Origin of the sequence: Paracoccus sp. S-4012 (assembly GCF_009674885.1) — a bacterium.
Lineage (GTDB): Bacteria > Pseudomonadota > Alphaproteobacteria > Rhodobacterales > Rhodobacteraceae > Paracoccus.
On the sequence record NZ_WKKA01000010.1, the window covers coordinates 1 to 97,945 of the forward strand.

At 71.6% G+C, this 97,945-nt stretch carries 92 protein-coding genes, 2 tRNA genes, 5 pseudogenes and 1 riboswitch; of the genes and pseudogenes, 43 read left to right on the forward strand and 56 right to left on the reverse strand.

Translation table 11 applies throughout. The features are described 5' to 3' along the window. Positions 1-63: 63 nt before the first annotated feature. A pseudogene (locus tag GI374_RS13005) lies at positions 64-1,172 on the reverse strand (IS3 family transposase). Between the two features lie 134 nt (positions 1,173-1,306). Here GI374_RS13005 and GI374_RS13010 point away from each other — a divergent pair. The 6 genes from GI374_RS13010 (at position 1,307) to GI374_RS13035 (ending at position 6,511) form a co-directional block, all read left to right on the forward strand. Then, entirely contained in the window at positions 1,307-1,465 is a 159-nt protein-coding gene (locus tag GI374_RS13010; protein WP_154337510.1) for a hypothetical protein, read from the forward strand. 284 nt (positions 1,466-1,749) lie between these two features. After that, positions 1,750-2,931, forward strand: a complete 1,182-nt coding sequence (locus GI374_RS13015) for a cytochrome c3 family protein (protein WP_229583223.1) — start codon at positions 1,750-1,752, stop codon at positions 2,929-2,931. A gap of 128 nt (positions 2,932-3,059) precedes the next feature. Beyond that, the gene (locus GI374_RS13020; protein ID WP_154337511.1) at positions 3,060-3,422 is read left to right on the forward strand and encodes a hypothetical protein; all 363 of its coding nucleotides are present in this window, start codon (positions 3,060-3,062) and stop codon (positions 3,420-3,422) included. Next, on the forward strand, positions 3,419-4,642 hold the full coding sequence (locus GI374_RS13025; protein ID WP_154337512.1) for an HlyD family efflux transporter periplasmic adaptor subunit: 1,224 nt from the start codon (positions 3,419-3,421) through the stop codon (positions 4,640-4,642). The genes GI374_RS13020 and GI374_RS13025 overlap by 4 nt, the downstream gene beginning before the upstream one ends. Further along, a complete protein-coding gene (locus tag GI374_RS13030; protein ID WP_154337513.1) occupies positions 4,639-5,811 on the forward strand; it encodes an FtsX-like permease family protein in 1,173 nt (390 codons plus the stop codon). Before GI374_RS13025 ends, GI374_RS13030 begins: the two co-directional genes overlap by 4 nt. 4 nt (positions 5,812-5,815) lie before the next feature. After that, on the forward strand, positions 5,816-6,511 hold the full coding sequence (locus tag GI374_RS13035) for an ATP-binding cassette domain-containing protein (RefSeq protein ID WP_154337514.1): 696 nt from the start codon (positions 5,816-5,818) through the stop codon (positions 6,509-6,511). Between the two features lie 25 nt (positions 6,512-6,536). Here GI374_RS13035 and GI374_RS13040 read toward each other — a convergent pair whose 3' ends face one another. The 3 genes from GI374_RS13040 to GI374_RS13050 form a co-directional block, all read right to left on the reverse strand. Beyond that, positions 6,537-7,187, reverse strand: coding sequence for a DUF924 family protein (locus tag GI374_RS13040; RefSeq protein ID WP_154337515.1), 651 nt, complete (start codon positions 7,185-7,187; stop codon positions 6,537-6,539). Between the two features lie 117 nt (positions 7,188-7,304). Beyond that, the gene (locus GI374_RS13045; RefSeq protein ID WP_195759922.1) at positions 7,305-9,251 is read right to left on the reverse strand and encodes a cation-translocating P-type ATPase; all 1,947 of its coding nucleotides are present in this window, start codon (positions 9,249-9,251) and stop codon (positions 7,305-7,307) included. A 69-nt stretch (positions 9,252-9,320) separates the two neighbouring features. Further along, positions 9,321-9,542, reverse strand: a complete 222-nt coding sequence (locus GI374_RS13050) for a heavy-metal-associated domain-containing protein (protein ID WP_154337516.1) — start codon at positions 9,540-9,542, stop codon at positions 9,321-9,323. Between the two features lie 201 nt (positions 9,543-9,743). Between GI374_RS13050 and GI374_RS13055 the strand changes: the two genes are divergently transcribed. Further along, positions 9,744-10,625 (forward strand): LysR family transcriptional regulator, encoded by an 882-nt coding sequence (locus GI374_RS13055; protein WP_154337517.1) that lies wholly within the window; start codon positions 9,744-9,746, stop codon positions 10,623-10,625. A gap of 60 nt (positions 10,626-10,685) precedes the next feature. On the opposite strand, the gene GI374_RS13060 is transcribed toward GI374_RS13055, so the two are convergent. Genes GI374_RS13060 through GI374_RS13070 form a run of 3 tightly spaced genes read right to left on the reverse strand, consistent with a single transcriptional unit; the run spans position 10,686 to position 14,689 of the window. Beyond that, positions 10,686-12,668, reverse strand: a complete 1,983-nt coding sequence (locus tag GI374_RS13060; protein ID WP_370515339.1) for a heavy metal translocating P-type ATPase — start codon at positions 12,666-12,668, stop codon at positions 10,686-10,688. A gap of 24 nt (positions 12,669-12,692) precedes the next feature. Then, complete coding sequence (locus GI374_RS13065) at positions 12,693-14,030, reverse strand: sensor histidine kinase (RefSeq protein WP_370515340.1); 1,338 nt, start codon at positions 14,028-14,030, stop codon at positions 12,693-12,695. Further along, entirely contained in the window at positions 14,027-14,689 is a 663-nt protein-coding gene (locus tag GI374_RS13070; RefSeq protein WP_154337518.1) for a response regulator transcription factor, read from the reverse strand. The genes GI374_RS13065 and GI374_RS13070 overlap by 4 nt, the downstream gene beginning before the upstream one ends. Positions 14,690-14,698: 9 nt before the next feature. Here GI374_RS13070 and GI374_RS13075 point away from each other — a divergent pair, with 9 nt between their 5' ends. The 7 genes from GI374_RS13075 to GI374_RS13105 all read left to right on the forward strand — a co-directional run bounded on the left by GI374_RS13075 (position 14,699) and on the right by GI374_RS13105 (position 20,650). Beyond that, the gene (locus tag GI374_RS13075; RefSeq protein WP_229583225.1) at positions 14,699-15,289 is read left to right on the forward strand and encodes a PepSY domain-containing protein; all 591 of its coding nucleotides are present in this window, start codon (positions 14,699-14,701) and stop codon (positions 15,287-15,289) included. A 55-nt stretch (positions 15,290-15,344) separates the two neighbouring features. Beyond that, a complete protein-coding gene (locus GI374_RS13080; protein WP_154337519.1) occupies positions 15,345-15,860 on the forward strand; it encodes a cytochrome b in 516 nt (171 codons plus the stop codon). 160 nt (positions 15,861-16,020) lie between these two features. Beyond that, positions 16,021-16,341 (forward strand): PepSY domain-containing protein, encoded by a 321-nt coding sequence (locus tag GI374_RS13085; RefSeq protein ID WP_154337520.1) that lies wholly within the window; start codon positions 16,021-16,023, stop codon positions 16,339-16,341. 80 nt (positions 16,342-16,421) lie between these two features. Then, on the forward strand, positions 16,422-16,883 hold the full coding sequence (locus GI374_RS13090; RefSeq protein ID WP_154337521.1) for a DUF2271 domain-containing protein: 462 nt from the start codon (positions 16,422-16,424) through the stop codon (positions 16,881-16,883). Positions 16,884-16,892: 9 nt separating this feature from the next. Next, positions 16,893-19,097 carry a PepSY domain-containing protein gene (locus GI374_RS13095; RefSeq protein ID WP_154337522.1) on the forward strand — a complete coding sequence of 735 codons (2,205 nt, stop codon included), beginning with the start codon at positions 16,893-16,895 and terminating at the stop codon, positions 19,095-19,097. Then, positions 19,078-20,154, forward strand: a complete 1,077-nt coding sequence (locus tag GI374_RS13100) for an FAD:protein FMN transferase (protein ID WP_154337523.1) — start codon at positions 19,078-19,080, stop codon at positions 20,152-20,154. Before GI374_RS13095 ends, GI374_RS13100 begins: the two co-directional genes overlap by 20 nt. A 19-nt stretch (positions 20,155-20,173) precedes the next feature. After that, positions 20,174-20,650 carry a hypothetical protein gene (locus tag GI374_RS13105; RefSeq protein WP_154337524.1) on the forward strand — a complete coding sequence of 159 codons (477 nt, stop codon included), beginning with the start codon at positions 20,174-20,176 and terminating at the stop codon, positions 20,648-20,650. 28 nt (positions 20,651-20,678) lie between these two features. On the opposite strand, the gene GI374_RS13110 is transcribed toward GI374_RS13105, so the two are convergent. Next, on the reverse strand, positions 20,679-20,849 hold the full coding sequence (locus GI374_RS13110) for a DUF411 domain-containing protein (protein ID WP_154337525.1): 171 nt from the start codon (positions 20,847-20,849) through the stop codon (positions 20,679-20,681). Positions 20,850-21,475: 626 nt separating this feature from the next. Here GI374_RS13110 and GI374_RS19280 point away from each other — a divergent pair. Genes GI374_RS19280 through GI374_RS13125 form a run of 3 tightly spaced genes read left to right on the forward strand, consistent with a single transcriptional unit; the run spans position 21,476 to position 23,061 of the window. Continuing rightward, complete coding sequence (locus tag GI374_RS19280) at positions 21,476-22,645, forward strand: DUF3320 domain-containing protein (protein WP_154337526.1); 1,170 nt, start codon at positions 21,476-21,478, stop codon at positions 22,643-22,645. Continuing rightward, a complete protein-coding gene (locus tag GI374_RS13120; protein WP_154337527.1) occupies positions 22,563-22,790 on the forward strand; it encodes an AbrB/MazE/SpoVT family DNA-binding domain-containing protein in 228 nt (75 codons plus the stop codon). The genes GI374_RS19280 and GI374_RS13120 overlap by 83 nt, the downstream gene beginning before the upstream one ends. Continuing rightward, positions 22,780-23,061: a PIN domain-containing protein gene (locus GI374_RS13125; protein WP_229583227.1), complete on the forward strand. Its 282-nt coding sequence runs from the start codon at positions 22,780-22,782 to the stop codon at positions 23,059-23,061. Before GI374_RS13120 ends, GI374_RS13125 begins: the two co-directional genes overlap by 11 nt. Positions 23,062-23,213: 152 nt before the next feature. Here GI374_RS13125 and GI374_RS13130 read toward each other — a convergent pair whose 3' ends face one another. Further along, a complete protein-coding gene (locus GI374_RS13130) occupies positions 23,214-23,696 on the reverse strand; it encodes a hypothetical protein (RefSeq protein ID WP_154337528.1) in 483 nt (160 codons plus the stop codon). On the opposite strand from GI374_RS13130, the pseudogene GI374_RS19285 reads away from it, so the two are divergent. Beyond that, positions 23,665-23,918: pseudogene (locus GI374_RS19285) on the forward strand (transposase); the annotation flags it as partial. The gene GI374_RS13130 and the pseudogene GI374_RS19285 sit on opposite strands and share 32 nt — an antisense overlap. A gap of 170 nt (positions 23,919-24,088) precedes the next feature. Here GI374_RS19285 and GI374_RS19290 read toward each other — a convergent pair. Continuing rightward, the gene (locus tag GI374_RS19290; protein WP_229583229.1) at positions 24,089-24,277 is read right to left on the reverse strand and encodes a hypothetical protein; all 189 of its coding nucleotides are present in this window, start codon (positions 24,275-24,277) and stop codon (positions 24,089-24,091) included. 47 nt (positions 24,278-24,324) lie between these two features. Between GI374_RS19290 and GI374_RS19295 the strand changes: the two genes are divergently transcribed. Together GI374_RS19295 and GI374_RS13140 are read left to right on the forward strand one after the other, a co-directional pair. Then, positions 24,325-24,849, forward strand: a complete 525-nt coding sequence (locus tag GI374_RS19295) for a hypothetical protein (protein ID WP_229583231.1) — start codon at positions 24,325-24,327, stop codon at positions 24,847-24,849. Beyond that, complete coding sequence (locus tag GI374_RS13140; RefSeq protein ID WP_154337530.1) at positions 24,846-25,166, forward strand: hypothetical protein; 321 nt, start codon at positions 24,846-24,848, stop codon at positions 25,164-25,166. The genes GI374_RS19295 and GI374_RS13140 overlap by 4 nt, the downstream gene beginning before the upstream one ends. Positions 25,167-25,416: 250 nt before the next feature. Here GI374_RS13140 and GI374_RS19845 read toward each other — a convergent pair. The 3 genes and pseudogenes from GI374_RS19845 to GI374_RS13150 all read right to left on the reverse strand — a co-directional run. Then, positions 25,417-25,533: pseudogene (locus tag GI374_RS19845) on the reverse strand (IS110 family transposase); the annotation flags it as partial. 204 nt (positions 25,534-25,737) lie between these two features. After that, positions 25,738-25,813, reverse strand: a tRNA-Ala gene (locus GI374_RS13145). Positions 25,814-25,928: 115 nt separating this feature from the next. Beyond that, positions 25,929-26,252: an FYDLN acid domain-containing protein gene (locus GI374_RS13150; RefSeq protein ID WP_154337531.1), complete on the reverse strand. Its 324-nt coding sequence runs from the start codon at positions 26,250-26,252 to the stop codon at positions 25,929-25,931. 112 nt (positions 26,253-26,364) lie between these two features. Between GI374_RS13150 and GI374_RS13155 the strand changes: the two genes are divergently transcribed. Together GI374_RS13155 and GI374_RS13160 are read left to right on the forward strand one after the other, a co-directional pair. Beyond that, positions 26,365-27,060 carry a M48 family metallopeptidase gene (locus GI374_RS13155; protein WP_154337532.1) on the forward strand — a complete coding sequence of 232 codons (696 nt, stop codon included), beginning with the start codon at positions 26,365-26,367 and terminating at the stop codon, positions 27,058-27,060. 30 nt (positions 27,061-27,090) lie between these two features. Next, positions 27,091-27,753, forward strand: a complete 663-nt coding sequence (locus GI374_RS13160; RefSeq protein ID WP_154337533.1) for a GntR family transcriptional regulator — start codon at positions 27,091-27,093, stop codon at positions 27,751-27,753. Positions 27,754-27,756: 3 nt separating this feature from the next. Here the strand turns inward: GI374_RS13160 and murB are convergent, their stop codons facing one another. The 8 genes from murB to murD all read right to left on the reverse strand — a co-directional run bounded on the left by murB (position 27,757) and on the right by murD (position 35,005). Continuing rightward, positions 27,757-28,689, reverse strand: coding sequence for a UDP-N-acetylmuramate dehydrogenase (murB, locus tag GI374_RS13165; protein WP_154337590.1), 933 nt, complete (start codon positions 28,687-28,689; stop codon positions 27,757-27,759). A 17-nt stretch (positions 28,690-28,706) separates the two neighbouring features. Then, positions 28,707-29,093 carry a hypothetical protein gene (locus GI374_RS13170; RefSeq protein ID WP_154337534.1) on the reverse strand — a complete coding sequence of 129 codons (387 nt, stop codon included), beginning with the start codon at positions 29,091-29,093 and terminating at the stop codon, positions 28,707-28,709. Positions 29,094-29,126: 33 nt separating this feature from the next. After that, the gene (locus tag GI374_RS13175) at positions 29,127-29,459 is read right to left on the reverse strand and encodes a hypothetical protein (protein ID WP_154337535.1); all 333 of its coding nucleotides are present in this window, start codon (positions 29,457-29,459) and stop codon (positions 29,127-29,129) included. 58 nt (positions 29,460-29,517) lie between these two features. After that, a complete protein-coding gene (locus tag GI374_RS13180; RefSeq protein ID WP_154337536.1) occupies positions 29,518-29,814 on the reverse strand; it encodes a DUF2484 family protein in 297 nt (98 codons plus the stop codon). Continuing rightward, positions 29,811-31,220, reverse strand: coding sequence for a UDP-N-acetylmuramate--L-alanine ligase (murC, locus tag GI374_RS13185; protein ID WP_154337537.1), 1,410 nt, complete (start codon positions 31,218-31,220; stop codon positions 29,811-29,813). Before murC ends, GI374_RS13180 begins: the two co-directional genes overlap by 4 nt. Then, positions 31,217-32,305 carry an undecaprenyldiphospho-muramoylpentapeptide beta-N-acetylglucosaminyltransferase gene (gene murG, locus GI374_RS13190; RefSeq protein WP_154337538.1) on the reverse strand — a complete coding sequence of 363 codons (1,089 nt, stop codon included), beginning with the start codon at positions 32,303-32,305 and terminating at the stop codon, positions 31,217-31,219. The genes murC and murG overlap by 4 nt, the downstream gene beginning before the upstream one ends. A 1-nt stretch (position 32,306) precedes the next feature. Further along, positions 32,307-33,473, reverse strand: coding sequence for a putative peptidoglycan glycosyltransferase FtsW (locus GI374_RS13195; RefSeq protein ID WP_154337539.1), 1,167 nt, complete (start codon positions 33,471-33,473; stop codon positions 32,307-32,309). A 125-nt stretch (positions 33,474-33,598) separates the two neighbouring features. After that, on the reverse strand, positions 33,599-35,005 hold the full coding sequence (murD, locus tag GI374_RS13200; RefSeq protein ID WP_154337540.1) for a UDP-N-acetylmuramoyl-L-alanine--D-glutamate ligase: 1,407 nt from the start codon (positions 35,003-35,005) through the stop codon (positions 33,599-33,601). A 137-nt stretch (positions 35,006-35,142) separates the two neighbouring features. Between murD and GI374_RS13205 the strand changes: the two genes are divergently transcribed. Further along, positions 35,143-36,321, forward strand: coding sequence for a DUF563 domain-containing protein (locus tag GI374_RS13205; RefSeq protein ID WP_195759923.1), 1,179 nt, complete (start codon positions 35,143-35,145; stop codon positions 36,319-36,321). Between the two features lie 24 nt (positions 36,322-36,345). Here GI374_RS13205 and mraY read toward each other — a convergent pair whose 3' ends face one another. The 7 genes from mraY to mraZ are packed head-to-tail and all read right to left on the reverse strand — an operon-like array spanning position 36,346 to position 43,985. Beyond that, positions 36,346-37,428 (reverse strand): phospho-N-acetylmuramoyl-pentapeptide-transferase, encoded by a 1,083-nt coding sequence (mraY, locus tag GI374_RS13210; protein ID WP_154337542.1) that lies wholly within the window; start codon positions 37,426-37,428, stop codon positions 36,346-36,348. Positions 37,429-37,431: 3 nt separating this feature from the next. Next, on the reverse strand, positions 37,432-38,814 hold the full coding sequence (murF, locus tag GI374_RS13215; RefSeq protein WP_370515342.1) for a UDP-N-acetylmuramoyl-tripeptide--D-alanyl-D-alanine ligase: 1,383 nt from the start codon (positions 38,812-38,814) through the stop codon (positions 37,432-37,434). Then, complete coding sequence (locus GI374_RS13220; RefSeq protein ID WP_154337543.1) at positions 38,811-40,298, reverse strand: UDP-N-acetylmuramoyl-L-alanyl-D-glutamate--2,6-diaminopimelate ligase; 1,488 nt, start codon at positions 40,296-40,298, stop codon at positions 38,811-38,813. Before GI374_RS13220 ends, murF begins: the two co-directional genes overlap by 4 nt. A 21-nt stretch (positions 40,299-40,319) precedes the next feature. After that, entirely contained in the window at positions 40,320-42,122 is a 1,803-nt protein-coding gene (locus GI374_RS13225) for a penicillin-binding protein 2 (protein ID WP_154337544.1), read from the reverse strand. Then, complete coding sequence (locus GI374_RS13230; protein ID WP_154337545.1) at positions 42,119-42,511, reverse strand: cell division protein FtsL; 393 nt, start codon at positions 42,509-42,511, stop codon at positions 42,119-42,121. Before GI374_RS13230 ends, GI374_RS13225 begins: the two co-directional genes overlap by 4 nt. After that, positions 42,511-43,479 carry a 16S rRNA (cytosine(1402)-N(4))-methyltransferase RsmH gene (gene rsmH, locus GI374_RS13235; protein ID WP_370515343.1) on the reverse strand — a complete coding sequence of 323 codons (969 nt, stop codon included), beginning with the start codon at positions 43,477-43,479 and terminating at the stop codon, positions 42,511-42,513. Before rsmH ends, GI374_RS13230 begins: the two co-directional genes overlap by 1 nt. Before the next feature lie 2 nt (positions 43,480-43,481). Further along, positions 43,482-43,985 (reverse strand): division/cell wall cluster transcriptional repressor MraZ, encoded by a 504-nt coding sequence (gene mraZ / locus GI374_RS13240; protein WP_370515345.1) that lies wholly within the window; start codon positions 43,983-43,985, stop codon positions 43,482-43,484. A 626-nt stretch (positions 43,986-44,611) separates the two neighbouring features. Continuing rightward, a riboswitch (cobalamin riboswitch) is annotated at positions 44,612-44,818 on the forward strand. A gap of 130 nt (positions 44,819-44,948) precedes the next feature. On the opposite strand from mraZ, the gene GI374_RS13245 reads away from it, so the two are divergent. From GI374_RS13245 to GI374_RS13265, 5 genes are read left to right on the forward strand one after another with little or no spacing between them, the layout of a single operon-like run. Continuing rightward, positions 44,949-46,820, forward strand: a complete 1,872-nt coding sequence (locus tag GI374_RS13245; RefSeq protein WP_154337546.1) for a TonB-dependent siderophore receptor — start codon at positions 44,949-44,951, stop codon at positions 46,818-46,820. Then, the gene (locus tag GI374_RS13250; protein ID WP_154337547.1) at positions 46,795-47,631 is read left to right on the forward strand and encodes an ABC transporter substrate-binding protein; all 837 of its coding nucleotides are present in this window, start codon (positions 46,795-46,797) and stop codon (positions 47,629-47,631) included. Before GI374_RS13245 ends, GI374_RS13250 begins: the two co-directional genes overlap by 26 nt. After that, the gene (locus GI374_RS13255; RefSeq protein ID WP_154337548.1) at positions 47,628-48,614 is read left to right on the forward strand and encodes an iron ABC transporter permease; all 987 of its coding nucleotides are present in this window, start codon (positions 47,628-47,630) and stop codon (positions 48,612-48,614) included. The genes GI374_RS13250 and GI374_RS13255 overlap by 4 nt, the downstream gene beginning before the upstream one ends. After that, entirely contained in the window at positions 48,611-49,363 is a 753-nt protein-coding gene (locus tag GI374_RS13260; protein ID WP_154337549.1) for an ABC transporter ATP-binding protein, read from the forward strand. Before GI374_RS13255 ends, GI374_RS13260 begins: the two co-directional genes overlap by 4 nt. A gap of 41 nt (positions 49,364-49,404) precedes the next feature. Continuing rightward, on the forward strand, positions 49,405-50,478 hold the full coding sequence (locus GI374_RS13265) for an energy transducer TonB (RefSeq protein WP_154337550.1): 1,074 nt from the start codon (positions 49,405-49,407) through the stop codon (positions 50,476-50,478). Here GI374_RS13265 and GI374_RS13270 read toward each other — a convergent pair. From GI374_RS13270 to putA, 7 genes are all read right to left on the reverse strand, one after another. After that, complete coding sequence (locus GI374_RS13270) at positions 50,451-51,728, reverse strand: glycosyltransferase (RefSeq protein ID WP_370515346.1); 1,278 nt, start codon at positions 51,726-51,728, stop codon at positions 50,451-50,453. The two genes, GI374_RS13265 and GI374_RS13270, sit on opposite strands and share 28 nt — an antisense overlap. Next, positions 51,725-53,290, reverse strand: coding sequence for a hypothetical protein (locus GI374_RS13275; protein WP_154337551.1), 1,566 nt, complete (start codon positions 53,288-53,290; stop codon positions 51,725-51,727). The genes GI374_RS13270 and GI374_RS13275 overlap by 4 nt, the downstream gene beginning before the upstream one ends. A gap of 25 nt (positions 53,291-53,315) precedes the next feature. Then, a complete protein-coding gene (locus GI374_RS13280) occupies positions 53,316-53,861 on the reverse strand; it encodes a hypothetical protein (RefSeq protein ID WP_154337552.1) in 546 nt (181 codons plus the stop codon). Between the two features lie 94 nt (positions 53,862-53,955). Next, on the reverse strand, positions 53,956-56,553 hold the full coding sequence (locus GI374_RS13285) for a glycosyltransferase (protein ID WP_154337553.1): 2,598 nt from the start codon (positions 56,551-56,553) through the stop codon (positions 53,956-53,958). Beyond that, complete coding sequence (locus GI374_RS13290; RefSeq protein WP_154337554.1) at positions 56,550-57,875, reverse strand: DUF6212 domain-containing protein; 1,326 nt, start codon at positions 57,873-57,875, stop codon at positions 56,550-56,552. Before GI374_RS13290 ends, GI374_RS13285 begins: the two co-directional genes overlap by 4 nt. 19 nt (positions 57,876-57,894) lie before the next feature. Next, positions 57,895-58,944, reverse strand: coding sequence for a hypothetical protein (locus tag GI374_RS13295; RefSeq protein WP_154337555.1), 1,050 nt, complete (start codon positions 58,942-58,944; stop codon positions 57,895-57,897). Positions 58,945-59,073: 129 nt separating this feature from the next. Continuing rightward, positions 59,074-62,547: a bifunctional proline dehydrogenase/L-glutamate gamma-semialdehyde dehydrogenase PutA gene (gene putA, locus GI374_RS13300; RefSeq protein WP_154337556.1), complete on the reverse strand. Its 3,474-nt coding sequence runs from the start codon at positions 62,545-62,547 to the stop codon at positions 59,074-59,076. A 125-nt stretch (positions 62,548-62,672) separates the two neighbouring features. Here putA and GI374_RS13305 point away from each other — a divergent pair, with 125 nt between their 5' ends. Beyond that, entirely contained in the window at positions 62,673-63,140 is a 468-nt protein-coding gene (locus tag GI374_RS13305) for an Lrp/AsnC family transcriptional regulator (protein WP_370515347.1), read from the forward strand. A 204-nt stretch (positions 63,141-63,344) separates the two neighbouring features. On the opposite strand, the gene GI374_RS13310 is transcribed toward GI374_RS13305, so the two are convergent. The 8 genes from GI374_RS13310 to moaA all read right to left on the reverse strand — a co-directional run bounded on the left by GI374_RS13310 (position 63,345) and on the right by moaA (position 72,492). Further along, entirely contained in the window at positions 63,345-64,790 is a 1,446-nt protein-coding gene (locus GI374_RS13310) for a mannose-1-phosphate guanylyltransferase/mannose-6-phosphate isomerase (protein ID WP_229583236.1), read from the reverse strand. Between the two features lie 85 nt (positions 64,791-64,875). Further along, positions 64,876-66,492: a glucose-6-phosphate isomerase gene (gene pgi, locus GI374_RS13315; RefSeq protein WP_154337558.1), complete on the reverse strand. Its 1,617-nt coding sequence runs from the start codon at positions 66,490-66,492 to the stop codon at positions 64,876-64,878. A 121-nt stretch (positions 66,493-66,613) separates the two neighbouring features. Beyond that, positions 66,614-67,150, reverse strand: coding sequence for an RSP_2648 family PIN domain-containing protein (locus tag GI374_RS13320; RefSeq protein ID WP_154337559.1), 537 nt, complete (start codon positions 67,148-67,150; stop codon positions 66,614-66,616). Further along, complete coding sequence (locus GI374_RS13325) at positions 67,150-68,340, reverse strand: RSP_2647 family RNA methyltransferase (RefSeq protein WP_154337560.1); 1,191 nt, start codon at positions 68,338-68,340, stop codon at positions 67,150-67,152. The genes GI374_RS13320 and GI374_RS13325 overlap by 1 nt, the downstream gene beginning before the upstream one ends. A gap of 61 nt (positions 68,341-68,401) precedes the next feature. Then, positions 68,402-69,634, reverse strand: a complete 1,233-nt coding sequence (locus tag GI374_RS13330) for an MFS transporter (protein WP_154337561.1) — start codon at positions 69,632-69,634, stop codon at positions 68,402-68,404. 58 nt (positions 69,635-69,692) lie between these two features. Next, complete coding sequence (locus GI374_RS13335) at positions 69,693-70,613, reverse strand: pseudouridine-5'-phosphate glycosidase (RefSeq protein WP_370515348.1); 921 nt, start codon at positions 70,611-70,613, stop codon at positions 69,693-69,695. Further along, positions 70,610-71,485, reverse strand: a complete 876-nt coding sequence (locus GI374_RS13340) for a PfkB family carbohydrate kinase (protein WP_154337562.1) — start codon at positions 71,483-71,485, stop codon at positions 70,610-70,612. Before GI374_RS13340 ends, GI374_RS13335 begins: the two co-directional genes overlap by 4 nt. Continuing rightward, the gene (gene moaA, locus GI374_RS13345; protein WP_154337563.1) at positions 71,485-72,492 is read right to left on the reverse strand and encodes a GTP 3',8-cyclase MoaA; all 1,008 of its coding nucleotides are present in this window, start codon (positions 72,490-72,492) and stop codon (positions 71,485-71,487) included. The genes GI374_RS13340 and moaA overlap by 1 nt, the downstream gene beginning before the upstream one ends. Positions 72,493-72,624: 132 nt before the next feature. On the opposite strand from moaA, the gene GI374_RS13350 reads away from it, so the two are divergent. Then, a complete protein-coding gene (locus GI374_RS13350; protein WP_154337564.1) occupies positions 72,625-73,068 on the forward strand; it encodes a hypothetical protein in 444 nt (147 codons plus the stop codon). Here GI374_RS13350 and GI374_RS13355 read toward each other — a convergent pair. From GI374_RS13355 to GI374_RS13365, 3 genes are all read right to left on the reverse strand, one after another. Next, on the reverse strand, positions 73,065-73,433 hold the full coding sequence (locus tag GI374_RS13355; RefSeq protein WP_154337565.1) for a glyoxalase superfamily protein: 369 nt from the start codon (positions 73,431-73,433) through the stop codon (positions 73,065-73,067). The two genes, GI374_RS13350 and GI374_RS13355, sit on opposite strands and share 4 nt — an antisense overlap. Positions 73,434-73,730: 297 nt before the next feature. Beyond that, complete coding sequence (locus GI374_RS13360; protein ID WP_154337566.1) at positions 73,731-75,629, reverse strand: propionyl-CoA synthetase; 1,899 nt, start codon at positions 75,627-75,629, stop codon at positions 73,731-73,733. A gap of 96 nt (positions 75,630-75,725) precedes the next feature. Continuing rightward, complete coding sequence (locus GI374_RS13365) at positions 75,726-78,005, reverse strand: NADP-dependent malic enzyme (protein WP_154337567.1); 2,280 nt, start codon at positions 78,003-78,005, stop codon at positions 75,726-75,728. Positions 78,006-78,137: 132 nt separating this feature from the next. Between GI374_RS13365 and GI374_RS13370 the strand changes: the two genes are divergently transcribed. The 6 genes from GI374_RS13370 (at position 78,138) to GI374_RS13395 (ending at position 83,651) form a co-directional block, all read left to right on the forward strand. Then, a complete protein-coding gene (locus tag GI374_RS13370) occupies positions 78,138-78,536 on the forward strand; it encodes a cytidine deaminase (RefSeq protein ID WP_154337568.1) in 399 nt (132 codons plus the stop codon). Then, on the forward strand, positions 78,533-79,834 hold the full coding sequence (locus GI374_RS13375) for a thymidine phosphorylase (protein WP_154337569.1): 1,302 nt from the start codon (positions 78,533-78,535) through the stop codon (positions 79,832-79,834). The genes GI374_RS13370 and GI374_RS13375 overlap by 4 nt, the downstream gene beginning before the upstream one ends. Continuing rightward, positions 79,831-81,009, forward strand: coding sequence for a phosphopentomutase (locus GI374_RS13380; protein ID WP_255453713.1), 1,179 nt, complete (start codon positions 79,831-79,833; stop codon positions 81,007-81,009). Before GI374_RS13375 ends, GI374_RS13380 begins: the two co-directional genes overlap by 4 nt. Then, positions 81,006-81,989 (forward strand): adenosine deaminase, encoded by a 984-nt coding sequence (locus GI374_RS13385; RefSeq protein WP_370515349.1) that lies wholly within the window; start codon positions 81,006-81,008, stop codon positions 81,987-81,989. Before GI374_RS13380 ends, GI374_RS13385 begins: the two co-directional genes overlap by 4 nt. Further along, complete coding sequence (gene upp / locus GI374_RS13390; RefSeq protein ID WP_154337570.1) at positions 81,977-82,606, forward strand: uracil phosphoribosyltransferase; 630 nt, start codon at positions 81,977-81,979, stop codon at positions 82,604-82,606. Before GI374_RS13385 ends, upp begins: the two co-directional genes overlap by 13 nt. A 70-nt stretch (positions 82,607-82,676) precedes the next feature. Further along, the gene (locus tag GI374_RS13395; RefSeq protein WP_154337571.1) at positions 82,677-83,651 is read left to right on the forward strand and encodes an SPOR domain-containing protein; all 975 of its coding nucleotides are present in this window, start codon (positions 82,677-82,679) and stop codon (positions 83,649-83,651) included. Between the two features lie 16 nt (positions 83,652-83,667). Here the strand turns inward: GI374_RS13395 and GI374_RS13400 are convergent, their stop codons facing one another. From GI374_RS13400 to GI374_RS13410, 3 genes are read right to left on the reverse strand one after another with little or no spacing between them, the layout of a single operon-like run. Next, entirely contained in the window at positions 83,668-84,714 is a 1,047-nt protein-coding gene (locus GI374_RS13400; protein ID WP_154337572.1) for a hypothetical protein, read from the reverse strand. A gap of 57 nt (positions 84,715-84,771) precedes the next feature. After that, the gene (rpoH, locus tag GI374_RS13405) at positions 84,772-85,674 is read right to left on the reverse strand and encodes an RNA polymerase sigma factor RpoH (RefSeq protein WP_154337573.1); all 903 of its coding nucleotides are present in this window, start codon (positions 85,672-85,674) and stop codon (positions 84,772-84,774) included. A gap of 24 nt (positions 85,675-85,698) precedes the next feature. Next, a complete protein-coding gene (locus tag GI374_RS13410) occupies positions 85,699-86,754 on the reverse strand; it encodes an RluA family pseudouridine synthase (protein ID WP_154337574.1) in 1,056 nt (351 codons plus the stop codon). Between GI374_RS13410 and GI374_RS13415 the strand changes: the two genes are divergently transcribed. Beyond that, positions 86,753-87,067, forward strand: a complete 315-nt coding sequence (locus GI374_RS13415; protein WP_154337575.1) for a DUF6476 family protein — start codon at positions 86,753-86,755, stop codon at positions 87,065-87,067. The two genes, GI374_RS13410 and GI374_RS13415, sit on opposite strands and share 2 nt — an antisense overlap. Before the next feature lie 176 nt (positions 87,068-87,243). On the opposite strand, the pseudogene GI374_RS19300 reads toward GI374_RS13415, so the two are convergent. Beyond that, positions 87,244-87,483: pseudogene (locus GI374_RS19300) on the reverse strand (accessory factor UbiK family protein); the annotation flags it as partial. A 49-nt stretch (positions 87,484-87,532) separates the two neighbouring features. Next, positions 87,533-87,883 (reverse strand): hypothetical protein, encoded by a 351-nt coding sequence (locus GI374_RS13425; protein ID WP_154337577.1) that lies wholly within the window; start codon positions 87,881-87,883, stop codon positions 87,533-87,535. 92 nt (positions 87,884-87,975) lie between these two features. On the opposite strand from GI374_RS13425, the gene GI374_RS13430 reads away from it, so the two are divergent. Genes GI374_RS13430 through GI374_RS13440 form a run of 3 tightly spaced genes read left to right on the forward strand, consistent with a single transcriptional unit; the run spans position 87,976 to position 91,047 of the window. Continuing rightward, a complete protein-coding gene (locus GI374_RS13430; protein ID WP_154337578.1) occupies positions 87,976-89,574 on the forward strand; it encodes a peptide chain release factor 3 in 1,599 nt (532 codons plus the stop codon). Then, positions 89,571-90,185 (forward strand): hypothetical protein, encoded by a 615-nt coding sequence (locus tag GI374_RS13435; RefSeq protein WP_154337579.1) that lies wholly within the window; start codon positions 89,571-89,573, stop codon positions 90,183-90,185. Before GI374_RS13430 ends, GI374_RS13435 begins: the two co-directional genes overlap by 4 nt. Positions 90,186-90,243: 58 nt before the next feature. Next, positions 90,244-91,047 (forward strand): class I SAM-dependent methyltransferase, encoded by an 804-nt coding sequence (locus GI374_RS13440; protein WP_154337580.1) that lies wholly within the window; start codon positions 90,244-90,246, stop codon positions 91,045-91,047. A gap of 6 nt (positions 91,048-91,053) precedes the next feature. Here GI374_RS13440 and GI374_RS13445 read toward each other — a convergent pair whose 3' ends face one another. Genes GI374_RS13445 through GI374_RS13455 form a run of 3 tightly spaced genes read right to left on the reverse strand, consistent with a single transcriptional unit; the run spans position 91,054 to position 92,663 of the window. Continuing rightward, the gene (locus GI374_RS13445; protein ID WP_370515351.1) at positions 91,054-91,557 is read right to left on the reverse strand and encodes an N-acetyltransferase family protein; all 504 of its coding nucleotides are present in this window, start codon (positions 91,555-91,557) and stop codon (positions 91,054-91,056) included. Continuing rightward, positions 91,554-91,901 (reverse strand): RidA family protein, encoded by a 348-nt coding sequence (locus tag GI374_RS13450; protein WP_154337581.1) that lies wholly within the window; start codon positions 91,899-91,901, stop codon positions 91,554-91,556. The genes GI374_RS13445 and GI374_RS13450 overlap by 4 nt, the downstream gene beginning before the upstream one ends. Positions 91,902-91,910: 9 nt before the next feature. Continuing rightward, complete coding sequence (locus GI374_RS13455) at positions 91,911-92,663, reverse strand: sulfite exporter TauE/SafE family protein (protein WP_370515352.1); 753 nt, start codon at positions 92,661-92,663, stop codon at positions 91,911-91,913. Positions 92,664-92,798: 135 nt separating this feature from the next. On the opposite strand from GI374_RS13455, the gene GI374_RS13460 reads away from it, so the two are divergent. Then, positions 92,799-94,313, forward strand: a complete 1,515-nt coding sequence (locus tag GI374_RS13460) for a class I adenylate-forming enzyme family protein (RefSeq protein ID WP_154337582.1) — start codon at positions 92,799-92,801, stop codon at positions 94,311-94,313. On the opposite strand, the gene GI374_RS13465 is transcribed toward GI374_RS13460, so the two are convergent. Together GI374_RS13465 and GI374_RS13470 are read right to left on the reverse strand one after the other, a co-directional pair. Then, positions 94,279-94,352 (reverse strand) — tRNA-Gly (locus GI374_RS13465). The genes GI374_RS13460 and GI374_RS13465 overlap by 35 nt on opposite strands. A gap of 52 nt (positions 94,353-94,404) precedes the next feature. Continuing rightward, on the reverse strand, positions 94,405-94,824 hold the full coding sequence (locus GI374_RS13470; protein WP_154337583.1) for a DUF1489 family protein: 420 nt from the start codon (positions 94,822-94,824) through the stop codon (positions 94,405-94,407). A 158-nt stretch (positions 94,825-94,982) separates the two neighbouring features. Between GI374_RS13470 and GI374_RS13475 the strand changes: the two genes are divergently transcribed. Both GI374_RS13475 and GI374_RS13480 read left to right on the forward strand, forming a co-directional pair. Continuing rightward, the gene (locus tag GI374_RS13475) at positions 94,983-97,217 is read left to right on the forward strand and encodes an adenosylcobalamin-dependent ribonucleoside-diphosphate reductase (RefSeq protein WP_154337584.1); all 2,235 of its coding nucleotides are present in this window, start codon (positions 94,983-94,985) and stop codon (positions 97,215-97,217) included. Between the two features lie 265 nt (positions 97,218-97,482). Further along, a pseudogene (locus GI374_RS13480) lies at positions 97,483-97,945 on the forward strand (hypothetical protein); the annotation flags it as partial.

Below are 97,945 nucleotides of genomic sequence, written 5' to 3' on the forward strand. Positions count from 1 at the left end.
AGCCCAGCGGCTCGTTCACCGAGCCCGACAGAGCCCTAGATACCCCACAGGATCGAACCCTGATCAGCAAAACCTATTCACTTCAACAGCATAGTTAGATGGGTGCAATGAAACAGGATTGTAGTCGGCCACCCAGCTGGCGACGATGCGGCGGGCCTGATCGAGGCCGAAGAACAGCGTCTCGTTCAAGAGTTCGTCCCGCATCTTCGAGTTGAACGCCTCGCAGATGCCGTTCTGCATGGGCTTGCCGGGCGCGATGAAGTGCCAGGACACGCCGGTCTCTTCGCTCCAGGCCAGCATCGCCTTCGAGTTGAACTCGGTCCCATGATCGCCGACGATCAGGCCTGGCTTGGCCCGCGCCGGGCGATCAGAGCCGTCAGCTCCCGCGCGACGCGACGCCCCGAGATCGAGGTGTCGACCACGGCGGCGAGGCATTCCTTCGTCACGTCGTCGATCACGTTGAAGATCCGGAACCGGCGGCCCTGGGCGAACTGGTCGTGGATCGAGCCATGAGCCGCCACTGGTCCGAGGCCCATGGCGAGGGTCGACCGACCAGCGTGCGTTCGGCACGGCCACCGTCAGCAGCGGTGCCCGGGTGCCGGTCGCCTTCTTCCGTCCTCGCCGCCTGCGCACCGACAGGCCTTCCTCCCGGTAGAGCCGCTGGGTCTTCTTGCGGTTCACGACATGTCCCTCGCGCCTGAGCAGAACGTGCAGCCGAAGGTCACCGAACCGGCGGCGCTCGGACGCCAGGGCCCGCAGGCGCTCGCGCAGTTCGTCATCGTCGGGGCGTCGGCTGCGGTAGCGGACGGACGTCCGATCCGCGCCGATCACGGCACACGCCCGCCGCTCGCTCATCTCGTGGCACTCCACGAGTGTCGCGACGGCTTCGCGCCTGGCAGCGGGCGTCACCACTTTCGCGAGGGGAGATCCCTCAGCGCAGCCTGATCGAGCAGCGACTCCGCCAGGAGCCGTTTGAGCCGGGCGTTCTCATCCTCGAGCGCCTTCAGCCGCTTCGCGTCAGACACCTCCATGCCGCCGAACCTGGCCTTCCACGCGTAGAACGTGGCGCTGCTGATCCCGTGACGACGGCAGAGCTCCGCCGTCTTCGCCCCGGCTTCCTGCTCGCGCAAGATCCCGATGACCTGCTCCTCGGTGAACTTCGATCTCTTCATGGTCCGGTCCTCTCGTTGGGCCGGACTCTAGCGTCAGATGGAGGAGTTCTCGGGGGTCACAGCAACCTCCTGATCCACCCACCGCGGGGAGATCGGCCGCCAACGCTCCGACCGGGCTGAGGGCGCGCTCGCTCGTGAAGCAGGCGCGCGACGTACGGCAGATCACCGCCGCCTTCGGCCACCATCCTCTCTGCAACCAGGTTCTCGGCCGCCGCGCGACCTTGGCGAACGAGACCTGCATCGCGAACGGCGACTTCCCGCATCTGCGTGCATTCTACGCAGGAGAAGTGTGACATGGCGGACGGCTGCGGAGCGCACGTTTTCCGCACCGCGCCGCGATGGAGGTCGGCACGCGCGTTCGCAGCAGTTGTCCGGCGGCGAGGCCTCGGCCGCACGGTGCGTGGTCGTCGCCCTGACGGCCCTGCTACCTGCGTCATCTTGCCCCGACCCGACCTTCAGCTTTGCCGAAACGCTGTCCGCATGCGTATCCTGAGGCGGGGATACCGCGCCCCGCATCGGGGCCGACGCTCCCCATCGATCGCCGGACCATTCGGCAGCGCGAGAGGAGCAACACGTCATGAACCATCGGTCCCGTATTTCGTGGCGCAGGACGATCATCGGCCTCTGTTCAGTGCCGTTCATCGCCCTTGCCGCGGCCCATGTTCCCGCATCCGCCCAGCAGCCCGCGACGGGGGTGTCGCCCTCAACGGCGGTCGGGCAGCCGCCCGCTGCAGGGCAGGGGCTGATGATCCCTGCCGAGCGCATCCCCTATTTCCACGACTGGGCCAGTTCGCCCCACGCGAAGGCCGACGCGCGGGCTTTCACCAACTGGAACGAGGTAGGCGAGATCCCCGAGACCTGCGCGCGCTGCCATTCGACGCCCGGCTTCCTCGACTATATCGGCGCCGATGGCAGCGCGCCTGGCGTGGTGGATCGCAAGGCGCCCACCGGCTCGGTCATCGCCTGCGGCGCCTGCCACAACGACACCGTCCGGCAGATGGCCGCGGTGACCTTCCCCTCGACCCTGCGGGTGGAGGACCTGGGCGCGAACGCGCGCTGCATGACCTGCCACCAGGGCCGGACCGCCGGCGCGACCGTCACCGCAGCCGTTCTGGGACACGGTGAGGACACGGTCGTCCCCGAACTCGAATTCATCAACATCCATTACCGCGCCGCCGGGGCGACGCTGATGGGCACCATGGCGCGCGGCGGTTACGAATACGGGGGGCTGCCCTACGCCTCGCAGCGGCGTCACCCGGAGCCGTTCAACACCTGCACCACATGCCACGAGTTGCACACCGTCGCGCCAAAGAGCGAACCCTGCGCCGCCTGCCACGAGGGCGTGACGAACCGCGAGTCGCTCGTCTCGATCCGCAAGAGCCTGGTGGACCATGACGGCAACGGCGACATCGTCGAGGGGATCGCGGCCGAGGTCGCAAACCTGCACGGCCGCCTGCTCTCCGCGATCCAGACCTACGCGCGGGACGTCGCGGGGGCGTCGATCGGCTACCACCCCCATGCGCATCCGTATTTCTTCAACGACGTCGATGACGACGGTGCGCTGTCCGAAGAGGAGGCGAAGATGCCCAACAAATATGCCTCATGGACGCCGCGCCTGCTGAAGGCGGCCTACAACTACCAGTTCGTCGGCAAGGATCCGGGCGCCTATGCCCACAACGCACCTTACGTCATCCAGCTGATGCACGACTCGCTGGCTGATCTGTCGGAGGCGAACGTGACGGATCTGACGCGGCCGTGATCCCCGGATGCGGGCGACGGCAGCCGCCGATTGGCGCCGCTCTCCGCCCCCGTCCGACCCGACCCATGGCTTCAAGACCGCCGCGCTGAGCATGACCGTGATGAGTTCCTGAACGAGAGAGGTGCGCCATGACCGTCACCCGCATCGCCGCCGTGGTCGCGGTCGTCTTCGGGCTGTTGACCATTCTGTCGGGTGGCCGCGCCCTGTTCGGCGGGGCCGACATGGGCGCGGTGGTGGGGTTCGTTCTGGTGTTCAACTTTCTCGCCGGCTTTGCCTATGTGGCGGCGGGCGCGGGGCTGTGGCTGGGGCGGTCCTGGGCGCCACCGCTGGCTATCGCGATCCTGCTTGCGACGTTGATGGTCTTTGCCGCCTTCGGCTGGCACGTTGTCAGCGGCGGCGCCTATGAACGGCGCACCGTCGGGGCGATGACCCTGCGGACCCTCGTCTGGGCAGTCATCACCGCCGTCGCGTTCCGGACAACGCGCCGGTGAGCGAGGTGCCCGACCTGCCGCTGCGCGTTGCCCCCACGCCCGAGGCGGTGCCCCCCGCGTCCCGGCGCGGGCGCTGGCGCTGGCTGCTGCTGCTGCTGTTGGTTCCGCTGCTGGTGCTGACCGGGGCGGTGGTCGGGATGTATTTCCAGCCTCCGGGCCTGCGGCTGGTCTTCGACCGCACCGGCCTCGTCCCCGGCGCGGGGTCCAGCGCGCCGATCGCGCTGCCGCCCGGGATCGAGCTGCCCCCGGCCGTTGTCGCCACCATCGTGCCCAACGATGTCGTCGGCCTTGCCCGGCTGATGCCGCGCGGCGATGTCATCACCGTCGCGCCCCCGTATGGCGCCGGCGACGCGCGCATCGCCACCCTGCCGGTGGCCGAGGGCGACCGCGTCGCCGAGGGTCAGATTGTCGCCACGCTGGACAACCTGCCGTTTCTGGAAAGCGCGCTGCTGACCGCGCGGGCCGAGGTCGCGGTGCGCGAGGCCGGGCTGGTCCAGACCCGCGCGGCGGTCGCGGCCTCGCGCGACGAGGCGCAGGCGGGGCTGGATCAGGCCCGCTCGGCGGCGACCGAGGCGCAAGCCGACTTTGAGCGCACGCTCGCGCTGTCGCGGCGCGGCGTCGCCACCCAGACGGCGCAGGAGCGGGCCGAGGCCGACCGCAACCAGGCCGCGCTGGCTGTCGCCAAGGCCGAGGCGACGCTGAGCCGCTTTGCCGCGGGCGAGGACCAGCCGGACGTGATCGTGGCCAGCCGCAACCTCGACGCGGCGCGCGCGGCGCTGCGCCGGGCCGAGGCCGATCTGGCCCGCGCCGCGGTGCGGGCGCCCGTCTCGGGCACGATCCTGACGCTGGACGCCCGCCCCGGCGAACGCCCGCCCGCCTCCGGCATCCTGACGATGGGCGACACGGACCGGATGATGGCCGAGGTCGAGATCTATCAGGACCGCATCGCCCGCGTCGCGCCGGGCCAGCCGGTCGAGTTGATGGCGATCGCGATCGGCCAATCGCTGCACGGCACGGTCTCGCGCATCGGCCTGACCGTCGGGCGGCAGGGGCTGCTGCCGGACGACATCGCGGCCAACACCGACGCCCGCGTCGTGCGGGTCGAGGTCGAGCTCGACCCCCGCAGCAGCGCGGTGGCGGCACGGTATACAAACCTCGAGGTCGTGGCGCGGATCAGGACCGACGCCGACCCGTCCGGCGGAGCGGCGGCGGACGGATGACCCGGTTGCTGACCCGCCTGCTGGGCCGCCTTCCGATCGGATGGCTGCAACTGACCCACAGCCGCGCCCGGATGATCGCGGCGCTGGCCGGGGTCGCCTTCGCCAATGTGCTGGTCTTCGTCCAGCTGGCAATCATGGGGTCGATGTCGATCGCCACCGGGCGCCCCTATGATTTCTTCGAGGCGGGAATCATGATCTCGGCGGCCGACGCGGATTCGCTGAGCGACGGCAACAACGTCGCGCGCCAATGGCTGTTCCAGGCGCTGGTTCACCCCGATGTGACGGCCGGCGCGCCGCTGTTCGTGGGCAACGTCACGCTGCAGCGCGCGGGCAGCACCATGACGCTGACCGCCTTCGGGGTCGATCCGACCCAGCCCGCCTTCCTCGAACCCGCGCTGCGCCCCGCGGCCGGACTGCTGACGCTGCCCGACGCCGGGATCATCGACCGTCTCACGCGCGGGCTGATGCCTGACGAGGCGGCGGCGATCAGCCCCGACGCGCCGGCCGATTTTGAGATCCGCGGCCGCACCCTGACTATGTATGACGGCTTCGACGGCGGAGGCGGGTTCGGCGTCGATGGATACCTGATCGTGTCAGACCAGACGTTCCTGAAGATCGTGCAGAACCGGCAAAGCGCCGCGCCCGACCATGTGCTCCTGGCGCTGACGCCGGGGGCGGACGCGGCGCGCGTCTCGGCCGAGCTGCGACAGCTCGTTTCGGACAAGTCGCTGCGCATCCGCCCCTATGCCCAGGCGCGCGCGGACGACATCGCCTATCAGCAGACCCAGAGGCCGACCGGCATCATCTTCGGCTTCGGCGTGGTGATCGGCATCCTCGTCGGGCTGGTCATCGTCTATCAGGTGCTGTCCACGGACGTTGCCGACCACATCCGCGAATATGCGACCTTCAAGGCCATGGGCTATCGCCAGCGCTTCCTGCTTGGGATCGTGCTGGAGGAGGCGCTGATCCTCGCCACGCTGGGGGCGCTGCCGGGCTATCTGGTCGCCCGCCTCCTGATCGGCGGGATGCGGCGGGCGACGAACCTGCCGCTGGAACTCGGCGTCACGACGGCCGCGAGCGTGTTCGTTGGCACGATCGTCGCCTGTGCGCTGTCCGGCGCGTTGGCCACGCGGCGATTGGCGGCCGCCGATCCGGCCGATCTGTTCTGAGCCGATGACGGATACCGGACCCGCCATCGTCGCCTCCAGGCTGAACCACTGGTTCGGCCGCGGCGAGGCGAGGAAGCAGGCGATCTACGGTGTCGACCTGAACGTCGCCCGCGGCAGCCTGACGGTGCTGATGGGGCCGTCAGGGTCGGGCAAGACGACGCTGCTGACGCTGATAGGCTGCCTGCGCGAGGTGCAGGAGGGATCGGTTCGCCTGCTGGGGCAGGAACTGGCGGATGCCCCCGAACGCCGCCTCGTCGCGCTGCGCCGCCGGCTCGGCTTCATCTTCCAGGCCCACAACCTGCATGAAAGCCTGACCGCTCGGCAGAACGTGCTGATGGGGCTGCAGGTGAAGCCGCTTCGCGACCGCACCGCCGACAGCGCCACTGCCGCGCATGTCCTCGGCCTGCTGGGGCTGTCGGACCGGCTGGACTATCTGCCCGCGAACCTGTCGGGCGGGCAGAAGCAGCGCGTGGCCATCGCCCGCGCCATTGTGGGCAACCCCGACGTCGTCTTCGCCGACGAGCCGACCGCGGCGCTGGACCGCGACAGCGGCGTAAACGTGGTCGAACTGCTCAGGCGGATGGGCCGGGCGCGGGGGACGACGACCGTGATGGTGACGCACGACAACCGCATCCTCGAACTGGCCGACCGCATCGTGACGCTGGAGGACGGACGCATCGTCGGCGACACATCGCCCTGAGGGGCTGAACCGCGAACCTCGGTCCTCACCCTTCGAATGCTCGCAGATGCGGAAACCTTCCCTCAGCTATGTATGCCTCCTCCGCAGCGGTTGATTGCCGGCCGAGTGCCTTATTGCGGTGCGGGTGGCGCCCGAAGGCCGCGATCACCTTCCGCACCTCATGAGCCTGCGTCACGAGCGACAGGTATATCGGCTGCAGTTCTGCCGGAGCTTGCGTGGCGATGTCCTCGCGGAGCCCGATGAGCAAATCCAGACGCTCCAGATGATCCGGACCTTCGCAGTGACCCAGCGGCAGGCCGAAGACGATCCTGAGCCACGGGCTGGCGAGAGCCGCGTAATGGCCGTTCTCCATGCCATCCATCACCAGCGTCAGCGCTGCACGATCCTGCGCGAAGACGCGGGGCTCGCCGCGCCAGAGCGAACGGGAAAACTGGTCGAGCACGATGATGAGCGCGAGCCTGCCTTCGGCATTGCTCGCCCAGTGATCGAGATTGCCCTTGGCCCCCTCGGCTGTGAGATCGGAAAATCGGGCGATGATCTCGCTGTCGGCCCCGCCGCGCATTCGCCAGAACCACTGTTCTCGATGAGTGTCGGCGTCAAGGTTGGAGGTGCTCTGCTCTGGAAACCAGAATTCGAGAACTTCCTTCCATGCACGCGCGTCAGATTTCTCGTTCATGTTGGCACCTCGTGGAAAACCTGCTTCGTCCAGATCGAAAAAGGAGTCCGGTAGTCTCGCAGAGACGTGAATCAGCCCCCGCGCGTCAGCGCGGGGACTCGTAGCTTGAACTGTCGCTCAGCTTCGCGCCGCGACGGTCGCTGACCCGGCAGCCGCTCGTCCCGTGCGGCTGGTGCCCGGCCGGTATCTTGCCGGCACCCGCAGCAGCCGCATGCCGTTGGCGATCACGATCAGCACCGAGAGCTGGTGGACGAGCATCCCGCCGGCCATATGGACATGCCCGCTGAAGACTCCGGCGAGCAGCCCGGCCACCGTCAGAAGCGCGATCACCAGGTTCTGGCGCATGTTGCCGAGCGTCGCGCGCGAGATCGCCATCGCCTCGGGGATCTTGCCCAGATCGTCCTGCAGCAGCGCAATGTCGGCGGTCTCGATCGCCACATCGCTGCCGGCGGCGCCCATGGCGATGCTGGTGTCGGCCGCGGCGAGCGCCGGGGCGTCGTTGATGCCGTCGCCGACCATCGCAACATGGGCGCCCGCTGCCTTCATCTCGCGGATCAGCGCCAGCTTGTCCTCCGGCATCAACCCCGCATGGACCTCGTCGATGCCGACGTCGCGGGCTATGGCCTCGGCCGCGCCGTGCTGGTCGCCGGTCAGCATGACCACGCGGCGGATGCCGATCTCGCGCAGGCGGGCGATAGCCTCCGCCGCGCCCTCGCGGGCCATGTCGGACATGCCCAGCAGCCCGATCAGCCGCCCGTCCACCGCCACCAGGATCGGCGTCTGCCCGGCCGAGAGCAGGCGCTTCAGCCCGGCCTCCCCATCGGCGCCCAAGGGGATGCCGAGCTTCTCCATCAGGCGGCGGTTGCCGGCGGCGACCTCGCGCCCGTCGATGCGCGCGCTGATGCCCATGCCGGCGTGCTCGTCCAGCGTCTCGGGCGTGGGCAGCGGCCCCTGCTTGCGACCGGCCTCGACGATGGGGCGGCCGAGCGGGTGGTCCGAGCCGGCCTCGGCGGTCGCGGCAAGCCGCAGCAACTTGTCTTCCGTGCCGTCCAGCGCGATCACGCTTGCCAGACGCGGCTTGCCTTCGGTCAGCGTCCCGGTCTTGTCGAGGGCGATCGTGTCGATCCGGCCCGCGCTTTCCAGGTGCTGGCCGCCCTTGATCAGGATGCCGCTGCGCGCGGCCCGGCCGATCCCGGCGACGATCGACACCGGCGTCGAGATCACCAGCGCGCCAGGGCAGCCGACCACCAGCAGCGTCAGCGCCAGCCGGATGTCCTGCGTGAAGGCGAACGCCACGACTGCGAGCCCGATGATCGCAGGCGTATACCATTGCGCGAAACGCTCGATCATCCGCTGGCTGGGGGCTTTCTCCTCCTGCGCCTCCTCGACGCGCTGGATGATGCGGGCGAGCGTGGTGTCGGCGCCGACATTGGTGGCGCGAATGCGCAGCAACCCGTTCTCAGCGATGGTCCCGGCATGGACGCGCGAACCCGGCGCCTTCTCGGCGGGCATCGGCTCGCCGGTGATGGCGGCCTCGCTGACTGCGGCGGTGCCCTCGGTCACTTCGCCGTCCACCGGGATGCGCTGGCCGGCCTTGACCAGCACGGTTTCACCCAACTGAACCGTGTGGGCCGGGATCTCGATGGGTTCGCCCTCGCGCAGCACCGTCGCGGTGGCGGGTGCGGCGTCGAGCAGTTCCTTCAGCGCGCCGCGGGTCTGGCCCATGGTCCGCATCTCCAGCCAGGCACCGAGCATGAAGAGGAAGGTGACGGCGGCCGCCTCCCAGTATTCGCCGATCACCAGCGCACCCGCGGCGGCGATCGTCACCAGCAGCTCGATGCTCAGATGCCTGACCTTCAGCGCGCGCCAGGCCCGAACAGCGATGTCCGAGCCGGCCAGAAGTGCCGCGGCCACCATCAGCCCGGACCACAGGCCGATCATGCCGAAGCCGTAACGCGCGATCAGCCCGGCCGCGATCAGCATGCCGCTGCCGGCGGTCAGCCACAGGCGCCGCCGCGCCGGGCGCGCAAAGGTGGCCTTCATGTTTGCAGATAGTCGTTCCATCTCATTCATCCTTCTCATCCAGACAGCAGACCGCCGCGCCGGGTCGCGGCGCGGCGGGTCGGGATGCGGTCAGAAGGCCGAGGGGCGCGCCTCGTAGCCGGTGCCGCGGATCGCCTGCACCAGCGCCTCCACGTCCGACTGCGCAGGATCGTGCTCGACCTCGATCCTGCCGGTGTTGAAGCGCACCTCGGCCTTCTCGACGCCGGGCAGACCACGCAGGGCCTTCTCGATCTTCGGCACGCAGGACGGGCAGGACAGTTCGTCACTGCGAAGAACGGTTTTCTGGGTCATGGTCGTTTCCTTTCGACATTCGGCGGGGCTCGTCCCTACCTTCAGCCAATGACCTATGACTTCCGTCCGAGGTTGCGATTGGGGAAACCCGAAAGCTGCCCTTGCAGGAACGCACAGCCGCTGCCTTGGCCATTGCTTCAACTGCCAGCTATGTTGCATGTCACGGCGGAGCGATCCGCGAAATCCGAAAGGCGACATTGCATGGATGCACGGATCGACAACTGGGACGACCTGCGCCTGTTTCTGGCGGTGGCGCGCGCGGGCACGCTGTCCGGGGCCGCGCGGGAGATCGGCGTGAACCATTCGACCGTCTTCCGGCGGATCGGCGCGTTCGAGGAAGCCCTTGGCGTCCGCCTCTTCGACCGGCTGCCGAACGGCTACGCCCTGACCGCGGCGGGCGAGGCGATGCAGGAGAGCGCGCTCCGCGTGGAGGCGGAGATCGCCGCCCTCGACCGCCGGGTTACCGGGCAGGACCTGCGGCTGAGCGGGGTGGTGCGGATCACCACCGTGGACATGCTGGCGCAGGGCCTGCTGCCGCGGCACCTGCTGGCCTTTCTCCGCGCCTATCCGGGCATCGAGGTCGAGCTGACCGTCGGCAACGCCACGCTGAACCTGACGCGGCGCGAGGCCGACGTGGCGCTGCGGGTCGGCAATCAGCCGCCCGAGACGCTCGTCGGCCGCCGGGTGGGGCGGCTGGCCTTCGCGGTCTATGGAGCGGCCGCGGCCGAGGCGACGGCGCCGCTGACCGAGCAGCCGTGGATCGGCTTCGACGCCGAACACGCGCCGCTCGTGCGCGCATTCTCCGAGTTCCTGCCCGGCGTCCGTCCCGCGTTCCGCGTCAACTCGGTGGCCGCCGCCATCGCCGCCGCCAGGGCCGGCATCGGCCTCGCTACCCTGCCGTGCGGGATTGCGGACCTCGATCCCGGGTTGACGCGGGTCGCGCCGCTGCCCGAGAGCTTCACGCTCGACCTGTGGCTGCTGACCCACGAGGACCTGCGCCGGACCGCGCGCATCCGCGCCTTCCTCGACTTCATGGCCGAGGCGCTGGCGCAGGAGGCGCCGCTGCTCGAAGGCGCCGCCTGAAGCGGGGCGTGAGCAACCGCGATGTGCCTGAGCGTTCCGACCTGAGCGGGGTTCCCCTGGTTATCCCGAGCGGACAGAAGTCGCAGGGGCATGCCCGCCGCGCGAAGGAAGCTCGTGAAGCGGAGCACGGCCGGGGACTGCGCGCGTGGGCGCGGTCCGCCGGATCGGGTCCGACAGCAGGCGCAGCCCGTTCAGCACTACCAGCACGGTGCCGCCCTCATGGCCGATCACGGCCAGCGGCAGCGGCAGGTCGAAGAACAGCCCTCCCGTCACCAGCAGCAGCATGGCGCCGATGGCGAAGGTCAGGTTCTGGCGGATGATCCTCGCCGTGCGTCGCGACAGGCGGCGGGCGGCCGCAAGCCGCTCCAGATCCTCCGACAGCAGCGCCACGTCCGCGGCCTGCAGGGCCACGTCCGAGCCCGCAGCGCCCATCGCGATCCCGACATCGGCGCGGGCCAGCGCCGCGGCATCGTTCACTCCGTCCCCGACGAAGGCGACGCGGCCGTGATCGGCCAGCGCCGCCACGGCCCGCACCTTGTCCTCGGGCAGCATGTCGGCCTCGATCTCGTCCGGCGCGAGGCCCAGTTCCGACCCGATCCTCAGCGCGACCGGACGGCGGTCGCCGGTCATCATGACGATCCGCTTCACGCCGCCGGCGCGCAGCGCCGCAAGGGCGGGCGCGGCGCTGGCCCTTGCCTTGTCCGCGACGGCGGCCGCGCCCAGCACCTGCTGCCTGCGGCCCAGATAGACGACGGTCTGCGCGCCCGAATCCAGCGCCGCCAAAGCCGGGTGGCGGAGGTCCGCGCCCATCTCCGCGGCGAGATAGGGGTTGCCGGCCCAGAGCGTGCCGTGGTCGTCCCGGCCGACGATCCCCTTGCCCGCGCGGCTGGTGACTTCCGCGATCTCCGCGCCCTCGACGCCGCGAGCCACGGCCGCGCGCCGGATTGCGGCGGCGATGTGGTGCTCGGACTGCGCCTCGAGCCCCGCCATAAGCGACAGGAATCCGTCCTCGTCGCCGTCCAGCGCCACGATCTGCGTGACCGTGGCATCGCCCGTGGTGAGCGTGCCGGTTTTGTCGAAGGCGAAGGTCTCGACGGCGGCGAGGGTCTCCAGCGCGGCGCCGCCCTTGAACAGCACGCCCCCGCGTGCCGCCGCCGACAGCGCCGAAAGGATCGCCGCCGGAACCGAGATGACGATGGCGCAGGGGCTCGCCGCGACCAGCAGCGTCGCGGCCTTGTAAAGCGCCCCGTCCCAGCCGTGCCCCAGCCAGTGGAAGACGGCAAAGGCCAGCACCGCGCCGACCAGCACCGCGATCGTGTAGCGCTGGCCGAACCAGGCGCTGAACCGTTCGGACGGGGCCTTGGCCGCCTGCGCCTCGGTCACCAGCCGGATCATGCGGGCGATGGTGCTGTCGCCGATCGTCCGGGTGACGACGACCTCGAGGATGCCTTCGAGGTTGACAGTGCCCTCGAACACCGGATCGCCCGGCGACTTGGAGACCGGCATGGATTCGCCTGTGATATGGGCCTCGTCGATGCCGCCGCGGCCTTCGGCGATCCTGCCATCCGCCGGGACGCGGGCGCCGGGGCGCAGGATCACCGTGTCGCCCACCGCCAGGTCGGCGGCGGCAACCTCCGCGACGGTGCCGTCCGGTCCCTTGCGGAAAGCGGTTTCCGGGCGCAGCGCCATCAGCGCCTCGATGGCGCGGCGGGCACGGCCGAGCGCGCGGGATTCGAGGGTGCCTGCGACGCTGAACAGCGTCAGCAGGACCGCGCCCTCATAGGGCGCGCCGACCGCGGCCGCGGCGACGGCGGCAACAACCATCAGCAGGTCGATGTCCAGCACGTGCTCGCGCCACAGCGCCGTCAGCGCGCGCCGTGCGGCGGGCAGTCCGCCGGCCAGATAGACGAGGACCAGCCCCGGCGTCACCAGAGAGCCCAGCCGCCCGCCGCCCAGCCAGAGCCCCGCCGATGCCAGCGCCAGCCCCAGCACCGCCGCGAGCGACAGAGCCAACGAGAGATCGAACGACGAGAGACGTTTCACACCGGGATCCTTTCAGATTGCATCTTACTTAGTCTCGATGCGGTTTGTCGCGAACTTGGCTTCGAACCCGTCCGCCCGTCCGGTCGCCGGCGAGGTCAACTCCAGCCGGCCGTCCGTGCCCGTGGCGATCGCCTCGACGATGGCAAGCCCCAGCCCGCTGCCCTGCGCATCCGTCGCGCCGCGCTCGAAGGGTCGCGACACGCGCGCGAGTTGCTCGGGCGGAACCACCGGTCCCGCGTTGACCACACGGAGCACGCCGTCTGGCGAAAGCGAAACCCGCACGGTGGCGTCCTGTGCGCCATGCCGCATGGCGTTCTCGATCAGGTTGCGGGCGAGGATCGCGAAGGCGTCCGGGTCGATGGGCGCAATCACTGCAGCGTCCGGTAGCGACACTTCGAGCCGGCCGCCCGCGTCACGCCCCATGTCGGCCACCAGAATCCGCAGGATCGGTGCGATATCGACCGGCGTTTCCGCTTGCAGCCTGCCACCCTCGGCACGGGCAAGCTGCATCAGCTTTTCCGACAGCCGCGCCAGCCGCTGCAGGGCGGCCTCGACCTGGCGGGCGCGGCTGCGGGTGTCCTCGTCGGGCGCCTCGACGATCAGCCGCTGCACCTGCGCCAGCGCACCGGCGACGGGGGTTCGCAACTCGTGCGCCGAGTTGGCGGTAAAGCTGCGCTCGGCCTCCAGTGCGCGGCGCAGGCGGTCCAGTAGAAGGTTCACCGCGCGCGCGTTGGGCTGGAACTCCGAGGGGAGGCCCTCGGCCGGAATCGGCGACAGATCGCCCCCGCCGCGGGCTTCGATCCCCGCCCGAAAGCGCCGGATGGGCGCCATGGCGGCGCGGACGGCGGCCCAGACGCCGAACAGGCTGGCCGGGACGATCAATGTCAACGGCAGCGCCAGCCCGATCAGCGCCTCCCGCGCGACGTCCCAGCGATGGGCCAGCGGCTCAGCGACGGAGATGGTGATCGTGCCCCGAAGGGCGGCGTCGGAATAGACGCGATGCGTGGCGGTGTCGGCAAAGCCTATCCCCGAGAAGGGAGGGAAAACCCCCAGATCGGCCCGGTGCGAACGCAGAAGCACCTGGCCCTCCGCGTCTCTCACCACGTAGGTGAAATACTCGTCATGCTCGCGCAGGGTGGCCACGCCCTGGTCGGGGCTGTCATCCTCCTCGCGCCCGATGATGTCGCGCACCGCCAACGGCAGCAGGCGCTGGCCCGCTTCCTCGAGGGCGCTGTCGAAGACCTCGTCCATCTCGTGGCGCAGATGCACCGCGGTCCATGCCGCCGCGACGGCCCAGAGCAGAACCGCTCCAAGGGTGAGCCACAGCGACAGCCGCCCCTGAAGACTCGCCGGTCCTCTCACCGCCCGTCCCCGAGCCGGTAGCCGACCCCGCGCACGGTCTCGACCACGCCTGCGCCCAGCTTCTTGCGCAGGCGGCTGACATGGACCTCGATGGTGTTGCTCTCGACCTCCGAGCCGAAGGCATAGAGGCGATCCTCAAGCTGGGCTTTCGAGATCACCTGTCCGGGCCGCTGCACGAAGGCCTCGAACAGCGCCCATTCACGCGCCGTCAGATCGACGCGGCGGCCGGCGCGCAGCACCGTCCGGGCGGCCAGATCGACCTGCAACTCACCGAGATCGACCAGCGGATTGGGATTGCCGCTGTAGCGCCGCGCCACTGCGGCCAGCCGAGCGGAAAGCTCGGCCAGGTCGAAGGGCTTGGTCAGGTAATCGTCGGCGCCCGCGTTCAGCCCCTCGATCCGGTCCGAGATCTGGTCGAGCGCGGTCAGGATGATCACCGGCGTCACGTCGCCGCGCCGCCGCAGGCCGCGCAGGAAGGCGATGCCGCGTCCGTCGGGCAGCATCAGGTCCAGCAGGATCAGGTCGTAGGGCGCCGCATCCAGATGCTCGGCCGCGCGGTCCAGCCGCCCGACCCAGTCGGCCGAATGCCCGTCGGCGGCGATGTGGTCGCGCACCGCCGCCCCCAGGATGGTGTCGTCCTCGACCAGAAGGATCCGCATGAAGTCCCCTTGCTGAAGCCTGCCTGCTGCCCCGCAAGCCTCGCTGCCCAACCTGTCGGCAGCCTGAAGCGGCGGTGCCGCGCGCTTAAGCTGGCCGTCAGGAACACGTGCGATCACTTGCGGCAGATGATGCCTGAACAAGGACAAAGGGCAAATGCGATGAAAAAGCACATGCTGCTGGGTGCCCTGCTTGCTGCCTTCGGCATCGCAGGCGCGGCCCATGCCGATGATGATGACTGCCAGGTGCCGATGGAGCGGTGGCAGCCGCGGGAGGCGGTGCAGGACGCAGTCAAGGCGCGCGGCTGGCAGGTCGGTCGGATCAAGATCGACGATGGCTGCTATGAGGTCAGGGGTAACGATGCGCAGGGCGCGGCGTTCAAGGCCAAGCTCGACCCCGCGACCCTCGAGGTCGTCGAGATGAAGCGCAAGGACCGGCGCGGCGAGGGCCGGGATGATGACGATGACGATGACGATGACCACGGGCCGCGTCAGGCGCGCGAGCGTGGTCAGGGCGCCCCGCTGACGGCACCACCCGCCAACCTGCCCCCGCCCGGCGGGCTCCTCGGCAACGGCACGCCGCCGGCGGTCGTCGTGAGATGAGCCCGCAATCGCCGCTGCACCACCCCGCAACCCCCGCCCCGCCGGAGACGACGCCATGACCGAAACCATCGCTCGCTATCCGAAGGCGCTCGCCGCCATCCACTGGGCGACCGCGGCCGCCGTGCTGGGCGCGTGGGCCACGGCCGAGGGCGGCCGGGAAGTGGTCCAGAACCCGCCGCTTCTGCATTTCACGCTGGGAATCGCAGTGCTGGCCCTCGTCCTGCCGCGGCTCGTGCTGCGCCTGATGGGCGGCGGTGCGCAGCCTGACCATCGTTCGCGCGCCCTTACGGTCGTTGCTGGGGCGGCGCACGGGCTGCTCTATGGGCTGCTGGTCGCGCTGCCGATCACCGGCTGGTATGTCGCCTCGCAGATGGGGGTTCAGGTGCAGCTCCTCGGTCTGCACCTTCCCGCCCTGACCGCCCCGATCCAAGGGCGGCCCGGCGCAATCGCCGAGTTCCACGAAAGCGCTGGCAGCATCATCCTGCTGCTCGCCGGGCTGCACGCGCTTGCGGCGATCTGGCACCAGTTCGTCCTGCGCGACGGAACCCTGCGGCGGATGAGCCTGCGCTGAGTTCACAAAATCCCGAAAGCGCCGGCCCGGCCCCGAAAAGGCCGGGCCTTTTCGTTGCTGACGGCAAGCTGACGGATCTTTTTATGCCGGTTCAGCGACTCGTCAGGCTCGGGGCGCAGATTCGCACCATCCGATAACCGCAACACAGGAGTAATTAGCGATGAAACGGATGCTTGCGACCCTTGCCCTGCTGGCCGTTCTGCCTGCTGGCGCCGCCCTTGCCGACGACGACTGCCGGGTCTCGCCCGAACAGATGCAGTCCTGGGAAGCCGTGGCGCAGCTCGCCACCGACTACGGCTGGACCATCACCTCCACGGAGCTGGATGACGGCTGTTACGAGGTCCACGTGACCGATGTCGGCGGCAACACGATCGAAGCCAAGATCGACCCGGCAACCCTCGATGTCATCAAGGCGGAGCTCGAAGAGTTCGCCGGCGAAGCTCCGGCGCCCGCCGCGCCCGCCACGTCCCCGGCGAACTGAACCTGCTTCTCCGGGCGCCCGCCCCACGAGGGAGGGCGCCGGGAAATGCCGGACCGCATGCCCTCGAAAGGAACCCGACCATGAAGCCTCTTGCTGCCATCCTCGCCCTCTCCACCGCGCTGACGCTTCCCGGCCTCGCGCTGGCGCGGCCCATCACGCTGACCACCACGCTGAACAACTACGGCGGCGACGGCGCCTATCTCGCGCTCTATGTCACCGACGCGCAGGGCGCCTATGTCGGCAGCCTGTGGATGGCCGGCGAGAAGTCGAAATACTACGATTCCCTCTCGGGCTGGTATCGCATGACCGGCGGCGACACCCGGCAGGTCGACGGCATCACCGGCGCCAGCGTCGGCGCGGGCCGCACGCTGGAAATCACACTCGATCTCGCCGACGCGCTGTTCGACGCGGGCTACACGCTGCATGTCGATGCCGCGGTCGAGGAGATGCGGGACAGCCCGAACGAGGTCGAACTGCCGCTTACCACAGCCGGGGCGAGCGCCACCGGCTCGCGCTACATCGCCAGCGTTTCGTACAAGTAAGGCACCAAGATGATCCGCGCATTCCATCGCTGGCCGGGCATCCTTGCGACGCTGCTGCTGACCGTGCTGGCGCTGTCCGGGGCGATCCTGTCTGTCTACCCCGCGGCCGAGCGGCTGGCGGCCCCGCAAGCCGGGGCGGAGCTTTCCGTGGCGGATCTGGCAGCCTCCGTCGCCGCCAGCCATCCGGGGCTGGAACAGATCCGGCGTTCCCCTTCGGAGCAGATCACCGCTTACTGGTTCGACGGCGGCACCCCGCGGGCGGCGGTGATCGACCCGGCGACCGGGCTGGATGCCGCCTCGGCCGATCCCGACGTGGTAAGGCGCTGGCTGACCAACCTGCACCGCTCGCTGTTTCTGGGCGACGCCGGGCGCATCGTCGCAGCCGTTGGCGCGGGCGCGATGCTGCTGCTGGCGCTCTCGGGCGCGGCGCTGGTCGCGCGCCGCACGGGCGGCTGGCGGCGGTGGTTCGCGCCGCTGCGCGGTCCTCTGGCCGGGCGCGCGCACGTGGAGATCGCGCGGATCGCCGTGGTCGGCCTCGTGCTGTCCTCGGCCACGGCGCTGTGGATGTCAGCCTCGACCTTCGATCTGCTGCCCGACGGCGCCGCCAACCCCGCCTTTCCGGCCAAGGCCAGCGGTCAGACGGGAACGAGCCTTGCGACGGTGAGCGCCTTGCAACTTCCGGCGGCCAGCCTGCGCAGCCTGTCGCTGGCCGATCCGAATGATCCGGCCGATGTCCACACGCTCAAGACCGACCAGGGCACCGGCTATCTGGATCAGGGAACCGGCGCGCTGCTCGCCTGGGCCGATCTGTCTGTGTGGCAGCGGGTGTCAGAAACCATTTTCATGCTGCACACCGGCCAAGGGGCGGCTGTGCTGGGCCTGGTGCTGGGCCTGATGGCGTTGGGCGTGCCGGCGATGGCCGGAACCGGAGTGTTCCTGTGGCTCTCCTCATCCCGCGCACGACCCCGCATCCGCGGCAATGCGCCGCCCCGGCAAGCCGAGACAGTCGTGCTTGTCGGCAGCGAGGGCGGCTCGACCCGGGGCTTCGCGGCAACGCTGCATGCGGCGCTAAGCGAGGCGGGGCAGCGAGTCCATGTCGCGCCGATGACCGGCTTCGACCCAACGCGCTATCCGCAGGCCGCACGGTTCATCATCCTGGCCGCGACCTATGGCGAAGGCTGCGCCCCGGCTTCTGCCAACGGCTTCCTCGACTGGCTGCGGCGCATCGACCGCGCGCCCGATGCGCCGCTCGCGGTGCTGGGCTTCGGCGACCGCAGCTTTCCGGCCTTCTGCGCCTATGCCGAGGAAGTCGCCGCCACCGCCGATGCGAAGGGCTGGCCGCAGCTTCTTGCCTTCGACACCATCGACCGCCAGTCGCCGCAGGAGTTCGCCCGCTGGGGACGCGCGGTTGGCGCGGCACTCGGGATCGAACTGGACCTCGTCCACCAGCCGGTGACGCCCGCAACCGAAGCCCTCTCGCTGCTCTCGCGCCGCGATTATGGCGCCGAGGTGCAGGCTCCGACCGCGATCCTGCGCTTCGCGCGGCCGAGGCTCTCGCCGTGGAAGCGGCTCGCCGGGCAGGGATTTGCGCGCTGGCAGGCGGGCGATCTGCTGGGCATCATGCCCGAAGGCTCGTCCGTGCCGCGCTTCTATTCGCTCGCCTCAGGCTCGCGCGACGGTTTCATCGAGATCGTGGTGCGGAAGCAGCCCGGCGGCCTCTGCTCGGGGCAGCTTGCGGAACTGGAGCCGTGCGGCACCGTGCAGGCCTTCCTGCGTCGCAATCCGGCGTTCCATGCGGGCCGGGGCCGCGCGCCGCTGATCCTGATCGGCGCGGGCACCGGGATCGGGCCGCTCGCGGGCTTCATCCGTGGCAATGCCCGCCGCCGCCCGGTGCACCTGTTCTTCGGGATGCGGCACCCGGACAGCGATTTCCTCTATCGCGAGGAACTGGCGGACTGGCAGGGGGCAGGACGCCTCTCCCGCCTTTTCACCGCCAGTTCACGCGGCGAGCGGCCACACTATGTCCGGGACGCCCTGCGGAACGAGGCACCCGAGGTCGCGCGGCTGGTCGGCATGGGCGCGCGGGTGATGGTCTGCGGCGGGCGCGGAATGGCCGCGGGCGTCAGCGCCGCGCTCGCCGACATCCTCCTGCCCGCGGGGCTGACGCCCGCGCTGCTGAAAGCCGAGGGACGCTATGTCGAAGACATCTACTGACCTGACGCGCCACGCGCTGAACGGCCCCACCATGGGCACCCGCTGGTCGGCCGTGTTCTTCGCGGATGGCATCGACCCGGCCCCTGTGCAGCACGCGCTGCAGGCAGCGGTGGACGAAATCGACGCGCAGATGTCCACCTGGCGGCCCGACAGTGACCTGATGCGCTTGAACGCAGCGCCGGTCGGCGAATGGGCGCCCGTGCCTGCGCATCTTATGACCGTGCTGCGGCTGGGGCTGGAGGTCGGCCGCGCCTCGGGCGGGGCGTTCGACATCGGCATGGGCGACGCTGTGGCGGCGTGGGGCTTCGGCCCCGCGGCGGCGGACGCAGACTGCATCCGGCTGGCGCTGTCCGCCCCGCGTCGACCCGCGTACGAGGTGCTGGAGCTTGACCCCTCTGCCTGCCGCGCGCGGAAAGCCGCGCCGGTGACGCTCGACCTGAACGGCATCGCCAAGGGCTACGGCGTGGACCGGCTCGCCGAGACCCTGCGCGGCGCCCGCATCGACTCGGCCTTGGTCGGCATCGACGGCGAGATGCGCGCTTTTGGCTCGCGGCCGGACGGGCAGGCGTGGGCCGTGGCCGTCGAAACGCCCGATCCGCACCGCCGCGCGGCGCATTCAGTGCTGGTCCTGCGCGATGCCGCCGTCGCGACCACGGGCGATTACCGGCACCGGGTCCGGGCAGGAGAGCGGGACCTGTCCCATACCATGAATCCTCGGCGCGGCGCACCTTTGCTCGACCCGCCCGCCTCCGTCACCGTCGTCGCACGAACCTGTGCCGCGGCCGACGCCTGGGCGAGCGCGCTGATGGTGCTGGGCGAGGTGGAGGGCGCCGCATTGGCCCGCCGCCTCGGCCTCGATGCGGTGTTCCTCCTGCGTGAGGCGGAGGGCATCCGGTCGCTGGCGACAGGGCACCTGTTCGGCGCGCCGGTCAGGGCGGACGAGCCCCGCGTCCCTGTGCATCGGTGCAAGTCAACCTTGCCTGGTTCGCCAATTCCTCGGCATCGGCGGACACCCTATTCTTTAATCATGCAAGCACCGGCAGCCGCCGGCTCATAATGAAAACAGGAGACAAGCCATGCAATATCGCAAGTCGCTCGCCACCCTCGCCCTGTCCGTGGCCCTCACCCTGGGGACCGTCCCCGGGCTCGCCGCAGCCCAGACCCATGACCACGGGAATGGTGCCGCAACCATCGAACTCACCCTGAACGAAGGGGCCAGATGGCAGGGTGACGAGAACATGCGCAAGGGCATGGACGCGATCCGCGCCACGATGGCGGCGAACCTGGACGCGATCCATGACGACACGCTGGCCGCCGACGCCGCGAAGGAGATTGCGGCCGAGGCTCAGGCGCAGGTCGATTTCATGGTCGAGAACTGCGTGCTCGCCCCCGAGGTGGATGAGCAGTTCCATCTGGTGCTGGGGCATGTCCTGGAGGGCATCTCGGAGCTGGAATCCGGCGACGCGCCGCGCGACGGGGCCGTAAAGATCGTCGAGACGCTGAACGCCTATGGCGAGCATTTCGAGCATCCGGGCTGGGAGCCGCTGGCCTGACCACCACAGAGCACAAGGTCGGCCGGGTTCAGTTTCCGGCCGGCTGCGCCTGCGCGCCCAGCAGGCGCTTCACCGCAGCGGCAGGGACGTCGCCCTCGGCTCTCACCCTGATCGCCGCGCTCGTCTCGCAGCCCGCGTAGCGCTCCCGGATCGCCGCTGCCAGCTCTGCCCGCGCCGCCATGCTGATCTTTCCCGCCATCGCCTCGCCGCCCGCGACCGCCCATCGATGCGGGTCGCCGGACCATCACATGCCGGGCATCCTTCGGTCACGTTCCATGCGAGGCAATGCGGCGGTCCAGATCCTGATGTCGTTTGACACCGAGCCTCCGAGCGTGATCGACGTCAGCGTTTTCCGGTCACCAGCTACGGAGTCTTACTGTCCCAGCCCTCCGGAGTATCCACGGAGAAAACCTGGAAGCGACGGGAGGTCGTGTCGCGAATGTGGTGGAATCTCCCTGGCGGCTCGCTCCGGATATGTAACGTTGGCTGCGATCAGGCCGCGAGGTCAAGAGGTAGCGGCTCGAGGGAGGCGTGATCTCCCTGGCGGTTGCCGCCGCCGGTTCGGTGGGTGAGAGTTCATCCGGAGATTACGCCGCCTGCCAATTTCCACCACTTCCGAGACACCACCCGACTGCGGGAGCCCCTTCGAGCAGGTCACTCCGGAATCTGGGGAGGCAAGCTCGCCAGGTTGCGGAGGATGCCCCGCCTATTCCGACGAGCCTCGTGACCGCAGCCTGGATGGCCAGCACGTGCCTGTGGATTGCGCCATGCTGCGCGGATCCTGACGACTACATTGATGGGTGAGCCGCAGTGAAGGAGGGGCCCGTGAATGATGAACGCCTGATCTTGAAGGGCCTGTCTGACCGCGAGCAGAAGACCTTGGCGGCATATGGGTTCCAGATCAAGAAGAGCAAGCGTGCCGCCATTGCGAAGGCCAGAGAGTGCCTCCGGGAGCAAGGCCAGGTCCGCATGGAGGTTCGCGTCAAAGCCGCAGACCGCGCTGATTTGCGGAAACTCATTGCCGTTTTTCGTGCAGCCCGCGACGCGGGGGAGGGGCTGCAGGTCACCCGGGTGCCTCTGCCGCACGGGAGCTCAAGCGCGGTTCTGCTGTCGCCAGCGGCCGGCAGGCTTGAGCCGCAGGAACACCCGCGCGCCGCCTCGGTTTCGGACCCCGCGGGCACGTCCGCCGGGCGCCGGACCCCGTCCTCGACGCCGCACGTGATGGATGGCGGCAACGTGGCAGCCCGCCAGGCCTGCTTCCATCTCCCTTCGTCTTCGGCCGAACTCACCGAAATGATCTCCGGGATCGTTTGCGCCGAGGGTCCGCTGCCGCTCGACGCGCTGAAACACCGCGTTGCGACGGCTCATGACTGGGGTCGTGCCGGGAGGCAGATCTCAGCTCGCATCATGGCCTGCAGCAGCGAAATAGAGCTTCACGATGAAGCAGGAGTGATCTTCGCCTGGCAGAAGGACGGGCATTTCCCCCGCGCCGTCTATCGTCACGTGCCGGGTCGTGTCGTCCGGGAGATCTCACGCCATGAACTCGCCGATCTGCTTGATCGCAATGCTGCTGCAGTGAACGCCGCCGCGGACCCTGTGCGTGATCGCGGGCGTGGGCCGCCTTACGCGATCTGCCACGGAATACCTCGAGGCATGTCTTGCATGGTGGCGTGCCAACCCGCTTTGCCGGGAGACATGACGGCCGCCATCGAAGGAGAAATGGTCGTGAGCAGCAGCGGTAGCATGCTGACCTTCCATCACACGTCGGGATCGATGCTGCGGTTCGCCGCGGGCCGCACGGTCACCCGCCTGATAGGCCAAACCATTCGGGATCGGCTGTCTGGTCAGCTTGAGGGGCAGGGCACAGTGATATACATAAAGAAGCGAAGATACCCTGATCGGAGATGGTGCCATGCAGGTCTCGAAATGGGGAAACTCGCTCGCGGTGAGGCTGCCTGCAGAACTGGTGCGGGCCTTGGGATTGAAGGAGGGTGACAAGATCGAACTGGTGGCCGCGGAGAACGGCTTTGCGGTCCGACGCGAACCCTCCGCGGAAGAGGTGCTGGATCGTCTGCGGCGCTTCCGAGGATGCCTGCCTGCCTCGCGGAGATTGAGCCGCGAAGATGCGAATGCCCGCTGACTTCCTGGACACGAACGTCATCCTCTACCTGCTGGACGACGGACCCAAGGCCGACCGGGCCGCAGCGGTGCTCGCCGGGGGCGGGTGGATCAGCGTGCAGGTTCTCAACGAAACCCTGGCCAACTGCGTCCGAACAGCCGGAATGTCATGGGCGGAGGCCGCCGAGTTCCTGGGCGGGGTGCGCGAGCTCTGCAAGGTCGTCGATCTGACGCTCGAGATTCATCGCATCGGGCTCGCCCCTCTGCGAGAGATATGGCTTCTCGGTCTATGACGGGATGATCGTCGCGGCCGCGTTGACAGCGGCTGCGAGCGTCTCCTGTCCGAGGACATGCAACACGGGATGCTTGTCGAAGACAGGCTGCAGGTTGTCGATCCATTTCGGCTCTGAGTGCCTGGTGGAGGCAGTGAAGCCTGCTGATGTGCTCATCCCTCTGGTGCGACCTTCCCGAGCCAGGCTTCGAGCTCTTCGAGGATGCCACGCTCGTTCAGTGTCTCGGCCATCGCCACGAGCAAGTTGCGGTTCTGCTCGAGGATGACCATCGCCCTCTGCTCGGCCTCCATCAGCCGTGCGCGAACGCGGGCAGCATTCTCGGGGTCGTCGTCGAGATATGCATCGAGATCCCGCCCGCGCCAGATTGGTCCCTCAGAGCCAAGCCCGAGCCGCGCATCGATGTGGAGCGCCAGCCGCGTGGCCTCGGCAAGGTCGGACGAAGCAGGTCCACCAGATCTCGAGGAGATGTCCCCGAAGATCAGGCGCTCGGCTGCGCGGCCGGCCAGGTGGCGCGTCAGGTCAGCCTCAAACTCGGCGAGCTGGCCTGCTGCCGGTTTCGTGGACACGAAGATAAGATCGTGACCAAGGAACCGGAGACGACAGATGACGAGACGGCAGTTCAGCCGCGAGTTCAAGATCGAGGCAGTGAAGCTGGTGACGGATCGCGGCGTCTCGGTAGCACAGGCCAGCCGCGACCTGGATGTGGCCGAGAGCGTGTTGCGCCGCTGGATGCGCGAGTTGACGGCGGCTCCTGCTGCTGCCTTTCCGGGGCATGGGCAGTTGAGGGCTGATTTGGCCGAGATCGCGGCTCTAAAGAAGTCGACCGGCTCCGGGCGGAGCGTGACATTCTCAAGAAGCCCAAGCTCGGCCTGGGTGAGCCGCATCAGGTTGCGCTCGAACCCGTCGAGCGCGGCGTGGATGTCGGCATCCGTCTCCTTCAGCAGCTCGCGCACCTCGTCGTCGAAGTTCTCGAGCAGCTTCGAGCGCGTGGCGCAAGGGCGGCGTCGATCTCGGAGGCGAGTTCGGCCTAGAGAGCGTCGAACGCCGTTCGGATCTCGGCGGGCTGGCGGCAGAGCTGGGAGATCTCGGCCACACGGCGTTCGAAATCCACGCCCGAGCCGATGGCGCCCCGCACCTCGTCGGCGGCGCCGAAGCGGTGTGGTGGGCCTGGAGGCTCGGCGCGCGCGAGGACGAGGGCCTGCTCGACATCGGCCACGGCGAGGCCCTGCCGTCCGCAGCCGAGGCCGAGGATCTGCCGAGCTGGTGGGGTCGCTGTTCCTGCAGGTGGCGAATGCAGTGTTCTTCGGCTCGCTGCTCTTCGGCTACGCCTTCCTCTGGACCGTCGCCCCGAACTGGCCGCCGCCGGCCTATCTGGAGCCCGAGACGCTGGCGGTGGCGCTGGCGGCAGGCGGCGTGATCGTGGCGCCGATCGCGGTGCGGTTCGCGCAGTCGCGGCTGCGGAGCGGGGCCATGCCGTATCTCGGCCTCGCCCTCGCCGCGGCGGCGCTGGCCGCGCTGGTCGCGGCCGGGCTGCTGGTCCTTCGCGGTCTGCCGGACCCGCAGGCGCATGCCTATGCCGCGACGGTCTGGGTGCTCGCGGGCTACACAATGTTCCACGCCGTTCTGGCCGGGACCATGACGATCTTCGTCATGGCCCGCGCGGCGAGCGGGTTCCTGTCCGTCCGGCGCTCGGGCGAGCTGCGCGTCGTGCGGTTCTGGACCAACTACGCGGCGCTGGTCACGCTGCTGGCCCTCGCGGCCGTCTGGCTGCCGGGGCTGCTGACATGAGGGACATCCTCCGCATCTCGGTCCCGCTGACGGTCTGGCTCGCCGCCTTCAGCGCCGTCTATGGGCTGGAAGGGATCGTCTGCTCCCCCTCTTGGGAGACGACCGACCTGTCGCTGGCGGAAGGCCGGACGGCCCTGATGCTCGCGGCGGCCGCGGCCGTGGCCCTTCAGGTCGCCCTGCTCCTGGCCCTGCGCGCGCCGCGCTTCGCCTCTCCCTCGCCCTTCATGAAACGGCTGAGCCTCATGCTCGCGGCGGCGTCGCTGGTGGCGACGGTCTGGACGCTGTTCCCGGTCGCGGTGACGGCCGTCTGCCTTTGAGCGCAGGAGCGCCGCACGGCAATGGCGATGGTGCTGTCACACGATGCACGTCAATTCAGGTAGGCAACGGCGGTTGCCTGTCCCACCGTTCCCGACCTCCCACCAGCCCCGGACACCAGCCGGGGCTGTTTGCTGTCCGGTTCGCCCATCGCAAGGATCCCGGCCAGCGCACCCACGATCTCGATCCGGTGACCGCCAGGCTCGCTTGCATCCGGCAGCATCCTGATCTCGGAAATCAGCCCCCTCAGTGCGTGCCGGGTCGGACCGCGGCATGCACGTGCCGTTTGATGATGACGCTGTTGGCGCCGATGATCAGCAGTCGCCGCAAGGAGCGTTCGCCCATCTTTGTCGTGGCACCGAGCCGCTCTCCTTTGTGGATCGTCGCAGACCCATCTTGGCACAGCGATGCCGTCGGGGGGCGGTCACATCATCAGAGCCGCGGCCAAGCCAAGCTCCACTCTTGTAGCAATTTTTGTAGCAAAAAATGTAGCAACGAAGCTGGATAGAAATCCAGATACTCAGCTATCCCGTTGATTATAGTGGAACCTGCCTCATCTTACGAGAGGTTAGATGGTGGAGCCAAGGGGAGTCGAACCCCTGACCTCTTGAATGCCATTCAAGCGCTCTCCCAACTGAGCTATGGCCCCACCGGAGGTCGGCTGCGGTGCCCTTGGGCGCCGCCGCGTGCCGGGTGCTATAGGGGGCGGCGGCGGGGGGCGCAAGGGGAAAATGCGCCGCCGTCCCGCCGCCGTCCCGAGGGGGTCAGCCCTCCTCCTCGTCGCTCTCGACGTCGGCGATCTCGTCGAGCGACACGGTGTCGTCGTCGTCGTCGTCGAGCAGGTCGTCGTCGATCTCGGTCTCGGCGTCGGCTTCCACGTCGTCGTCGGCCTCGACCACGTCGTCGTCCTGGCCGGCCCGCGCCGCCGCCTTGTCGGCAATCATCGCCCGGCCCCGTCCGGAGACGATGCTCTCAACGGTGAACTGGGCGTCGCAGACCGGGCAGGTCATGGGATCGTTCTGCAGGTCGTAGAAGCGCGAGCCGCAGTTGGGGCACATCCGCTTGGTGCCCCACTCTTCCTTGGGCATGAGGGTCTCCTGAGGTGGGGTTGGCAAATCCGCGCTGCCCTGACACGAGGGGCAGGGACTGTCAAAGGCTTTCCGGCGCCGATTCCCGCCGGGCCGGCAAGGGGCCGCGGCGATGCAGGCGATCACACTGGACTGCGGGATGCAGGTGGCGCTGCGGCGCTCGGCCCGCGCGCGGCGGATGGTGCTGCGGGTCAGCCGCAGCGACGGGGCGGCGGTCCTGACGCTGCCGGCGCGCGCGGACCTGGGCGAGGCGCGGGCCTTCGTCGCGGGCCGCGCGGGCTGGCTGCGGGCGGCGGTCGCTGCGGCGCCCGGCCTGCAGCGGGTGGAGGCGGGCGCGGCGCTGCCGGTGGCGGGGCGGGGACTGGTGCTGACGCCCGCTGCGGTGCGCGTCTGCCGGGTCGAGGAGGGGCGGCTTCTCGTGCCAGAGGGGCGGCCGGTCGGCGCGATCGTGGCGGCATGGCTGCAGGGGCAGGCGCGGGCCGCACTCGCCGCCGCCTGCCAAGGTTACGTCGCGGCACTGCCCCGGGGGGCGCGGGGAATGACGGCCCTTGCGCTGCGCGACACGCGGTCCCGGTGGGGCAGCTGCACCGCCGAGGGGCGGCTGATGTTCAACTGGCGGCTGGCGATGGCGCCGCCTGTGGTGCTGGATTACGTCGCTGCCCACGAGGTTGCGCATCTCGCGCATCTGGACCACTCGCCGGCCTTCTGGGCGCAGGTCGCGCGGCTGCATCCCGGCTGGGAGGAGCGGCGCGACTGGCTGCGGCGGAACGGCCCGGCGCTGCAGGCGTGGCAGTTCCGCGAGGCTTGACCGCCGCTGCGCCTGTGATCACAAACAGCCATGGTTTCCGCCCGCCCCTCCGAGCCCGCCCAGCACGAGCGCCTCTATCGCAGCCTCCGCGCGCGGATCATGGTGGGCGAGCTGCCGCCCGGCCAGGCGCTGACGCTGCGCGGCATCGCGGCCGAGCATGGCGTCTCGATGACGCCCGCGCGCGAGGCGGTCCGGCGGCTGGCGGCGGAGGGGGCGCTGACGCTCTCGGCCTCGGGACGGGTCGCCACGCCCGCACTCAGCGAGGAGCGGCTGGAGGAACTGGCGGCGCTGCGCGCGCTGATCGAGCCGGAGCTCGCCTCCCGCGCGCTGCCGCGCGCGCATTTCGCGCTGATCGACCGGCTGGCGGCCATCAACGGCGCCATCGCCGAGGCGGTCGAGCGCCACGACGCCGTCGCCTACATCCGCAGCAACCTCGAGTTCCACCGCACCCTCTACCTGCGCGCGCAGGCGCCGGCGATGCTGGCGATCCTCGAGACGGTCTGGTTGCAGCTCGGGCCGACCATGCGGGCGCTCTACGGGCGCATCGAGCGGCACGAACCGCCGCGCCACCACCGGCTGATCCTCGCCGCGCTGAAGGCGGGGGACGAGCCGGGGCTGCGGCTGGCGGTGCGGGCGGATGTGACGCAGGGGCTGCGGCATCTGTCGCCCGACGGGGCGCCGCGTCGGCGTTGACCGTCAGGCCGAGGCGGGCGGCTCGCCCACCCGCACGACCTCCCATTGCAGCTCATGGCCGGAGGTCTCGCGGACGCGCGCCCGGACCAGCTCGCCAAGCGCCTCCAGATCGGCCGCGGTCGCGTCTCCGGTGTTCAGCAGGAAGTTCGGATGCTTCTCCGACATCTGCGCCCCGCCCAGGCGATGGCCGCGAAGCCCCGCCGCGTCGATCAGCGACCAGGCCTTGAGCTCGTGGCTGTCATCGGCCCGCCCGGTCGAGGAGAAGCCCGCCGGGTTGCGGAACGTCGACCCCGCCGAGCGGTCCTTCACCGGCTGGCTCGCATCGCGGCGGGCCAGCTGCTCTGCCATCCGGGCCTCTAGCGCCGCGGGGTCGCCGCGTTCGGCACGGAAACGGGCGGAGGTGACGACCCAGCCTTCGGGGATCGCGCTCTGGCGGTAGGCGAAGCGAAGGTCGTCGGGGGTCAGGGTGACGACGCGGCCGTCGCGGGTGATGGCGCGGGCGCAGGTCAGGTGGTCGGCCACATAGGCGCCGTAGCAGCCCGCGTTCATGCGCACCGCGCCGCCGATGCTGCCGGGGATGGTCCGCAGGAAGGTCAGGTCCAGCCCCGCCACCGCCGCCTTGCGCGCCACATGCGCGTCGAGCGCGGCGGCCCCGGCGGTGACGATGTCGCCCTGGATCCCGATGCCGTTGAAGCCCCGCCCGAGGCGGATCACCACGCCCCGGATGCCGCCGTCGCGCACGATGAGGTTCGAGCCGACGCCGATCGGGAACACCGGCACTGCCGGGTCGAGTTCGGCGAGGAAGGCAGCCAGGTCGGCCTCGTCGGCGGGCTGGAACAGCAATTCGGCCGGGCCGCCGACGCGCAGCCATGTCAGCTCCGCGAGCGGCCGCCCCGCCGTCAGGGCGCCCCGCGGCAGCGGCAGGGCGTCCCGCATTGCGGGCCCCGCCTCGTTCATGCGCGGCTGCCGTAGAGGTGGCTCCAGGCGGCGATGGCGAGGCCCATCATCGCCGGGCAGAGGCTCGCCAGCATCACCGAATAGACCACGAAGCCGCGCCAGCCGTTCGGGTCGAAGGCCGCCCAGAGCCCGAGGAAGATCAGCGCCGCCATCATCACCCCGCCGAAGATCGCCGCGACCCCCGCCTGCCCGCCGCCGAGAAGCCCGCCGCCGGCCGCATGGCCCGCGCCGCCGGAGACGAGCGCCGTGGCGATCAGCGGCAGCCCCAGGCCCGCGCCGGTCCCGAGGACGCTGAGGACGAGCGTCAGGAAGGCGAGGACCAGGCCGAGGCCGACAAGGATCGCGGCGGGTGTGGCGCGGCGCGAGGGGGAGGGAATCGCCATGGCAACCTCGGCGTGTGGGGGTCCATGCCGGTGCTAGGCCCTCCCGCCCTCCGGGGCAAGACGCCCGCGCCTGCGCGGGTGCCGCAGGTCGCGCGCCCACTGGCCCCAGCCGACCATGCCGCCCACAAACGCGCCGAGCGCGACCGGCCCGATCCCGAGCCCCAGCAGCGCCATCGGCACCAGAACGCCGAAGCCATGCGCGTCCGAGAAGCGCCACCAGACCCAGCCGATCGCCAGCAGCAGCGCCATCAGGACCGCGGCCAGAACCCCCTGCTTGTTGCGCCGCGCCGCGCGCCGCATTCCCTCGCCGATCAGGACGAGGAGCAGCACGGGCAGCAGGATCAGAGCGGCGTCGGTCAGGAACATGCGCGGGCGGAGGGTGGGGCTTGCCTGAGACTGGCACGCCGCCCCCGCCCGCGTCACCTCAGATTTTGCGCTCCGCAGGCGCGCAGCGGCGCGCGACCACCGCCTCGCGCCGCCGGCGCCGGGCGCCGACCGCCGCGGGCGCGCGGATCAGCACCAGAAGGCCCAGAAGGAACGTCGCGATCCCGGCGCCCGGTCCCCAGACATAGGTCATCCAGCCCAGCAGCGGCACCCCGGCGAGCGCCGCGGCCCAGAAGGGGCCAGCGCGCCGCTCGGCCGGGACCAGCCCCACGGCGGCCGTCAGCCCGACCCAGATCGCCGCGCAGAGGAAGCAGAGGAGGGCGGGCGTCCCCGTCATGCGGCCCGCGCCGTCAGCCGTTCCGGCAGGCCGTTGGCCCAGGCCGAGATCGATCCGGCGCCAAGGCAGACGACCATGTCGCCGGGCCGGGCCTGCTCGCGCACGAGCCGCTCGAGGTCGGATTCGTCGAGGATCGCTCGAGCGTGGCGGTGGCCGTGGGCGATCAGCCCGGCCACGAGGTCGTCGCGCGAGGCGCCCGCGACCGGCTCCTCGCCCGCGGCATAGACCTCGGCGATGGCGACCACGTCGGCCTCGTTGAAGCAGGTGCAGAAGTCATCGAAGAGCGATTTCAGCCGCGAGTAGCGATGCGGCTGATGGACCGCGATGATGCGCCCGGTGCAGGCCTGCCGCGCGGCCTTCAGCACCGCCGCGATCTCGGTCGGGTGGTGGCCGTAGTCGTCGATGATGGTGACGCCGTTCACCTCGCCGACGCGGGTGAAGCGGCGGTTCACGCCCTGAAACGAGGCGAGCGCCTCGCGGATCTCGGCCTTCTTCATGCCGAGGTGGCGGCCCACGGCGACCGCGGCGAGCGCGTTCGAGACGTTGTGGTCGCCCGGCATCGGCAGGGTGCAACCCTCGATCACCTCGTCCTCGGCCTGCAGCGCCAGGTCGAATTGCGCCACGCCGTTCTCGTAACGCAGGTTGATCGCGCGCACGTCGGCCTGGGCGTTGAAGCCGAAGGTCACGATGCGGCGGTCGGTCAGGCGGCCGACGAGCGCCTGCACCTCGGGATCGTCGGTGCAGAGGACCGCGAGGCCGTAGAAGGGGATGTTCGAGACGAAATCGTCGAAGCCGCGGCGCAACGCGTCGAAGCTGCCCCAGTGGTCCATGTGCTCGGGGTCGATGTTGGTCACGATGGCGATGGTCGCGGGCAGGCGGTTGAAGCTGCCGTCGCTCTCGTCGGCCTCGACCACCATCCACTCGCCCTCGCCGGCGCGGGCGTTGCTGCCATAGGCATGGATCACGCCGCCGTTGATGACCGTGGGGTCGAGCCCGCCCTTGTCGAGCATGGTCGCCACCATGGTCGTGGTGGTGGTCTTGCCATGCGTCCCCGCCACCGCGACGTTCGAGCGCAGGCGCATCAGTTCCGCCAGCATCTCGGCCCGGCGCACCACCGGCAGGTGGCGGCGGCGAGCCTCCATCAGCTCCGGGTTGTCGGGCTTGATCGCGGTCGAGCAGACGACGACCGAGGCCTCGCCGAGGTTGGCGGCCGCATGGCCCTCGCACACCCGAGCGCCGAGACATTCCAGCCGTTCGGTGATCTTGCTGCGCTTGGCGTCGGAACCCTGCACGGCGTAGCCCAGCGTCATCAGCACCTCGGCGATGCCGGACATGCCGATGCCGCCGATGCCGATGAAGTGGATCGGCCCCAGTTCGAGGGGCAGCTTGGTGGCGGCAGCGTTCATGCGGCAAGATCCGTGACGAGGTCGAGGAGGCGGCGGGCCGCGTCGGGCCGGCCGAGCGAAAGGGCATTCGCGGCCATCCCGGCGGCGCGCGCGGGATCGGTCAGAAGCGACTGCATGTCGCGCGCGAGGCTCGGGGCGTCAAGCACCGACTCGGGCAGCGTCAGCGCTGCGCCGGACTCGACCAGAGGCCGGGCATTGGCCGACTGGTGGTCGCCCGCGGCGGCGGCGAAGGGGATGAGGATCGAGGGGCGTCCGATGACGGTGATCTCGGCCACGGTCGACGCCCCGGCGCGGCAGACGACAAGCTGCGCCTGCGCCATGCGGGACGGGATGTCGGTGAAGAAGGGCGCGACCTCGGCGGTGACGCCCGCGGCGGCATAGGCGGCGCGGGCCTGCTCGACATCCTCGGGACGGGCCTGATGGGCGACGTGGAGGCGCGCGCGCAACGCCTCGGGGAGCAGCGCCACCGCGGCGGTAACGCTCTGCGTCAGGATGCGCGAGCCTTGGCTGCCGCCGACCACGAGGAGGTGCAGCGGCCCGTCCTCGGTCGGCGGCTGATACGCCGCCCCCGCCCGCTCCAGCACCGCCTGCCGCACCGGGTTGCCGGTATGGATGCCCTTCACGCCCGGCGGCAGCGCGGTCGGCCAGGTGCCGCAGGCGATGCGGTCCACCCGGCGCGCGAACTGGCGGTTGACGCGGCCCATGATGCCGTTCTGCTCGTGAATCATGCGCGGCAGGCCCAGCAGCGTGGCGGCGGCCATCGCCGGAATCGCCGGATAGCCGCCGAAGCCCACCACCACCGCCGGGCGGTCGCGGCGCAGGTCCGAGAGCGCGCGCCCGATCCCCGCGCCGATCCGCGCGGGCGCGGTGAGCTTGCCCAGCAGCCCGCCCCGGGCCGTGGTGGCGGAGGGCACGACCTCGCGCGCGACCTCGGCCGGGAAGCCGGTGGCGTAGCGCGCGCCCCGCGCGTCGGTCGAGAGCGTGACCCGCCAGCCCTCGGCCAGCAGCACCTCGGCCAAGGCCTGCGCCGGGAACATGTGCCCGCCGGTGCCTCCGGCGGCGATCAGGGCGAGACGCGGCTTCATCTCAGCGCCCCGGCCGGGCGAGGATGTCCTCCAGCCCCCCCTGCGGCCGCGCCCGCGTCAGCGCCAGCAGCATCCCCACGGCGATGCCCGAGGCGATCACCGAACTGCCGCCGTAGCTGACGAAGGGCAGCGTCATGCCCTTTGCCGGCAGCAGCCGCACCGCCACGCCCATGTTGATGAGCGCCTGCACGCCGAAGGCGCAGGCGAGGCCAGTGCCCGCGATCCGCGCGAAGGCATCCCGCTCGCGCCGCAGCCGCCAGAGCGAGCGGATCACGATCGTCGTGTAGAGGGCGATGATCGCCAGCACCATGACCAGGCCGTATTCCTCGGCCGCCACGGCGATGATGAAGTCGGTATGCGCGTCGGGCAGCGACCACTTGACGGTGCCCTCGCCGACGCCGACGCCGAAGAAGCCGCCTTCCTGGATGGCGTTGGTCGCGTAGCCGAGTTGCGTCCTCGGATCGACCTCGGCGCTGAGGAAGCCGTCGATGCGGCGGGCGAAATGCTCGGAGGCGCCATAGGCAAAGAAGCCGCCGGCCACCGCCATGCCGGCCACGACCAGCAGCAGCACCATCGGCGCCCCGGCCACGAAGAACATCACACACCAGCTGAACAGGACCAGCGAGGCCTGCCCGAAGTCGGGCTGCATGGCCAGCATGACGACGATGAAGAGCGCGACGGCGAAGCTGTAGCTCTTGCCTGCCGGACCGCCGACCTCCTGGCTCGCGGCCATGAACCAGCCGCCGAGGATCACGAAACCGGGCTTGAGGAACTCGGACGGCTGCAGCGAGGCGAAGCCGAGGCTGATCCAGCGCGTCGCGCCCTTGCCGAAATCGGTGCCGATGACCGGCAGCGATGCGACGAGGAGGAGCGAGGCCACGAAGCCCAGCACCCCGATCCGCCGCACCTGCCGGGGCGACATCATCGACAGCACCAGGGCGACGATCAGGGCCACGCCGCCGAAGAAGGCCTGCCGGGTGACGTAGTAGAAGGCCGGCAGCCCGTTCTTCTCGGCCAGCGGCACCGAGGCCGCGAGGCCGAGCAGCAGCCCCATCGCGAAGAGCCCGAGGATGCAGGCCAGCGACCAGCGATCGACCGTCCGCCACCATCGTGGCAGAATCGGGTCGGCCACGCGCGCGGGCGCGGCGCCATAGACCATCTCCGTCATCGGGGTCCTGCTGTCACTGCCTCGGGTCCGCCCGTTTGCCGGGTCTGGCGCGGAGAGTAGCGCGGAATGCCGGCCCGCGCCACTGCGGATTGCGGCAGGGGCTACAAGATGTTGTGCGCGAAGGCTCACGCCCCCGGCAGCGCCGCGACCAGACGGGCGAAATCTTCGCCGCGCTTCTCGAAATTCGGATACTGGTCGAAGCTCGCCGCCGCCGGGGCCAGCAGCACCGTCTCGCCGGGCTCGGCCTCCGACGCGGCGCGGGCGACGGCGGTCTCCATCGTCTCGCAGATCTCGTGCGGGACCGCGCCGAGTTGCAGCGCAAAGTCGCGGGCCGAATGACCGATGAGGTAGGCCTTCACGACGCCGCCCAGATGCGGCGCGAGGGCCGCGATGCCGCCCTCCTTGCCCAAGCCGCCGGCGATCCAGCGGATGCGCGGAAAGGCCTGCAGCGCCTTGGCGGCGCTGTCCACGTTGGTGGCCTTGCTGTCGTTGACGAAGGCGACGCCGCCGATCTCGGCCAGCCGCTGGCTGCGATGCGGCAGGCCCGCGAAGGTGCGGAAGCCCGCCTCGATCTCGCGCGGGGAGAGGCCCACGGCCCGGCACGCGGCCCAGGCGGCGCAGGCGTTCTGGTGGTTGTGCGCGCCCGGCAGGCCGGGGACGCTCCGCAGGTCCACCGAGGCCACCTGCCGCCCCTTGCGCCATTCCGCGAGAAACCCCTTGCGGGCGAAGACCGACCAGCCGAACCCTTCGAGCTTCGTCCCCGACGAGATCCGGATCACCCGGTCGTCCCCCGGCCCCATGCCCATCTGCCCGGCCAGATACCGCCCCTCGACCTCGTCCACGCCGATCACCGCGCGATCCGGCCCGCCCTCCGCAAACAGCCGCCGCTTCGCCGCGAAATAGCCGCCCAACCCCCCGTGGCGGTCGAGATGGTCGGGCGAGAGGTTGGTGAAGACCGCCACATCCGGCGTCAGCGCGCGCGCCAGATCGGTCTGGTAGGAGCTGAGTTCCAGCACCACCACCTCACCGTCCTGCGCCGGGTCGAGCGACAGCACCCCCCGGCCGATGTTCCCGCCCAGCTGCGTCGGCCGCCCGGCGGCGTCGAGCACATGATGGATCAGCGCCGCGGTGGTCGATTTCCCGTTCGACCCCGTCACCGCGATCACCCGCGGCGCGGTGTCGAACCGCTCCCACTCGCCCGTGGCCCAGCTGCGGAAGAAAAGGCCGATATCGTTGTCCACCGGCACCCCTCGCGCCAGTGCCTGCGCGATGGCCGCATGCGGGGTGGGGTAGAGATGCGGGATGCCCGGCGAGGTGATGAGCGCGGCGATCCCCCGCTCCCAGGTCGCGTCTCGGGTCAGGTCGGCGATCTCCCATCCCTCCGCCGCGGCCTCGGCCCGTGTATCGGCGCCGTCGTCCCAGGCAACGACCTGCGCGCCGCCCTCGCGCAGCGCGGCGGCGGTGGCGCGACCCGAGCGGCCGAAGCCGAGCACGGCAATGGTCTGGTCGGTGACGCCGAGGACGGGGATCATGGCGGGACTCCATGCGGTTTCGGCGCCGGCATGGCATGGCGTGGCGCCGTGCGGCAAGGGCGCCGCAGGCTCGCCTTGACACATCCCGGCAACTCGCCTTTAGCCGGGCAGGCCGCGCAACCGACGGAGGCTCCACCATGAACACCCACGAGAGCCGGCCGACCGCCGCGCCCGCGGACGGCGGGCAGCTGCCCGAGGTCACGGTGGCCTTCGCCCGCGAGCTGGGGATCGGGACCCTCGATCCCGGCGAATCGCCGGTCGGCGTGGTTCCGCGCGCGGGCCTGCGCCTGACCGATCTGCGCCGCCCCGAGGCCGCGGAGGTCGCGGACCCGGCGAAGCAGGCGCGGATCAGGACCATTGCCCGGCGCTACGACCGGCCGGTGGAACTGCGCAACGACATCCTCCACGCGGGTCCGGGGCTGGATCTCTTCCGCGGGCAGGTCTGGTCCGGCGCGCAGGTCGTCGAGGGCACGTTCCACAAGAAGCTGCGTCCCGGTGCCGATGAGCTGGAGCGGCTCGACCGTCTCCGCCGGCGCAACCGCGCGCAACGCTTCTCCGGGGTGAATGCCTATTTCCAGAAGCCCGGCACCCAGAACTACTTCCACTGGATGATCGAGTGCCTGCCGCGGCTCGAGGTGCTGGGTCCGCTCGTGCGGGAGGGCCGCGTCGACGGGCTGATCCTCAACTTCGGCAGGCTGCCGGATTTCGTGCGCGATTCGCTTGCGCATTTCTATCCCGATCTGGTGGACCGGGCCCAGCTCCTCGCGGGGCCCCTGGCCACCCCCGACGAGCTTGCCTTCTTCGTCTCGGGCGGACCCGCGGCGGGGCAGACCTCGGAGACGCGGATGTCCACGGCGACCAGGCGTTTCATCGAGGCGCTGCCGCGCCGCGATGCGCCGGGCGACGAGGTCATCCTCGTCTCGCGCGCGGACATGGAAAATCGCCGGCTGCTGAACGAGGACGAGGTCTTCGCCTATCTCGGAGCCCGTTTCCCGGTCCGCCGCATCGTTGGCGCGCGGCTGTCGATCGCCGAGCAGCAGGTGGTTTTCGGCCGCGCCCGCGCGATCATCGGGGTTCATGGCGCGGGGCTGTCGAACCTGATCTTTGCGCCGCGCGGCTGCCGGCTGATCGAGTTCACCACGGTGCAGTACATCAACCGCACCGCGAGCTTCCACGACTCCTGCCTGCTGGCCGGAGGCGAGCCGCATCTGGTGCTGGCGGAGGAGGTCGGCGGGCGAACGGAGGTGGTGAACAATCTGGGGAACGACCTGTTCCTGCCGGCCGAAGGCTTCGCACGCCTGGCGGAGCTTGTCTGAGCCGACGCGCCCGGCTTGCAGCGCCTACCTCAACTTCAACGTGCTCAACCCGATCAACGCCAGGATCGCGGCGATGATCCAGAAGCGGATCACGATCTGCGGCTCGGCCCAGCCCTGTTTCTCGAAATGGTGGTGGATCGGGGCCATCAGGAACACGCGGCGGCCGGTGCGCTTGAAATAGGCCACCTGGATGATGACCGAGAGGGCCTCGACCACGAAGAGGCCGCCCACGATGCCCAGCACGATCTCGTGCTTGGTGCAGACGGCAATCGCGCCGAGCGCACCGCCGAGGGCGAGCGAGCCGGTGTCGCCCATGAACACCGCCGCAGGCGGCGCGTTGTACCACAGGAAGCCGAGGCCGCCGCCCATCAGGGCCGCCAGAAACACCGCGATCTCGCCGGTGCCGGGCACGAAATGCAGGCCGAGATAGTTGGCGAAGTTGGCGTTCCCGACGAGATAGGCGATCACGCCAAAGGTGCCGGCGGCGATCATCACCGGGCCGATGGCGAGGCCGTCGAGGCCATCGGTCAGGTTCACCGCATTCGCCGCGCCGGCGATCACGAAGGCGCCGAAGAGCGGGAACAGGAACGACAGGTTGATGAGCGCGGTCTTGAAGAACGGCAGCGCCAGCTGCAGCGACAGCGCGTCGGGATGCAGCCAGGCGGCCCAGATCGAGGCGATCAGGGCGACCGCGAAGCCGAGGAGCAGCCGCACCCGGCCCGACAGGCCCGCATGGTGCTGCTTCGTCACCTTGGCGTAGTCGTCGGCAAAGCCGATCAGCGCGAAAGCCAGCGTCACCAGCAGCACGATCCAGACGTAGCCGTTGTCGAGCCGCGCCCAGAGGAGCGTCGCCACCGTCAGCGCCGAGAGGATCAGCAGCCCGCCCATCGTCGGCGTGCCGGCCTTGGCGAAGTGGTTCTCAGGCCCGTCGGTGCGGATCGGCTGGCCCTTCTTCTGCTTCACCCGCAGCCAGTCGATCAGCGGCCGCCCGAAGATGAATCCGAAGATCAGCGCGGTGAAGAACGCCCCGCCGGCGCGGAAGGTGATGTAGCGAAACAGGTTGAAGAGGTCGCCGCCATCCGACAGCCCGCTGAGCCAGTAGAGCATTCGTTAACCTTGTGCTGGACCCGGCGGCGTCTGCCGCGCCCGCCGGATCGCGTCAACCACGGACGCCACGCGCGATGATTTCGAGCCCTTGATGAGCACGATGTCGCCTTCCCGCGCGAGGTCGGCGGCGCGGGCCGAGAGGCCGTCGGCGGTCTCGGCCCAGATGCCGCGCTTCTCGGCGGGCAGGGCGTCCATCAGGTGCCGCATCCGCGGTCCACAGGCATGGACGAGGGCGATGCCCTCGAGCTGCGGCCAACCCGCGATGCCGCGGTGGATCGCGGCCTCGTTCGGGCCAAGTTCCAGCATGTCGCCGAGGATCGCCACCCGGCGACCCGCTCCGAGCCGCGCCTGCGTGTCGAACCCGGCGGCGAGCGAGGCGGGGTTGGCGTTGTAGCTGTCGTCGAGCAGGGTCAGGCCGCCGAAGTGCTCGACCCCGCCGCGGCCCTTGAAGGGGCGCCAGTCGGCGAGGGCGGCGGCCGCGCCGGGCAGGTCGGCGCCGAGGGCGTGGAGGGCGGCGAGCACGCCGATGGCGTTGCGGGCGAAATGCTCGCCCGCCGAGGCGAGTGTGAAGCTGAGGCGCTGTCCGGCGACTTCGGCCTCGACGCGGGTCTCGCCGCCCGCGGCCGTGGCGGAGACGAGGCGCGCCTCGGCGTCAGGGCCGAAACCGATCCTGCGCGCGCCGCTCGCGCCTGCGCGCAGGATCGGCGTGGTCTCGAGGCCCTCGGGTATGACGGCGGTGCCGCCCGGCTCCAGCCCCTCGAAGATCGAGGCCTTCTCGCGGGCGATGCCGGAGACATCCTCGAAGGCTTCCATATGGGCGGCGGCGACGGTCGTCACCATCGCCACATGCGGGCGGGCGAGGCGGGCGAGGGGGGCGATCTCGCCGGGGTGGTTCATGCCGATCTCGAGCACGGCGAAGCCGGCGTCCTGCGGCATCCGCGCCAGCGTCAGCGGCACGCCCCAGTGGTTGTTGAGGCTGGCCTCGGCCGCATGGACCCGGCCTTGCGGCGCGAGGGCGCAGGCCGCCATGTCCTTGGTCGAGGTCTTGCCGGCCGAGCCGGTGATCGCCAGCACCCGCGCCCCGCTCCGGGCCCGCCCGGCACGGCCGAGCGCCTCGAGCGCCGCCACCACGTCGGCCACGATCAGCAGCGGCGCATCCGCCGCCACGCCTTCGGGTACGCGCGAGACCAGGGCCGCCGCGGCGCCCATCGCAAGCGCCTGGGCCACGAAATCATGCCCGTCGCGCGCGTCCTTCAGCGCCACGAACAGATCGCCCGGCGCAAGCGTGCGCGTGTCGATCGAGATGCCGGTCGCCGCCCAGTCCGTCGTCGCGCGGCCCCCCGTCGCCGCAACGGCATCGGCGGCGGTCCAGAGCGGCGCGGTCACGCGAGCTTCCCGTCGAGGGCGGCGACCGCGACGCTCGCCTGTTCGGCGTCGTCGAATGGATAGACGGCGCTGCCCACGATCTGCCCGGTCTCGTGCCCCTTGCCCGCGATCAGCAGCGCGTCGCCCGGCTGCAGCGCGTCCACGCCGCGCAGGATCGCCTCGGCCCGGTCGCCGATCTCGATCGCCTCGGGACCGGCCCCGGCCAGCACCTCGGCGCGGATCGCGGCGGGGTCCTCGCTGCGGGGGTTGTCGTCGGTGACATAGACCACGTCGGCGTATTTCGCCGCCGCCTCGCCCATCAGCGGGCGCTTGCCACGGTCGCGGTCCCCCCCGGCGCCGAAGACGACGATGATCCGGCCCATCACATGCGGGCGCAGCGACTGCAGCGCCGAGGCGAGGGCGCCGGGCTTGTGGCTGTAGTCCACGAACACCGCCGCGCCGTTCTCGCGCCGCGCCGCCAGTTCCATCCGCCCCCGCACGGTCTTGAGGCCGGGCAGGGTGCGGACCACCGCCGCGGGCGACTCGCCCGTGGCGGCGGCGAGCGCCGCCGCGGCCAGCACGTTCTCGGCCTGGAAAGTGCCGATCAGCTCCAGCCGGACCAGATGCGGGCTGCCGTTCCAGGCAAAGCGCAACTCCTGCCCCGTGGCATCGGTGCGCTGCGCGAGGATGCGCAGGTCGGCGATGTCGGACTTGCCGATCGTCTCGAGCGACAGGCCCCGCTCGCGCGCCAGCTGAACCATGTCGCAACCGCGGGCGTCGTCGATGTTGACGATCGCGGGGCGGCCCTCCTCCATCAGCTGCCGGAAGAGGATCGCCTTGGCGGCGAAATAGGCGTCAAAATCCTTGTGGTAGTCGAGGTGGTCCTGGCTGAAGTTCGTGAAGGCGGCCGCATCGAGGCGCACCCCGTCCAGCCGCCGCTGGTCGAGTCCGTGCGAGGACGCCTCCATCGCCGCATGGGTGACGCCCGCGGCTGCCGCCTCGGCCAGCACCCGGTGCAGCGTGATCGGGTCCGGCGTGGTATGCGCCAGCCGCGCCTCGTAGTCGCCCTGCACGCCCATCGTCCCGAGGCTGATCGCCTTGCGGCCGAGCGCCTGCCAGATCTGGCGCGTGAAGTTGGCCACCGAGGTCTTGCCCGAGGTGCCCGTCACCGCGACCATATGCGCCGGCTGCGCGTCGAACCACAGCGCCGCCGCCCCGGCGAGCGCCGCGCGCGCGTCCTCGGCCACCACCACCGCGCCGTCCCAGCCGGCCAGCGCCGGCGCCGCCCGCGCCGCCCCCGCGCGGTCGGTCAGCACCGCGCCCGCGCCCATGCGGATGGCATACTGGATGAAGTCGGCGCCGTGCACGGCCGAGCCGGGCAGGGCGGCGAACAAATCCCCTGGCTTCACCTCGCGCGAGTCGGTCGCAAGGCCCGTGATCCGCGCCTCGCGCCCCTCCCGCGCCGAGAGCCCGAGGCGGGCGAGGGTTGTCTCACGATCGGTCATCGGCACCCTCCGCGGCACGCGTCAGTTCGCCGCGACCAATAGCGCGCCCTCGGGCCGTCGTCCAACACTCGGCACCTCGGACGCGGTGTCGGGCGCGAGGCCGAGGAGCGGCGCCACGCGGCGCACCAGCTCGGCCGCGATCGGCACCGTCGTCAGGCCGGCCACCCGGCTCTCGCCCCCACCGACCGAAGCCGTCGGCTCGTCCAGCGACACGATCAGCGCGTATCTAGGCGCATCCGACGGAAAGACCGAGGCGAAGGTCGAGATCACCTTGTTGCTGTAGTAGCCGCCGCCCGGCCGGGGCTTGTCGGCGGTGCCGGTCTTGCCGGCGATGCTGTAGCCGGGCACCTCGGCCTGCTTGGCGGTGCCGCGCACCACCACCTGCCGCAGCAGCGACAGCGAGGTGTCGGCCGCGCTCTCGGACAGCACCCGCGGCCCGTTGCCGCGGTCGCGGCGGTGGACCAGCGTGGGGCGGACCTGATGACCGCCGTTGGCGATCGTGGCGTAGCCCGCCGCCAGATGCAGGGGGGATGCGGCGAGGCCGTGGCCGAAGGACACCGTCGCCGCCGTCACCGCCGGCCAGCGCGAGGGGACCAGCGGCTTGCCGGTCGGCGCCTCCACCATCTCGATCGGCGTCGCCTCGAAGAAGCCGAGCTTCCTGAGGAAATCCTGCTGCCGCTCCGGCCCCAGCATCTGCGCGATATGGACCGTGCCCACGTTCGAGGACTTCACGATCACGTCCGTCACGCTCAGCGCCGCGCCGTAGTTGTGGTAGTCGCGGATGAAATACTTGCCGATCTTCATTGGCGTGCGGGTCGAGACCATCGTGTTCTCGTTGACCAGCTTCAGGTCCAGCGCTTGCGCCACCGGGAAGATCTTGAACGTCGAGCCGAGCTCGTAGAGCCCCTGCACCGCCCGGTTGAAGAGCGGGCTGTCCGAGGGATCGCCCTCGACCAGCGGCGAGGGGCGGTTGTTGGGGTCGAAGTCGGGCAGGCTCGCCATGGCGATGATCTCGCCCGTATCGACGTCGAGCAGCACGCCGGTCGCCCCCTTGGCGCGCATGACGCGCATGCCCGAGCCCAGCACCTCCTCCATCGCCCGCTGCACCGTCAGGTCGAGCGACAGCTGCAAGGGCGCGCCGTTGTTCGAGGGATCGCGCAGCCAGGCGTCGAAGGCCTTCTCCACGCCCGCGATGCCCACGACCTCAGCCGAACTCACGCCCTCGGCGCCGAAACCCGCGCCGCCGAGGATGTGGCTCGCCACCCGTCCGTTCGGGTAGAGGCGCATCTCGCGCGGGCCGAACAGCAGGCCCGGCTCGCCGATGTCATGGACCGCCTGCATCTGCTCGGGGGACATCACCTTGCGGATCCAGACGAACTTGCGCGACCCGGTGAAGTCCCTCGTCAGCCGCTCGTGGTCGAGCTCGGGGAAGACGCGGACCAGCTCGTCGGCGGCGCGCTCGGGGTCCACCATCAGCGGCGGCTGCGCGTAGAGGGAATGGGTCGTCAGGTTGGTCGCCAGCACCCGCCCTTGCCGATCCACGATGTCGGCCCGCTGCGACAGGATGCGCGCGCCCGAGGCCTGCACCCGCGGCTCCTGCGGATCGGCCGAGGCGAGCGCGCCCATCCGCATCCCCACCGTCCCGAAGGCGATGATGAAGGCCGCGGCCATGATCATCAGCCGGGTGTCGGCCCGCTGCCGGGCGCGCAGCTGGATCTCGGCATGGCGCCGGGCGCGGTTCTCGGCTTCGATCTCGTTCGGGTCCTCGCCGCGTTCGCGGGCGCGCAGGATGCGGGCGAGGGGACGCAGGGGCGTGCGGATCATGGCGCGGTCTCCGGGGCGGGGCGGGGCTTCAGCGGCGGAAAGCCGGGCGGGCGGGGCAGGGTCGAGGCGAAAGGGTCGGTCCCGGCCTCCATGACCGCGCGCGGCATCGGATAGGCGATCTGGTCCTGGCGGAGAAGCTGGCCGGGGGTGACGGGCAGCAGTTGCAGCTGCTCGAAATGCCGGTTCGCAAGCTGCGACAGCCGCTCGGGGCGGTTGAGATAGGCCCATTCGGCGTTGAGCGTGCCAAGCCGCTCGCGCAGGCCCGCGGTCTCGCGCTGGACGGATTCCATATGCGAGAGGACCGCCTGCGTGCGGTAATTCTCGCGATAGGCCCAGAAGGCGAGGCCCATGACTACGAGGACCGCGGCGAGGGTCATCAGCGTGCGCATCAGGCGCCCCTCCGGCCCGGCGAGGGCGGCAGGCCGAGGGCGGCGTGGTCGGCGCGGCCGGCAGGGGCCTCGGTGCGGATGGCGACGCGCAACCTTGCCGAGCGGGCGCGCGGGTTGGCGTCCAGTTCGGCCGGGTCGGCCGAGATCGCGCGGCGGAAGGGCAGGGTGAAGGCGGGCGCCTCGCGCACGGCCTCGGGCGCGTGGCGGCTGCCGCCGCCGACCGCACCGGCGCGCAGTTGCAGAAAGCGCTTCACGACGCGGTCCTCGAGCGAATGGAACGTCACCACGGCGAGCTTCCCGCCCGGCTTCAACGCCCGCTCGGCCGCCTCGAGCCCGGCGACCAGCTGGCCGAACTCGTCGTTCACCCAGATGCGGATCGCCTGGAAGCTCCGGGTCGCGGGGTGGCTCTGGCCCGGCTTGGGGCGCGGCAGGCAGCGCTCGACCACCGCCGCGAGCTCGCCCGTGCGGGTCAGCGGCCGCGCAGCCACGATTGCGCGCGCGATGCGGCGGGCGGCGCGCTCCTCGCCGTAATGGTGCAGCACGTCCGCAATGACCGATTCGGACGCCTCGTCCAGCATCTCGCCCGCGGTCGGGCCTTCGTCCCCCATCCGCATGTCGAGCGGGCCGTCGCGCAGGAAGCTGAAGCCGCGCTCGGGCTGGTCGAGCTGCATGGAGCTGACGCCGAGGTCCAGCACCACGCCGTCCACCGGCCCACCCGCGATCGCGTCGAGGTCCGAGAAGGTGCCGAGGCGCAGGTCCAGCCGCTCGCCGTAGTTGCCCGCCCAAGCCTCAGCCATGCGGAGGGTCGAGGGATCGCGGTCGATGGCAATCACCCGCTCCGCCCCCGCCTCCAGCAGCCCGCGCGTATACCCCCCGGCGCCGAAGGTGCCGTCCACCCACAGGCCGGTGACCGGGGCCACCGCGTCGAGCAGCGGCCCGAGCAGCACCGGCAGATGCGGCGCGGCCACCGCTAGTCCTCCCGTTCGGGCTGCGGCAGCAGAGCGCGGGGGTCGAAGCCCGGCTCCAGCGAGGCGAAGAACGCCTCCACGTCCTGCTCGGCCTCGGCATGGCCTTCGGCGCTCCAGACCTTGAGGTAGTCGCCCGAGGCCACGAACACGGCGCGGTCCTCGAGCCCGATCTTCTCGCGCAGCTTCTGCGGCAGTACGAGACGGCCCTCCTGGTCGATCTCGGCCTCCTCGGACGAGCCGTGCATCAGCTTCTCGAGCGCGCGGCGCTCGATCGAGCCGCGCTGCATGTTGTCGATCTGGGCGTCGATCTGGTCGATCGCCTTCATCGTGTAGAACTCGAGATGGCGCCAGTCGGAAAGGCCGTAGACAATCACCAGCTTCGGGCGCTCGCCGGGGTTCCAGTCGGGATCGCCGGTCTCGAAGACCCTGCGGAACTTGGCCGGGATCGACATGCGGCCCTTGCCGTCGATCCTGACTTCCTCGCGGCCTCTGAACTTCCGCGCCACCGCATGCCCTCGTCACCGTCCGCCCGGTCCGGGGTGCCCGGACAAGGAAAGGGCGGACCGGGCCGCTGCCACTGCCCGATCCGCCGCCCTCGTTCCCATCGCTGGGGCCCGGTTGATCCGGGCGGGTCCGGCCCGTCGCGCCACCTGGGGGAGGTGCTGCTCGCACGCGGGAAACCGGCCTTTTGCGAGAAGCGGGTGCCTGTATGAAGCTGCCTCGCCTCGGGGTCTTGCTGCCCCTTGAACTCCCGTCCTCGTGAGGAAGGGATGCCATGGGATTTCATGGGAAGCAACGGAAAATTTTGGGTCAGGGTTGAAGCTGCCTGAGGGTCGCTGCGGCACGCAAGGGGAACACCGATGAGGTTTGGGCCTTGGATAACCAGTTGTTGTGACCGGGCCACCTCTGCCTACCAGAACTTGAAGTGTTCACTGTGGCAGATTTGTCCCAGATTCTCCCGTGCCAGCATCTTCCACTCGCCACGGCCTGCGGTGGCCGCACCCCAGCCTTCGGGCGGCCGCGCGCGGTTCCCTCTGAATCACGCGCAGTCACGCCGCCGTGTGCGGTTGATCCCGTGATTTCCCGCCACCCCCGCCCGCGTCCCGCCCTTGCCCAAGGCTACCCGTGGCGCTAGGGGATTCGGCACTTCGGTTCCGGGTCCAGGCCCGGTGAAAAAGGGAATGCGGTGCGGCCACCCGGCCAAAACCGCGACTGCCCCCGCAACTGTGAGCGGAGAGCGACCCCGGTCGACGCCACTGCCGCGACGGAACGCGGCGGGAAGGCACGGGAGAGCCGAGACCCGCGAGTCAGGAGACCTGCCGAGGTCGATCACCCAGTCCGGGCGCGAGGGGCGCCGGGGACGACGGACCTCTCCGTAGCGGTGGCACCCTCGATGCGTCCGGGCGCGAGTCCGGGCGTTTGCCGCGACCCATGGCGCCCAAGCGGCGCCGTCATGGACAGGACCCGCCATGAGCCGAATCACCCTCGCCGCCGCGATCTCTCTCGCAACCGCTCCCGCGCTTGCGCAGGACATGCCCGAGGCGCTGCCGCCCATCGTCATCTCCGGCGGCCTGACGCCCGTCCCGCAGGACGAATACGGCCGCGCCGCCACGGTCCTCTCCGGCGAGGCGCTGCGCGCCACCGGGGCCGCCACCGTGGCCGAGGCGCTGACCGTGGTGCCGGGCCTCACCGTCAACGCCACCGACCTCAGCGACTCTCTGGTCCGCATCCGCGGCCACCGCGCCGACCTGACGCTGATCCTCATCGACGGGGTGGAGCAGATCGCCGACCTTGGCGGCACCCGCCTCGGCGGCCTCGACCTCGCGGACATCGACCGCATCGAGGTGCTGCGCGGCCCGCAGGCGGCCAGCATGGGCGCGGGCGCCGCGGCGGGCGTGCTGGCGATCTGGACCCGCCGCGGGGCCGAAGGGCTGCACTACGGCGGCGCGGTCGAGGCTGGCGGCGCGACCGGCGCCTCCGTCTGGGCCTCGCAGCGCGGGCTGCGCGGCGGACTCTCCATCGCCGCCGCCTGGCGCGACGACCGCGGCTGGGACGTCTCGGGCGACGGCGGCGAGAAGGACGGGCTCGAGCGCCGGACCCTCCGCCTCTCGGGCGACTTCGCGGCGACGGACGACATCACCATGGGCTTCAGCCTTCGCGCCGCGCGCGACGACTACCGCTTCGACACCACGAACTTCGCGCCGACCTCCGAGGCCGACTACATCCTCGACGACGACTTCCCGCACGGCCGCAGCGAGCAGCGCCAAGGGCAGCTCTGGGCCGAGTGGCGCATGGCCGGGGGCAGCGTCCTCCACCGTCTCGGTTACGACCTCGCGACCGATGAGCGCGAGAGCGTCGTCTCCCCCTTCTACACCGGCCGCACCGAGACCGAGCGCCGGGCGCTCCGCTACCGCCTCACCACCGCCCTCGACGGCGAGCCGGTCGAACTGTCCACGCAAGTCCTCAGCGTCATGGCCGAGCGGGTCGAGGACGACAGCCCGATCGAGCCGCTCTTCCAGCGGGCGACGAACTCGCTCGCCCTCGAATACCGCGGCGAGGTCCGGCCCGGCGTCAGCGTGCAAGTGGCCTTGCGGCGCGACTTCAACGACAGCTACCGCGACGCGACCTCGTGGAACGCAGCGCTCGCCTGGGTGCTGCCCGAGAGCGGCGTCAAGCTGCACGCCTCGGCCGGGGACGGCACGCGCAAGCCCGCCTTCTACGAACTCTACGGCGACGGCGGCGCTTTCACCCTGCCGAACCCCGGCCTCGCGCCCGAGCGCAACCGCAGCGTGGATGTGGGCGTGACCGTCCCCTTCGCAGACGACCGCGGCAGCTTCGACGTGACGGTCTTCCGCGAACGCCTGACCGACCGCATCGTCTACGAGATGGTGACCCCCACCCAGGGCATCCATGTCAACGATGCGGGCACCAGCCCGAGGCAGGGCGTCGAGGCGTCGCTGGGCTGGCGTGCCACGGATCAGCTGTCGCTGCGCGGCCACGCCACGCTGATCTCGTCGCGCAACGCCGCGGGTGAGCGTGAGCTGCGCGTCCCGCAGCGCGAGGTGGGCCTCGGCGCCACCTGGACCACCGCGGACGGGCGCGGCAGCCTCAGTGGCGACCTGCGCCATGTCGCAGGCGTCATGGACACCGACTGGGCGACATTCACGACGGTGGCGCTCGATTCCTACACGCTGCTCGACGTCTCCGGCCGCTGGACCGTGGCCGAGGGCGTCGCCCTGACCGCGCGGGTCGACAACCTCACCGACGCGGACCACAGCGACGCCTGGGGCTATGCCGGGCGCGGGCGGACGGCTTATGTCGGGCTTTCGGCGGATTTCTGAAGCGGTGCTGGCGGGGGTGCTCGCCCTCGTCGCGCCCGCCGCGGCCGAGCCGCCTGAGCGGGTGGTGTCGATGAACCTCTGCACCGACCAGCTGGCGCTGATGCTGGCCGCGCCGGGGCAGCTCGTCTCCGTCACCGCCTTCGCGCAGGACCCGCGGCAGTCGGCCATGGCGGCCGAAGCCGCGGCGCTGCCAGCCAACCATGCGCGGGCCGAGGAGGTTTACGCGCTCGCCCCCGACCTGGTGCTAGCCTCCGACTTCACCGCCCCCGCGACTCTGGCGATGCTGCGCCGCCTCGGCATCGCGGTCGAGACCTTCCCGGCGGCCACCTCGCTCGATGACGTGGCCGCCGCGATTCGCAAGATGGGCTCGGCGCTCGGCCGCGAGGCCGAGGCCGAGGCAATGGCCGCGCGGTTCGAGACCGACGTCGCCGCGCTCCGCGCCGATGCCGCCGCAGCCCCCCGTCATCCCCGCGCGCTGCTCTACGAGGCCAACGGCTACGCCCAGGGGTCCGACACCCTCGCCGGCGAAATCCTCGCCGCCGCCGGTTTCGCCAATGCCGCCGACGAGGTGGGGTTGGCCGCAGGTGGCATGCTCTCCCTCGAACAACTGGCGATGCTCGCCCCCGAGGCCGTCATCCTGCCCGAGCCGCCGCCCGGCACCGCCCGCGGCTACGAGCTGCTGGCGCATCCGGTGGTGCAGGCCCTCGGCGCACAGGCGGTGCCGCAGAGCGACCGAGACTGGACCTGCGCCACGCCGCATGTCCTGCGCGCCGCCGCGCGCCTCGCCGAAGCGCGGCGCAAGCTGCCATGACCCGCCTCGCCGCCGCCCTGATCGTCCTCGTGGCCGCGCTCTTCTCCGCCAGCCTCGTCACCGGCCCCGCCTCCATCGGCGCGGCCGAGGGTCTGCGCGCGCTGATCCTCGGCGGCGACGGCCCGGTGCCAATGGTCATGCGCGAAATCCGCCTGCCGCGCGCGATCCTTGGCGCGACGATCGGCGCCGGTCTCGGCCTCGCGGGCGCGGCGCTGCAGGGCTACCTTCGCAATCCGCTGGCCGAGCCGGGCCTCATCGGCGTCACCGGCACCGCCACGCTGGGCGCGGTGCTGGCGATCCATGGCGGGCTCTCGGCGCTGACGCCGCTCGCCACCCCGGCCGCGGCGCTGATCGGCGCGGGCCTCGGCGTCGCGCTGCTGATGAGCCTCGCGGCCGGGCAGGGCGGCGCGCTCATGCTGATCCTCGCCGGGATCGCGCTCGCGCAGCTTGCGGCGGCGCTCTCGGCCCTGGTCCTGAACCTCTCGCCGAACCCTTATGCGGCGCAGGAGATCGTGTTCTGGATGATGGGCTCGCTCGCCGACCGCTCGATGCTGCATGTGGCGCTCGCGCTGCCGGCGATGGCGGTCGGCTGGGTGCTGCTGCTGACCACGGGCCGCGCGCTCGACGCGCTGACGCTGGGCGAGGATGCGGCCGCGGGGATGGGCGTGAACCTCGCGCGGCTCCGGTGGCAGATCGTGCTGGGCACCGCGGCGGCGGTCGGCGGCGGGGCGGCGGTCGCGGGCGGGATCGGCTTCGTCGGCCTCGTGGTGCCGCACCTCTTGCGGCCGCTGACCGGCGCGCGGCCGGCGGCGCTGCTGTGGTCCTCGGCCCTCGGCGGCGCGGCGCTGCTCCTTGCCGCCGACATCGCGGTCCGCGTGACCTTCCCCGAGCGCGACCTCAAGCTCGGCGTCGTCACCGCGCTGATCGGGGTGCCGCTGTTCCTGCACATGCTGGCCCGCGCCCGGCGCGAGGGCGGGCCATGACGCTTCTCACGCTCGACCGGCTGACGGTGAGCCTGCGCGGGCGGCGGGTGCTGTCGGACTTGTCGCTGGATGTGCGCGAGGGCGAGTTCGTGGGCCTCCTCGGCCCCAACGGCGCCGGCAAGACGACGCTGATGCGCGCCGCCCTCGGACTCGTGCCGTTCGAGGGGACCAGCAGCCTCGCCGCCCTGCCGCCCCGCCTGCGCGCCCGCCGCGCCGCCTGGCTGCCGCAGGCGCGCGAGATCGCCTGGCCGATCAGCGTCGAGCGCCTCGTCGCCCTCGGCCGCACCCCCCACGCGCCCGGCCCTGCCGACCGCGCCGCGGTGGAGGCCGCGCTCGCCCGCATGGACCTCGGCGCCCTCCGCCACCGCACCGCCACCCGCCTCTCCGGCGGCGAGCAGGCCCGCGTCCTGATCGCCCGCGCGCTTGCGCAGGAGACGCCGCTGCTGGTGGCCGACGAGCCGACCGCGGGCCTCGACCCGGCGCATCAGCTGGCCGCGATGGCGAGTTTCGCCGGGCTGGCCGCCGAGGGGCGGGGGGTGCTGGTCTCGCTCCACGATCTCGGCCTCGCGGCGCAGAGCTGCACGCGGGTGGTGGTGCTGGCCCCCGGCGGCGTGGGTGTTGCGGCGGATGGCCCGCCCGAGGCGGTGCTGACGCCCGATCTGCTGGCGCGGGTGTTCGGGATCGAGGCGGTGCGCGTGGAGACGCCGCGCGGGCCGATGCTGCAACCCGTGGCGGTGGTGGGGCGATGAGGGTGCTCGGGCCGCAGGCACCGTCAGGCACCGCAGCGCGCTTGGCCGCGACCGACGGGCGGCCGATGGTGCGCCGCGCGGCGCGGCGCTCGTGGCCTGCGGGCCTCGTCGTTTCGGCCGTGGGACACGTGGCGCTGCTGACCGGCGCGGCCTTCGCCGGGGCGATCTTCCGCGCCCCGCCGGAGCCCTCGCCGCCGCCGCCGATGGCCGTCGCCACGCTCGACGCGCACAGCTTCGAGCGGCTCGCCGCCTTGGCGCGAGGGCCGGGGCCTGCTGTGCCGGAGGACGTTGCGATCCTCGCCGCGCCCGAAGCCGATCCGCCGTCGCACGGCCGGGTGCCAGAAACCGAGCCCGAGCCCGATATGCCGAAGCCTCTGGAAGCGCCGCCGCGCCCGTCCAGCGAAGCACCGCCGCAGATGCCGGAGGCGGCCCCGGCGGCCCCCTTGCCGCCGATGCTGTCCGAAGCGCCGCCGCCTCTCGCGGGCAATGCGACCGCGCCCGTCTTCCCCGCGCCGCCGCTGCCCTCGCAGGATACGGCCCCTCCAACGGCTCCCTTGAGCGAACTCGGCACGACGGAGGCCGACACGCCGCCCGAGCCTCCGCCCGCTGCTCAGAGCTTCGATGCCCCGCGTCCCGCCCCGCGCCCGCCCGCCATCCTTCGCGCCGCCGCAGAAGCAGCCGAAGCGGAAGACCGGAAGGCCGCGCCTCAGCGACGGCAAGAACCGGCGCGGAAACAAGCGGCGTCCCCCCGTGCCGCCGCCCCGTCCCGCGCTCCGGCAGCGCAAACCGGCGGGCCCGGTGGTGGCCAGCCCTCGGGGCAGGCAAGCGCTCAGCCCGGGGCCGCCGCCGAAGCCCAGGCAATGGCCGCCTGGCGCAGCGCCCTCGCGCAGGCGATCGCGCGGGCGGCGCCGCAGGGCCAGCCCGGCGCGGGCGAGGGGACGCTTGCCGTAACGGTCGCGCGCGACGGGCGGCTGCTCTCCGTCGATCTCGCCCGCAGTTCAGGCAGCCCCGCCCTCGACCGCGCCGCGGTGCAGGGCGCGCGGCGGGCGCGGCTTCCCGCCGCCCCCGCGGGGGCGGTGCAGCCCGCCTATGCCTTCACCCTGCGCTTCCGCTGAAGGCTCCGCACCGGCTCCGCCTCGATGGCAGGCGCCGCCAGCCCGCAGGCCTGCCGCCACTGGGCGATGAAGGCCTCGACCGTCATGTGCGCCGGCACCTCGCCGGCTATCCGCGCCAGCCTCTCGGCGTCGCCCGCGACCGCGGCCAGCACCTCGGCCAGATCGTCCGGGTCGCCCACCCGGAACTGCAGCCCCCAGCCGGCGGTCTTCTCCAGCATGCCGCCGATGTCCGAGGCGATCACCGGACGCCGCGCGGCCTTGGCCTCCTCGATCACCACCGGGCTGTTCTCCCACCAGACCGAGGGCACCAGAACCCAGCCCTGGCGGCGCATGATGGCGACCGCGTCGGCGGCGCGGTAACGGCCCTTGAAGTCGACATTCGCGGGCAGCGGCAGGTCAGGCCACAGCGCCGCGAAGCGCTCGGCGGTCACGCCATGGACCTCGATCCTGAGCGGCGCCGCGTCCTCGTCCGCCTCCAGCAGCGCCGCGGCGCGGACCAGCACGTCGAGGCCCTTGGTGGGCGTGGCGTTGCCGAAGAAGGCGAAGCGGCGGCTGAGGCGCGCCGCGGTCGCTGCGTCGAGCGCCGGGCCGCGCTCGGCCTCCAGCCCGTTCTCGATCACCGCGATCCGGCCCGGCGCGATGCCCCAGGCCTCGAAACGGTCGCGCAGGAAGCGGCTGGGCGAGATCAGCACGTCCATCAGACCCAAGAGTTCCTTCATGCGCGCCTCGCGCAGAAGGAAGTTCAGCGGCCCGTGCTCGGTCATGCAGGCCGAGCATTCGACGGCGCCCGCGGCGTAGCAGAGCTCGCCCGAGGTCTTCACCATCTGCCCGTGATTGGCGCAGATGGCGATCAGCTCGTGCAGGGTGAAGACGAACTTCGCCTGCGGCTTCAGCGCGCGCAGGCGGCGGATCGTGCCCGCGCCGATGTTCCACATGTGGTGGAAATGGTAGAGGTCCGCGTCGATCCGGTCCAGGAGCCGCAGCACCTCGTCCTCGAAACCCGGGTCCTGCTGCTCCATGACATAGCCGGGCATCCCCTCGCCCCGCAGGCAGATGTCGCGCTCGTCGAAGAAGACCAGCCGCTGCGCCGCGCCCATCAGCCGGCTGGCGTCGCCGCCCACCGTGGCGCCGACGAACCAGGCGTCCTCGCCTTCCGCGCGCAGGTGCTGGAACTGCCGGTAGGCCGCGATCTCGCCGCCGCCGGGGCGCAGGCGGGGGTGGGAGTGCGAGACGATGCAGATCCGCGTCACAGGTGGTCCTCCTGCTCGACCAGGTCGAGCATCTCGGCGTCGAGCGCCGCGGGCGCATGGCCGCCGCTGCCGCCGCCGTCGGCGAGGCCGGGATAGAAGGTGACCACCGCGCTGCGCGCCACGTCGAGGCGGCCGCCATGCTCCAGCACCCGCAGCGCCGCGTCGATGACCCCGTCGGGCGTCAGTAGGCCCGTGGGCGAGGCGGCGAGGGCGGCGGCGAAGAGGGCGCCGGAAACGGTGGCGACCGAGGCCGGGCCGCGGAGCCGGGCCCAGCTCGGCGCCTCCGGCTCAGCGCCGAGGCCGCCCACCGGATCATGCGCCAGCACCGTGCCGCGGCCGGGGCGGCGCTCGGGGAGGCCCAGTTGCAGGATCGCCGAGGCCCGGCCCCAGATCACCGGCGTGCCCGCCGCGGGGGCGATCTCGCTCAGCGTGGCGGTGTCGATGGCGATGCCGACCGCGAGGCGCTCGCCCGCCTCGTTCGCCGCCGCGCTGAGCGCCTGCCGGGCGGCGGCGTCGAGATGGCCCACAGGCACCACGTCGATCGGCCCGTCAACGGCTGCCGCGACCCGGCGCAGCGTGTCGCGCAACTCCCAGGGCGCGACATCGGCGGCGAGCAGCAGCAGCGTGTCGCCGGTGCCGGCCGCCGCATCCGCCGCCGCGGCGGCCTCGAGGTCGCTCGGCCGCGCCGCCATCCGCGGCGCGAGGGCGGCCATCAGATCGGCCTCGTCGTCGGGATCGCGCAGCATCCCGCGCAGGGTGCCGAGCGCGTCCGCCGCATCGGCATCGCTCACCACCTCGGCCGAGCGGCCGAAGACCAGCCCGGTCGGCCCGGCATTGCCGAGGATGATGAGGCGGGCCTCGGGATCATGGGAGGCAGGGACGCGGAAGGCGCAGAAGAAGCCGTCGCGCCCGGTGTAGCGATAGCGCTCGCGGTAGCCGGCGAGGTCCTCGCGCGGCAGGCTCTCGGGCACCAGATGAACGGGTCGGAGCAAGCGGCCGGCGGAGACCAGGCCCAGCAGCGGCTGATCGACCCGGCGGGCGGACAGGCACCAGCCTATGCCCATGCCGACGCCGGAGGGCGCGACCATCAGCCGCTCGAGGTTGACGGCCATCGCCGGCGTCTCGGCGGGAAAGGTCCGCAACTCGGACTGCACGCGGGCGATGGCCGCCTCGCCCACCGCGCGCGCGGGCGGCGCGAGGCGGCGCAGCGCGATTGTCCGCAGATAGGCCGAAAAGATCTCGTCCACGCCCGAGGCAACCAGCCGCGCCTCGTCCTCATGGAGGCGGTGGCTGGCGACGATCACGGGCTCGTCGCCCGGCACCGGCGCGATTGACAGCGAGGCGTCCTCGCCCATGCGCCCAAGGGTGCGGCGTGGCCAGGCGATCACGAAGCCCAGCAGCGCCTCGCTCGACAGATCGCGGCGGCGGAAGCGGGTGACGTGGAGGACGTCGATGCCCGCCCCGTCGGCAAGCGCAAGCCGCGGCTCGAGTTCCAGCCGCTCGCTCCAGCCGGCGAGGCAGAGCGCGCCGCGGGCGTCGACGAAGGCGAAATCGATGTTCACGCGGCGGCGGTCCTTGATGCGCGGGTCACAGCGGGATCAGCGCGAACTGCCGCAGCGACAGCTGCATCTGCGGCCGGCGGAGGTGCAGGATCACCTTGCGGTAGGCGCCAGCGGCCGCGTCCTGCGGCAGGTCGAGCTGCGTGACCGCGAGCCCCCCGGCGATCAGCATCTCCTGCGGCGGCTGGTCATGGTAGGTGCCATCTGGATCGATGACGCGCAGGAAGATATCGGCCGCCACCGGCTCGCGGCAGTCGATCCCGACTTCGGCGAAGCAGACCGTGGCCGCGGCGGCCGTGTCGGGCAGCCGGCCCTCCAGCGTCATCCAGGCGGGCGCGTCGGTCTCGAGGTCGATGCCGTCGGTTCGCGGGCGCCGGAAGGCGAGATTGGCGCGCGAGCCGGCCGGCAGGCAGATGTCGAAATCCGGGCCGAGATCGCGATGCCCCTCGATCAGGCTGGCGTCCCGCACCGAGGCCGCCGCGCTCGCCAGCAGGTCCACGCGGGTCTTCGCAACGCGATCGAGCATGGCGGCAGCGGCGCGATAGGTGGTGATCGCGTGATCGAGGAGGGACATGATCGGACTCCGGGCGGGCTTGGGGCGGTCTAATCCGTTTGGGCAGGGGTCGCTACCCCGTCACCCAATCTTCATAAGGTTTGACGGGTAATTGCTATCGGCGGTTGTGCGCCTTTTCCGCGATCCAGGCGCGAAGACCGCTGGTTGCGACGGTCCAGTCGCGCGCCCGTGCCGCTGCGTCCCGCGACAGCGCGGCAAGCGCCCCACGGTCCGAGTCGAGCCGCAGGATCGCCGCCACCATCGAATCGACGCAGCCCTCCTCCGGGACAAGGATCCCGGTCTCGCCACCCCTCACCGCCTCGGCCACCGCGCCGACATCGGTCACGACCGGCACGCAGCCGAGACGCTGCGCCTCCAGCACCACGAGCGGCAGGCCCTCGTAGCGCGAGGGCAGGACCAGGATGTCGGCCGCCGTGAAGGCCGCGGTCAGGGCGGCAGGGGTCGAGAGCGGGCCGGGCAGCCGCGTCTCGGGCGACAGCGGACCGATCGGCCGGTCGGCGTTGACCACCGCCCGGCCCGCGAGCGTCAGCGCCATGCCGCGGCCCGCCTCCGACAGCCGCGAGAAGATCGCGGCGACCCGGTCGATGCCCTTCTGCTCGTCCAGGCGGCCGAGATAGAGGACCGAGAGTGGCGCCCCCGCCCCCGGATCGCGCCGCAGGGCCAGAGCGTCGGCAACCTCGGCCCCGGTCATCGGATAGCCCGGCGCGTTCACGACCGGGATCAGCTTCTCCGCCGGAACCCCATGCGCGGCGAGCCAGTCGGCCATCCCCTGCGAGCAGGTGGCGACGGCGTCATAGGCGTGCTCATAGGCCAAGGTCAGGATCGGCGGGCCATAGGCGCGGCCGTAGTCGCTGACCTCCAGCACATGCTGGTGATCCACCATCAGCGTGCCGCCCCGCCGCAGCGCGCCCGCGACCTTGTGGGTGGCGGGCGAATGGGCGTTAACCACCACGTCCATCGGCCTCAGCAGCCCCTCGAGCGCGGCCCGTTCCTCGGGATTGCCCCAGCTGGTCTCGGCGGTGCCGAGATACTCGGCCCCGGCCCAGTCGGCGGCGCTCGGATCGGAGAGAAACGAGATCGTGGCGAACTCCGGCGGCCGCGCGCCATGCTCGAGCCGGGCCGGGCGGCCGCCGGTGACGACGAGGTGGCAGCGGTGGCCTTCGACGGCGAACTCGCGCGCAACGGCGCGGGCGACTTTCTCGACGCCGCCCTGATCGAAGATCGAGACGGTGAAGGCGATGTCGAGCCCGCCGCCCGCGCCCCGCAGCAGCGGCAGCACCGGCCCCCCCGAAGCCGTGAGGCGCGGCGCGTCATGGGCGCGCGTGCGCGGCCAGGCGCCGCCGGGCGCGCGCCAGTCCCAGGCGGTGTCGAGCGCGCTGCGGAAGCGGCTGCGGGCCAGGGCGGACAGCAGCGCCCCGGCGCCGGGGCGGGCGTCGTCCTCGCCCCCTCCGCCGCCCGGCAGGGTGAGCGTCAGGCGCTCGGCACCACCCTCCGCGGCAAGGGCGCGCAGCGTCGCATCGCCCGAGGGATCACCGGCGTTCAGCGCCTCGCGCAACGCTCCGTCCCCGCCGCGCGCAGCGGCGATCAGCGTGGCGAGCGGCAGGACCAGCAGATCAGCGGTCCCGCCGCCGTCCCACCCCTCGGCCTGTCCCAGCCCGACCTGCTCGCCCGCCCCCTCGCACCGGACCGCCACCGCGGCCAGTTCCGGCGCCGCCAGAAGCCGCCGCTCGACGGCCCAGAGGAGGCCGTGGAGCAGCCCGGCCTCGCGCAGCCGATCCGTGAGTCCCGTCGCCCCCAGAACCGTCATCGCGGGCGCATGATGGCGCAGCGGCGCGGCGGCGTGGCGGAGGACCATCGCCTCGAAGGCGTCGGCGCCGATCTCGCGCAGCTGCGAGGGATCGGTGCCCAGCGCCACCTCGCCGAGCCCGACGAAGGCGAAGCGCGGAAAGGCCTCGTGCTCGCGTGTAAGGGCCGACTGCGCCGAGAACAGCCACCGGTGCTTGCGCGCGATCTGGCGGCGCAACTGCGCGTCCAGGTCGTGCGAGCCCGCCAGCATCGAGGACGGGCGCTTGCGGTATTCCAGCAGCGGCCGCCCGGCCGGCCGCCCCGAAAAGCCCACCCGCTGCGCTGAGAGGAAAAAGTCCCAGTCCTCGTAGCCCTCGCGCAGGGTCTCGTCGAAACGGACGCCCCCGGCGAAGACGCGGGCGCGGATCAGGCTGCCGGCCTCGGAATGGTTGACCAGCATGTGCATCAGCGGGCTGGGCACCTGGTCGGTGGCGTAGTGGGCGTCCTGCCCGAAGAAGTCGAAGGCCGGGTAGAACCAGTCAGCCTCGGGATGCGCCTCCAGCAGCGCCGCGAAGGCACGCCCGGCCCCGCGGGCGAGGCGGTTGTCGGCGTCGAGCAGGAAGATCGCATCGGGCGCGCCCGCCATCGCCGCGGCGATCCCGGCATTCCGCGCCGCGCTGAGGCCGCGGTTCGGCTGGTGGAGCACGGCCATCCGATCCGGCCCGAGCAGCGCCGCCCAGGCGGCGAGCGCCGCCCGCGTCTCGTCGAAGCGGCAGCCGTCATCGACAGCCACGATCCCGGCAAGCGTCCCCTCGTCCAGCAGCGCCGCGGCCGAGGCGATGGCGTCGTCCAGCAGCACCGGGTGGCCCATCACCGGGATCACCGCGACGACGCGCGGCTGGGTCATTCCGGCGCGCTCCGGCTCAGGCGGAAGGCGCGGAACAGCGCCCAGGCGCTCTCGTTCGTCGCCTCGCCGGCGACGCAGGTTGCGAGCAGCAGGTCGCAGCTGCGCCCCATGCGCGCGGCGGAGGGCTGCGGCGGGGCGTGGACCTCGCCCCAACTGCCGGGCGCGAGGTAGGTCCAAGGCCCGAGGAACTGCTGCCAGTTGTCACTGGTGGCCTGGCCGGGCGCGGCGAACCCCATGGCGAAGCCCAGCACGCCACTGCGCGGATGCGCGGCATGGACCACGGCCGAGGCGCGCTGCACGCCCGCGACCGGCACCCGCGCCAGCCGCGCGCAGACCGGCCCGGCGGTCGAGGGATGGACGAGGACCGCATTTTCCTTGGCCCAGAAGTCGGTGGCGACATGGTCCCTCGCGGCGCGCGGGCGGGCGATCAGCGCCGGGCGCGGCAGGTCCGCGGGCAGCAGCCGCTCATGCACAAGCCCTGCGACCGCGGGCGCCGTGGGCGCCATGCTCCCCGCAGTGCCGGTGATGCCCTTCCAGACGCGCAGCGCCAGCGTGCAGCCGTCGCCGCCCTCAAGCCCGTGCGCCGCGAAATCGGGATCGGGCACCGGATGGCCGAGGCCGATGATGGTCCCCTCCGGCAGCCCCTCGGCCAGAAGCACCCCGTCCTGGGGGTCCACCGGCAGCGGCGTTTCGGCCGCGAAGCGCAGCCAGCCGTCGGCGCGCTCGACCGAGGTCGCGGCGAGCGCGAGGGGATGCAGGTGCCCTTCGGAATCCTCGATCGCGACGACGACCTCGCCGGCCTCCTCGGGCGTCAGCTCCGGCAGCAGCAGGTCCACCGCCGCCAGGCCGGAGACATCCACGGGCAACGCCTGCCGGAGCGTCGCCGACCCCTCAGGGACGGTTGCCGTCGCGGGTCCCGGCGGCCAGTCGAGCGCCAGCGACGCCTGCGGCCCGCCCAGCGCCCAGGCCAGCCCTTCGAGGGCCTTGAAGCGCCGGTTGAGCGCCTCCTGCTCGCGCCTGAGCAGCGCCGCGCTCCGCCGCGCCGCGCCCGCGTCGGCGAGCGCCGCCTCGAGCCGCGCGCCCATCCCCGCGACGAGGGCCGCGGGATCGCCGTTCCAGACGACGCGCGGCAGATGACCAAGACCCGCGGCCTCCAGTGCCGCCTGCGCGTCGGCGTCCGCGCCCGGCGCGACCAGACAGAGGCGCGCCCGCCCGTCGCCGCCCGCTTGCGCCGCCGGGACGACCTCCAGCCCCGGCAGCGCCGCCGCGGCTGCGGCAAGGTCGATCCCGTCCGCAGCGAGCACGCGGAGGGGCGGCGTCACAGCCTTGGGCGGGGTCTTGTCATGGCTTTCGCCTCGGCTGCGCAACATCGGTCCGGTTCTTCCATAGATGCGCTGCCAGCGCGTAGATGTCGGACGGCGTGAGCTCGTCGCCACCGGGATCGCCACTCGCGCCCGAGCCTTCGCGCGGGCGGAACAGCGGGCCCGGACTGTCAGGAAAGTACCGCGCCTGCAACCACTGATAGCTGGGCTCATAATGGGCTGCAATCTCCGCCGCCTGCGCGTCGCCGATGCGGAAACGGTCAGGACCCTGCCAGCGGCGCAGCGCCGGGATCAGGCCGGCGCGGGCCTCGTTCATGCGCCCGTCGCTCATCCGCGGCAGATGCGCGTTCATCCCGCGCAGGAACAGCAGCGACCGGCGGGAGAGCGACTCGTTGCGGCGCTCGATCCGGGGCGGGCTGAAGCCTTCGAGCCCGGCGGCGGCGAAGAAATCCGCAACCAGATCGCCACCGGCGTAATGCCCGTCCTCCATCCGGCGCAGGATCAAGGCCTCGTCGCCGAAGACACTGGCCCAACGTTGCGTGATCGCCGCCCAGTCCGCGGTGCGCAGCAGCGAGGGCGGCAGCGGGTCGGGGAAGGACCAGGTCGCACCGCTGGCGACGGCGGTGGAATACCAGCTCTCGAAATACGAGACCGGCTCGCGGATATACATCACCACCCGGATCTCGCGGGCGAGCGAGGCCAGCAGCTTCCGCAGCCGGACGACCTCGCGGCGGCGCAGGAGGCGCGAGCTCATGTGCTCGTTCGACAGGATGACCGTATGCGCGCCGCTGGCCTCGATCTCGGCCGCAAGGTCGTCGCGCAGGCGGGCGCGAAAGTCGGGCAGGCCGGCGGGCTCGGCGATCCCGGCGATGACGCGCATCTCCTCGATCCCGCGCTCGTCATCGAGGCCGTAGGCGGTCAGCGCGATGTGGTTGAAGGCGCCCGGCGTCTTCGGAAACAGCACCCCGTGCGCGGCGAGTTCCGGCCGCGCCTTCTCCAGCGTCCGCTGGATCGTGGTGGTGCCGGTCTTCTCGGCGCCGATGTGCAGATGGATTCGTTCGGTGCGCATCAGCCGAGGGCAACCACCGCCGGACGGCGCGCGGCCGCCTCCTGCATCCTTCCCGTCAAGCTGCCCCCCGCGTTGCTGGTACCTGTCTCCAAGCACCAGACATCGCGGGGGTCAAGCCGACGGACAGATCTAGCCCGCCTCCGAGAGCAGCGCCGTGTTGCCTCCGGCGGCGGTCGTGTCGATGCAGAGGTGCCGCTCGACTGCCATCCGGGGGCCGATGTCGGCGGCGGTCAGCAGCGGCAGGATCGCGCCCTCGCGCGCGGCGAGGGCGCGGCGCAGGGCGGGGGCGCGCTCGCCCTCGCCGCGGAAGGCGACGGCGGCGATGCCGGGGAGGGTCGTCAGCGCCGCCGCGGACAGGAGGCCGTCGATGGCGTGCGGGCCGCGCGCGCCGGGGGTCACCTGCAGCGCGGGCGATCCGGCAGCGGTGGCGGCGGCGGCCTGTCCGGCGGCATCGGCGGCGGTCGGGCCGAGGCAGAGGACCGCGCCGCGGCCGTGGCGGGCAAGGCGGTTCAGCTCGCCGGTGGGGCCGGGCAGAACCTCGGCACCGCCGGCCGGCCGGGCCGGCGGAAGGGCAGCGAGGCGGCGGGCGACCTCCGCGGGGTCCGCGGCTGGCGCCGGCGAAGGCGCGGGCTCGGGCGGCGGCGGCGCGGCCCTGGTGAAGGCCGCGACATAATCCGGGCCGCCCGCCTTGGGCCCCGTGCCGGAGAGGCCTTCGCCACCGAAGGGCTGCACCCCCACCACGGCGCCGATCTGGTTGCGATTGACGTATATGTTGCCACAGCGGACCCGCCCAGCAGTCGCCTCGACGCGGCCGCCCATGCGGCTGTGGAGCGCGAAGGTCAGGCCGTAGCCGCTCGCGTTGACGGCCTCGATCACGCGGCCGATCTCGTCGGCCGCGAAGGTGGCGACGTGGAGGACGGGGCCGAAGACCTCGCGCTCGATGGCTTCGATGCCGGAGACCCGGATCATCGCCGGCGCGACGAAATGGCCCTCGGGCGGAGCGGCAAGCTCGTGGATCACGCGGCCCTCGGCGCGGGCGCGGGCGACGTGTGCGAGGATGCCCTGCCGCGCGCGGTCGTCGATCACCGGGCCGACATCGGTCGCGGCGTCCCAAGGATCGCCGAGGCGCAGCTCGTCCATCGCGCCCTTCAGCATCGCCAGCATCCCCTCGGCCACGTCCTCTTGCAGATAGAGGCAGCGCAGCGCCGAGCAGCGTTGACCGGCCGACTGGAAGGCCGAGGCGAGGACGTCGCGGACGACCTGCTCGGGCAGGGCGGTGCTGTCCACGATCATGGCGTTGATGCCGCCGGTCTCGGCGATCAGCGGGGCGGAGGGCGCGAGGCCCTCGGCCATGCGGCGGTTGATCGCCTGCGCGGTGGCGGTCGAGCCGGTGAAGACCACGCCCGCGACGCGCGGATCGCCGGCCAAGACGGCACCGAGGTCGCCGCCGGGTCCCGGCAGCAGTTGCAGCGCGGTGTGCGGGATGCCCGCCTCGTGCAGCAGCCGCACGGCGCGGTGGGCGACAAGCGGCGTGGTCTCGGCGGGCTTCGCGAGCACGGCGTTGCCGGCGACGAGCGCGCCGGCGATCTGGCCGGTGAAGATGGCGAGGGGGAAGTTCCAGGGGCTGATGGCGGTGACGATGCCGAGGGGCGGCGCACCGCCAAGTTCGCGGCCGCGGGCGGCGTAGTAGCGCAGGAAGTCCACCGCCTCGCGCACCTCCCCGAGCGCGTCGAGCGGGGTTTTGCCCGCCTCGCGCGCGAGGATGGCGCAGAGTTCGCCGCTGTGGGTCTCGTAGAGGTCGGAGGCGGCTTCCAGCACCGCGGCGCGGGTCTGGGCGGGCGCATCCCACGGGACGGCGGCGGCGACCGCCGCCTCGGCCTCGGCGGGCGTCGCCTCGCGCACTATGCCGGGCTGGTCCTCAGGCCGCGCCGGGTTCGCCACCGGCTGCGCCTCGCCGCCACTCGCCTCCGTCGCCGTCAGCGGCCCCGCCTCCCACGACGCCCCGGCGAAGCGCGCCCGCGCCGCCTCGAACGCCGCGAGGTCGGCCGGTTCCTGCAAGTCCGCTCCGGCCGAGTTCCGCCGCTCCGGCAGGTAGAGCTCCGGCGCGGGCACCACGGTACGGTTCCCGCCCTGCGCCTCGAGCCGCGCCCAGGGGTCGGCTGCCACCGCCTCCGGCGCGATGCGCGGGTCCACCACCTGGTTGACGAAGCTGGAGTTCGCCCCGTTCTCGAGCATCCGCCGGGCGAGATAGGCCAGCAAATCCTTGTGCGGCCCGACCGGCGCGTAGATGCGGCAGCGGGTGCTCTCGGACTCGCGCAGGATCTCGTGCAGCGCCTCGCCCATGCCGTGCAGCCGCTGGAACTCGAAACCGCGCCGGTCGCCGGTCATGGCGAGGATCGCGGCGACGGTGTGCGCGTTATGGGTGGCGAACTGCGGATAGATGCGGTCGCGCATCGCCAGCAGCTTGCCCGCGCAGCCGAGGAACGCCACGTCCGACGCCGCCTTGCGGGTGAAGACCGGAAAGCCGTCCACCCCGTCCACCTGCGCGCGCTTGATCTCGGTGTCCCAGTAGGCGCCCTTCACGAGCCGCACCATGATCCGCCGGTCGTGCCGCTCCGCAAGCGCGTGGAGCCAGTCGAGCACCGCCGGCGCGCGCTTGCCATAGGCCTGCACCACCACGCCGAAGCCGTCCCAGCCGGCGAGGGCCGGGTCGGGCAGCACCGCCTCGATCACGTCGAGCGACAGTTCCAGCCGGTTCTGCTCCTCGGCGTCGATGTTGAAGCCCATGCGCGCCTCGCGGGCGGCGCGGGCGAGGCGGGTGACGATCGGGACCAGCTCGGCCATGACGCGGTCGCGCTGCGCGGTGACGTAGCGCGGATGCAGGGCCGAGAGCTTGATCGAGATGCCGGGGTTGTCGCGGATGTCGCCGGCCTTCGCCTCGGTGGCGAGGCGCGCGATGGCGGCGCTGTAGGCAGCGTCGAAATGCGCAGCATCGGCGGCGGTCATCGCGGCCTCGCCCAGCATGTCGTAGCTGTAGGTGTAGCCGCGCCGCGCCTCGGCCCGGCCGCGGCGCAGCGCCTCGTCCATGTCGCGGCCGAGGACGAAGGCGTCGCCCATCTCGCGCATCGCCCGCGTCACCGCGGCGCGGATCACCGGGGCGCCGAGGCGCTTGACCGCGGCGCGCAGCCCATCGTCGCCGCCCAGCACGCCACGGGTCAGGGCCAGCCCCTCGGTCGCCGCGTTGACCAGCCGCGAGGGCGATCCGCCCCGGTGCCGGGTCCAGTCGCCCTCACCGATCTTGTCGGCGATCAGCGCGTCGGCGGTGGCGCGGTCGGGCACCCGCAGCAGCGCCTCGGCCAGCGTCATCAGCGCCACCCCCTCGCGGGTCGAGAGGCCGTATTCGGCGAGGAACATTTCCATCAGGCCGGGGCGGGCGGAGGCGCGGATGGCGGTGACCAGCTCCGCGCCGTGGCGGGCGGCGGCGGCGCGCTGCGCGGGGTCGGGGGCGAAGGGGGCAAGGCGGTCGAGGAGGGTTGCCTCGTCGGCGCGCAGATCGGCGCGGAGGGCAGAGCGGTCGAGCGGGGTGGTGGTGGTGTGGAACATGGGCGCGGGCACCTTCGGGCGGGACGCCGGCAGTCTAGCGCAAGTCGGAGCGGGCAGGGGGCCTGTCGTTGTGCCGGGCACAGGCTTGTGGTCCGATGTTTACGCAGGTTGCAGGAGAGCCGCCCGTGAAAGAGCCGCGCCGCCGGAACATCGACCGCACCGATCTCCGCATCCTGCGCGAGCTGGCGCGCGACGGCCGGCTGCCGGTGACGGAGCTTGCGACCCGCATCGGGTTGTCGAAATCCCCGACCCAGGCCCGCCTCGCCCGGCTGGTCGCGGACGGCGTGATCCGCGGCTTCCGCGCCGATCTCGACCCTGCCGCGCTCGGGCGCGAGCATGTGGCCTTCGTCGAGGTGAAGCTGAAGGACACCTCGGAGGCGGCGCTCCGGGCCTTCAACGCCCGCGTCCGCGAGGTGCCGGAGATCGAGCAGTGCCACATGATCGCCGGGGCGTTCGACTATCTCCTGAAGGTGCGGACGACCGATATCCGCGAGTATCGCGCGGTGCTGGGCGAGACGATCTCGAGCCTGCCGCATGTCGAGAGCACCTCGACGCATGTGAGCATGGAGGCGGTGAAGGATCAGCTGGCGTAAGGGGGGAGGCGAACGCTGCCGCGCGAGGGATCGGGGCGCGTGACCCGATCCCGCTCGGTCGGTTGACGAAGCGAAACGGAGGGTCCGCGCACGCACGAAGGTGGGCGCAATCGCGCCCGCCTGTGGGGCGGGCGGGCGCGGACCCGTCCGCTTTGGCGGACGGGCGGGAGGTAGCGGCGGCGTCGGCCGGGTCTTCGGGCTCCGCTACCCCCGCGCGCCCTCGCCCCGCGCATAGGCGTCCTCATACCGCACGATGTCGTCCTCGCCGAGATAGGCCCCCGTCTGCACCTCGATCAGCACCATCGGCAGCCGCCCGGGATTCTCCAGCCGGTGCACCGCGCCCAGCGGCACGTAGATCGACTGGTTCTCGGTCATCAGCGTCACCTGCTCGTCCACCGTCACCTTCGCGGTGCCGCTGACCACGATCCAGTGCTCGGCCCGGTGCATGTGGCTCTGCAGCGAGAGGCTGGCGCCGGGCTTCACCACGATGCGCTTGACCTGGAAGCGGTCGCCCAAGGCCAGCGTCTCGAACCAGCCCCAGGGGCGGTGGTCGGTGCGGAAAGCCTCGGCCTGCTTGGCGCCCTTCTGCTTCAGCGCGGCGACGGCGCGGCGGACCTCCTGCGCGCGGTTCATGGGCGCGACCAGCACCGCGTCGCCGGTCGCCACGACCATCGTGTCGGTGAGGCCAATGCCGACCACCTCGACATCCTCGGCCTCCGACCGCAGCAGCACGTCGCCGCAGTCGATCGCCGTCGCGCGGCCCCCGGCCACGGTCCCGCCCCCGGCCTCGCGCCAGACCGCGTCCCAGCCACCGAGGTCCGACCAGTGGCCCGCAAAGCGCACGACCGAGAGGTTGTCGGCCCGCTCCATCACCGCGTAATCGATCGAGAGGTCCGGCAGCCCGGCCCACGGGGCGCTTGCGAGGCGGGTGAAGCCGAGGTCGGCGCGCGCGCCTTCGAGGCTGGCTGCGACGGGGTCGAGAAACTCGGGCGCATGGGTGCGGAAGGCCTCGATCATCGTCCGGGCGGTGAAGAGGAAGATGCCCGCATTCCAGAGATAGCGGCCCTCGGCCAGCATGGCCGCGGCGGCGGGCGCGTCGGGCTTCTCGACGAAGCGGGCGAGGGGGGCGGGGCCGTCGCCGGGCGGGCCGTCGAGTTCGAGCCATCCATAGCCGGTCTCGGCGCGCGTGGGCTGGATGCCGAAGGTCACGATCCGTCCCCCGCGGGCCGCCTCCGCACCCTCGGCCACGGCGCGCGTGAAGGCCTCGGCATCGGGGACGACGTGGTCCGAGGGGGCGACCAGCAGCAGCCGGTCGGGGTCCTCGCGCGCGACCAGCAGCGCGGCGGCGAGGATCGCGGGGGCGGTGTTGCGCGCCTCGGGCTCGATCAGGATGGCGTCGGGGGTCAGGCCCGCGGCCTCCAGCTGCTCGGTCACGATGAAGCGGAACTCGGCATTCGTCATCACCACCGGCGCGGCGTAGCCCTGCCCCGAGAGCCGCGAGGCCGAGGCCTGGAACAGCGACTGCGGCCCCAGAAGCGGCGCGAACTGCTTCGGGAACGCCTTGCGCGACACCGGCCAGAGCCGCGTCCCCGAGCCGCCTGCCAGCAGCACCGGCGTGATCCGTCCGCTTCCGTTTCCGGCCATGTCCATCCCCAGCAATGATCCACGGCCTCGGGCCGCGATGAATCCTTGATTGCCATCTTAACGGGCGTGCGACGGGTGCAGTAAAGCCCCGTCAGCCGGCCATGTCGCGGACCCGTGCAGCCAGCCGCTCGGTCGAGGGATCGTGCCCCGGCACGTCCTCACCCTCTAGCAGCGCCACGAGGCTCGCCGCCAACTCCTTGCCCAGCTCCACCCCCCACTGGTCGAAGCTGTTGATCCCCAGCACGACCCCCTCCACGAAGACCCGATGCTCGTAGAGCGCGACCAGCTGGCCCAGCGTGAAGGGGTTCAGCTCGTCCATCAGCAGCAGCACCGAGGGGCGGTTGCCGGGAAAGACCCGGTGGCGCGCCTGCCGCTCGGCCTCGGCGGCGGGCAGGCCCTTCCCGGCCAGCAGCGCCCGCGCCGCGTCGAGCGGGCGCCCGCGCATCAGCGCCTCGGCCTGCGCGAGGCAGTTGGCGGCCAGCAGCAGGTGGTGGCGCGCAAGCTGCGGCTCGTGGCCGCGGGCTGTGAGGATGAACTCGCAGGGGACGACCTGGGTGCCCTGGTGGATCAGCTGGAAGAAGGCGTGCTGGCCGTTGGTCCCCGGCTCGCCCCAGACCACCGGGCCGGAGGGGCGGGTCAGGTCGCCCCCGTCCATCGCCACGCGCTTGCCGTTGCTCTCCATCTCGAGCTGCTGGAGATAGGCGGGCAGACGCGCGAGCCGCTGGTCGTAGGGGATCACGGCGCGGGTGGGGTAGCCGCAGAGCTGGCGGTGCCAGATGCCGGTGAGGCCGAGGATGACGGGCAGGTTCGCGTCGAGCGGCGCTTCGCGGAAGTGCCGATCCATCGCCCGCGCGCCGTCCAGCAGGCGGTCGAACGGGTCGGGGCCGACGCCCAGCATCAGCGACAGCCCGATCGGCCCCCACATCGAATAACGCCCGCCGACCCAGTCCTCGAAGCCGAACACGCGCGCCTCGGGGATGCCGAACGCCGCGGTGCGGTCGAGGGCCGAGGAGACGGCGGCGAAATGCGCGGCCGGGTCGGGAACGGCTGCGGCAAGCCACGCCCGCGCGCTTGCGGCATTGGTCATGGTCTCGAGCGTGGTGAAGGTCTTGGAGGCGATGACCACCAGCGTCGTCGCGGGGTGGAGGCCCCGCACCGTATCGGCAAAGTCGGCGCTGTCCACATTCGAGACGAAATGCAGCCGCGGCCCATCCAGCCACGGCGAAAGCGCCCGCGCCGCCATTGCCGGCCCAAGGTCCGAGCCGCCGATGCCGATATTGACCACATCCGTCACCCGCCCACCGCTGACGGTGAACCCGCCGCCGCGCACGGCTTCGGCGAAGGCCCGCATCCGGGCGAGCGTGGCGTGGACGCCCGGCACCACGTCGGTGCCGTCCACCTCGATCCGCTCCTCCGGCCCGGCGCGAAGTGCCGTGTGCAGCACCGCCCGTCCCTCGGTCTCGTTGATCGTCTCGCCCGAAAACATCGCCTCGCGCCGCGCCTCCACCCCGGCGGCGCGGGCGAGTGCGAGCAGCAGATCGCGGGCCCGGTCGTCGATCGCGGTCTTGGACCAGTCGAGGAGCAGCCCGTCAGCCTCGGTCGAGAAGCGCGCGGCGCGGTCCCGGTCGGCGGCGAACAGCGCGTCGATCCGGGTGTCTTCGGTTGCCCGGCGGTGGTCGGTGAGGGCCTGCCATTCGGTTTCAAGCATCAAGGGCTCCGGCGAGGGGAAGAGGCGCCGCCATCGACTATCATCGGCGCGGGTTGCGTTGTCATGCTCCCGCTTTGCAGCAGCTTCGTGACGAAAGGGAACGCCGCCCCCGGACAAGGGTTCAGCCGAGCGCCTTCGCCAGCCGCGTCAGCCGCACGCGCTTGAGCATCTCGCGCCGTGTCATGGCCGCGCCCGCGGCCTTGGCGCGGGCATGGACCGCGTCCACGATGCGCTCGACCGCTTCCGGCTCGGCCCGCCAGAGCGACAGCAGCATCTCGTCCGGGTGCCGCGCCTCGATCCCGACCGCCGCCATGGCGCCGCGCGGGAAATCGCGCAGGTTCGCCGTCACGATCAGCGTCGCGCCGGAGGCCAGCGCCGCCTCGACCACATGCCGGTCGGCCGGATCGGGCAGGTCGAGGCCGCGCGCGCGCTCGCCATCGTCGGGCGCGAGCGCATCGGGGAAGCGGTCGGCCATCAGCGCCGCTTCCACGCGCGCGATACGCTCGCCCTCGGGGCCGAGGCGGGCGGCGGCGTGGGTCCATTCGGCGAGGATGCGCGGCGACCAGCGCGGCGCGATCAGCCCGGCCTCGGCCGCGCCGATGAGGATTTCGCGCAGCACGGTCGGATAGAGGACGCAGGCATCGAGGACCGCGCGCATCAGCCGTCGAGCCGGAACGACAGCGCCTTGAGGTAGCCTGACTCGGCCAGTTGCGGCAGCACCGGGTGGTCGGGCCCGGCGAAGCCAGTGCGGATGAGCTGCATCCGCCGCCCGCCGCGGCCGATGCCGCGGGCGCAGGCGTTGCGGAAGAGGTCGAGGCCCGCGGCATGGCTGCAGGAGCAGAGGATCAGGTCGCCGCCCGGCGCCACCAACGGGGCGGCGAGGCGGGCCACGCGCTCATAGGCGCGCAGGCCCGCTTCGAGCGCGGGCTTCGCAGGCGCGAAGGCCGGCGGGTCGCAGATGACAAGGCCGAAGCGCCTGCCCTCGGCGGCCAGCGCCTCCATCGCCGCGAAGGCGTCCTGCTGGCGGGTCTCGAGCCGGTCCGCGGCGCCCATCGCCGCCGCGCCCTGCCGCGCGAGGTCCAGCGCCGCGGCCGAGCCGTCCACGCAGAGCGCGCGCGTCGCCCCCGCCGCCAGCGCGGCGAGGCCGAAGCCGCCGACATGGGCGAACACGTCCAGCACCTCGCGCCCGCGCGCGAGCCGCTGGGCAAAGGCGTGGTTCGGCCGCTGGTCGAAGAAGAGGCCGGTCTTCTGCCCGCCCGTCAGGTCGGCCAGATAGATCGCGCCGTTCATCGGCACCTCGATCGGCGCGTCGGGGGCGGTCCCGGCCAGCACCTCGGTCCGCTCCGCCAGCCCTTCGAGTCCGCGGGTCCGGCCGGAGCCGTTCAGGATCACCGTGCGGACGCCCGTGACCTCGACCAGGGCCGCGGCGATGTCGGCGGCCATCGCGTCGGCCCAAGCGGCGTTCGGCTGCATGACGGCGGCCTCGCCGAAGCGATCCACGATCAGGCCAGGGAGGCCGTCGGCCTCGGCATGGACGAGGCGGTAGAAGGGCGCGTCGTAGAGGGTCTCGCGCAAGGCCAAAGCACGCCGCAGCCGGGCGGCGATCCAGCCGCCGTCGATCTCGGCCGCGGGATCGGCGTCCATCATCCGCGCGACGATCTTCGACGCCGGGTTGACCGTCACCACGCCCAGGGGGCGGCGCTCGTCGTCCTCCAGCACGGCGAAAACGCCGGGCAGCAGGGCCTTGGTGCGGCGGTCGAGGACCAGCTCGTCGGCGAAGACCCAGGGAAAGCCGTGGCGGATGGCGCGGGGGTTCGACTTCGGGCGCAGGCGGATGGTGGGCAGCAAGGGGCGGCTCCTCGGCTAAGGGCGCCGGTCTCGCACCGCCTCGCGCCGCGGGCAAGCGGCCTCAGGCCTCTTTCGGGCGCATCGTCAGCCAGATCAGCGCGCCGCCGGCCAGCACGAGGAACGGCAGCATCGCCATGTTCACCGCGCTCCACCCCGCCTGCGGGGTCGCTGCGGCGCAGTTGAGCAGCCCGCCGGAACTGAGCGAGGCGAGGAACACGCCGCCGAAGACGACGAAATCGTTGATCCCCTGGATACGCTCGCGCTCCTCGGGATTCTGGGCGCCGGTCAGCATCGCCGTCGCGCCGATATAGCCGAAGTTCCAGCCGATCCCCAGCAGCACCAATGCGCCGAGGAAATGCGTGATCTCCACCCCCGAGAGCGCCACCGCACCCGCGGCGGCAAGGATGACGAGGCCCGTGCCCACGACGCGGGGTGCGCCGAAGCGGGCGATGACGTGGCCGGTGACGAAGCTCGGCAGATACATGGCGAGGATATGGGCCGAGACGACGCCCGAGACGGTCTGCTCGGAAAAGCCGCAGCCGACCATCGCCAGCGGCGTCGAGGTCATCACGAGGTTCATCAGCGCATAGCTGACCATGCCGCAGATCATCGCCACAAGGACCACGGGGCGCCGGGTGAGGTCGCGCAGCCCCACCAGGCGGGGCGCACCGGCCGCCGCGACGGGGCGCGGCCGCACCGGGATGTCGAGCTGCGAGAAGAGGAGCGGCCCGAGGACCAGGTTCAGCGCGACGATCCCGGCATAGGTGGCGAGGAACGGGATCGCCGTCAGCCCGGCCGTTGCGCTGACCATCAGCGGCCCGGTGATCGCCGAGACGAGGCCGCCGGCGAGGACGTAGCTGATCGCCTTCGGCTGCATCTCGGGCGAGGCGGTGTCGGTAGCGGCGAAGCGGTAGAAGCCCTGCGCGGCCATGTAGACGCCGCTCATGGTCATTCCGGCCATGAAGACCCAGAAGTTGCCTTGCCAGAGGCCCCAGGTCGAGAGCGCCGCCCCGACCGCCGCGATCAGCGCCGCGGCGACGAAGCCCATCTGGCGCCCGTGGACCTGCATGAAGCCCGCGAGCGGCCGGGCCGAGAGGGTCGAGCCGAGAATCATCATCGACAGCGGCAGGGTGGCGAGGCAGGGGTTCGGCGCGATGGACTGCCCGGCCAGCCCGCCGGCGATGAACTGCACCGACATCTGCGCGCCGAGGAAGGACTGCGCCAGCACCAGCACGATGATGTTGCGCCACATGCGGCGCGGCTGGAACGTGTCGGTCATAGTCGCGGCGGTCATGGGTCTTCACTCTGGACGGCGCGCGACGGTGGACCGGCGCCGCGACGGGCGCAAGGCGTCAGCCAGCCGCGAGCGCCCGTGCGATACGCGCGCCGAGGCGGGCGTTGTGCAGGACCAGTGCGACGTTGGAGTCGAGCGAGCGGCCCCCGGTCAGCTCGAAGATCCGCTGGAGCAGGAAGGGGGTCACGTCCTTCCTGACCACGCCCTGTACCTCGGCCTCGGAGAGAGCACGGGCAACGATGGGGTCGATCTCGGCCGGCGCGATCTCGGCCTCCGGCGGGATCGGATTCGCCACCAACTGCCCCCCGGCGAGGCCGAGGCGGCGGCGCATCCGGTGCGCGGCGGCGATCTCCTCCGCCGTGTCGAGGCGAAGCGGCGCGGCGAGGCCCGAGTCGCGGGACCAGAAGGCCGGGAAGGCGTCCTGCCCGACCGCGATCACCGGGACGCCGAGGGTCTCCAGCGTTTCGAGGGTCTTCGGCAGATCGAGGATCGCCTTCGCCCCTGCCGCGATTACGGTCACGGGCGTGCGCGCGAGCTCATGCAGGTCGGCCGAGACGTCGAGGCTGGTCTCGGCCCCACGGTGGACCCCGCCGATGCCGCCGGTGGCGAAGACCTCGATCCCCGCCAGATGCGCGCAGATCATCGTTGCGGCGACAGTCGTGGCGCCCGGCCGCCCGGTGGCCAGCGCCACGGCCAGATCGGCGCGGCTGAGCTTCATCACCTCGGCCTGCGGCAGCCGCGCGAGGCGTTCCAGTTGCGCGTCGGTCAGCCCGACATGGATGCGCCCGTCCATCACAGCGATGGTCGCGGGGGTGGCGCCTTCCTCGCGGATGGTGGCCTCGACCGAACGGGCCATCTCGAGGTTCTGCGGCCAAGGCATCCCGTGGGTGACGATGGTCGATTCGAGCGCCACCACGGGGCGGCGTTCGGCCAGCGCGGCGGCGATCTCGGGCGAGGGATCGAGCGGGGGAGTGGTCACGCGGGGTCTCCTGCGACATGGGCGGCGGCGGCCCGGAGGGCGGTGTGGAGGGCGTCGGCGCGGCTGGCGCCGTTCAGTTCGGCGTTGAGATGGGCGGCGAGGAGCGCGTCGCCCGCACCGGTGACGCGGACGGCGGCAACGTCCGGGGGAGCTTCGCTAAGGGGCGGCGCATTCCGGGCGGCATCGGCAGCGCGGCGGGGGCCGTCGGTGACGATGGCGCGGGCCGCGCCCTGGGCGATCAGCGCCTCGGCTGCCGCCGTGGCGTCGGCGAAGGCGCGGCCGCAGAGCGCCTCGGCCTCGGCGCGGTTGGCGTGGAGGACGGCGCCCGCGCGTCCGAGCAGCGGCGCGAGGCGCGGAGCCTTCGCGGGACTGGCCGGGACGAGGCGCAGAGGCGCGTCGGCGAGCGCCGGATGCGCCGCCAAGGCCGCGACCTGCTCGGGCGTCAGGTTGGAATCGACCAGCACCACCCCCCGCCACGGCGAAGGTAGCCGCCCGTCATCCAGCGCCGCGAACAGCGCCTCTCCCGCCGCCGCGAGCGTCCCGGCATCCGCAACCGCGGCCACGAGGCCGTCCGCGTCCTCGACCGCCACATAGGTATCCGTCGCCGCGAGCCGCGCCAGCCCGGCCGTACCGACCCCCGCTGCCGTCAAAGCCGCTTCCAGCGCCTGCCCCTCCACATCCTCGCCCACTGCCGCGAGCAACTCCACCGTGAGTCCACGGCGCGCGAGCGCCATCGCCACATTCGCCGCGACGCCGCCCGGCGCGCGGCGGATGCGCCCCGGTGCGTCGTCTCCGCGCGCCAGCACGCGGTCCGCCCGCGCGATCAGGTCCCAATGCGCGGCCCCGATGCAGAGGACGCGCGCGGGTGCCATCACCCGCCGGTGTGGCTCATGTGGCGGCTGACCTGGCCCGCGACCCGCTGGCGGGAATAGTCGAAGTCGTGCCCCTTGGGCTTGCGGGCAATCGCCGCCCGGATCGCGGTCCGCACCGGCGCGTCGTCGGCCGGGTCGGCGCGCAGCGGCGCGCGCAGATCGGCGCGGTCCTCCTGTCCGAGGCACATGAAAAGCTCGCCGGTGCAGGTCACGCGCACGCGGTTGCAGCTTTCGCAGAAGTTGTGCGTGAGCGGCGTGATGAAGCCGATCCGCTGGCCGGTCTCCTCCAGCCGGACGTAGCGCGCCGGCCCGCCGGTGCGTTCCGCCGTGTCGATCAGCGTGAAGCGCTCCGCCAGCCGCGCGCGCAGGTCGGAGAGCGGCCAGTACTGGTCCAGCCGCAGTTCTTCGCCCATCTCGCCCATCGGCATGACCTCGATGAAGGTCAGGTCGTGCCCCTCGCGGCCGCACCAGTCCACGAGGCGGAACAGCTCGTCCTCGTTGAAGCCCTTGAGCGCCACGGCGTTGATCTTGACGCGCAGCCCCGCAGCCTTCGCGGCCTCGATCCCGTCCAGCACCTGCGGCAGCCGCCCCCAGCGGGTGATGGCGGCGAACTTCTCCGGGTCGAGCGTGTCGAGCGAGACGTTGATCCGCCTGACGCCGAGATCGGCCAAGCCTTGCGCGAAGCGGGCCAGCTGGCTGCCGTTGGTGGTCAGCGTCAGCTCGTCGAGGCCGTTCCCCAGCCGCTGCCCCATCGCCTCGAAGAAGGACATGATGTTGCGCCGCACCAGCGGCTCGCCGCCGGTGACGCGCAGCTTGCGCACGCCGAGATCGATGAAGGCGCCGCAGAGCCGCTCCAGCTCCTCCAGCGTCAGCAGCTCCGTCTTGGGGAGGAACTGCATGTGTTCGGCCATGCAGTAGGTGCAGCGGAAGTCGCAGCGGTCGGTCACCGAGACCCGCAGGTAGGTGATCGGGCGCGCGAAGGGGTCGATGAGCGGGGTGCTGGGCATCCGTCAAGGATAGGGGTGCGCGTCCTCCGGCACAAGGATCGGCGCCGGGCCGCCGTTTCCGCGCAGGCGCGTGGGACGGGGGCGCGGGGCCGTGCTAGGCTGCGCCGAACCGTCAAAACGAGGGACCGACCCATGCGCCTGACGCCGCTCGCCCTGCTGCCCGCCCTGGCCCTGCTCGGCGCCTGCGAAACGCAGACTGCCGCCACGACCCCGCCACCGGCCGGCCCGCCGGTGACGGAGGCGGACGGCCCGACCGTGGTGCCCGCCGCCGTCACCGATCCGGCCGCCGCGGCCGCCGCGCGCGCCGATGCCCCGGCGGCGCCTGCCGCGGGCAGCCTCGGCACGACGATCGCCTCGCTCGGCGCGGCGGGCGAGGGCGGGTTGTGGCTCAAGACGCCGCTTGTCAGCCGCGAGATGGCGGGGCGGGTTGTGAATACGGCGAACGGGCAGTCGGCCAACGTGACTTTGCGCCCGCTGGGGGGGCAGGGGGGCAGCCAGGCGTCGCTGGGGCTGATGCAGGCGGTGGGGGCCGGGCTGACCGACCTGCCGGAGCTTGAGGTGTTTGCGGCGGGCTAGAGGCTCTCGAGGAATCGCAGCCGGTTGCCGAACGGGTCGGTGACGGTCATCTCGCGGCCCCAAGGCTGCTGCTCGATGCCGGGGCGGCAATGCGGGTGGTCGCGGGCGAGCAGCGCCTGCTGGAAATTGCCGAGGCCGGCGCAGCGCAGCAGCACCGTCGCGCCGGGGGAGGCATCGCCGTAATGGCCGGAGAGGTGCAGCACCGCGCCGCCGAGGGTGATGCCGAGATAGAGCGGCGCGCCGGGGTGGAAGCGGTGCTCGAAGGTGACGGTGAAGCCGAGGAAGTCGAGGTAGAAGCCGCGGGCGAGGGCCTCGTCGAAGATGCGCAGAACCGGGGCGGTCTCGGTGATGATGAGCGCGGGCATGGGGGACCTGGTCAGCGGCGGCGATGATGCAAGAGGTGGTGCAGAGCAATCTTACCGGAGGCTGACGGCCCCGCTACCTCCCGCCCGTCCGCCAGAGCGGACGGGTCCGCGCCCACCTTCGTGCGTGCGCCGACCCTCTCTTGCGACAACGTCACCGGACCAAGCGGGATTGGGACCCTGAGCCCAATCCCTCGCGCGGCGGTCGCCCCGGACAGGCCGCGTGAGAGATGGTCGAGACCCCGTTTCGGCCAATCTGCAGCATGACGCCGTCCAGGCCCTGCTGAACGCACCCCCACCTTACCCCGCCGCCGCCGGGAACCCCGCCATCCGCAGCACCGCCCCGATCTCGTCCAGGATCGCCGGATCGTCGATCGTCGCCGGAGCCTTGTAGTCCTCGCCGCCGGCGATCTTGGCCATCGTCGCGCGCAGGATCTTGCCCGAGCGGGTTTTCGGCAGCCGCTCGACCACCACCGCGCTCTTGAAGGCCGCGACCGGGCCGATGCGGTCGCGGACCAGTTCCACCACGTCCTTCGTCACCTGTTCGGGCGAGGTCTGCGCGCCCTTCTTGAGGCACAGGAAGCCCAGCGGCGTCTGCCCCTTGAGGCTGTCGGTCACGCCCACCACGGCGCATTCCGCCACCGCCGGATGGCTGGCCAGCACCTCCTCCATCGCCCCGGTCGAGAGGCGGTGCCCGGCGACGTTGATCACATCGTCGGTCCGCGCCATGATGTAGAGGTAGCCGTCTTCGTCCACATAGCCCGCATCGCCGGTCTCGTAATGGCCGGGGAAGGTGGTCAGATACGCCTTGCGGAACCGCTCTTCGGCGTTCCAGAGGCCGGGCAGGTTGCCCGGCGGCAGCGGCAGCTCGATCGCGATGGCGCCGAGCGTGCCGGGAGCGACCTCGTGACCGCCCTCGTCCAGCACCTTCACCTTGTAGCCGGGCATCGGCACCGAGGGGCTGCCCTTCTTGACCGGCAGATGCTCCAGCCCGAAGGGGTTGGCGGCGATGGCCCAGCCGGTCTCGGTCTGCCACCAGTGGTCAAGGACGGGGACGCCCAGCTTCTCCTCGACCCAGGTGACGGTGTCCGGGTCGGCGCGCTCACCCGCCAGGAACACCGCCTGCAGCGAGCGCAGGTTGTAGTCGCCGATCAGCGCGCCCTCGGGGTCCTCGCGGCGCACGGCGCGGATCGCGGTGGGCGCGGTGAAGAAGCTTTTGACCCTGTGGTTCTGGATCACGCGCCAGAAGGTGCCGGCGTCGGGGGTGCCCACCGGCTTGCCTTCGAAGACGACGGTGGTGGCGCCGGCCAGCAGCGGGCCGTAGCAGATGTAGCTGTGGCCCACGACCCAGCCCACGTCCGAGGCGGTCCAGAACACGTCGCCGGCGCCGATGGCGTAGATGTTGGGCATGCTCCAGGCGAGCGCCACCATGTAGCCGCCGGTATGGCGCACGACGCCCTTGGGCTGGCCGGTCGTGCCCGAGGTGTAGAGGATGTAGAGCGGGTGGTTCCCCGCGACGGGCACGCATTCGGCCGGCTCGACGCCATACTGGAAGCTGTGCCAGGCGACGTCGCGGCCCTCGATGAGCTTCGCCACCTCCTGCTCGCGCTGCAGGATCACGCAGAAGTCGGGCTTGTGGCTGGCCAGTTCGATCGCGCGGTCGAGGAGCGGCTTGTACTGGACCACCCGCCCCGGCTCGATCCCGCAGGAGGCGGCGATGATCGCCTTGGGGGTGCAGTCGTCGATGCGGACCGCCAGCTCCTGCGCGGCGAAGCCGCCGAACACGACCGAGTGGATCGCGCCCAGCCGCGCGCAGGCGAGCATCGCCTCGAGCGCCTCGGGCACCATCGGCATGTAGATGACGACCCGGTCGCCCTTCGCCACGCCCTTCGCCCGCAGCGCCCCGGCGAGGCTGGCCACCCGCGCCTGAAGCTCGGCATAGGTGATGCCCCGGGTCGAGCGCGTTATCGGGCTGTCGTGGATGATCGCCAGCTGCTCGCCACGCCCGGCTTCGACATGGCGGTCGACGCAGTTCCAGCAGGCGTTCAGCTCGGCATCGGCGAACCATTCGTAGAAGGGGGCGGCGTCGTCCTTCAGCGCCTTTTCGGGCGCGCGCGTCCAGTCCACCGCCTGCGCGGCGTCGAGCCAGAACCGCTCGGGGTCGGCCTGCCAGCCCTCGTAGATCTCGCGATAGCCCATGCTCCTGACCTCCCCTGATCCGGCGGCTCCCCTTAGCCTGTCCAGCCTGCGCGCATGTTGACGTGAATCAGTTCAGCAATGTTTCCGTGCCGCGCCTCACGCATACTGGCTCACCGGCGTTCCGGCGAGGACCGCGATGTTCAGCAGCCCCCGCGTCGTGATCGACGGCGTCACCACATGCGCCTTGTTGCCCATGCCCATCAGGATCGGCCCGACCTCCAGCCCGTTGGCCTTGATCTTCAGCACGTTGCGGACGCCCGACGCCGCGTCGGTGTTGGCGAAGATCAGCACGTTCGCCGCCCCCTCCAGCTTCGAGTTGGGGAAGATCCGCGCCCGCACCTCGGGGTCGAGCGCGGCGTCGGTATGCATCTCGCCATCATAGGTGAAATCGGCCTCGCGCACCTCGAGGATCTGCAGCGCGGCCCGCATCTTGCGCCCCGATTCGGTGTCGAGATTGCCGAACTGGCTGTGGCTGCAGAGCGCGACCTGCGGCGTCAGGCCGAAGCGGCGGACGTGGCGCGCGGCGCCGATGGCGGCCTCGGCGACCTCGGCCGGGGTCGGGTCATGGTTGACCTGCGTGTCGGCGATGAACAGCGGCCCGTCCTCGAGGATCATCAGGCTCAGCGCGCCGATGGGCCGCAGGCCGTCGCGGGCGAGGATCTGGCGGATGAACTTCAGATGCCAGGAATACTGCCCGAAGGTGCCGCAGATCAGGCTGTCGGCTTCGCCACGGTTCACCATGACCGCGCCGATGGCGGTGGAGTTGGTCCGCATGATCGAGCGCGCGGTGTCGGGCGTCACCCCGCGCCGCGCCATCAGCCGGTGATAGGTCTCCCAGTAGTCGCGGTAGCGGGGATCGTTCTCGGGGTTCACGATCTCGAAGTCGCGCACCGGGCGGATCGGCAGCCCGGCGCGCTCGGCCCGGCTCTCGATCACCTCCGGGCGGCCGATGAGGATCGGCACGTCGGTCGTTTCTTCCAGCATGGCGTTGGCGGCGCGCAGCACGCGCTCGTCCTCGCCCTCGCAGAAGGCGATCCGCCGCGTGGCCTTCGCTGCCGCCTCGAACACCGGCCGCATGATGAGCGCCGAGCGGAACACCGAGCCGTCCAGCTTCTGCTTGTAGGCGACGAGATCGGGCAGCGGCCGCGTGGCCACGCCCGAGTCCATCGCCGCGCGGGCCACGGCCGAGGCGACGACCCCGATCAGCCGCGGATCGAAGGGTTTGGGGATCAGGTAGTCGCGGCCGAAGCTCAGCCGCTCGCCCCGGTAGGCGGCCGCGGCCTCGGCGCTCGTGGTGGCGCGGGCGAGCGCGGCGATGCCCTCGATGCAGGCGATCTGCATGGCGTCGTTGATCTGCGTGGCGCCCACGTCGAGGGCGCCGCGGAAGATGAAGGGGAAGCAGAGGACGTTGTTGACCTGGTTCGGATAGTCCGACCGCCCCGTGGCGATGATCGCGTCCGGGGCGACGGTGCGGACGTCCTCGGGCAGGATCTCGGGCGTCGGATTGGCGAGCGCGAAGATGATCGGCTGCGGGCTCATGCGCGCCACCATCTCGGGCGTCAGCACCCGCGGGGCGGAGAGGCCGAGGAACAGGTCGGCGCCCTCGATCACGTCATCAAGGCTGCGCGACCCGCCCGGCTGCGCGAAAGCCGCCTTCTGCGGCGTGATGTCCGCCTCGCGCCCTTCATGGACCAGGCCGTGCAGGTCGCAGAGCCAGACGTTCTCGCGCCGCACGCCCAGCTTCAGCAGCATGTTGAGGCAGGCGATCCCCGCCGCCCCGCCGCCGGTCGAGACCACCTTGATCTCGTCGAAGCGCTTCCCCGCGATCAGCAGCGCGTTGGTCGCCGCCGCGCCGACGACGATGGCGGTGCCGTGCTGGTCGTCGTGGAACACCGGGATGTTCATCCGCTCGCGGCAGATCTTCTCCACCACGAAGCAGTCGGGGGCCTTGATGTCCTCGAGGTTGATGGCGCCGAAGGACGGCTCGAGCGCGCAGACCAGCTCCGCCAGCCGCTCGGGGTCGCGCTCGGCGATCTCGAGGTCGAAGCAGTCGATGTTGGCGAATTTCTTGAACAGGACCGCCTTGCCCTCCATCACTGGCTTCGAGGCCAGCGGCCCGATGTCGCCGAGGCCGAGGACCGCGGTGCCGTTCGAGACCACCGCGACCAGGTTGCCGCGGGTGGTGTAGCGATGCGCGCAGGCGGGGTCGGCCTGGATTTCGAGGCAGGCCTCGGCCACGCCGGGCGAATAGGCGCGGGCGAGATCGCGGCCATTGGCGAGCGGCTTCGTCGCCCGCACCTCCAGCTTTCCGGGCCGCGGATGCTCGTGATAGTCGAGCGCCGCCTGCCGCGCGCTGTCCTGCCGCCGCTCGTCCATCCCGTGCCTCTCGCGTTTCCCCTCGCCCCACCGCTAGCGCATTCGCGCGGCGCGGGAAACGGGGCAGGCGGCTTGCGCGGCCCTCCGCCGGGCGCGATGATGCGGGCCACCCGCCACGAAAGGACGCCGCCCATGTCGCTTCTCGATGCCGCCCGCGAGGTGCGCGAGCGGGCCTATGCGCCCTATTCGCGCTTCAAGGTGGGGGCGGCCGTGCGCGGCGCGTCGGGCGCGGTCTATCGCGGCTGCAATGTCGAGAACGTGGCCTATCCCGAGGGCACCTGCGCCGAGGCCGGGGCCATCGCCGCGATGGTGGCGGCGGGCGAGACGGAGCTGATCGAGGTCGCGGTGATCGCCGACGCGCCGGAGCCGGTCCCGCCCTGCGGCGGCTGCCGCCAGAAGCTGGCCGAGTTCGGCCGCGGCGCGACCCCGGTGCTGCTGGCCACGACCTCGGGCCGGACGCTCGCGACCACGGTGGCCGAGCTGCTGCCCGGCCGCTTCGAGGTGGCGCATATGGCGGGCGTCGAGCCATGAGCGACCCGCGCCCGGTCATCGCCGCGGTGCGCGACGGGCGGGGGCTCTCGGACGAGGGCGCCGGGCTGCTCGCGCACGGGCTGGCGGATGGAAGCGTCAGCGACGCACAGGCGGGGGCCTTCGCGATGGCGGTGCTGACCCGTGGCATCGGCGAGGCGGGGCGCGTGGCGCTGACCCGCGCCATGCGCGATTCGGGGCGGGTCATGGTCTGGGACCGGCCGGGGCCGGTGGTGGACAAGCACTCGACCGGCGGCATCGGCGACACCGTGTCGCTGATCCTCGCCCCGATCCTCGTCGCCTGCGGGGCTTACGTTCCCATGATCTCGGGCCGCGGCCTCGGCCATACCGGCGGCACCCTCGACAAGCTCGAGGCGATCCCCGGCTTCCGCACGGCGCTGAGCGAGGACGAGTTCCGCCGCATCGTGGGTGATGTCGGATGCGCCATCGTCGCGGCCTCCGCCGACCTCGCCCCGGCCGACCGCCGCCTCTACGCCATCCGCGATGAGGCGGCGGCGGTCGAGAGCCTTGACCTCATCACCGCCTCGATCCTGTCGAAGAAGCTCGCCGCCGGGCTCGACGCGCTCGTGCTGGACGTGAAGGCCGGGTCGGGCGCGTTCCTGAAGACGCCCGAGGAGGCGCAGGCGCTCGCCCGGTCGCTGGTTTCCACGGCGAACGGGGCGGGCTGCCGGACCTCGGCGCTCATCACCGACATGGACCAGCCGCTCGCCCGCGCGGCCGGGAACGGGCTGGAGGTGCGCGAGGCGATCGCCTGTCTGCGAGGCGCGCAGGGGGCGCTGCGCGAGCTGACGCTGGCGCTGTCGGCGGAATGCCTGGCGCTTGGCGGCGCCGCGCCGGAGTCGGAGGCGTGGGAGCTGGCACACGCGGCCCTCGACGGCGGGCGGGCGGCGGAGTGCTTCGCGGCGATGGTGGCGGCGCAGGGCGGGCCGGGGGATCTGCTGGAGCATCCTGACCGGCATCTGCCCGCGGCGCCGGTGATCCGCGACGTGCTGCCGGAGAGGCCGGGCAAGGTCGCTGCCATCGACGCGACGGCGCTTGGCCGGGCGGTGGTGGCGCTCGGCGGCGGGCGGGTGCGCGCGGGCGAGGCGGTCGATCCACGCGTCGGCTTCTCGGACCTGCGCCGCCTCGGCGAAGCGGCAGGGGAAGGGGAGCCGTTAGCCGTCGTCCATGCCGCGAGCGAGGACGCGGCTGAAGCCGCCGCCGCGGCGGTCCGCGCCGCCTATGTCATGGGCGGGGGCGCCGAGCCCGGCCCGCTGGTGCGCGAGCGGATCGCCCCTTGAACCGCCGCGCCTTCCTGATCGTCATGGACAGCCTCGGCATCGGCGGCGCGCCCGATGCGCATCGCTTCTTCAACGGCACCACGCCCGACACCGGCGCCAACACGCTGGCCCATATCGCGCGGGCCCGCAGGCTGCACATGCCCCATCTCGACCGCCTCGGCCTTGGTGCGGCGGTTCAGCTGGCGAGCGGCGCCGACGTCCCCGGCCTCGACGCCACGCCCGAGGGCCTCTGGGGCGCGGCCACCGAACACTCGCCCGGCAAGGACACACCCACCGGCCACTGGGAGCTCGCGGGCGTCCCCGTGCCGTGGGAGTGGACCACCTTCCCCGACACGCATCCCGCCTTCCCGCCGGAGCTTTCCGCCGCCATCGCGAAGGCGGCGGGCACCGAAGGCATCCTTGGCGACTGCCGCGCCTCCGGGACCGAGATCCTCGACCGCCTTGGCGCCGAGCATCTGCGCAGCGGCCGGCCCATCGCCTACACCTCCGCCGACAGCGTGGTGCAGATCGCCGCGCATGAGGAGGCCTTCGGCCTGCAACGCCTGCTCGACCTCTGCGCCGCGGTCGCCCCCATCGTCCACGACTTGCGCGTCGGCCGCGTCATCGCGCGCCCCTTCACCGGCGAGCCGGGCAGCTTCACCCGCACCCACAACCGCCGCGACTACGCCCTGCCGCCGCCCGAGCCGACGCTGCTCGACATGGCCCTCGCCGCTGGCCGGGTGACCCATGCCGTCGGCAAGATCGGCGACATCTTCAGCCATCGCGGCACCGCGGCCGAGCACAAGGGCCGCTCCGACGCCGACCTCGCCGGCCACCTGCTGCGCCTCGCGGGCGAGGCCGAGCCCGGCAGCCTCACCTTCGCCAATTTCGTCGAGTTCGACAGCCTCTGGGGCCACCGCCGCGACGTGGAGGGCTACGCGCGTCAGCTCGAATGGTTCGACGGGATCGCCGGCGCGTTCCTCGCCCGCCTGCGCCCCGGCGACCTCGCGATCTTCACCGCCGATCACGGCAACGACCCGACCTGGCCCGGCACCGACCACACGCGCGAGCGGGTGCCGGTCCTCGGCTGGGGCATCGGTCAGCGCGCCGTGGGCCTCGTCGATTTCACCGATGTCGGCGCCTCGGCGGGCGACTGGCTCGGCCTTACCCTCCCGCGCGGAAGGAGCTTCCTGTGATCCCCAAACTCGAGCTGCACCTGCACCTCGAAGGCGCCGCTCCCCCCGCCTTCATCCGCGGGCTGGCGGCCGAGAAGGGCGTCGACCTCTCGGCGATCTTCGATCCCAGCGGCGCTTATACCTACACCGATTTTCCCGACTTCCTCCGCGTCTACGAGGCCGCGACCTCCGTGATCCGCGGCCCGGAGGACTACGCCCGCCTGCTCGCCGTGGTGCTGGAAACCGCCGCCGCCGAAGGCGCCGTCTATCTCGAAACCTTCGTCTCGCCCGAGTTCTGCGGCGGCGCCGACCGCGCCGCCTGGCGCGACCATGTGGCGGCCATGGCCGAGGTCGCGGCCCGCCTCGCGCCCGAGATCGAGAGCCGCGCGATCATTACCCCCATCCGCCATTTCGGCCCCGAGCGCGCCCGCAAGACCGCCCTCTGCGCGGCCGAAACCGCGTCGGAGGACCGCAGCGGCTGGGTTGCAGGCTTCGGCCTCGGCGGTGCCGAGACCTACGGCGAACCCGGTGATTTCGCTTGGTCCTTCGACTGCGCGCGCGAGGCGGGCCTCGGGCTCACCTGCCACGCGGGCGAGTGGCGCGGCCCGGAATCGGTCCGCGCGGCGTGGCGCGACCTGGGCGTGAGCCGCATCGGCCACGGCGTCCGCGCCGTCGAGGACCCGGCCCTCGTGCGCGACCTCGCGGAAGCCGGCGTGACGCTTGAAGTCTGCCCCGGCTCCAACGTCGCCCTCGGCCTCTATCCGTCGGTCGCCGCGCATCCGATCGCCCGCCTCGCCGATGCCGGCGTCCGCGTCACCGTCTCGACCGACGACCCACCCTTCTTCCACACCACGCTCCGGCGGGAATACGACGCGCTGGCCACCGCCTTTGGCTGGACGGAGGACGACTTCCGCCGCATGAACCTCTGGGCGGCGGAGGCGGCGTTCTGCGACGAGGCCACGCGCGCGCGGATCAAGGAGAAACTGGGATGCAGCACCTGACGCTCGTCACCCACCCGCTGGTCCAGCACAAGCTGACCATCATGCGCGACCGCGAGACCTCGACCGCGGGCTTTCGGCGGCTGCTGCGCGAGATCAGCCTGCTGCTCGCCTACGAGGTCACGCGCGAGCTGGACCTGACCACGACCCGGATCGAGACCCCGCTCTGCCCCATGGACGCGCCCACGATCCAGGGCAAGAAGCTGGCGCTGATCTCGATCCTGCGGGCCGGGAACGGGCTTTTGGATGGCATCCTCGAGCTGATCCCGGCGGCCCGCGTGGGCTTCATTGGCCTCTACCGCGACCCCGAGACGCTGCAGCCGGTGCAGTATTATTCCAAGGTGCCCGCGAATCTCGACCTGCGCATGGTGATCGTGGTCGACCCGATGCTGGCCACGGGCAACAGTTCGGTCGCGGCGATCGACCTGCTGAAGCGGGCAGGGGCAAAAAACCTGCGCTTTCTGTGCCTGCTGGCCGCGCCCGAGGGTGTGGCGCGGATGCGCGAGGCGCATCCCGACGTGCCGATCTTCACCGCTGCGCTCGACGAGCGGCTGGACGACCACGGTTACATCGTGCCGGGTCTGGGCGATGCGGGCGACCGGATGTTTGGGACCAAGTGAGCGGGCGTTAACCCGGCCTTAGGCCGCGCCGGGTTAGGACCGTCTCCGGGATGCGAATCGCGGGGGCGGGATGCTGCGGGTGCTGGCCGGAATGGGGGCATGGCTGCTGCTGGCCGCAGGCGGCCCGGCGGAGGCGCCCCCGAGCGATTTCGCGGGACGGCAGTATATCGACAGCACCGGCTGCGTGTTCCTGCGCGAGGGCCCCGGCTGGACGCCGCGCCTCGATCCGGGGGGCGAGGCGGTTTGCGGTTATCCGCCGACGCGACTCGCGCGGGACGACGGCCCCCCGACCCTGGCCGAGAACGATCCGCGGCTTGTCCCGCCGGGTATGGACCCGGTGGAGGCAAGGCTGCTGGCGGAGGTCGCGGGTGTCATGGGCGACGCAGTTCCGCCTGCGCTCGCGGCGGAGGCGCCCCCTGCCACGGGCGATCTCGGCGCGCAGATCGCTGCCGGGCTGGACCTCGCACCGCGCCTGGCAGCTGCCTCTGCCACGCCGCCGGCGCGGTCGCGCGACAGTCGCCTCTGCGAAATGATCGGCGCCACGCCTGCCGGACCGGAGATCGGCGCGCGCGATCTTCTCGGTTATTGCGGTGCGGCGGCAATCGACGCTGCGGCCCGGCGGCCGCTGCCGGTCGAAGCCGTGGCGAATGCGCCCGCGGTCGCTCCGCCGCGGCAATCCGCCGATGCAGGCCAGGCGGGCAGGGCCGACCGGCGCCAATCGCGAAGCGGGCGGGCGCCGTCCGGCACCGGCGGAGTCGCCTTGCCGGAACCCGCGTCGCTGACGGCAGGCGGGAGATCCCCTCCCGCGGTGCCCATGATCCCTGCCGGTGCGCGCTATTTTGTGCTGTCCCGCCACGCCGACGACACCTCGTTGCGCGCGGCTGCGGCGCGTCTCGTGTCCGAAGGCTTCCCCGCGGCCATCGCCGCCCGCCGCGGCGGGACCGGCCGCGACCTGATGGCCGGGCCGTTCCCCGACCGCGAGGCCATGGTGCGGGCGCTCGACGGGTTGCGGCGCGCGGGCTATCGCGACCCGGTTCCGCGGTGAGGGAGGTGGGGCAGGGCTATCCCTCGCAGATCGCCGTGATCGCCCGCCACTCGGCCTCGCTCACCGGCAGCGTCACCGGCAGGCTGGTGCGGAAGGGGTTGGCCTCGATCAGCCCCAGGGTCGCCTCGCCCGAGGGGTCGAGGTCGCGGGCATAGGGCTCGCTCGGGACGCCTGCACGCGAGAAGCGGGCGAGGATCGGGTCGTCATCTGGCCGCGGCTCGCCCTCGGCCAGCACCGCCGCGCCGTAGCCGCGCAGCGCATCCGGGGGCAGCGCGCCGCGGGTCAGGAGCTGCAGCACCCGGCCGGTCCCGGCATGGCGCAGCGCCGGCAGCAGCGGGTCCTGCGTCTCGGCCGCGGCATCGGCGGCGAAGATATGCCCGACCACCACCGCGACGGCCTGTCCCGGCTCCACGGCACGCGCCTCGGCCCGTTCGATCAGCGCCTGTCCCAGCACCACGATCCCGCCCGGCAGCCCCCGCGCGCCGTCGAGGCCCTCGGGCAACACCTCGATGCGATGACCGGGCCCGAGCAGCCGGGCCGAAAGCCGCGCCAGCACCTCCTGCCCCGCCGGACGGCCGCAGGCCGGGCCGGTCAGGCGGGCCATGTCGTCGAGCACCATCCCTCCGATGGCCGCGCGCTGCGCCGGGGGGGCGATGCGGGCGGCGTAATCCACGAGGCCTTCCGGCAGCCACCAGAACGCCGCCCCGGCCACCAGAAGGCCGAGGATCGCGAGGCCGGTCCCGCGCAGCCGCCCCGGATGCGGCCGCGCACGCTCGATCGCGCGATGGACCTTGTCGATGGCGGCGATCATGTCCGGGTCGCCGATTTCCAGTTCCTCGTCGGTGCCGCCGGGATGAGGCGCATAGAGGGCCGGGGCCGAGCCAGGGTTCATCCGCGTGACCGCCGGCAGCGACCAGTGCGAGAGGGGCGTGTCCGAGCGCGGGTCGCTGAGGACCAGCGTGGCGTCGCCGAAGCTGACGATGACCTCGCGCCGCTGCGCGTGCGGCGCGGGCCGCCAGGTGCCCGCCGCCTCCAGCCGCTCGTACTGCGCCAGCGCCGTCATGCTCTCCGCGATCCGTCCCCGCCCGAGTGTCAGCTTAGGCGCGGGCCGGGCGCGGGATCAATCGTCCGCGTCCGGCAGGCTGATGCCGCGCTCCTGCCCGAGAGCGCGCATGCGGGTCTGCAGCTTCTCGAAGGCGCGGACCTCGATCTGGCGGATGCGCTCGCGGCTGACGTCGTAGCGGCCCGAGAGTTCCTCCAGCGTCAGCGGGTCGTCGCGCAGCCGCCGCTCGATCAGAATGTCGCGCTCGCGCTCGTTCAGCGCGTCCATCGCGTCGATCATCAGCGTCCGGCGCTGCTCCAGCTCGTCCTGCTCGGCATATTCAGCCGCCTGGTCGGCATCCTCGTCCTCGAGCCAGTCCTGCCACTGCGCCGCGCCCTCTTCGCTGCCGACCTGCGCGTTCAGCGATGCGTCCGAGCCGGCGAGCCGGCGGTTCATCTCGACCACCTCGCGCTCGGTAACGTTCAGCTCGGTCGCGATCCGGGCCACGTTCTCGGGCCGCAGGTCGCCGTCCTCCAGCGCGCCGATCTTGTTCTTGGCCTTGCGCAGGTTGAAGAACAGCTTCTTCTGCGCCGAGGTGGTGCCCATCTTCACGAGGCTCCACGAGCGTAGGATGTATTCCTGGATCGAGGCGCGGATCCACCACATCGCATAGGTCGAGAGGCGGAAGCCCTTCTCCGGGTCGAATCGCTTCACCGCCTGCATCAGGCCGACGTTCGCCTCGGACACGACCTCCGCCTGCGGCAGGCCGTAGCCGCGATAACCCATCGCGATCTTGGCCGCGAGGCGCAGGTGCGAGGTGACGAGGCGGTGCGCGGCCTCGGCGTCCTCGTGGTCCACCCAGGCCTTGGCCAGCATGTATTCCTCCTCCGGCTCCAGCAGGGGAAACTTGCGGATCTCCTGCAGATAGCGGTTGAGGCCCTGTTCGGGGCTGGGCGCGGGAAGGTTGGTGTAACTGGCCATCGGACTTTGGGGATGCAGGGGCTGTCAGGAACGCGCCGCCGGGGCCGCGGTTCCGCGGAGGGCGGCGAGGAGGGCAGCCATGTCATCGGGCAGCGGGCTCTCGAAGGCAAGCCGCTCGGCCGTGACGGGGTGGAGGAAGCCGAGGGTGGCGGCGTGCAGCGCCTGGCGCGGGAAGGCGGCGCAGGCAGCGGCCGCCTCGGGGCCGAGCGCGCGGGCCGAGGCGCGCCGGGTGCCGCCATAGACCGGATCGCCGATCAGCCCGAGGCCGGCATGGGCCATGTGGACGCGGATCTGGTGCGTGCGTCCGGTCTCCAGCCGGCACTCGGCCATCAGCGCCGCGGACGGCTCGCCGAAGCGTTCAAGGGCGCGGACCCGCGTGACCGCATGGCGGCCGCGGCTGAAGCTGACCGCCTGCCGCTGGCGGTCGGTCGGGTGGCGGCCGAGGAGCGTGGCGATCTTCAGCACGCCGCCCGCCTCGAAGCTGGCGCCCGGCGTGCCGGCGAGCCTCGCGTCGGCCGCGTCGAGGGCGCCGTAGGCCAGCGCGAGATAGCGGCGCTCGACGCTGTGGGCGGCGAACTGCGCGGCGAGGCCCTGATGCGCGCGGTCGGTCTTCGCCGCGACCAGCAGGCCCGAGGTGTCCTTGTCGATCCGGTGCACGATCCCCGGCCGCGCCGCCCCGCCGATGCCTGAGAGGCTGTCGCCGCAATGCGCCAGCAGCGCGTTGACCAGCGTGCCCGACCCCGCGCCGGGGGCGGGGTGGACGACCATGCCCGCGGGCTTGTCGATGACGATGAGTTCCTCGTCCTCGTAGGCGATGTTGAGCGGGATGGCCTCGGGCAGCGCCTCGGAGGGCGCGGGCGGGCCGAGGGTCACGGTGTAGTCGCCCGGCTGCGCGCGCGCCTTGCCGTCCGTCGCCAGTCCCTGCGGCCCGGTCACGGCGCCGTCGGAGATCAGCCGGGCGAGGCGCGAGCGCGACAGGCCCTCGCCCTCTGGCGCGGCTTCGGCCAGCGCCTTATCAAGCCGCGCGGGCGGCCCTTCGGGGACGGTGATGACGAGGCGGTCGGGCAGGGGGCGGATCATGGACGAGCGTCTAGCAGAGCCGCCCCTGCCGCCGGAAGCCGTGCCGCATCTGCGCTTCCTCAAGGTGCTGGTCGCGGTGCTCGCCGGGACGATGTCGCTGGGGATGGTGGCGATCGTCGCGCTTTTGTGGCTGCGCCTCCCGCCCGTGGCGGAGGTGCCGCAACTGCCCGAGGCCATCGCGCTACCCGAGGGTGCGCGCCCCGCTGCCGTGACCTTCGCCCGCGACTGGACGGTGGTGGTGACGGAAACCGGCGAGGTCCTGCTCTACGACCGCGGCGGCGCGCTGCGCCAGCAGGTCACGCCGCGGCCCTGAGGTCAGCGGCCCGGGGCGTTGTCGCCCATCGCGCCGGAGGGCGGCGCCTCGGCTTCGGACACCGGGTCACCCCTGCGGGCCTCCGTCGCGCGGGATGCGCCCGCATCGCCCATCGCCTGGGAGGCGGGTGCCTCGACTTCCGACACCGGTTCGACGGCAGGTGCAGCGGGGGCCGCCCCTGCCGGGTCCAGCCGGTCAAGCCGCGCCCGCAGCTCCGTCGCCTCGGTGCGGGACTTCACCGCCATCTCGCGCACCACCTCGAACTCCTCGCGCGTGACGAAGTCGCGCTCGGCCAGCCAGCGGTCGATCCAGCCCTTCACGGCCGTCTCGGCCTCGTTCTTGGCGCCCTGGGCCACGCCCATCGCGTTGTTCATCAGCTTCGACAGGTCGTCGAGGAAGCGGTTCTGGCTGGTCATCGGCGGCCTCCTTGCGGTCGGGGCGCGATACGGCCCCGATGCGGTTCGATCAATAGCAGCGGAACGCGTCGCAGTGATAGCTGAACGACCGCCCGCGCGAATCAACGCCGTGGGTGAAGGTGCGGTTGCCGATGGTCTGGCTGGTCCATTCCCAGGTCGAGCCGTCCGCCGCCTTGCCCACGGTCTTGGTCAGCACCCCGCTGCGCTGGCTGCGCTGCGACCAACTTTCGCCGGTGTCGGGGTTGTGGCCTTTGGTCGTGGTGAACGGGCCCTGGATCTCGACCGCGGAGATGGTGCCGTCCGGCTCGCGGCAGGTGAACTTCGTCGGCGTACCCTCGCAACTGCCGGCGGACGCCGCGAACGGCGCCAGCGTCAGGGCGAGAAGGAGTGCGATCCGCATGGTGTCCCCCGTTATCGTTGCGCCCATGATAGCGCGCCCCGCGCCCTCGCGGAACCTTGCCGCGTCACGGCCCGCGCACTAGTTACCGCGCCATGCTCGACAACCGCCCCCAGCTTCCGCCCGAGATCGCCCGCCGCCGGACCTTCGCGATCATCGCGCATCCCGACGCCGGCAAGACCACGCTGACCGAGAAGTTCCTCCTCTTCGGCGGCGCGATCCAGATGGCCGGACAGGTCCGCGCCAAGGGCGAGGCGCGGCGCACGCGCTCGGACTATCTGAAGATGGAGCAGGACCGGGGGATTTCCGTGTCCGCATCGGCGATGTCGTTCGATTTCGACCGCTGGCGCTTCAACCTCGTGGACACGCCCGGCCACAGCGACTTCTCCGAGGACACCTACCGCACACTGACCGCGGTGGACGCGGCGATCATGGTCATCGACGGCGCCAAGGGGGTCGAGAGCCAGACGCGCAAGCTGTTCGAGGTCTGCCGAATGCGCGACCTGCCGATCCTGACCTTCTGCAACAAGATGGACCGCGAGAGCCGCGACACCTTCGAGATCATCGACGAGATTCAGGAAAGCCTCGCCATCGATGTGGCGCCCGCCTCCTGGCCCATCGGCACGGGGCGCGATTTCCTCGGCTGCTACGACCTGCTGCACGACCGGCTGGAGCTGATGGACCGCGCCGACCGCAACCGCGTGGCGCAGTCGGTGCGGCTCTCGGGCCTCGATGACCCGAAACTGGCCGACCATGTCCCCGAGGGCCTGCTCGCGAAGCTGCGCGAGGAGGTCGAGATGGCGCGCGAGTTGCTGCCCAGTTTTGACCGCAAGTCCTTCCTCGAGGGACACCTGACGCCGATCTGGTTCGGCAGCGCCATCAACAGCTTCGGCGTCAAGGAGCTGATGCAGGGCATGGGCGAGCACGGCCCCGAGCCGCAGCCCCAGTCCGCCGCCGAGCGACAGATCGCGCCGGAGGAGGAGGCCGTCACCGGCTTCGTCTTCAAGGTGCAGGCCAACATGGACCCGAAGCACCGCGACCGCGTGGCCTTCGTGCGCCTCGCCTCGGGTCATTTCGAGCGTGGCATGAAGCTGACGCATGTGCGCAGCAAGAAGCCGATGGCGGTGACGAACCCGGTCCTGTTCCTCGCCGCCGACCGGGAACTGGCGGACGAGGCTTGGGCCGGCGACATCATCGGCATCCCCAACCACGGCCAGCTCCGCATCGGCGACGGCCTGACCGAGGGCGAGGCGCTGCGCTTCACCGGCATCCCCAGCTTCGCGCCGGAGCTTCTGCAGACCGTCCGCGCCGGCGACCCGATGAAGGCCAAGCACCTCGAAAAGGCGCTGCTGCAGTTCGCCGAGGAGGGCGCGGCCAAGGTGTTCCGCCCGATGATCGGCTCGGGTTTCATCGTCGGCGTTGTGGGCGCCTTGCAGTTCGACGTGCTGGCGAGCCGGATCGAGCAGGAATACGGCCTGCCGGTCCGCTTCGAGCCGTCGCAGTTCACCTCCGCCCGCTGGGTCAGCGGTCCGCAGGAGAAGCTCGAGGCCTTCGCGCAGGGCAACAAGGGGCACATGGCGAGCGACCACGACGGCGACCCGGTGTATCTGACGCGGCTGCAATGGGACATCGACCGGGTGGTGCGGGATCACCCGGAGCTGAAGCTGACGGCGACGAAGGAGATGATGGTGTGACCCGGCCCAACCGGGTCGGGCCGGACGGGAGCTTCTCGACCGCGCCCGCCCGCGGAACGCTGATGGGCAATCGGGGCGTGTTGCATGATGAACGCGGCGCGTGGACCGGCCGGAAATGGGCGCACTGGAACTGGGTTAGCTGCGCGCTCGGCTTCAACGGCAGAAAGCGCCACATCAACGCGCCCGGCCGCTACACCGAACTATTCTTTTACGACGAGGCAGTGTCCTTCGCCGCCGGGCACCGCCCTTGCGCCACCTGCCGCCGCGACCGCTACCGCGAGGTGACGGTCCGTTACCACCGGCTGCACGGCACGTCCTCCCCGGCCGAAATTGACGCCCACCTGAACGTCTCGCGCTGCCGCCGGGGCGGTCACCAACTGCGCCGCGAGGCCGAGGCCAAAACTCTGCCTGCGGGCTGCTTCGTCTGGAGGGACGCGCGCATCTTGCTGATCCTGCGCGACGTCGCCCTGCCGTATGGTCCGGACGGCTACGGCCCTCCGGAGGTCCGGCCGGAAGGGCCGATCACCATCCTGACCCCTTGGCCGTTGATCAGCCTGTTCGCAGATGGCCTGTCCCCCGAGTTGCATCCGTCAGTCGCCGCGATGGTTTGAGCGGGGCCTTCGTGACACGTGAGCTTTGGTATAGTCTCACCGTGACCGGAGGTCCGCGATGCCCCCATCCGCCCGTCACGACGCCTGGCAGGCCGGCGACAGCTACGAAGCCTACATGGGCCGGTGGAGCCGTCCCATTGCGGCCCGGTTTCTCGACTGGCTGGGCCTGCCGGGCGGGCTCGACTGGCTCGATCTCGGCTGCGGGACCGGCGCGCTGACGCAGGCGATCCTTCGCCAGTCCGATCCGGCGGGCGTCCTCGCAATCGATCCGTCCGAGGGGTTCATCGCCACGGCCCGGCGGGCGTTGGATGATCCGCGGGTGGAGTTCCGGTTGGGCGATGCCGCGGCCTTGGCGACGCTGCCCGAAGCCAGCCGTGACGCCGCCGTGGCGGGGCTTTCGCTGAACTTCATTCCCGACCGCGTGGCAGCCTTGCGCGAGATGCGGCGGATCGTGCAGCCGGGCGGAACCGTTGCCTTCTACGTCTGGGATTATCCCGGCGGCGGCATGGGCTTTATGCGCGCCTTCTGGGACGCGGCGGCCGCCCTCGACCCCGCCGCCCGCGACCTGACCGAGAATCGACGCTTTCCGTTCTGCACCCGGGAGGGCCTCGCCGCGCTCGCCCGAGATGCGGGGCTGGAGCCGGAGGTGATCGCGATGGAATCTCCCTCCGTGTTCCGTAATTTTGACGACTTCTGGCACCCCTTCACCCTCGGCGCAGGTCCGGCGCCGGGCTACTGCATGAGCCTTTCGCCAGACGCGCGCGAGCGGCTGCGGGCGCGGCTCTCCGAGACGCTGCCCCGGCAGGCGGACGGGTCCATCGCGCTCGGCACGCGCGCCTGGGCGGTCCGGGCGCGGGTTTGAGGCGACTCACGGCCCCTCCCGCCCATCCAGCACCATCTGCCACAGTTCCAGATCCAGCCACCGCCCGAACTTCTGCCCCACCTGCGGCATCACCCCCACGCGGCGGAACCCGATCGCCTCGTGGAACGCGACCGACGCCCGGTTCTCGGCCGAGATCGCCCCCACCATGACGTGGAAGCCGCGCCCCCGCGCATGGTCCGTCAGCGCCGCCATCAGCGCCCGGCCGAGGCCGCGGCCGTGGAACGGCTCGGCCAGTTGCACCGTGTGCTCGACCGTCAGCGCATAGCCGTCGCCGCCGCGGAAGAAGCCGTAGCTGGCGAAGCCGGCGAAGCGGCCCTCGGCCTCGGCCACCAGCACCCCGAAGCCCGCGCGCTGCCGATACGCGATCCAGTCGGCGCGGTCCTCGGGCGTGACCGGGACCGAGCGGAAGGTGATCGTGGTGCCGGTGATCGCCTCGTTGACGAGGGCGGCGAGGGCGGGGGCGTCCCGCGGCTCGGCGTCGCGGATCACAGGGCGGCGGTGACGATCACCTCGACGTGGTAGTCGGGCGTCGCCAGCTTCGCCTCGCCCGTCGCCCGCGCCGGCGTCTGCCCCGCGGGCACCCAGGCCTCCCACACCGCGTTCATGGCGTCGAAATCGGCCATGTCGGCGAGCCAGATCTGGGCCGAAAGCATGCGGGTCTTGTCGGTCCCGGCGGCGGCCAGCGCCATGTCCACGGCGGCGAGGCAGGTCTCGGTCTGGCCGGTGATGTCGCGCGCGGGGTCGCCGACCTGACCGGCGAGCCAGACGATGCCGTTGTGGATCACCGCCTGCGACATGCGCGGGCCGGGGTTGATGCGTCTGATGTCGCTCATGGTTCGCTCCTATAGCAGACGGTAGAAGAACAGCGCGCTCATGCCGAAGCCCACGGCGGCGATGAGCGCCCGCAGCACGCCCTTGGGCAGCCGCCGCGCGAGCGGCGCGCCAAGGTAGCCGCCGGCCGTGTTGCCGACCATCATGACCAGCGCCGGCCCCCACCAGATCAGCCCGCCGAAGGCCAGCACCGCGGCCGAGATCGCCGACAGCGCGAAGCTGAGCCAGGTCTTCAGCCCGTTCATCAGGTGCAGGTTGGTCATCCCCCAGAGCGAGAACAGCGCCAGCAGCACGATCCCGAGGCCGCCGTTGAAATAGCCGCCATAGATCGCCACCGGCAGCAGCGTGCCGACCCCGAACGCCGTCACGCCCGAAGAATGGCGCGCGGCGAAGTCGCGGACGCGGTCGCCCCAGAGGAACACCGCGGTCGCCATCAGCAGCAGGAAGGGGACGATGAGGCGGAAGGCCGCGTTCGAGGAGACGATCAGCAGGCCCGAGCCAATGACGCTGCCGACCAGCATCCAGCCGGTAAGCCGCAGCAGCTGGCGGCGGTCGAAGGCCAGCACCTCGCGCCGGAAGCCGAGCGCGCCGGAGAGATAGCCCGGCATCGCGGCGAAGGTGGCCGAGGCGTTGGCCGCGACCTCGGGGATGCCGGTGAAGACGAGCGCCGGGAAGGTGATGAAGGTGCCGCCGCCAGCGACGGTGTTCAGCATCCCGCCGACGAAGCCGGCACCGAAGAGCAGCAGCGCATCGGCCCAGGTCACGGGCGGCCTTCAGGGGTGGGGGACAAGGAATGCGCTCCGCGGCGAGGTGTCGCGGGCAGGCATGGCGCTTTGCGCGCCGGGGCGCAAGGCCGCGCCCGCTTGAGCTTCGCGGCGGCAGCGCGCAGGTTCCGCGCCATGCCGGACGCCTTCAACCTCGCCGAACACGTCCTCGCCGCCGGGTCCGCCGCGCCCGACAGGCTGGCGCTGGCCGTCGTCTCCGCCTCGGGGGCCGAGCGGTGGTCCTACGCGCGGCTGACCGCCGCCGTGCGCGGAGCAGCCACTGGGCTGTCGGGCCTCGGCCTCGCGCCGGGCGACCGGGTGCTGCTCAGGATCGGCAACGAGCCGGCCTTTCCGGTCGCCTATCTGGCCTGCATCGCGGCGGGGCTGGTGCCGGTGCCGACCTCGGCCCTGCTGACGGTCCCGGAAGTGACCCGCATCGCCCGCGATATCGCGCCGGCGCTGTGCATCGCCGGCGAGGGGGTGCCTCTGCCGACGGGGCGCTGGCAGGTGCTGGATGCCGCCGAGCTCGGCCCGATGGCCGCCCTGCCGCCCGCCGCATGGGAGCGCGGCGATCCAGACCGGCTGGCCTATGTCGTCTACACCTCCGGCACCTCGGGTCAGCCGCGGGCGGTGATGCACGCGCACCGGGCGATCCTCGCGCGGGCGATGATGTTCGAGGGCTGGTATGGGCTGCGCGCGGGCGACCGGCTGATGCATGCCGGGGCGTTCAACTGGACCTTCACGCTCGGCACCGGACTGATGGACCCCTGGACGGTGGGCGCCACGGCGCTGATCCCGGCCGAGGGGACGCCGATCGAGGCGCTGCCGCTGCTGGCGCGGCGGCACGGGGCCACGATCCTCGCGGGGGCGCCGGGCGTGTTCCGGCGAATGCTGCGCGCCGAGTGGGCGCCGCTTCCGGCGCTGCGCCACGGCCTCGCGGCGGGCGAGCGGCTGGACCCAGGCCTGCGGCGCGACTGGCGCGCGCGCACCGGCAGCGACCTGCACGAGGCGCTGGGGATGTCGGAATGCTCGACCTTCCTCTCCGGCAGCCCCGCGCACCCCGCGCCCGAGGCAAGCGCGGGCTATCCACAGCCGGGGCGGCGAGTGGCGGTGCTGGACGACGCCGGGCAGCCGCTGCCGCCGGGCGAGGCAGGGGTGCTGGCGGTCCATCGCAGCGATCCGGGGCTGTTTCTCGGCTATCTCGGCCAGCCGGGGGAGACCGCCGCGCGGTTCCGGGGCGAGTGGTTCCTCACCGGCGATCTCGCCGCGGTGGCGGACGACGGCGCGATCACCACGCTCGGCCGCGCCGACGACATGATGAACGCGGGCGGATACCGGGTCGCGCCGGGCGAGGTCGAGGACGTGCTGGCCGCGGTGCCGGGCGCGGGCGATGTCGCAGCGGCGGAGCTGGCGACCGCCAGCGGCGCGGGCGTGATCGCGGGCTTCTGGACCGGCCCGGCAGACGAGGCGGAGCTGCGCGCGGCGGTGGAGGCGGCGCTGGCCCGCTACAAGCAGCCGCGTGTGTTGGTCCCCGCCGAGACGCTGCCGCGGACCCCCACGGGCAAGATCAACCGCCGCGCGTTGCGCCGGGAATGGCGGATCGGGCCGGAAGGGGTGGAGCGGGTGAAGGGAATCGAACCCTCGTCGTAAGCTTGGGAAGCTTCTGCTCTACCATTGAGCTACACCCGCGTGAGGTCGCAGGTAGCGCGAAGCGCGGTTCCCGGTCAAGGTGCCGCGCGCCTCAGCGCAGCCCCATCGCGGCCAGTTCCCGCATCAGCTTGGGCGGCAGCGATGGCTCGGCCGCGCGGTCCTTGGGCAGGTCGGCGGGGGCGTCCTCGCCGCGCAGGTAGCGCCAGCCCTGGAAGGGGCGGCGGGGAACGGCGGCGACCGGCACCACCTCGCGGTCCAGGATCAGGGCGCAGCGGCGGATGCCGTCGGGGCCGATCCGCTCCTCCAGCCCGATCAGGCGCTGGCGGGCGGCCATGATGCCCTTGAAGACCCAGTAGATCGAGCCGCCCTCCAGCAGCTCGGCCTGACGGGTCGGCCACATGCGCGTGACGTGAACCGCCGGGCCGTCGCCGAAGCGGCTCTGCCAGGCGGTCAGTTCGGCGGGCGTCGGGCAGCCGACGCAGAGCTTCATCAGGTTGAGGGGATGCGGCATGGGCGCAAGATATGGCGGCCGGGCGCGAGCGGCAAGCGCCGGAGCGGGGGCTTCGCGCCCCCGCACCCCCGCGGGATATTTGAGGACAGAAGAAGCCGGCGTTGCCCGGGTGCGCGGGTCCGGGCTATCACCGGACCTGTCCTTGTCCAGGAGCCCGCATGTCCGCCTTCGCCGCGCCGATCGCCGAGCAGATCTGGGACATGAAGTACCGTCTCAAGGATGCGTCGGGCACGCCTCTGGAGACGAGCGTCGAGGACAGTTGGCGCCGGGTGGCCCGCGCGCTCGCATCCGTCGAGCGCGACCCTGCCCGCTGGGAGGAGCGCTTCTTCGACGCGCTGCGCGATTTCCGCTTCCTGCCCGCCGGGCGCATCCTCGCCGGGGCGGGCACCGGGCGCAGCGTCACGCTCTTCAACTGCTTCGTCATGGGGACGATCCCCGACAGCCTCGAGGGCATCTTTCAGGCGCTGAAGGAGGCCGCTTTGACGATGCAGCAGGGCGGCGGCATCGGCTACGATTTCTCGACCATCCGCCCCAAGGGGGCCGAGGTCCGGGGCGTGTCCGCCGACGCCTCGGGGCCGCTGAGCTTCATGGATGTCTGGGACGCCATGTGCCGCACGATCATGTCGGCCGGCTCGCGCCGCGGGGCGATGATGGCCACCATGCGCTGCGACCACCCCGACATCGAGGAATTCATCGCCGCCAAGCAGGACGCGGCCCGGCTGCGGATGTTCAACCTCTCGGTCCTCGTGACCGATGCCTTCATGGCCGCGGTCGAGGCCGATGCGCCCTGGGAACTGGTCTTCGGCGGCCGCGTCTGGCGCACCCTGCCGGCGCGGGCGCTGTGGCACCGAATCATGCGCGCCACCTACGACTATGCCGAGCCGGGCGTGATCTTCATCGACCGCATCAACGCGATGAACAACCTCGCCTATGCCGAGACGATCGCGGCGACCAACCCCTGCGGCGAGCAGCCGCTGCCGCCCTATGGCGCCTGCCTGCTGGGCTCGGTGAACCTCGCGCGGCTGGTGCGGGACCCCTACGGGCCAGGCGCCGGGATCGAGGCGGGCGAGCTGGCCGAACTGGTCCGCACGGCGGTGCGGATGATGGACAATACCGTGGATGCGAGCCGCTTCCCGCTGCCCGAGCAGGCGGCCGAGGCGCAGGCCAAGCGGCGGATCGGGCTCGGCGTCACGGGACTTGCCGATGCGCTGACGATGTGCGGGCTGGTCTATGGCAGCCCGGAGGCGGTGGCGCAAACGGAGAACTGGATGCGCGCGGTGGCGCGGGCGGCGTATCTGGCCTCCGCGGCGCTCGCGGCCGAGAAGGGGGCCTTCCCGCTCCATGACGAGGCGGCGTTCCTCTCCTCGGGCTTCATGGCCGGGATGGACGCGGATGTGCGCGAGGCGGTGGCGCGCGACGGCATCCGCAACGCGCTGCTGACGAGCGTGGCGCCGACCGGGACGATCAGCCTCTATGCCGGCAACGTCTCGTCGGGTATCGAGCCGGTCTTCGCCGCCAGCTACACCCGCAAGGTCCTCCAGCCGGACGGTTCGCGGACCGAGGAGGAGGTCGTCGATTTTGCCGTGGCTGAGTGGCGGCGGCAGGGGAAGGAGGGGCTGCCCCCGGCCTATGCCGACGCGCAGGGCCTCCCGCCCGAGGCGCATGTCGCCATGCAGGCGGCGGCGCAGCGGTGGGTGGACAGCTCGATCTCGAAGACCATCAACGTGCCGGCGGAGATCTCCTTCGAGTCCTTCGAGGGCGTCTACCGCGCGGCCTTCGAGGCGGGCTGCAAGGGCTGCACGACCTACCGCCCGAACGAGGTGACGGGATCGGTGCTCGCGGTCGCCAGCGAGGCGCCCGAGCCGGTCTCGCTGGCCGAGCCGCTGGACCGGCCAGCGGCGCTGGACGGGGCGACCTACAAGCTGAAATGGCCGGGCTCCGAGCATGCGATCTACATCACCATCAACGACGTCATCCATGGCGGGCGGCGGCGGCCCTTTGAGGTCTTCATCAACTCCAAGAACATGGAGCATTACGCCTGGACCGTGGCGCTGACGCGGATGATCTCGGCCGTGTTCCGCCGCGGCGGCGAGGTGAGCTTCGTGGTCGAGGAGTTGAAGGCGGTCTTCGACCCGCGGGGCGGGGCCTGGATGGGGGGCCGCTACGTGCCCTCGATCCTCGCCGCGATCGGCGGCGTAATCGAGCAGCACATGGTGGCGATCGGCTTTATCGCGGGCGAGGGGCTGGGGCTGAAGGCGGACCCGGAGGCGACCGGCCGCAACGGCATGGCGGCACCCGCCGGCCGCGTCTGCCCGATGTGCGGCACGCCGGGGATGCGGATGATCGAGGGCTGCATGACCTGCCCGGCGTGTGGGCATAGCAGCTGCGGTTGAGCCGGCGGCGGCAGAAGAAGTTTTGAACTGACCACCATAACATGGCCATCTGACCCGTTCAGATGACCATTCGACTAGCAAGTCGTGCCACTACGGGATCGCAATAGGCGATACCTCGTGTTGCGCAGCTTCCTCTGCCGAAGATGCGCGTCATCGGCGAACTGTTCGCTCGAGAACCCAAGGAGAACATAACTATCTATGGTGTTGCTGGTTGGTCCAAGCGCATACATATTGACTCATAGAGCGAGTTGATTGAGGGAGGCAGTTGGACGAGCTCGAAGGGAAGGAGTTCGACATGCCCCTTGATGATACCGCACCTGGACTGGACGCGCTTCTGCTCGGCACGGCGCTTGAGCTCGAGCTCAGTGACCGAGACCATCGCGTCGCCGAGAAGCGCTACCAACTGATCCCGGAACACCTGCAACGGCCTGCCAGCCGACTTCGTCCCTACATGGATGACGCCTTCGTAAACGCCCAAGGCTCACGAGCGATCGGCGCAACGATCATCGACGGAGCAACGGACGACCGGTTCGATCTCGATGCCATCTTAGAATTCAGGCGGCCCCGCGATTGGCCGATTTCGGATGTGCTGGACGAGTTGTTCACGGCTGTTGATTTCCACCCGGAACTGACCCGGGTTTTCCATCGAGAAGTGACCCACCTTCAGTTATGCGGATGGGTTCATGTCTGGGTCAAGGCCTGGGCGCTCTCCGTCTTCTTTCGGGTTG

Bases quoted from the DNA above. Each gene is read 5' to 3' on its own strand.
- GI374_RS13015 (WP_229583223.1), top strand. From the start codon at position 1,750: ATGAACCATCGGTCCCGTATTTCGTGGCGCAGGACGATCATCGGCCTC.
- GI374_RS13020 (WP_154337511.1), top strand. From the start codon at position 3,060: ATGACCGTCACCCGCATCGCCGCCGTGGTCGCGGTCGTCTTCGGGCTG.
- GI374_RS13030 (WP_154337513.1), top strand. From the start codon at position 4,639: ATGACCCGGTTGCTGACCCGCCTGCTGGGCCGCCTTCCGATCGGATGG.
- GI374_RS13035 (WP_154337514.1), top strand. From the start codon at position 5,816: ATGACGGATACCGGACCCGCCATCGTCGCCTCCAGGCTGAACCACTGG.
- GI374_RS13040 (WP_154337515.1), bottom strand. From the start codon at position 7,187: ATGAACGAGAAATCTGACGCGCGTGCATGGAAGGAAGTTCTCGAATTC.
- GI374_RS13045 (WP_195759922.1), bottom strand. From the start codon at position 9,251: ATGGAACGACTATCTGCAAACATGAAGGCCACCTTTGCGCGCCCGGCG.
- GI374_RS13050 (WP_154337516.1), bottom strand. From the start codon at position 9,542: ATGACCCAGAAAACCGTTCTTCGCAGTGACGAACTGTCCTGCCCGTCC.
- GI374_RS13055 (WP_154337517.1), top strand. From the start codon at position 9,744: ATGGATGCACGGATCGACAACTGGGACGACCTGCGCCTGTTTCTGGCG.
- GI374_RS13070 (WP_154337518.1), bottom strand. From the start codon at position 14,689: ATGCGGATCCTTCTGGTCGAGGACGACACCATCCTGGGGGCGGCGGTG.
- GI374_RS13080 (WP_154337519.1), top strand. From the start codon at position 15,345: ATGACCGAAACCATCGCTCGCTATCCGAAGGCGCTCGCCGCCATCCAC.
- GI374_RS13085 (WP_154337520.1), top strand. From the start codon at position 16,021: ATGAAACGGATGCTTGCGACCCTTGCCCTGCTGGCCGTTCTGCCTGCT.
- GI374_RS13090 (WP_154337521.1), top strand. From the start codon at position 16,422: ATGAAGCCTCTTGCTGCCATCCTCGCCCTCTCCACCGCGCTGACGCTT.
- GI374_RS13095 (WP_154337522.1), top strand. From the start codon at position 16,893: ATGATCCGCGCATTCCATCGCTGGCCGGGCATCCTTGCGACGCTGCTG.
- GI374_RS13100 (WP_154337523.1), top strand. From the start codon at position 19,078: ATGTCGAAGACATCTACTGACCTGACGCGCCACGCGCTGAACGGCCCC.
- GI374_RS13105 (WP_154337524.1), top strand. From the start codon at position 20,174: ATGCAATATCGCAAGTCGCTCGCCACCCTCGCCCTGTCCGTGGCCCTC.
- GI374_RS13110 (WP_154337525.1), bottom strand. From the start codon at position 20,849: ATGGCGGGAAAGATCAGCATGGCGGCGCGGGCAGAGCTGGCAGCGGCG.
- GI374_RS13120 (WP_154337527.1), top strand. From the start codon at position 22,563: ATGCAGGTCTCGAAATGGGGAAACTCGCTCGCGGTGAGGCTGCCTGCA.
- GI374_RS13125 (WP_229583227.1), top strand. From the start codon at position 22,780: ATGCCCGCTGACTTCCTGGACACGAACGTCATCCTCTACCTGCTGGAC.
- GI374_RS13140 (WP_154337530.1), top strand. From the start codon at position 24,846: ATGAGGGACATCCTCCGCATCTCGGTCCCGCTGACGGTCTGGCTCGCC.
- GI374_RS13150 (WP_154337531.1), bottom strand. From the start codon at position 26,252: ATGCCCAAGGAAGAGTGGGGCACCAAGCGGATGTGCCCCAACTGCGGC.
- GI374_RS13155 (WP_154337532.1), top strand. From the start codon at position 26,365: ATGCAGGCGATCACACTGGACTGCGGGATGCAGGTGGCGCTGCGGCGC.
- GI374_RS13160 (WP_154337533.1), top strand. From the start codon at position 27,091: ATGGTTTCCGCCCGCCCCTCCGAGCCCGCCCAGCACGAGCGCCTCTAT.
- murB (WP_154337590.1), bottom strand. From the start codon at position 28,689: ATGCGGGACGCCCTGCCGCTGCCGCGGGGCGCCCTGACGGCGGGGCGG.
- GI374_RS13170 (WP_154337534.1), bottom strand. From the start codon at position 29,093: ATGGCGATTCCCTCCCCCTCGCGCCGCGCCACACCCGCCGCGATCCTT.
- GI374_RS13175 (WP_154337535.1), bottom strand. From the start codon at position 29,459: ATGTTCCTGACCGACGCCGCTCTGATCCTGCTGCCCGTGCTGCTCCTC.
- GI374_RS13180 (WP_154337536.1), bottom strand. From the start codon at position 29,814: ATGACGGGGACGCCCGCCCTCCTCTGCTTCCTCTGCGCGGCGATCTGG.
- murC (WP_154337537.1), bottom strand. From the start codon at position 31,220: ATGAACGCTGCCGCCACCAAGCTGCCCCTCGAACTGGGGCCGATCCAC.
- murG (WP_154337538.1), bottom strand. From the start codon at position 32,305: ATGAAGCCGCGTCTCGCCCTGATCGCCGCCGGAGGCACCGGCGGGCAC.
- GI374_RS13195 (WP_154337539.1), bottom strand. From the start codon at position 33,473: ATGACGGAGATGGTCTATGGCGCCGCGCCCGCGCGCGTGGCCGACCCG.
- murD (WP_154337540.1), bottom strand. From the start codon at position 35,005: ATGATCCCCGTCCTCGGCGTCACCGACCAGACCATTGCCGTGCTCGGC.
- GI374_RS13205 (WP_195759923.1), top strand. From the start codon at position 35,143: ATGAACACCCACGAGAGCCGGCCGACCGCCGCGCCCGCGGACGGCGGG.
- mraY (WP_154337542.1), bottom strand. From the start codon at position 37,428: ATGCTCTACTGGCTCAGCGGGCTGTCGGATGGCGGCGACCTCTTCAAC.
- GI374_RS13220 (WP_154337543.1), bottom strand. From the start codon at position 40,298: ATGACCGATCGTGAGACAACCCTCGCCCGCCTCGGGCTCTCGGCGCGG.
- GI374_RS13225 (WP_154337544.1), bottom strand. From the start codon at position 42,122: ATGATCCGCACGCCCCTGCGTCCCCTCGCCCGCATCCTGCGCGCCCGC.
- GI374_RS13230 (WP_154337545.1), bottom strand. From the start codon at position 42,511: ATGCGCACGCTGATGACCCTCGCCGCGGTCCTCGTAGTCATGGGCCTC.
- GI374_RS13245 (WP_154337546.1), top strand. From the start codon at position 44,949: ATGAGCCGAATCACCCTCGCCGCCGCGATCTCTCTCGCAACCGCTCCC.
- GI374_RS13250 (WP_154337547.1), top strand. From the start codon at position 46,795: ATGTCGGGCTTTCGGCGGATTTCTGAAGCGGTGCTGGCGGGGGTGCTC.
- GI374_RS13255 (WP_154337548.1), top strand. From the start codon at position 47,628: ATGACCCGCCTCGCCGCCGCCCTGATCGTCCTCGTGGCCGCGCTCTTC.
- GI374_RS13260 (WP_154337549.1), top strand. From the start codon at position 48,611: ATGACGCTTCTCACGCTCGACCGGCTGACGGTGAGCCTGCGCGGGCGG.
- GI374_RS13280 (WP_154337552.1), bottom strand. From the start codon at position 53,861: ATGTCCCTCCTCGATCACGCGATCACCACCTATCGCGCCGCTGCCGCC.
- GI374_RS13285 (WP_154337553.1), bottom strand. From the start codon at position 56,553: ATGACCCAGCCGCGCGTCGTCGCGGTGATCCCGGTGATGGGCCACCCG.
- GI374_RS13295 (WP_154337555.1), bottom strand. From the start codon at position 58,944: ATGCGCACCGAACGAATCCATCTGCACATCGGCGCCGAGAAGACCGGC.
- putA (WP_154337556.1), bottom strand. From the start codon at position 62,547: ATGTTCCACACCACCACCACCCCGCTCGACCGCTCTGCCCTCCGCGCC.
- GI374_RS13310 (WP_229583236.1), bottom strand. From the start codon at position 64,790: ATGGACATGGCCGGAAACGGAAGCGGACGGATCACGCCGGTGCTGCTG.
- pgi (WP_154337558.1), bottom strand. From the start codon at position 66,492: ATGCTTGAAACCGAATGGCAGGCCCTCACCGACCACCGCCGGGCAACC.
- GI374_RS13320 (WP_154337559.1), bottom strand. From the start codon at position 67,150: ATGCGCGCGGTCCTCGATGCCTGCGTCCTCTATCCGACCGTGCTGCGC.
- GI374_RS13330 (WP_154337561.1), bottom strand. From the start codon at position 69,634: ATGACCGCCGCGACTATGACCGACACGTTCCAGCCGCGCCGCATGTGG.
- GI374_RS13340 (WP_154337562.1), bottom strand. From the start codon at position 71,485: ATGGCACCCGCGCGCGTCCTCTGCATCGGGGCCGCGCATTGGGACCTG.
- moaA (WP_154337563.1), bottom strand. From the start codon at position 72,492: ATGCCCAGCACCCCGCTCATCGACCCCTTCGCGCGCCCGATCACCTAC.
- GI374_RS13350 (WP_154337564.1), top strand. From the start codon at position 72,625: ATGCGCCTGACGCCGCTCGCCCTGCTGCCCGCCCTGGCCCTGCTCGGC.
- GI374_RS13355 (WP_154337565.1), bottom strand. From the start codon at position 73,433: ATGCCCGCGCTCATCATCACCGAGACCGCCCCGGTTCTGCGCATCTTC.
- GI374_RS13360 (WP_154337566.1), bottom strand. From the start codon at position 75,629: ATGGGCTATCGCGAGATCTACGAGGGCTGGCAGGCCGACCCCGAGCGG.
- GI374_RS13365 (WP_154337567.1), bottom strand. From the start codon at position 78,005: ATGGACGAGCGGCGGCAGGACAGCGCGCGGCAGGCGGCGCTCGACTAT.
- GI374_RS13370 (WP_154337568.1), top strand. From the start codon at position 78,138: ATGTCGCTTCTCGATGCCGCCCGCGAGGTGCGCGAGCGGGCCTATGCG.
- GI374_RS13375 (WP_154337569.1), top strand. From the start codon at position 78,533: ATGAGCGACCCGCGCCCGGTCATCGCCGCGGTGCGCGACGGGCGGGGG.
- upp (WP_154337570.1), top strand. From the start codon at position 81,977: ATGCAGCACCTGACGCTCGTCACCCACCCGCTGGTCCAGCACAAGCTG.
- GI374_RS13395 (WP_154337571.1), top strand. From the start codon at position 82,677: ATGCTGCGGGTGCTGGCCGGAATGGGGGCATGGCTGCTGCTGGCCGCA.
- GI374_RS13400 (WP_154337572.1), bottom strand. From the start codon at position 84,714: ATGACGGCGCTGGCGCAGTACGAGCGGCTGGAGGCGGCGGGCACCTGG.
- rpoH (WP_154337573.1), bottom strand. From the start codon at position 85,674: ATGGCCAGTTACACCAACCTTCCCGCGCCCAGCCCCGAACAGGGCCTC.
- GI374_RS13415 (WP_154337575.1), top strand. From the start codon at position 86,753: ATGGACGAGCGTCTAGCAGAGCCGCCCCTGCCGCCGGAAGCCGTGCCG.
- GI374_RS13410 (WP_154337574.1), bottom strand. From the start codon at position 86,754: ATGATCCGCCCCCTGCCCGACCGCCTCGTCATCACCGTCCCCGAAGGG.
- GI374_RS13425 (WP_154337577.1), bottom strand. From the start codon at position 87,883: ATGCGGATCGCACTCCTTCTCGCCCTGACGCTGGCGCCGTTCGCGGCG.
- GI374_RS13430 (WP_154337578.1), top strand. From the start codon at position 87,976: ATGCTCGACAACCGCCCCCAGCTTCCGCCCGAGATCGCCCGCCGCCGG.
- GI374_RS13440 (WP_154337580.1), top strand. From the start codon at position 90,244: ATGCCCCCATCCGCCCGTCACGACGCCTGGCAGGCCGGCGACAGCTAC.
- GI374_RS13450 (WP_154337581.1), bottom strand. From the start codon at position 91,901: ATGAGCGACATCAGACGCATCAACCCCGGCCCGCGCATGTCGCAGGCG.
- GI374_RS13460 (WP_154337582.1), top strand. From the start codon at position 92,799: ATGCCGGACGCCTTCAACCTCGCCGAACACGTCCTCGCCGCCGGGTCC.
- GI374_RS13470 (WP_154337583.1), bottom strand. From the start codon at position 94,824: ATGCCGCATCCCCTCAACCTGATGAAGCTCTGCGTCGGCTGCCCGACG.
- GI374_RS13475 (WP_154337584.1), top strand. From the start codon at position 94,983: ATGTCCGCCTTCGCCGCGCCGATCGCCGAGCAGATCTGGGACATGAAG.